104 protein-coding genes, 1 tRNA gene, 1 pseudogene, 1 riboswitch and 1 other annotated feature (2 of these 108 running past the window's edge) are annotated in these 115,343 nt (G+C 48.3%); of the genes and pseudogenes, 42 read left to right on the top strand and 64 right to left on the bottom strand.

The window, feature by feature from the left end:
* The 10 genes from GSO_RS07025 to yycF form a co-directional block, all read right to left on the bottom strand.
* A protein-coding gene (locus GSO_RS07025; RefSeq protein WP_010490532.1) for a glycosyl hydrolase 115 family protein crosses the window boundary here: on the bottom strand, positions 1–1,687 show its 5' portion. Its footprint begins 359 nt before the window's first position; 1,687 of the gene's 2,046 nt are visible here — the first part of the coding sequence; it begins with the start codon at positions 1,685–1,687; its stop codon lies beyond the left edge, outside the window.
* 531 nt (positions 1,688–2,218) lie between these two features.
* Complete coding sequence (locus GSO_RS07015) at positions 2,219–4,045, bottom strand: heavy metal translocating P-type ATPase (protein ID WP_010490529.1); 1,827 nt, start codon at positions 4,043–4,045, stop codon at positions 2,219–2,221.
* Positions 4,046–4,607: 562 nt separating this feature from the next.
* Positions 4,608–5,048, bottom strand: a complete 441-nt coding sequence (locus tag GSO_RS07010) for an Hsp20/alpha crystallin family protein (protein ID WP_010490528.1) — start codon at positions 5,046–5,048, stop codon at positions 4,608–4,610.
* A 292-nt stretch (positions 5,049–5,340) separates the two neighbouring features.
* Positions 5,341–5,745, bottom strand: a complete 405-nt coding sequence (locus GSO_RS07005; protein WP_010490526.1) for an iron-sulfur cluster biosynthesis family protein — start codon at positions 5,743–5,745, stop codon at positions 5,341–5,343.
* A gap of 593 nt (positions 5,746–6,338) precedes the next feature.
* The gene (locus GSO_RS07000) at positions 6,339–7,673 is read right to left on the bottom strand and encodes a S1C family serine protease (RefSeq protein ID WP_010490524.1); all 1,335 of its coding nucleotides are present in this window, start codon (positions 7,671–7,673) and stop codon (positions 6,339–6,341) included.
* 195 nt (positions 7,674–7,868) lie between these two features.
* Complete coding sequence (locus GSO_RS06995) at positions 7,869–8,687, bottom strand: MBL fold metallo-hydrolase (RefSeq protein ID WP_029345547.1); 819 nt, start codon at positions 8,685–8,687, stop codon at positions 7,869–7,871.
* 68 nt (positions 8,688–8,755) lie between these two features.
* Entirely contained in the window at positions 8,756–9,553 is a 798-nt protein-coding gene (locus tag GSO_RS06990; RefSeq protein WP_010490521.1) for a two-component system regulatory protein YycI, read from the bottom strand.
* A gap of 176 nt (positions 9,554–9,729) precedes the next feature.
* Positions 9,730–11,139, bottom strand: a complete 1,410-nt coding sequence (locus GSO_RS06985) for a YycH family regulatory protein (protein ID WP_010490518.1) — start codon at positions 11,137–11,139, stop codon at positions 9,730–9,732.
* The gene (walK, locus tag GSO_RS06980) at positions 11,129–13,039 is read right to left on the bottom strand and encodes a cell wall metabolism sensor histidine kinase WalK (RefSeq protein WP_010490516.1); all 1,911 of its coding nucleotides are present in this window, start codon (positions 13,037–13,039) and stop codon (positions 11,129–11,131) included. The genes GSO_RS06985 and walK overlap by 11 nt, the downstream gene beginning before the upstream one ends.
* A 15-nt stretch (positions 13,040–13,054) precedes the next feature.
* Positions 13,055–13,768 (bottom strand): response regulator YycF, encoded by a 714-nt coding sequence (yycF, locus tag GSO_RS06975; RefSeq protein ID WP_010490514.1) that lies wholly within the window; start codon positions 13,766–13,768, stop codon positions 13,055–13,057.
* 462 nt (positions 13,769–14,230) lie between these two features.
* Between yycF and GSO_RS06970 the strand changes: the two genes are divergently transcribed.
* The 4 genes from GSO_RS06970 (at position 14,231) to argH (ending at position 19,088) form a co-directional block, all read left to right on the top strand.
* Positions 14,231–14,905 (top strand): alpha/beta fold hydrolase, encoded by a 675-nt coding sequence (locus tag GSO_RS06970; protein WP_010490510.1) that lies wholly within the window; start codon positions 14,231–14,233, stop codon positions 14,903–14,905.
* A 94-nt stretch (positions 14,906–14,999) separates the two neighbouring features.
* Positions 15,000–16,448 carry an ABC transporter substrate-binding protein/permease gene (locus GSO_RS06965; protein ID WP_010490508.1) on the top strand — a complete coding sequence of 483 codons (1,449 nt, stop codon included), beginning with the start codon at positions 15,000–15,002 and terminating at the stop codon, positions 16,446–16,448.
* A gap of 23 nt (positions 16,449–16,471) precedes the next feature.
* Positions 16,472–17,692 (top strand): argininosuccinate synthase, encoded by a 1,221-nt coding sequence (locus tag GSO_RS06960; RefSeq protein ID WP_010490507.1) that lies wholly within the window; start codon positions 16,472–16,474, stop codon positions 17,690–17,692.
* A complete protein-coding gene (gene argH, locus GSO_RS06955; protein WP_010490505.1) occupies positions 17,685–19,088 on the top strand; it encodes an argininosuccinate lyase in 1,404 nt (467 codons plus the stop codon). Before GSO_RS06960 ends, argH begins: the two co-directional genes overlap by 8 nt.
* Positions 19,089–19,492: 404 nt before the next feature.
* Here the strand turns inward: argH and GSO_RS06950 are convergent, their stop codons facing one another.
* The 4 genes from GSO_RS06950 to GSO_RS06935 form a co-directional block, all read right to left on the bottom strand.
* Complete coding sequence (locus GSO_RS06950) at positions 19,493–20,599, bottom strand: DUF871 domain-containing protein (RefSeq protein ID WP_010490503.1); 1,107 nt, start codon at positions 20,597–20,599, stop codon at positions 19,493–19,495.
* Positions 20,600–20,616: 17 nt separating this feature from the next.
* Positions 20,617–21,036, bottom strand: a complete 420-nt coding sequence (locus GSO_RS06945; protein ID WP_029345546.1) for a DUF3284 domain-containing protein — start codon at positions 21,034–21,036, stop codon at positions 20,617–20,619.
* A 41-nt stretch (positions 21,037–21,077) separates the two neighbouring features.
* Entirely contained in the window at positions 21,078–22,439 is a 1,362-nt protein-coding gene (locus GSO_RS06940) for a PTS sugar transporter subunit IIC (protein WP_010490499.1), read from the bottom strand.
* Between the two features lie 166 nt (positions 22,440–22,605).
* Positions 22,606–23,316: a GntR family transcriptional regulator gene (locus GSO_RS06935; protein ID WP_010490498.1), complete on the bottom strand. Its 711-nt coding sequence runs from the start codon at positions 23,314–23,316 to the stop codon at positions 22,606–22,608.
* A 113-nt stretch (positions 23,317–23,429) separates the two neighbouring features.
* Between GSO_RS06935 and GSO_RS06930 the strand changes: the two genes are divergently transcribed.
* Positions 23,430–23,759 (top strand): PTS sugar transporter subunit IIB, encoded by a 330-nt coding sequence (locus tag GSO_RS06930; protein WP_010490496.1) that lies wholly within the window; start codon positions 23,430–23,432, stop codon positions 23,757–23,759.
* Positions 23,756–24,088, top strand: coding sequence for a PTS lactose/cellobiose transporter subunit IIA (locus GSO_RS06925; protein WP_010490494.1), 333 nt, complete (start codon positions 23,756–23,758; stop codon positions 24,086–24,088). The genes GSO_RS06930 and GSO_RS06925 overlap by 4 nt, the downstream gene beginning before the upstream one ends.
* Positions 24,089–24,265: 177 nt before the next feature.
* On the opposite strand, the gene GSO_RS06920 is transcribed toward GSO_RS06925, so the two are convergent.
* Positions 24,266–24,817 carry a GNAT family N-acetyltransferase gene (locus GSO_RS06920; protein ID WP_010490492.1) on the bottom strand — a complete coding sequence of 184 codons (552 nt, stop codon included), beginning with the start codon at positions 24,815–24,817 and terminating at the stop codon, positions 24,266–24,268.
* 262 nt (positions 24,818–25,079) lie between these two features.
* On the opposite strand from GSO_RS06920, the gene GSO_RS06915 reads away from it, so the two are divergent.
* The 6 genes from GSO_RS06915 to GSO_RS06890 all read left to right on the top strand — a co-directional run bounded on the left by GSO_RS06915 (position 25,080) and on the right by GSO_RS06890 (position 31,231).
* Complete coding sequence (locus GSO_RS06915; protein WP_010490490.1) at positions 25,080–25,544, top strand: NUDIX hydrolase; 465 nt, start codon at positions 25,080–25,082, stop codon at positions 25,542–25,544.
* On the top strand, positions 25,544–26,032 hold the full coding sequence (locus tag GSO_RS06910) for a kinase (protein WP_010490487.1): 489 nt from the start codon (positions 25,544–25,546) through the stop codon (positions 26,030–26,032). The genes GSO_RS06915 and GSO_RS06910 overlap by 1 nt, the downstream gene beginning before the upstream one ends.
* A 390-nt stretch (positions 26,033–26,422) precedes the next feature.
* Entirely contained in the window at positions 26,423–27,046 is a 624-nt protein-coding gene (locus tag GSO_RS06905) for a hydrolase (RefSeq protein WP_010490484.1), read from the top strand.
* Positions 27,047–27,377: 331 nt separating this feature from the next.
* Positions 27,378–28,799, top strand: a complete 1,422-nt coding sequence (locus GSO_RS06900; RefSeq protein ID WP_010490482.1) for an MFS transporter — start codon at positions 27,378–27,380, stop codon at positions 28,797–28,799.
* A 115-nt stretch (positions 28,800–28,914) separates the two neighbouring features.
* On the top strand, positions 28,915–30,105 hold the full coding sequence (locus GSO_RS06895) for an MFS transporter (RefSeq protein ID WP_010490480.1): 1,191 nt from the start codon (positions 28,915–28,917) through the stop codon (positions 30,103–30,105).
* Positions 30,106–30,301: 196 nt separating this feature from the next.
* Positions 30,302–31,231: an aldo/keto reductase gene (locus GSO_RS06890; RefSeq protein WP_010490478.1), complete on the top strand. Its 930-nt coding sequence runs from the start codon at positions 30,302–30,304 to the stop codon at positions 31,229–31,231.
* A 129-nt stretch (positions 31,232–31,360) separates the two neighbouring features.
* On the opposite strand, the gene GSO_RS06885 is transcribed toward GSO_RS06890, so the two are convergent.
* From GSO_RS06885 to GSO_RS06865, 5 genes are all read right to left on the bottom strand, one after another.
* On the bottom strand, positions 31,361–31,726 hold the full coding sequence (locus GSO_RS06885; RefSeq protein WP_010490477.1) for a DUF956 family protein: 366 nt from the start codon (positions 31,724–31,726) through the stop codon (positions 31,361–31,363).
* A gap of 421 nt (positions 31,727–32,147) precedes the next feature.
* Positions 32,148–33,059 (bottom strand): PTS system mannose/fructose/sorbose family transporter subunit IID, encoded by a 912-nt coding sequence (locus GSO_RS06880; RefSeq protein WP_010490474.1) that lies wholly within the window; start codon positions 33,057–33,059, stop codon positions 32,148–32,150.
* Positions 33,060–33,076: 17 nt separating this feature from the next.
* The gene (locus tag GSO_RS06875; protein WP_025013158.1) at positions 33,077–33,895 is read right to left on the bottom strand and encodes a PTS mannose/fructose/sorbose transporter subunit IIC; all 819 of its coding nucleotides are present in this window, start codon (positions 33,893–33,895) and stop codon (positions 33,077–33,079) included.
* Positions 33,896–33,920: 25 nt separating this feature from the next.
* Complete coding sequence (locus GSO_RS06870; RefSeq protein WP_010490470.1) at positions 33,921–34,898, bottom strand: mannose/fructose/sorbose PTS transporter subunit IIA; 978 nt, start codon at positions 34,896–34,898, stop codon at positions 33,921–33,923.
* Between the two features lie 234 nt (positions 34,899–35,132).
* On the bottom strand, positions 35,133–36,404 hold the full coding sequence (locus tag GSO_RS06865; RefSeq protein WP_010490468.1) for an MFS transporter: 1,272 nt from the start codon (positions 36,402–36,404) through the stop codon (positions 35,133–35,135).
* Positions 36,405–36,504: 100 nt separating this feature from the next.
* Here GSO_RS06865 and GSO_RS06860 point away from each other — a divergent pair, with 100 nt between their 5' ends.
* Positions 36,505–37,524 (top strand): helix-turn-helix domain-containing protein, encoded by a 1,020-nt coding sequence (locus GSO_RS06860; protein ID WP_010490465.1) that lies wholly within the window; start codon positions 36,505–36,507, stop codon positions 37,522–37,524.
* 157 nt (positions 37,525–37,681) lie between these two features.
* Here GSO_RS06860 and GSO_RS06855 read toward each other — a convergent pair whose 3' ends face one another.
* Together GSO_RS06855 and GSO_RS06850 are read right to left on the bottom strand one after the other, a co-directional pair.
* On the bottom strand, positions 37,682–38,530 hold the full coding sequence (locus tag GSO_RS06855; RefSeq protein WP_010490463.1) for a helix-turn-helix domain-containing protein: 849 nt from the start codon (positions 38,528–38,530) through the stop codon (positions 37,682–37,684).
* On the bottom strand, positions 38,527–39,402 hold the full coding sequence (locus GSO_RS06850; RefSeq protein WP_010490461.1) for a helix-turn-helix domain-containing protein: 876 nt from the start codon (positions 39,400–39,402) through the stop codon (positions 38,527–38,529). The genes GSO_RS06855 and GSO_RS06850 overlap by 4 nt, the downstream gene beginning before the upstream one ends.
* 232 nt (positions 39,403–39,634) lie before the next feature.
* On the opposite strand from GSO_RS06850, the gene GSO_RS16220 reads away from it, so the two are divergent.
* The 3 genes from GSO_RS16220 (at position 39,635) to GSO_RS06835 (ending at position 43,190) form a co-directional block, all read left to right on the top strand.
* Complete coding sequence (locus tag GSO_RS16220; RefSeq protein ID WP_010490460.1) at positions 39,635–40,315, top strand: CPBP family intramembrane glutamic endopeptidase; 681 nt, start codon at positions 39,635–39,637, stop codon at positions 40,313–40,315.
* Positions 40,316–40,559: 244 nt separating this feature from the next.
* Positions 40,560–40,733, top strand: a riboswitch (Lysine riboswitch).
* 96 nt (positions 40,734–40,829) lie between these two features.
* The gene (locus GSO_RS06840) at positions 40,830–42,440 is read left to right on the top strand and encodes an ABC transporter permease subunit (RefSeq protein ID WP_029345545.1); all 1,611 of its coding nucleotides are present in this window, start codon (positions 40,830–40,832) and stop codon (positions 42,438–42,440) included.
* A gap of 3 nt (positions 42,441–42,443) precedes the next feature.
* Entirely contained in the window at positions 42,444–43,190 is a 747-nt protein-coding gene (locus tag GSO_RS06835) for an amino acid ABC transporter ATP-binding protein (RefSeq protein ID WP_010490455.1), read from the top strand.
* A 116-nt stretch (positions 43,191–43,306) separates the two neighbouring features.
* On the opposite strand, the gene GSO_RS06830 is transcribed toward GSO_RS06835, so the two are convergent.
* From GSO_RS06830 to GSO_RS06815, 4 genes are all read right to left on the bottom strand, one after another.
* Positions 43,307–43,567 (bottom strand): hypothetical protein, encoded by a 261-nt coding sequence (locus GSO_RS06830; RefSeq protein WP_010490452.1) that lies wholly within the window; start codon positions 43,565–43,567, stop codon positions 43,307–43,309.
* 26 nt (positions 43,568–43,593) lie between these two features.
* Entirely contained in the window at positions 43,594–44,868 is a 1,275-nt protein-coding gene (locus GSO_RS06825; RefSeq protein ID WP_029345544.1) for an ABC transporter substrate-binding protein, read from the bottom strand.
* Positions 44,869–45,357: 489 nt separating this feature from the next.
* Complete coding sequence (locus tag GSO_RS06820; protein ID WP_010490448.1) at positions 45,358–46,071, bottom strand: DUF975 family protein; 714 nt, start codon at positions 46,069–46,071, stop codon at positions 45,358–45,360.
* 71 nt (positions 46,072–46,142) lie between these two features.
* A complete protein-coding gene (locus GSO_RS06815) occupies positions 46,143–46,481 on the bottom strand; it encodes an iron-sulfur cluster biosynthesis family protein (protein ID WP_010490446.1) in 339 nt (112 codons plus the stop codon).
* Positions 46,482–46,632: 151 nt separating this feature from the next.
* Between GSO_RS06815 and GSO_RS06810 the strand changes: the two genes are divergently transcribed.
* The 5 genes from GSO_RS06810 to GSO_RS06790 all read left to right on the top strand — a co-directional run bounded on the left by GSO_RS06810 (position 46,633) and on the right by GSO_RS06790 (position 51,256).
* Positions 46,633–46,956 (top strand): hypothetical protein, encoded by a 324-nt coding sequence (locus GSO_RS06810; RefSeq protein ID WP_010490443.1) that lies wholly within the window; start codon positions 46,633–46,635, stop codon positions 46,954–46,956.
* A 488-nt stretch (positions 46,957–47,444) separates the two neighbouring features.
* Complete coding sequence (locus GSO_RS06805; protein ID WP_010490441.1) at positions 47,445–47,915, top strand: PH domain-containing protein; 471 nt, start codon at positions 47,445–47,447, stop codon at positions 47,913–47,915.
* Positions 47,908–49,431 (top strand): PH domain-containing protein, encoded by a 1,524-nt coding sequence (locus tag GSO_RS06800; RefSeq protein WP_010490439.1) that lies wholly within the window; start codon positions 47,908–47,910, stop codon positions 49,429–49,431. Before GSO_RS06805 ends, GSO_RS06800 begins: the two co-directional genes overlap by 8 nt.
* A 28-nt stretch (positions 49,432–49,459) precedes the next feature.
* The gene (locus tag GSO_RS06795; protein WP_010490437.1) at positions 49,460–50,236 is read left to right on the top strand and encodes an AAA family ATPase; all 777 of its coding nucleotides are present in this window, start codon (positions 49,460–49,462) and stop codon (positions 50,234–50,236) included.
* 132 nt (positions 50,237–50,368) lie between these two features.
* Entirely contained in the window at positions 50,369–51,256 is an 888-nt protein-coding gene (locus GSO_RS06790) for a fructosamine kinase family protein (protein WP_010490435.1), read from the top strand.
* 159 nt (positions 51,257–51,415) lie between these two features.
* Here GSO_RS06790 and GSO_RS06785 read toward each other — a convergent pair whose 3' ends face one another.
* From GSO_RS06785 to GSO_RS06775, 3 genes are all read right to left on the bottom strand, one after another.
* Positions 51,416–52,156 carry an amino acid ABC transporter ATP-binding protein gene (locus GSO_RS06785; RefSeq protein ID WP_010490433.1) on the bottom strand — a complete coding sequence of 247 codons (741 nt, stop codon included), beginning with the start codon at positions 52,154–52,156 and terminating at the stop codon, positions 51,416–51,418.
* Positions 52,153–53,607 (bottom strand): amino acid ABC transporter substrate-binding protein/permease, encoded by a 1,455-nt coding sequence (locus GSO_RS06780; RefSeq protein ID WP_029345543.1) that lies wholly within the window; start codon positions 53,605–53,607, stop codon positions 52,153–52,155. Before GSO_RS06780 ends, GSO_RS06785 begins: the two co-directional genes overlap by 4 nt.
* Before the next feature lie 278 nt (positions 53,608–53,885).
* Positions 53,886–55,346 carry an amino acid ABC transporter substrate-binding protein/permease gene (locus tag GSO_RS06775; protein WP_029345542.1) on the bottom strand — a complete coding sequence of 487 codons (1,461 nt, stop codon included), beginning with the start codon at positions 55,344–55,346 and terminating at the stop codon, positions 53,886–53,888.
* Between the two features lie 205 nt (positions 55,347–55,551).
* On the opposite strand from GSO_RS06775, the gene GSO_RS06770 reads away from it, so the two are divergent.
* Complete coding sequence (locus GSO_RS06770) at positions 55,552–56,100, top strand: GNAT family N-acetyltransferase (protein ID WP_010490427.1); 549 nt, start codon at positions 55,552–55,554, stop codon at positions 56,098–56,100.
* A 105-nt stretch (positions 56,101–56,205) separates the two neighbouring features.
* Here the strand turns inward: GSO_RS06770 and GSO_RS06765 are convergent, their stop codons facing one another.
* A complete protein-coding gene (locus GSO_RS06765) occupies positions 56,206–56,829 on the bottom strand; it encodes a stage II sporulation protein M (protein ID WP_010490426.1) in 624 nt (207 codons plus the stop codon).
* 240 nt (positions 56,830–57,069) lie between these two features.
* Between GSO_RS06765 and GSO_RS06760 the strand changes: the two genes are divergently transcribed.
* From GSO_RS06760 to GSO_RS06745, 4 genes are all read left to right on the top strand, one after another.
* Positions 57,070–58,005 carry an AAA family ATPase gene (locus GSO_RS06760; protein WP_010490425.1) on the top strand — a complete coding sequence of 312 codons (936 nt, stop codon included), beginning with the start codon at positions 57,070–57,072 and terminating at the stop codon, positions 58,003–58,005.
* Between the two features lie 4 nt (positions 58,006–58,009).
* Positions 58,010–59,002, top strand: coding sequence for a DUF58 domain-containing protein (locus tag GSO_RS06755; protein ID WP_010490424.1), 993 nt, complete (start codon positions 58,010–58,012; stop codon positions 59,000–59,002).
* A complete protein-coding gene (locus GSO_RS06750) occupies positions 58,995–61,154 on the top strand; it encodes a transglutaminase TgpA family protein (protein ID WP_010490423.1) in 2,160 nt (719 codons plus the stop codon). The genes GSO_RS06755 and GSO_RS06750 overlap by 8 nt, the downstream gene beginning before the upstream one ends.
* 527 nt (positions 61,155–61,681) lie before the next feature.
* Positions 61,682–62,791: a glycosyltransferase family 4 protein gene (locus GSO_RS06745; RefSeq protein WP_010490422.1), complete on the top strand. Its 1,110-nt coding sequence runs from the start codon at positions 61,682–61,684 to the stop codon at positions 62,789–62,791.
* A 215-nt stretch (positions 62,792–63,006) separates the two neighbouring features.
* Here the strand turns inward: GSO_RS06745 and GSO_RS15700 are convergent, their stop codons facing one another.
* From GSO_RS15700 to GSO_RS06730, 3 genes are all read right to left on the bottom strand, one after another.
* Complete coding sequence (locus GSO_RS15700) at positions 63,007–64,401, bottom strand: aspartate ammonia-lyase (protein ID WP_010490421.1); 1,395 nt, start codon at positions 64,399–64,401, stop codon at positions 63,007–63,009.
* Between the two features lie 234 nt (positions 64,402–64,635).
* Positions 64,636–65,814: an NAD(P)-dependent malic enzyme gene (locus GSO_RS06735; protein ID WP_010490420.1), complete on the bottom strand. Its 1,179-nt coding sequence runs from the start codon at positions 65,812–65,814 to the stop codon at positions 64,636–64,638.
* 36 nt (positions 65,815–65,850) lie between these two features.
* Positions 65,851–67,122 (bottom strand): 2-hydroxycarboxylate transporter family protein, encoded by a 1,272-nt coding sequence (locus tag GSO_RS06730; protein WP_225358882.1) that lies wholly within the window; start codon positions 67,120–67,122, stop codon positions 65,851–65,853.
* Positions 67,123–67,330: 208 nt separating this feature from the next.
* Here GSO_RS06730 and GSO_RS06725 point away from each other — a divergent pair, with 208 nt between their 5' ends.
* Positions 67,331–68,881 (top strand): Spo0B domain-containing protein, encoded by a 1,551-nt coding sequence (locus GSO_RS06725; RefSeq protein WP_010490418.1) that lies wholly within the window; start codon positions 67,331–67,333, stop codon positions 68,879–68,881.
* Positions 68,878–69,561, top strand: a complete 684-nt coding sequence (locus GSO_RS06720) for a response regulator (RefSeq protein WP_010490416.1) — start codon at positions 68,878–68,880, stop codon at positions 69,559–69,561. The genes GSO_RS06725 and GSO_RS06720 overlap by 4 nt, the downstream gene beginning before the upstream one ends.
* Positions 69,562–69,691: 130 nt before the next feature.
* Here the strand turns inward: GSO_RS06720 and GSO_RS15695 are convergent, their stop codons facing one another.
* The gene (locus tag GSO_RS15695) at positions 69,692–70,063 is read right to left on the bottom strand and encodes a hypothetical protein (protein ID WP_235713476.1); all 372 of its coding nucleotides are present in this window, start codon (positions 70,061–70,063) and stop codon (positions 69,692–69,694) included.
* A gap of 596 nt (positions 70,064–70,659) precedes the next feature.
* Here GSO_RS15695 and GSO_RS06710 point away from each other — a divergent pair.
* From GSO_RS06710 to GSO_RS06695, 4 genes are read left to right on the top strand one after another with little or no spacing between them, the layout of a single operon-like run.
* Complete coding sequence (locus GSO_RS06710; protein ID WP_010490412.1) at positions 70,660–71,589, top strand: ABC transporter ATP-binding protein; 930 nt, start codon at positions 70,660–70,662, stop codon at positions 71,587–71,589.
* A complete protein-coding gene (locus GSO_RS06705; RefSeq protein ID WP_010490410.1) occupies positions 71,573–72,343 on the top strand; it encodes an ABC transporter permease in 771 nt (256 codons plus the stop codon). The genes GSO_RS06710 and GSO_RS06705 overlap by 17 nt, the downstream gene beginning before the upstream one ends.
* 7 nt (positions 72,344–72,350) lie before the next feature.
* Entirely contained in the window at positions 72,351–73,076 is a 726-nt protein-coding gene (locus tag GSO_RS06700) for an ABC transporter ATP-binding protein (protein WP_010490408.1), read from the top strand.
* Positions 73,077–73,086: 10 nt separating this feature from the next.
* Positions 73,087–73,785, top strand: a complete 699-nt coding sequence (locus GSO_RS06695) for a hypothetical protein (protein ID WP_010490405.1) — start codon at positions 73,087–73,089, stop codon at positions 73,783–73,785.
* A gap of 121 nt (positions 73,786–73,906) precedes the next feature.
* On the opposite strand, the gene GSO_RS06690 is transcribed toward GSO_RS06695, so the two are convergent.
* The 11 genes from GSO_RS06690 to GSO_RS06645 form a co-directional block, all read right to left on the bottom strand.
* Positions 73,907–75,211: a sensor histidine kinase gene (locus tag GSO_RS06690; protein WP_010490403.1), complete on the bottom strand. Its 1,305-nt coding sequence runs from the start codon at positions 75,209–75,211 to the stop codon at positions 73,907–73,909.
* On the bottom strand, positions 75,208–75,915 hold the full coding sequence (locus tag GSO_RS06685) for a LytR/AlgR family response regulator transcription factor (protein ID WP_010490400.1): 708 nt from the start codon (positions 75,913–75,915) through the stop codon (positions 75,208–75,210). Before GSO_RS06685 ends, GSO_RS06690 begins: the two co-directional genes overlap by 4 nt.
* Before the next feature lie 291 nt (positions 75,916–76,206).
* Positions 76,207–77,064 carry an NAD(P)-dependent oxidoreductase gene (locus tag GSO_RS06680; RefSeq protein WP_010490398.1) on the bottom strand — a complete coding sequence of 286 codons (858 nt, stop codon included), beginning with the start codon at positions 77,062–77,064 and terminating at the stop codon, positions 76,207–76,209.
* A 246-nt stretch (positions 77,065–77,310) separates the two neighbouring features.
* A complete protein-coding gene (locus tag GSO_RS06675) occupies positions 77,311–77,709 on the bottom strand; it encodes a hypothetical protein (protein WP_010490396.1) in 399 nt (132 codons plus the stop codon).
* 212 nt (positions 77,710–77,921) lie between these two features.
* Complete coding sequence (locus tag GSO_RS06670; protein WP_010490394.1) at positions 77,922–78,851, bottom strand: DUF7916 family protein; 930 nt, start codon at positions 78,849–78,851, stop codon at positions 77,922–77,924.
* A 59-nt stretch (positions 78,852–78,910) separates the two neighbouring features.
* Positions 78,911–80,347, bottom strand: coding sequence for a PTS transporter subunit EIIC (locus GSO_RS06665; RefSeq protein WP_010490392.1), 1,437 nt, complete (start codon positions 80,345–80,347; stop codon positions 78,911–78,913).
* 111 nt (positions 80,348–80,458) lie between these two features.
* On the bottom strand, positions 80,459–81,313 hold the full coding sequence (locus GSO_RS06660) for a PRD domain-containing protein (protein ID WP_010490389.1): 855 nt from the start codon (positions 81,311–81,313) through the stop codon (positions 80,459–80,461).
* 460 nt (positions 81,314–81,773) lie between these two features.
* Positions 81,774–82,028 (bottom strand): hypothetical protein, encoded by a 255-nt coding sequence (locus tag GSO_RS18355; protein WP_235500814.1) that lies wholly within the window; start codon positions 82,026–82,028, stop codon positions 81,774–81,776.
* The gene (locus GSO_RS15690; protein WP_225358876.1) at positions 82,025–82,624 is read right to left on the bottom strand and encodes a KilA-N domain-containing protein; all 600 of its coding nucleotides are present in this window, start codon (positions 82,622–82,624) and stop codon (positions 82,025–82,027) included. Before GSO_RS15690 ends, GSO_RS18355 begins: the two co-directional genes overlap by 4 nt.
* Before the next feature lie 291 nt (positions 82,625–82,915).
* Positions 82,916–82,988, bottom strand: a tRNA-Lys gene (locus GSO_RS06650).
* A gap of 263 nt (positions 82,989–83,251) precedes the next feature.
* Positions 83,252–84,172, bottom strand: a complete 921-nt coding sequence (locus GSO_RS06645; protein ID WP_010490387.1) for a ribose-phosphate diphosphokinase — start codon at positions 84,170–84,172, stop codon at positions 83,252–83,254.
* Positions 84,173–84,372: 200 nt separating this feature from the next.
* Here GSO_RS06645 and GSO_RS06640 point away from each other — a divergent pair, with 200 nt between their 5' ends.
* Entirely contained in the window at positions 84,373–85,302 is a 930-nt protein-coding gene (locus tag GSO_RS06640; protein WP_010490385.1) for an alpha/beta hydrolase, read from the top strand.
* 109 nt (positions 85,303–85,411) lie between these two features.
* Here the strand turns inward: GSO_RS06640 and GSO_RS06635 are convergent, their stop codons facing one another.
* The 7 genes and pseudogenes from GSO_RS06635 to GSO_RS18665 all read right to left on the bottom strand — a co-directional run bounded on the left by GSO_RS06635 (position 85,412) and on the right by GSO_RS18665 (position 94,954).
* Positions 85,412–86,365 (bottom strand): alpha/beta hydrolase, encoded by a 954-nt coding sequence (locus tag GSO_RS06635; protein ID WP_010490383.1) that lies wholly within the window; start codon positions 86,363–86,365, stop codon positions 85,412–85,414.
* Positions 86,366–86,485: 120 nt separating this feature from the next.
* On the bottom strand, positions 86,486–87,640 hold the full coding sequence (locus tag GSO_RS06630; protein WP_010490380.1) for a mannitol-1-phosphate 5-dehydrogenase: 1,155 nt from the start codon (positions 87,638–87,640) through the stop codon (positions 86,486–86,488).
* Between the two features lie 3 nt (positions 87,641–87,643).
* Positions 87,644–88,087 (bottom strand): PTS mannitol transporter subunit IIA, encoded by a 444-nt coding sequence (locus tag GSO_RS06625; RefSeq protein WP_010490378.1) that lies wholly within the window; start codon positions 88,085–88,087, stop codon positions 87,644–87,646.
* A 4-nt stretch (positions 88,088–88,091) separates the two neighbouring features.
* Positions 88,092–90,149 carry a BglG family transcription antiterminator gene (locus GSO_RS06620; protein WP_010490376.1) on the bottom strand — a complete coding sequence of 686 codons (2,058 nt, stop codon included), beginning with the start codon at positions 90,147–90,149 and terminating at the stop codon, positions 88,092–88,094.
* A gap of 35 nt (positions 90,150–90,184) precedes the next feature.
* Complete coding sequence (locus GSO_RS06615) at positions 90,185–92,005, bottom strand: PTS mannitol transporter subunit IIBC (RefSeq protein ID WP_010490374.1); 1,821 nt, start codon at positions 92,003–92,005, stop codon at positions 90,185–90,187.
* A 428-nt stretch (positions 92,006–92,433) separates the two neighbouring features.
* Positions 92,434–92,952: a hypothetical protein gene (locus GSO_RS06610; protein ID WP_010490372.1), complete on the bottom strand. Its 519-nt coding sequence runs from the start codon at positions 92,950–92,952 to the stop codon at positions 92,434–92,436.
* A gap of 544 nt (positions 92,953–93,496) precedes the next feature.
* A pseudogene (locus GSO_RS18665) lies at positions 93,497–94,954 on the bottom strand (ISNCY family transposase).
* 180 nt (positions 94,955–95,134) lie between these two features.
* Here GSO_RS18665 and nagB point away from each other — a divergent pair.
* The 8 genes from nagB to GSO_RS06565 all read left to right on the top strand — a co-directional run bounded on the left by nagB (position 95,135) and on the right by GSO_RS06565 (position 102,465).
* A complete protein-coding gene (gene nagB / locus GSO_RS06600) occupies positions 95,135–95,845 on the top strand; it encodes a glucosamine-6-phosphate deaminase (RefSeq protein WP_010490369.1) in 711 nt (236 codons plus the stop codon).
* Between the two features lie 265 nt (positions 95,846–96,110).
* Positions 96,111–96,896, top strand: coding sequence for a Cof-type HAD-IIB family hydrolase (locus tag GSO_RS06595; RefSeq protein WP_010490367.1), 786 nt, complete (start codon positions 96,111–96,113; stop codon positions 96,894–96,896).
* Positions 96,897–97,221: 325 nt separating this feature from the next.
* Complete coding sequence (locus GSO_RS06590; protein WP_010490365.1) at positions 97,222–97,482, top strand: hypothetical protein; 261 nt, start codon at positions 97,222–97,224, stop codon at positions 97,480–97,482.
* A 10-nt stretch (positions 97,483–97,492) separates the two neighbouring features.
* Positions 97,493–97,669: a hypothetical protein gene (locus GSO_RS18155; RefSeq protein WP_010490363.1), complete on the top strand. Its 177-nt coding sequence runs from the start codon at positions 97,493–97,495 to the stop codon at positions 97,667–97,669.
* Between the two features lie 322 nt (positions 97,670–97,991).
* Positions 97,992–99,173 (top strand): spr1629 family repressor/antitoxin, encoded by a 1,182-nt coding sequence (locus tag GSO_RS06580; protein ID WP_010490361.1) that lies wholly within the window; start codon positions 97,992–97,994, stop codon positions 99,171–99,173.
* A gap of 404 nt (positions 99,174–99,577) precedes the next feature.
* Positions 99,578–100,603 (top strand): efflux RND transporter periplasmic adaptor subunit, encoded by a 1,026-nt coding sequence (locus tag GSO_RS06575; protein ID WP_420896608.1) that lies wholly within the window; start codon positions 99,578–99,580, stop codon positions 100,601–100,603.
* Positions 100,596–101,285 (top strand): ABC transporter ATP-binding protein, encoded by a 690-nt coding sequence (locus tag GSO_RS06570; RefSeq protein WP_010490356.1) that lies wholly within the window; start codon positions 100,596–100,598, stop codon positions 101,283–101,285. Before GSO_RS06575 ends, GSO_RS06570 begins: the two co-directional genes overlap by 8 nt.
* Positions 101,272–102,465, top strand: a complete 1,194-nt coding sequence (locus tag GSO_RS06565; RefSeq protein WP_010490354.1) for an ABC transporter permease — start codon at positions 101,272–101,274, stop codon at positions 102,463–102,465. The genes GSO_RS06570 and GSO_RS06565 overlap by 14 nt, the downstream gene beginning before the upstream one ends.
* A 108-nt stretch (positions 102,466–102,573) precedes the next feature.
* On the opposite strand, the gene GSO_RS06560 is transcribed toward GSO_RS06565, so the two are convergent.
* From GSO_RS06560 to GSO_RS06550, 3 genes are read right to left on the bottom strand one after another with little or no spacing between them, the layout of a single operon-like run.
* Positions 102,574–103,743, bottom strand: a complete 1,170-nt coding sequence (locus GSO_RS06560; RefSeq protein WP_010490352.1) for a pyridoxal phosphate-dependent aminotransferase — start codon at positions 103,741–103,743, stop codon at positions 102,574–102,576.
* Between the two features lie 52 nt (positions 103,744–103,795).
* Positions 103,796–104,578, bottom strand: coding sequence for a carbon-nitrogen family hydrolase (locus GSO_RS06555; RefSeq protein WP_010490350.1), 783 nt, complete (start codon positions 104,576–104,578; stop codon positions 103,796–103,798).
* Between the two features lie 36 nt (positions 104,579–104,614).
* Complete coding sequence (locus GSO_RS06550; protein ID WP_010490347.1) at positions 104,615–105,454, bottom strand: MetQ/NlpA family ABC transporter substrate-binding protein; 840 nt, start codon at positions 105,452–105,454, stop codon at positions 104,615–104,617.
* 270 nt (positions 105,455–105,724) lie between these two features.
* Positions 105,725–105,943: a binding site (T-box leader), on the bottom strand.
* Positions 105,944–106,165: 222 nt separating this feature from the next.
* Between GSO_RS06550 and GSO_RS06545 the strand changes: the two genes are divergently transcribed.
* Positions 106,166–107,251 carry an iron-containing alcohol dehydrogenase family protein gene (locus tag GSO_RS06545; RefSeq protein ID WP_010490346.1) on the top strand — a complete coding sequence of 362 codons (1,086 nt, stop codon included), beginning with the start codon at positions 106,166–106,168 and terminating at the stop codon, positions 107,249–107,251.
* Between the two features lie 70 nt (positions 107,252–107,321).
* Here GSO_RS06545 and GSO_RS06540 read toward each other — a convergent pair whose 3' ends face one another.
* From GSO_RS06540 to rnpA, 9 genes are all read right to left on the bottom strand, one after another.
* Positions 107,322–107,810: a threonine/serine exporter family protein gene (locus GSO_RS06540; RefSeq protein ID WP_010490344.1), complete on the bottom strand. Its 489-nt coding sequence runs from the start codon at positions 107,808–107,810 to the stop codon at positions 107,322–107,324.
* A gap of 1 nt (position 107,811) precedes the next feature.
* On the bottom strand, positions 107,812–108,576 hold the full coding sequence (locus GSO_RS06535) for a threonine/serine exporter family protein (protein WP_010490342.1): 765 nt from the start codon (positions 108,574–108,576) through the stop codon (positions 107,812–107,814).
* A 211-nt stretch (positions 108,577–108,787) separates the two neighbouring features.
* A complete protein-coding gene (locus tag GSO_RS06530) occupies positions 108,788–108,994 on the bottom strand; it encodes a hypothetical protein (protein ID WP_010490340.1) in 207 nt (68 codons plus the stop codon).
* 126 nt (positions 108,995–109,120) lie between these two features.
* Positions 109,121–109,342 (bottom strand): hypothetical protein, encoded by a 222-nt coding sequence (locus tag GSO_RS06525; RefSeq protein ID WP_010490338.1) that lies wholly within the window; start codon positions 109,340–109,342, stop codon positions 109,121–109,123.
* A gap of 231 nt (positions 109,343–109,573) precedes the next feature.
* The gene (gene mnmG / locus GSO_RS06520) at positions 109,574–111,475 is read right to left on the bottom strand and encodes a tRNA uridine-5-carboxymethylaminomethyl(34) synthesis enzyme MnmG (RefSeq protein ID WP_010490336.1); all 1,902 of its coding nucleotides are present in this window, start codon (positions 111,473–111,475) and stop codon (positions 109,574–109,576) included.
* A gap of 40 nt (positions 111,476–111,515) precedes the next feature.
* Positions 111,516–112,904, bottom strand: coding sequence for a tRNA uridine-5-carboxymethylaminomethyl(34) synthesis GTPase MnmE (mnmE, locus tag GSO_RS06515; protein WP_010490333.1), 1,389 nt, complete (start codon positions 112,902–112,904; stop codon positions 111,516–111,518).
* 471 nt (positions 112,905–113,375) lie between these two features.
* Entirely contained in the window at positions 113,376–114,143 is a 768-nt protein-coding gene (gene jag / locus GSO_RS06510; protein WP_010490330.1) for an RNA-binding cell elongation regulator Jag/EloR, read from the bottom strand.
* A 17-nt stretch (positions 114,144–114,160) separates the two neighbouring features.
* Complete coding sequence (yidC, locus tag GSO_RS06505) at positions 114,161–114,997, bottom strand: membrane protein insertase YidC (protein ID WP_010490329.1); 837 nt, start codon at positions 114,995–114,997, stop codon at positions 114,161–114,163.
* A gap of 29 nt (positions 114,998–115,026) precedes the next feature.
* A protein-coding gene (gene rnpA / locus GSO_RS06500) for a ribonuclease P protein component (protein ID WP_010490327.1) crosses the window boundary here: on the bottom strand, positions 115,027–115,343 show its 3' portion. It continues 40 nt past the right edge of the window; 317 of the gene's 357 nt are visible here — the last part of the coding sequence; its start codon lies off the right edge, out of view; its stop codon occupies positions 115,027–115,029.

Raw genomic sequence — 115,343 nt, 5'->3', positions numbered from 1 at the left:
TGCTGGCACGCAAGGCATGCAGCGAGCAGGCGTGAACGGCGATTCCCATGAGCATGTCATTATAGAAAAGCCGCTGCGGCTGTTGACCCATGATGTCGGCGTAAACCTGAACCGCGCGACGATACAAACGATCCCATGCTGCATACTTAGTGTCGATTAATTGCGTGACTTTGGTCAGTTGATCATCTAATGAAACATCACCTGTCAACCAAACCATCTGTTCAAGTTGCGGGTAATGACCCATCCATGCTTTAACAACCTTTCGGATCAGATACGTTGCGAATTCGTCGCCAGCTTTTTGATCATCATGCGGACCATATTGAATAGGCGACTTGAAATAATCTTGATAAATGTCTGCAATCTCTTTTTGCGCCTCGGAATAATAATGGTTGACATAGTCTTTGATGATCCCATCTTCGCTGCGAACCTGAAAATCACGGCGCCAGGAGCGGGCAATTTCGCGGATGAATAGAATATGCGGTTTAACATTGCCGACATTGATCAATTCCAACGTGTCCATGTTCGCTTTTCTGACTTTGGCAATCTCTTCCGCGACAAAATGCGGACTGTTCGGCAATAATGTCAAAAGGCTGGATGCCTGCAAATCATGGAAGGTAACATGATAATAAATCCCGCGGGCACGATGCGCTTTGTTAGGAATCGTCAAAACCGGTGACCGTGGATCATCATCCCATTGCCGCCGCGACACCATTTTGCCATAGCCGTTGTCGGCCCAGATTTCAATGACATCTTGTGGCAACTTCAGCAAACCTTTATTGAACAATCCGGTTAACTCACCATAGATGCTGACAGAGCATTGAGCGCCTGGATCAAGTTCCTGCACCATATCATATTGAAGCTTGATGGTGTCATTGATGACTTTCGCCTTTTCTTCGTCTGTCCACTCGTGCGTTGTGTCGTCTGCCCAGAATGGCCGGTCGCCTTGACCACGGAACCCTAAACCGTAAACAACTTCATGGCCGCGTTGTTCTAAAATGCTGTCGCGCCAGAGCTTTTTGAAGAGATCGGGATACTTCAGATATGAAGCTTCCAAATTTGGATAAACCCGGGCAAACATCTCCGCGCCAAGTGGCTCAGCATGATGATGCGCAATAATTAAGCCCATATCCCGCGCACCGGCACGATGGAACTGACTCTCTTTGTCAGTACCGGGTACGATCAGGTTGCCGCCGACCCGCAGCAGCGTCTCGTAAATCCGATCCCACACATATGCCTTTGAATCATGATCCTGCCAATCAGCTATTAAAAGTTCGTCATTGACAAACCAACCACGATACTTGGTTTGAAAGTCCGGTAAATGTTGACTGAAGTCTGACCAGATGACAGTTGGCTGCTTTTGAATTGGTGTATCCATAAAATACCAAAAGTCATCAATGCCCAGAACCTCACGGGAAACAGCTAACGCACCATACATCAAGCCGCGGGTTGTTGCTGCGGTGATTTCAACTTTTCGCGGACTGACATCATGAATTGCAAACGCGTCAGGGACTTTTTGATCTGCATCAGGCTGCAAGACCAAATCAATCTGATTTGTATCAGCTTGATCAGTTGTGACCCGCTGAATATCACGCTGCAAAATATCGACGGCATTTTTCAAAACCGGATCCGCCATATTGTCCGTAATGACACTTGTGTTTCTGGAAATAACAAATGTTTGTTTTGCCATACACAACTCCTTCTCTCGGTAAAACCTGCTAAAGAAACTCAATACTGCAAGCACCCGTTGTCATAAGGCACTCGTCAACTTCTGCGATCTGATATATTAGAACCTTAATTACAAGATGATTGTAGCGCTTGCAGTAACCGCTTCCAATAAACTACTTTCTGCAACCATTGAACTGGTTACTGTTGTGTGAGCGTGAACAAGCGCTGAGCGTGAGCCGGCGCGCTTAGAAGTCGGAGTGTAAGTGGCCTAAGGCGTGATGGCCCGATCTTGGCCATTGCGCCTGAGGTCCTTACACGCAGACTTCTGCGCCGGAGAACGCGTTATAGAACACGACAGTCCAACAACACCTCAATTGCCGACAATAGAAAAAACTGCCTCCAGACTTCCCCCACCGCAAAACCTCTCGCCACCCAACGTAAAAACCAACCCCAAAACAAAAAAGGCCAACCGCCTCCGCGAATAATCGCGAAACCGATTGGCCTTCCAACGTATACATACTGCTAAAATTTATAACTTTCTACCAAACAGATCTCAAGCCCGAGCCTCTGCCCGAACCGGATCGACCAGCGCCTGACGATGCAAGCCATTCCGTGCCCGCAGCGCGTACAAAATGGTCACCGTATCAACGACTTCCTGTAGCATCGCGCCAATGATCGTCGGGATAACTCCGAAACTGGCGATGACCATCAAACCGGTACAAATCGCAATCCCGATGAGCACGGACTGCTTGGCAATGACCATCGTTTCTTTAGCGATCAAAGTGGCTGCAGCAACCTTAGCCAAATCGTCACGTAACACAACGGCATCAGCTGATTCACTGGCTGCCGTTGCGCCATGTGCGCCCATGGCAATCCCGACATCGGCAATCGCCAATGACGGTGCATCGTTAACCCCATCGCCAACCATGACAACCGGCCGGCCATTTTTTGGCAACTTGTCCAAAACTTCAATTTTTTGTTGTGGCAACTGTTCTGCATAAACCTGGTCAATGCCGACTTCTTCAGCGACTTTATCGGCAATCGACTGCTGGTCACCGGAAATCATGATCAAGTTAGCGTCATTCAATTCGTGCAGTTTGGACATTGTTTCCTTTGCTTCTGGCCGAATCTGGTCAGAGAAGGTAATGGCACCGGCGTATTTACCGTCAACGTTGACATAAACCGCCGTCGTATTGATAGTATCCGTTGTCCCGGCAAATTCTGCTTTACCGACCTTAACCTTGTGGCCATCAACCGTCGCATTCACCCCAAAACTGGTCGCTTCGGAAACATCGGTTGCTGGAAGACGATCAGCCACCGGCACAGCATCGGTCAGGGACCGTGCCAAAATGTGGGTTGACTGGCCTTCTGCACTCGCCGCCAAGTTCAACAATTCATCTTGCGAAAAACCTGCTTGTGGCAAAATAGCCGCCACTTTTAAAATACCGCGCGTCACCGTGCCAGTTTTATCGAACGCAAACGTCCGAGCATCGCTCAATTTTTCAAGCGTGGTACCTGACTTGACGATAATCCCGTTCCGACTATTGCGGCTCATGCCGGAGACCATCGCAATCGGTGCCGCCAGAATCAACGGACATGGCGACGCAACAACGAGCACTTGGGCAAACCGAACCGGATCGCCTGACAAGTACCAGCCCAGACCGGCAATCACATAAGCGATCAACGTAAACGGTACCGCATAGCGATCGGCCATCCGAACAAAATGCGCCGGCCGTGCTTCTGATTCCTTAACTAATTTGATAATTCCTTGATACTGACTATCTTCGGCACGTTGGGTAACTTTAACGGTTAACGCAGCATCACCGTTGATTGTCCCGGACATGATATCAGTACCTGCGTTTTTGGCAACTGGTTTAGACTCACCGGTTAAACTGGCTTCATCGACCAAACTCTCGCCTGCCAAAACCGTACCATCGACTGGAACAACCTCCCGCGGCTTAACCAAAATCGTTTCACCGACTTGGACCGCATCAACATCAACATCTTCAACGTGACCATCAACCATGCGATGAGCCGTTGTCGGCGCATTTTCCAACAACTGTTTCAATTCGCTGCTAGCTTTTGTCGCAGCAAAATCTTCCAAGGCATCGCCACCGGTTAACATAAGCAACACAATCATCGATGCCCAATATTGCCCGACTGCCAACGTTGCGACAACTGCCGTAATGGCTAATAAGTCCACCCCAAAGTTACCGGACCGAATTGTTTTCACCATGCCCCCGAACATAATCAAGGCGATAATCGACCCCATCACCGTGATTAGCCCCTGAGCAATCAATGGCTGTTTTAATACGAACGCAAAGACCAGCGCAACGGCACTTACAGCGAGCACCATCATTAACTGCCAGTTCTTCTTCATTGTTGCCACTCTCTTTTCCTAAGTACCTTAATTATAACCATTACAATCTGAAAAAGCAATCTTTTTTAGAACGAATATAATCTGGATTGGAAAATGTTTTTCATGCAACGCCCAATTCAGTTTGGACTAACTTACTGGAAAGATCCGCGTTAAAACCGCGTCCTATTGCTGTTTTAACGGCAATGATGAACATGGTTTATTTTTTGGCATCCCTAATATTTAACTTCCATTATACGCCTTTGCAGGTGAAAGATTCGCGGATTTAAGCTTATTTGTGCGTCAATTTCACATGGATTGGGAATGGTTTGAAAGAATCCGCTGCCAGGATGGTCGCTGAATCTTACGCCTGCCGCTTCTGTTTGCTATAACGCGCTCCCCGGCGCACGGGTCTGCGTGTAAGGACCTCAGTCGCAATGGCCTAAGTTCGGGCCATCACGCCTGAGGCCACTTACACTCCGCCCCCTAAGCGCGCCGGCTCGCGCTCACACCAAAAAAGGCTCCCACCGATTTTTTCGATGGGAACCTTTGGTGTGAATCGTGTTGCTAGGCAAACAGATCCGAATTAGTCAATCGTGATCTGATGGTTGCCTTCCTGATCACCTGTCAACTTAGGCAGATCAATCGTCAAGACACCATCAGTGACTTTAGCGCTGATCTTACCCTCATCAACATTTGGCAACCGATAGCTGCGGCTCATCCGACCATAGCTGCGTTCAGACATCAGCATGTTGCCTTCGTTGTCTGAATGATCGGCTTGCTCTTCATGCTTAACCGCAACACTCAGAACGCCATGATCGTAACTCAGATTAATGTTTGGCTTCTCGATACCGGGAACATCCACCTTCACAACATATGACTTGTCATTTTCCTGAATATCCGTTTTCAGCAGGCGACTGCTATCACCACCACGACTCGGCGTGAAGCTGTCAAAAATATGCCGACCTAAATCATTGAAGAATGGATCATCCAACCAATCATTGCGCCGCATAAGATCATTAGCCATCATCGAAAACTTCCTTTCAAAATAGTGAGCGTGAGCCAGCGCGGCTAGAAGCCGAAGTATAAGCGGCCTTGGGCGTGATGGCCCGGTCTTGGCCATTGCGACCAAGGTCCTTATACGCAGGCTTCTGCGCTGGCGAACGCGTTATGGACATTGACGTCACTACTGTTCCCTTAGAACACCTAAAGTATAACACAAAAATTAGCAATCGTCATGTCCGAGTGCTAATTTTGTTCTTCTAACCTTTGCTAACTCACCGTTTCTGCTCTTGGTACTCGCAACAACGATCCGCTATTTAGCAAATCTTGCCGCCCAAGGATTTCATTTCTTCACGCCGCTTGTCATCGGATTGCGGTTTTGCCGTCACGTGGTTCAGCGTTACCGCGCCGTCCAAAATGCCGCTATCATCGCGCAAGGCTAACGAAGCATTCTTGAAATCAAGTGTTAGCCCGCTACCGAAATAATCCGTCTCCGGATCACCGGTCGTCAAGTTAAAACCGGCGTCGTTTTCTAGCGGCAGTGCATAATCCTGATCGTCCGTATCCGTCACGACAATTTGGTACTTATTGCCAATGGCACAGGAACCGCCTAATTTGGAATACTTACTCGAACCATCATCCAATGCCAGGAACAAATGTTGATCCTTGGCAACATGGTTGTTCAAATAAGTCACAGCAGCTGGTTTGATCGTGATCTTCATGTTGGACCATCCTTTCAAATACATTGTGCACAACTTATTTACCATCTTTATGGTATCCAGTTTGTCACCCAAAGTCAAATTCGGAGTTTTTCGCAATCAACAACAGGTTATCCACACCGCTTATCCACATGTGCGCAACTTGACACCCAAAATATAGTATGAAGAACTGAAATTGACACCAAATAGACGATTCAAAAAATTCAAGTAAAAAATTTTTCGAACGCAGTCATCCACAGTTTTTAATCGTTCGATTTCACAAACTTCAGCGCTTCAATCCCGCTCCCACGGCTGGGAACAAACGTTTTGTCACAAGTCAAAAAAGTTTATCCACAAGTTATCCCCAGATCGGTGGACAACTTAATCACACCCGAAAATCTTAGTTATGAACAATATCCACAGAGTTATCCACAGGTTGACAGGCACTTTTACCAAAAAGTTACCCACTCTTGACAAAACTTTTTCTTGAACTTTTCCACAGGTTATTCGCTAAACTTTCGTTAAAATTTGGGGAAACCGCTTCCGACTAACTACGCGAATGGGTCGAAAAAATCCCCGATCAAGAACCGAACATTCTCAATCGGGGATTTTCTAATTTAATTCTTTAAGTCGCTGGTCGTCTGAGTCAACTTAAATGAAACGGTTTGTTGCTGACCTTCGCGATACACAGTGAGCTTAATCGTATCGCCAACCTTGTGTTTATACAGTTGCGTGTGTAACTCAGCTGTGTTGGTAACATTGACGCCATCCAGTGCGGTAATGACATCATACTTCTTCATCCCTGCCGTCTTGGCGCTGCTGCCACTGGTAAAGCCTGCAACCACGACGCCACCGGTGATGCTAGATGGCAGTTTCAAGACTGACTTTTGCTGCGTGGCTGAAACGGTGGATAAGTCGCGAACCTCGACGCCAAGCGCCGGCCGAACGACTTTGCCGTTTTGCACTAGCTGGTTGATGATCGAAACCACTTCGTCACTTGGAATCGCGAAGCCCATGCCTTCGATCGTGGCACTGTCGGAACTGCTGCTGGAACTGCCGGATAGCTTCATTGAGTTAATCCCGACGACCTGACCGGCTAAATTAATCAGCGGGCCACCGGAATTCCCTGAGTTAATCGCGGCATCGGTCTGAATAACCGTTGCCTGGCCGGTTGTGTTGCCGTTACTGTCCGTGACATCAATCGTTCGGCTCTTGGCACTGACAATTCCCTGGGTCACGCTGGTCGCGTATTGTGAACCCAGCGGCGAGCCAATTGCTAAGACAGTCTGCCCAGCTGCAATCTTACTTGAATCGCCAAAACTTGCGACGGTGGTAACCTTGCTGCCATCAATTGTCAGAACTGCTAAGTCAGACGTCGAATCGGTGCCGACTAAGCTAGCCGTCAACTTGGTGCCATCGCTTAAAATGACCTCAAGTTTATCCGAGCCGCTAACCACGTGATTATTCGTGACAATATAGGCTTTGCCGTCTTTCTTTTGGTAAATCACACCGGAACCTTCGCTGGCTTCTTCAAGACTTGAAGAACTGTTACTCGAACTGCTGCTCTGTTGGTTACCTTGACCAAAAATACCTTCAAGGCCGCCAAAAGTATCAAGGCCATCACTGTTACTTTCGGCTTTTTGCATATTCACAACGGAGACAACGGCACCTTTGACTTTAGCAAAAGCCTGCTCCGAGGCGCTGCTTTGGTTAACCGAGACATTAGAGATTTTTGTCGTCCCTGCCTTGCCGGAAGTATCGGTCACGCCAAGACTGGCATTGTGGTTCATCGCCCAGTAGGCGGTCCCGCCACCAACACCGCCACCGATCAAAGCAGCAACAACCGCCACAATCGCAATCAGTTTCCAGCCGCTATTCTTCGGCTTCTTCGACCCCCGTTGCGGTTGCTGATCTTGTGGTGTCTCTTGAAAGTTATGACTTCCATTATCCATAACTTGATCCTCCTTGTGGGCAATTCTTACTCACCCTGTTTACAATCATTATTGTAAGTGGCGATTTTGACGAAATTATGAACAACATAGGGCTTTTTTAAATCAACGCAGACCGGTAATAAAAAAGCGGCCAACCCTGCACAAGTCGTCTGCTTTTTCCTACCAACTGCTATCCGAAACACTGCACCAATGCTCTCACACAACGAACAACGGATCGGCAACAGCCGGATCGGTATCATAAAGATGAAAATCGTGATCGACCGCGAGCCCTTGTTGCGCCAATAACGAGGCAACGGTTAAATGAGCCAGCGGTTTATTATTATTATGTGGCGATAGATGTCCGAGATAAATTCGCTTGGTGCGCAAGCCAATCACATCCATCAACGCATCGGCACCGTCTTCATTAGACAAATGCCCTTGATCGCTCAGAATCCGTTGCTTCAACGGCCATGGATACGGACCGGTCCGCAACATTTCAAGGTCATGATTGCATTCCATCACATAAGCATCGGCATCACGAATCGTCCCGGCCACCCGATCCGACACATAACCGGTATCAGTCAGGATCGTGAAAGTCTTGCCATCATGGTGAAACTGATAAAACTGTGGCGCCGCAGCATCATGCGAAACACCAAAGCTTTCAACATCCAGATCGCCTAAAGTCAGCGTTGCGCCCATATCAAAAAGCCGCAACTGATCTTCTGGAATCTTACCGACACTTTTCGGTAGCGCTGCAAACGTCTTGGCATTGGCGTACACACTAATTTGCGGATAACGTCGCGCCAAAACGCCGACACCGCGCACATGATCGCTATGTTCATGCGTGATGAAAACACTGTCCACATCGGTCAGATCCCGCCCGATGCTTTGCATAAGCTTCTCAATTTTCTTACCAGACAAGCCGGCATCAACCAGCACCTTGTGACCAGGCGTTTCAATGTAGGTTGCGTTACCGGAACTGCTGCTGGCAAGGACACTGACACGCATCCCAAAATCTTCGCCCACGATCAACATCTCCCAACTTTACCATTCAGCTGACTACCTATTTGGGCAACCAGCCGTTATCGCTTTACATTCTAACACTAATTGTCACTGCGATTCTTCATAACCGTTCGCGTAATCGCGTTGACGCGTTTGACCGTCACATTTCCGGTCGCCCGATTTTTAACCCCGATATACCAGGCAGGCACATAAACCGTGCTGCCTTTTGCGTCGAGTAGGTAACTATAGGCTAACTTAGTCGAAACAATCGCCGAATTGTTTGGAATGTCGTTGTCCCGATATAGGGCGATTACGGCGTCCTGCTCACTCATTAAATTCAGGCGATCCCGCAACACACTCAATTTAGACAGGTACGTTTGGGTATAACTCACGAGGCGATTATCGTTAACATGCAAAATCACCGATGCACGCCGATCATAAATCAATCCGGCTTTTGGGTGCTGGGCAAAAACGACCCGTTCATCATTAGAAAGCGCCGGCGCATATTCGTACTCTTTGCCGTGATAGACGTTGTTTTTAACAAACGTGGCCAGTTGCTGTTGTTCCTGGTTTTTCTTCAGGGTAATCGGCTCATCCAAACTCGCCTGCAGCTCTTGATAATCGCCTTCGCTAATTGTCACCTGCTGCTTAACCAGCAGACTGCGCGCCGGCGACAGTGCTGTGTTGGCTTGACTGGCAAGATAATCGCCTTGAGGTGTCTTTTTGCTTAAATGCGGCAACTTAATCTGATCGCGGGTAATATCGGTAATCGTCGCCGCATCCCCGCTCTTAATCGTCGCCAAATCGACTTGCTGGGCCTGAAAATAGCTGATGCCCAAAAAAATATTCAAGCCAACGAAGACAACCAGAAAGATCCATTCAATTCGTCGAAAATCCACAAAATTTCGCCTCCTGCGCCGGTGAACGCGTTAATAAGCTGAGCGTGAGCCAGCCTGGTTAGAAACCGGAGTGTAAGTGGCCTCGGGCGTGATGGCCCGGGTTTAGGCCATTGCGACCGAGGTCCTTACACGCAGGTTTCTGGGCTGGTGAACGCGTTAATGCGGTCCATCCAAAGTCACTGCGACGCCCCCGAATCACTCGAACTGCCAGCTGTCGCATCATTACTTGGGGTTGCCGTTTGGCTGCTAGCAGCACTAGAAGAAGATGCGCTGCTATGATTCAACCAACTTTGATAGTCGCGATACTCGCCCTTCATCTCGACATAATACGTCGGCTGCAAATCAACCACCTGCTGATCATTACTGCTGCCAGCCCACTGATACCCAACCAGAATATCCGTGATCTGACTCGCGTGGTAACCTGCCGCCACCAACTGATTCACAACCGTAGCAGTTGCCGGCAAGGTTTGCGCAGGCTGGTTGGTCGGAATCGGCACCGTCAAATTGGTATTGGAAAAGTTAATCTCCTCAGACGTCTGCGTGTACCGGACCGTCACGTCACCTTTTTGATCGGCATTAAAAATCGGAAACCCTTGCGCATACGTTTTATAAATGACAGAGCCGCGACTCGCATCATACTGGAAATACCGCATGCTGGACAGATTCGTCATCTGCAAGGCACTAAGCCCTTTGAACGTCGCATGGAAGAAATTAGCCAAGCCATTATTGGGAAAAGCTGCCGCATAATTTTCAAACTCAATGGCACCGGTCGTCGAATCGGCGGTCATGCGGCGAGTCGATCCGGCCGTATACAGCGTACTATCACCGATTTCACGGGCATCCACATTGCTGGCAGTTTTAGACGGCATCAACAAGGAAACATAATAATTAGCACTTTGCTGATCCATCAGATACGCATACGGCTGCAATTTAATCGGCTGGGTGAAAAAGGCAACCTCATTACCACTCAGGCGTTTTTCTTCAATTGGAAAAGCCTTGGTACTCCGCCTTTTAACTAGATTTTCTAACTGCCCGGTCGTCACATTCGTCAGCTTTGCTTCATATACTGTACGCGTTGCATCATTAATGAACGTCAGGCGATTCGCGCCAGTCTCCAGATTCAGCAAGATGCGATTAAAATGAAAATCACTCGCCTTTAGCTTTGGCTGCTTGTTGAAATACCACTGTTCAAACTGTTTAAAACTCATCACGTCTTGGTAAATCAGCTGTAAACTGTCGTCCTGCTGCAAATAATTGTCATAATTAGTCGAAGAAACCTTGCCAATCGTTTTGATTTTCGTCATGTGCCAATCAGCCATGGTTTGGCGTACCTGGCGACTCATATTGGCATTGGCTTCCATCAGCAACTGTTTCTGCCCGCCATGCGTGTAGTAAACCTGATTCGGCAGATAAACAGTACCTTCCAGTTTTTTAACGTTCGGATCGTTCTCAGTCGTCACCTGCACATTCGATGTGTTCCGCCGTTCTTGTCGTGAAGGGTTTCGCCAAATCAGTGACGTGAAGACGAAGCTCAAAATGACCATGGCAATCAGGCTGACCCGCAAAATCCAATTACTAAGCTTCATCCCAGTCATCCCCTCCGTCTGTGATCGGTTCGTAAGGCAATGAAATATAGAAGGTACTGCCGCGACCCTCTTGGGAATCAACCCAGATGCGACCATGCAAGGCTTCGACAACTTCCTTGGAAATCGCCAAGCCTAAGCCGGTACCGCCTTGTTTGCGAGAACGCGCCTTGTCGACCCGATAGAAGCGATCGAAAATTTTGCCTAGGTCCTGACGCGGAATGCCCAGACCCTGGTCGCTGATGGACAAAATCACGTGGTCATGCGTCTGGAACAGCCGAGCCGTGATCACGCCGCCATCCGGACTGTATTTAATCGCGTTATTCATAATGTTATCGATCACTTGCATGAACTTATCGGTATCAATTTCAACCCAAAGATCTTCATTGGTAATTTCCCGTTTAATCGAATAACGTTTCTTATGGCCATCAGGTTGCGGCAACGGCTGGGCCGTTCGTGCCTCACCAGTGTGTTCGTTGTCGGTCTTAAGCATCATGTCAAAGCGATCCAGTACATAATTGAAGAATTCGTTGAGATTAACGGTTTCCAGATTAAACTTACTGGTGCCGGAATCCAGTCGAGACAGACTCAACAGGTCGTTGATCATCCGAATCATGCGATCCGTTTCCTCTTGGGTCACGTTCAGAAAACGCGGTGCCAACTTCGGATCTTTCCAGGCACCATCACTCAAAGCTTCAATATAACTGCGTACCGATGTCAGCGGTGTCCGTAATTCGTGCGAGACATTTGAGACAAATTCCTTCCGATCGCGATCAATCTTTTGCTGCTCGGTAACATCATGCAAAACCGCAACCAAGCCGGAAATAAAGCCGGTTTCGCGTTGAATCAAGCTAAAGTCGACCCGCAAAATCAGGTCATGGTCCATTTTTTCCGAAAAATCGAGTAACAACTCGGTTTGATGCTCCAGTAAATCACGTAAGGTGTAATCCTTGGCAATGTTGAGCAGTTTCAAAATCGAGACGCCAATGACATCCTCATTTTTGGTGTTGAGGAAGTTTAAGGCTGTCTGGTTGATGATAATGACGTTACCACGGCGATCAGTCGCAATCACGCCGTCGGTCATATGCGCCAGCACGCTGTCCAAGCGCCGGCGCTCCGCTTCGGACGCTTCCTGAGCTTCTTCAACCCGGACACTCAGATTATTGACCGCAACCGCCAATTGGCCGAGTTCGTCCTGACCATAAATGCGGACTTGCCCGGAATAGTCACCGCGTGCCATGCGAATCGCCTGCTTCTTCATTTCGTCGATCGGCCGGGTAATCGCCCGGCTAATGACAATCGAAAGCAACGTGCCCAGTAAGCCGGCCACCAAACTGGAAATCAGGAAAATGCCGACAATCTTGTTAATACTGTCATAGGCCTGCTCCATGGATGCCGAAATCGCAATCGCGCCAATGACCGAGTTGTTGTCGCCAGTGGCATTCGGATTCTTAATCGGAATCACCTTATAATAAGTCGAACCGGTTCGATCGCGGTACTCATAACCTTCATACTGCTGGCCAGAGTACAGCGTATTTTTAATGTTGGAATTAGCTGACTTCTGGCCCACATTGGTTTGGGCATTAATGTCACTGTCGCCGCGAATCGTCCCTTTTGAATCCACCACCTGTAAATCAGCTGAGTTGGCAATATCTGCTTGGCTCAGCGTGCTTTTGATATCATCATTGGCATTATCCGTATCAGTGCGCAACAAATCCGCGGCCAGCTTATCCTGAATATAGCTGTCCACGTTCACACTTGTTTTAAACTGCTCGATGTTTTGTTGCTCCAGGGTCTTCACAAAATAGGCCCCGATCATTTCCAGCGTCACGACCAGCAAAAGAATAAAGACGATCGCGATTTTAAAATGAATCGACTGAAAGAAGCGAATCTTTTTATTCAAGAGTGGTGCTCCTAATTATTCAGCATCAGGATTCCGCAAATAATAGCCAACGCCGCGCCGGGTCACCAGCCATTCCGGATGGGACGGATTATCCTCGATTTTTTCGCGCAACCGCCGAACGGTCACGTCAACTGTCCGGACATCACCAAAATAATCGTAACCCCAGACGGTTTGCAGTAAATGTTCCCGGGTCATGACCTGACCCAAATGGCGCGCTAAATAGTGCAGCAATTCAAACTCGCGGTGTGTCAGTTCGATATTTTCGCCACGTTTCGAAACCGTATAGGCGTCCGGATGAATCGTCAGATCGCCGACTTGCAGTTCGCGATTGGCCTCATCCTCTTCATTACTGGCGGCACTTGATGCTGAGGTTCGGCGTAAATTGGCTTTCACGCGCGCTACCAGCTCCCGATTGGAAAATGGCTTGGTGACATAATCATCCGCACCAAGCTCCAGTCCCAAGACCTTATCAATTTCGGAATCTTTTGCAGTCAGCATAATAATCGGTGTGTCATGTTCTTTTCGAATTTGTCGGGCGACTTCAAGCCCATCGATTTTCGGTAACATCAGGTCAAGCAAAATCAAATCGGGTGATTCTGATTCAACTTTCTTTAAGGCTTCTTCGCCATCATAAGCGGTTACGACATCGTAACCTTCTTTATCCAAATTAAACTTGACGATATCTGAGATCGGCTTCTCATCGTCAACGACCAAGATTTTTTTCGCCATCATCGGCCCTCCTTGGTTTAAGATACTCTTCTATAGTATAACGGTTTTGTAAGACGAGTGCGACCCGCCAGCTGTGAGGCGGCGGCAACCCACGTCAAAGCCGCTTCTGTCGCTTGTTTTGCCCTATTTTTAAATTTCGCAAAAGTTGACGTCTGCCCCTTGTTTTAGGAGGAATGCGCCGGCTCACGCTCACCATAACGCGTTCTCCAGCCTAGAAACCTGCGTGTAAGGACCTTGGTCGCAATGGCCCAAGCCCGAGCCATCACGCCCAAGGCCACTTACACTCCGGTTTCTGACCAGGCTGGCTCACGCTCACTTTCTTTAACGCGTTCCCCGGCGCAGAAGTCTGCGTGTAAGGACCTTGGTCGCAATGGCCTAAGCCCGGGCCATCACGCCCAAGGCCACTTACACTCCGACTTCTAACCGCGCCGGCTCACGCTCATTTTTTCTGGAGGTTATTATATGTTTTTCTATCACAACGATCTAAAACTCTACTATCAAAAAAGCGGGCACGGGCCGGCGATTGTTCTATTGCATGGCAATGGCGAGGATCATACGATTTTTAGCGATTTGATCACTTACCTGGCGCCGCATTATACCGTGATTGCACTTGATAGTCGTGACCACGGCCAGAGTGCCCGCACGGATCAGCTTAGTTATGATGCCATGACCGAAGATGTCGCCGCGTTGATCAGCGAATTGGCACTGCAGCGGCCGATCATTCTTGGGTTTTCGGATGGCGGCATTATCGCTTTGCTGTTGGCGATTCGGCATCCGGAATTGGCGGGCGCTTTGATTGTGGCCGGTGCCAACCTGACGCCTCAAGGGTTACGGTGGTATTCCCGGATTCTTTTTCGGATTGCTGCCGGACACCGACCTTCGCCTAAGCTTGCCATGATGCTCCATGAACCGCAAATCACGCCAGCCATGTTGCACACCATTACCATGCCGACGCTGGTGCTGGCCGGAAGCCGCGACCTGATTGCCCGCAAAGAAACCTTCACCATTGCCACACATATTCAAAATGCCGAATTGCATATCCTCCCCGGCGAAACTCACAACTCCTACATTCGCGATAATACCAAGCTTTGGCACCTCATCTCTCCGTTCCTGGCCGGACTTCGCGCAACTGACTAAAAATGAATTAATTTTGCATATTTAACATTTTCCTTGCATATTCATTGAAATGAGTATATATTCAGTCCATAATCATTAGCGAGGAGTGAGTCATATGCGGGGAATCAAACATTGGGCAGTTGCCATCATTGCACTTTTAGCCATGCTCATTGGCTTCACCGTTCAGCAACCGACACCAACTGCAGCTGCCAGCGATGATCTGGCAGCGATCCAAAAGCGCGGCTATCTGATCGTTGGCCTGTCTGCTGATTATGCGCCCTTGGAGTTCCATGCGACATTGAATGGAGCCGATACCATCGTCGGCGCGGATATTTCCATGTCCAAGCAGATCGCCAAGGATATGGGCGTGAAGCTGCAAATTAAAGAAATGAACTTCACTGCCCTAATCGGGGCACTGAAAACCGGCAAAATCGATTTGATTGTCTCCGGTATGTCCAAAACGCCAGAACGGGAAAAAGAAGTCAATTTCTCGCAGCCATACCTATACGAAACTCAGGTCATGGTGATTCGCAAAGCCGACAAAGCCAAGTACAAATCAATCGCCGACTTTTCCGGTAAGCGGGTTGGCGCGCAGAAACAAACCACCCAGGAGCAGTTAGCCAAAACCCAACTACCGGGTGCAAAAGTCACAAGTCTCGACAAGGCCAATGACGTCATCGCCCAGATTTCTTACAACAAACTGGACGCCGGCGTCATGGCGAGCACCATTGCCGATTCGTATGTGGCCCGCACGCCAAGCCTGATGGTGCTGGATCCGCATTTTGCCACCGACAAAGCACCGACTGCTATTGCGGTTAACAAGCAGTCGCCGGCACTCCTTGCGCAAGTCAACAAAACCATCAGCAAGGTCAAAGGCGCCAAGTATAAGCAGTATTTGCAAGCGGCGTACAAGCTGCAGGATCAGAATCAGGGTTTTTGGGCTAAATACGGGAACTATTTCATCCGCGGTGCGATTTATACCCTGATTTTCGCGGCGTTAACCGTCTTCTTCGGCACCATCATCGGCACCTTGCTGGCGTTGATGAAACTCAGCCGCAATTGGCTCGCCAAGGCCATCGCCAATGTCTACATCGAATTCATTCGGGGCACGCCATTACTGGTTCAGGCGTTCATCGTTTTCTTCGGTACCCAAATTCTCGGGTTAGACCTCAGCGCCTTTATTGCCGGTGCGATTGCGATGGCCATCAACTCTGGTGCCTATGTTGCCGAAATCATCCGGGGCGGGATCAACTCTGTCCCGGTTGGGCAAACCGAAGCGGCCCGTTCGCTGGGACTGCACCAACGTCAGGCGATGCGCTACGTGATTTTACCGCAAGCCATGAAGAACATCTGGCCAGCGCTCGGGAACGAATTCGTCACCGATATCAAGGAAAGTTCAGTGCTGTCCGTCATCGGCGCCACTGAATTAATGTTTGAAGGCACGGTCGTTCAAGGCGCTTCGTTCAAGCCATTCCTGCCGCTGGTTGTCGTCGCCATTTTCTACTTCATCATGACCTTCACCTTGTCGCGTTTGTTACGGTTAATCGAAAAACGGTTTAACTAGAATTAAAAAGGAGATAATCACACATGACAGAAAAAATTGTATTAGCTTACTCAGGCGGTCTTGACACATCTGTTGCGATTCCTTGGTTGATGGATAAAGGATACGAGGTCATCGCCGTGGTTTTAAACGTTGGCCAGCCCGATGCCGACTTTGATGCGATCCAACAAAAGGCGCTTAAAGTCGGGGCGATTGATTCAATCGTTGTCGATGCGCAAGACGAATTTGCTGATCACTATGTCGCACCGGTCATCAAGGCTAATGCATTATATGAAGGCGACTATCCCCTTGTCTCAGCGTTATCCCGTCCTTTGATCATCGAACATCTAGTCAAAATTGCCCACCAGCAAAACGCCACCGCGATTGCCCACGGTTCAACCGGCAAAGGCAATGATCAGGTTCGGTTTGAAGCGGCGATTCACGCCTTGGATCCCGACATGAAAATCGAAGCCCCGATTCGCGATTTTCACTGGTCACGTGAAGAGGAAATTGACTACGCCAAAGAGCACAACGTTCCGGTACCGATCGGCAAAGCATCCCCGTATTCCATTGATGCCAATCTCTGGGGTCGCGCCAATGAAGCCGGTATTCTCGAGAATCCCTGGAATCAGGCGCCTGACGATGCTTGGGGCATGACCGTCGCTCCAGAAGAAGCCCCTGACGAACCGACTTTTCTTGATCTGACCTTCGAACAAGGTGTGCCGGTTGCCTTAAATGACGAGCACATGCCGCTAGCCGCTATGATCAAAAAGCTCAATCAAATTGCCGGCGCAAACGGCATCGGACGGATTGACAAAATCGAAAACCGGCTTGTGGGCATCAAGTCCCGCGAAGTTTACGAAGCCCCGGCCGCTGCCGTCATCATGGCTGCCCACCACGACCTAGAAAATCTAACGCTCGAACGCGACGTGCAACACTTCAAGCCGACGATCGAAAACAAGCTCACGAACATGATTTACGAAGCCCAGTGGATTTCACCTTTGTTCGACGCCTTAATGGCCTTCATCGATCAGACGCAAGCGGTTGTCAACGGGACAGTTAAAATGAAACTGTACAAAGGCAATGCCGTCGCTGTCGCCCGCAAGTCCGCGCACAACTCACTCTACGACGAAGATCTGGCCACCTACACCAGCGCCGACTCCTTCGATCAGGAAGCAGCAGCCGGCTTCATAAAACTCTGGACCTTGCCGACCACCGTTTTCGAGCAGGTCAACCACGTTCACTCCGAGGAAAAGCAACATGACTGATAAGCTATGGGGCGGGCGTTTCACCGAAACAGCCGCGCACTGGGTCGATGCTTTCGGCGCCTCCATCGGTTTTGACCAACAAATGGCCAAAGAAGATCTGGAAGGTTCCTTGGCCCACGTCAAAATGTTAGGGAAAACCGGCATCATCCCACAAAGTGATGCTGACAAGATTACTGCCGGCCTGCACCATCTGCAAAAAGAACTGGCCGCCGGGAAGTTGCATTTTACCGTGGAAAATGAAGATATTCACCTCAACATGGAGGCGTTGCTCACTGCCGAAATTGGTCCGGTTGCCGGCAAGCTGCACACAGCCCGTTCACGCAATGACCAGGTTGCCACCGATTTGCACCTCTGGCTCAAGCATCGCCTGCCGGAAATCAAAGAAGCCTTGACCAATTTACAAACGGTTTTGGTCGGCCAAGCCAAAGTCCACGCCGCCACAATCATGCCCGGCTACACTCACATGCAGCACGCTCAGCCGATCACCTATGGCCATTATTTGTTGGCGTATTTCGAAATGTTCCAGCGTGACTGGGAACGTTTTGACTTTACCCAAAAGCACACCGACATCTTGCCATTAGGTGCGGCCGCACTGGCTGGCACCACCTTCCCGATTAATCGCACGTTGGTCGCCAAGGAACTTGGTTTTGATCAGCTGTACCACAACAGTCTGGATGCCGTATCCGACCGGGACTTCGCGCTTGAATTCCTCAGCAACAGTGCTATTTTGATGCAGCATTTAAGTCGGATGGCCGAAGAGCTGATCTTGTGGTCCACATTTGAGTTCAACTACATCGAACTCGGCGATGATTTTTCCACCGGCAGTTCGATTATGCCCCAAAAGAAAAACCCGGACTTCGCCGAACTCATTCGTGGCAAAACCGGGCGGGTGTACGGTGCTCTAATGGGACTGCTCACCACCATGAAGGCGATCCCGCTGGCCTATAACAAGGACATGCAGGAAGACAAGGAGCCGATTTTTGACACCTACAACACCATTCTCGGTTCGCTGCATATTTTCACCGGCATGCTCAGCGATCTCACCGTGCACGAAAAGCGCATGGCTCAAGCCACCACGCATGACTTCAGCAACGCAACCGAACTCGCCGACTATCTGGCCACAAAAGGCGTTCCTTTCCGCCAGGCACACGCCATCGTCGGTGAACTCGTGCTAAAAGGCATCAAATCCGGTACCGCCCTGCAGGAAATGCCACTAAGCGAACTCCAGCAGGCCGCGCCGCAAATCGAAAACGACGTCTACGCCGAACTCACCTCCAAAGCCGCCGTCAATCGCCGCACGTCACTAGGCGGCACTGCCGTCAGCAACGTCTTGAAAGAGGTGGCCCGGGATGAAAAAATCATTGCGGCACATGAGGAGGAGCAATCGGCGCAATGAGTTGTCACATGACTTTTATTTTTAAATAAGCACGATACAGCGGGCTCAGGCAATTAACTCTCTGCCGCGCCAAACTCCGCAATCTCCGGCGGGGACTGGGCTGGAACGTGGTGGGCACGACTTTGAGCCTCTGCAAAACCGGCAGAGTCTCAAAGCTCGGCCTTGTACTACGCCGGGAAGACCGCCCGGCTAGTACAATCTCACCACTGAGCCCGTCCCCGCCTACGATTGCTCCGCTTTGGCACTAAAATCTTAAGACTTCTGACGAATTGTCCATGACGAAACAAATGGCGAGCAAAAATCCCACTATTGGAATTGATGTTCGCCATTTTCTTATGGTTGTGGATTATGTCTCATCCTTATTTTTATAGTATTGCTGTAAGTTATAACTAAACGTTTTTACTTCAATCACTCAATTCACGTTTTTCCAACACAAAAGTCGACCAAGGTTTAACCAGATCCAAAAAGCCAAGGTCATCCGCACAGATGCGGCCGATCCGATTCCGCTGGCCGTCATCCTTGAATGGGGTCAAAACGATTTGCAACTCGCCTTTGTACCGGCCATAAGCCGAATTCACCACCAGGATATCCCCGCGGTCGAATGTTTGGCCGTTGTCATGAGCGGGGATATCTGCCGTACTGTACGTGATGCGCGGCTGGGTATCCCGCAGCAGATAGGCCGAAGCGTCCCCGCGATAAAGATGCGGCGCGGCAAAGGCAATTTTTTCCTCAGTCGGCGTCATGCTAGCCAGCATATCGGTATGCAGCACAGGATACGGCGCCAAAAAGGTTGCCGCAACTGCTTTGAGTTCCGCCTCACTGGCAAAGGCGTTGCCGATGATCACATCGTCAATTTGACCCGTCAGCACCAAATGGCTGGTTTGACTGGCAATATCCCGATGCCGATCACTTTCCATCGTCGGCAGCCCGTCATGAATCGGCCACGGCCCGATTTTTCCGTTAGCCGACGACACAAACGCCGCCGTATGCAGCCCGTAATGCCGATATTGCGCAGAGTATTCGGCGAAAATCGCCTCACTCAATCCCGTAAAGGCTTGCGGATAAAAGTTATGGCAGCCGATTAGGTTATCGCGATTGGGATCATAGGCCATGATGCTAGCAAGATAATTGGTCCCCCGGCTCATATTCAGTTCGATTTTTAAGCCATAGGGATTATGCGTCATCCGCGCCTCTTCTGCCCCGGTAAAACCTTCATCCAGTCGCAGTCCCCAAACATGGAGATCCTTGAAAAAGCTTAGATCATCATAACTGATCTTCAGTTCCTTGAACAACGCCGGATTGATATCCACAATCGTTTTAAACCCAAGCTGGTTAGCATAATCAATCGTTTGGCTAAACTTTACCAACAGATCCTCCCCGTCTTCGCCCAAAAGCTGCAAAAGCGAGGTGAATATACGGCTATAACCATAATGATGGGCCAGATCGAGATAGGCTTTGTTCGCCTCGAAACTGCTTTGATCCGGATAAAGCGAGATACCTAATCGTTTCATTTCACAAAAATCCCTTCTTAGCTAAAATATTGTGCAGCCATTTGGCGCGACATCTTTTTAAAGCGATGCTTACGTTGCCAATTCAATAAAAACCCGGCTGTGCGATTATTAGCTTTGCCTTTAGCGGTTTTACCTTCAATTGTTTCAGTATAATGCAGCATCGTCTTGTGATCACCGAGATCGCGTAATTGATAATCCACCTGATAATGATCGCGATTGGTGTCAAGCTCATACGCGTAACGCTCATTGGCGATGGCATGCGTGATCGTCAACTTCCCAGTCATGCCATTGGCCCATTTTTTCTGATACGTGAAGCCATCCAGACTGCCCGGCAACACTTCCCGGCCGGTATGCGTCTTGATGTCGGCCTGCACAGACCGAATCAGTTGGCCGTACATAAACGCTGTCGGCACTTTGAACATCATTTGAATCTCCAATTAGAAATCACCTCTCTGAGCACCATGACGTGTTTGTTAAATCAATCATCAATTTGCGCGGGTTTGATGCGGTTGGCGGCCTTGACAAATGGCACGTAGATTAAGAAGCCGACCACCATGTTAACCAGCTGCAAGACTACTGACCGCCAGTCCATGGTTGCCACTAAAGCATTTAGAAATGGCGGCAAGGACCAAACAATTTGCGCTTTAATTGGTGAGACGAGCCCATTGACAACAGCACCATAAGCGATTGAGACCATCACGACCGGCGCCAAAATGAACGGAATGAAGTAAATCGGATCAAGCACGATTGGCATCCCGAACATGACTGGCTCGTTAACGTTGAAGAAGCCCGGCGCAATGGACAACTTAGCCACTGCCCGCTGATCGTCACGTTTTGAGAACATCAGGATGGCGATTAACAGCAGCAATGTCGAACCAGCGCCACCAATCCAAGCATACAGATCAAAGGAGTTACGTGTCCATAAATACGGTAGATCTTGCCCTTTTGAGAATGCGTTGATGTTGGCAATTTGAGCCGTCAACCAGATACTATCAAGCACCGGCCCCAACACATTGGTCCCGTGAATCCCGAAGAACCAGAAAACCTGAACCAAAATCGTCATCAGTAACACGGCGCCATAGCCTTGGCTCAAGCCCAAAAGTGGTTCCTGCAAGACTTTGGCAATAAATTCGATCACCGTGGTCCCAAACTGGGTGAAAAGATAATTGATGATACCTACGCCGTAAAGCGCGACTGCGGCCGGTACAATACCGGTGAAAGCATTGGCAACAGCTGGTGGAACCGAATCCGGCATTTTAATCGTGATGTGCTTTTTCATCAACCAGATATAAATCGTCGCAGCAACGGCACCCATCAGCATGACGGTGAAGAACCCGTACGCACCAAAGAATTTACCAAAGTTAAAGAAGCCCCACATGCTGACGTCTTTACCGGAAACAACAGCGCCGGCATCGGTCAGCGTTTTGACAGCCCCTTTTGCCAGACCGGCTTTCAAGGTCAGGGTAAAGTTTTGCGGCAGGCTCATAATGAACGTACCCAGCGTTACGATCCCTGCCGTCACCGGCTCGACCTTATATTGAACCGCCAGTTGATAACCGAACGTAAACGAGAAAATCAATCCGAGAATGGCCAACGTTCCCGTCCAGACAACCGCGTTAATCCCGATCAGCCACTGCATCGAATTGACGAATCCGGTCCAGCCGAATTGCGTTGGAATATCCCGAATCAACGCATTCAACACAGTCGAAATCGCTCCGGCCATCATCGCCGGCATGATAGCAATAAACGCATCACGCAAGGCGACCAGCCAGCGAATCGACCCGATCCGCGCCGCGATTGGGACAACATGTTTATTGAGCCAATTGATAAGCTTATTCATTATTTACACCCCTCAAATTTTTTGAGCGTGAGCCAGCCCGGTTAGAAACCGGAGTGTAAGTGGCCTTGGGCGTGATGGCCCGGGCTTAGGCCATTGCGACCAAGGTCCTTACACGCAGGTTTCTGGGCTGGTGAACGCGTTATGGTGAGCGTGAGCCAGCCCGGCCCTATCGCTCCAAATCGATATTCGTCGTGTGGTAATACAGCGTCAGACCCTGATAAACAAAATAAGTTCGTGAAAAGTTGAAAACTTTACCGCTTGCCAAATAGTTAATCCCATCGAGACAAAGATGATTGGTTTCTACCGGCAACTCCATCAAGTCAGCATAGTCGGCTGGCAGTGGCAATGTTTGAATGTAGTTCTCAGTCGTACTGCCGACCATGTGATACGTGTTCCGCAAGTATGCGAAGATTGAGCCGCGTGCAATTTCGGCCGAAAGATGCGGCACAATTGCTTGCGGGAAGTACGATTCTTCCAAGTCATACAGCTGCTTCTTTAAGTACCGTAGTCGCACGACTTGGTAAACCGGATCGCCGCGGGTGACATTACCACGCTGAGCCAACGCAGCCGTTGCGGGGATCAACGCAAACTTGACGACTTTAGATGTCAGCGGGCCACCTTTTACCATGGCTGTCTGATCAAAACCGATTGACATATTAAGCACCGCGTCCGACTGCGCCGAATGATCAATGACGTAATAGCCGCTGCCCTGAACCCGGCGCACCAGTCCGTGGGCAAACACCACATCCAATGCTTTACGAATCGTGTTGCGGCTGGCTTGATAGCGATCCATCAACACCTGCTCGGTTGGCAGCTTGACCGGATACTGTCCTGCCAGAATATCTTGAATCAGTTGCTCTGCAATATCGTGATACATCGACAACCTCCCCAATTTCAAATCCTGAAAACGCTTGTAAAATTTGTACCTACGAATTATAATAGCACAAGAAACAGAAAACGGTTACACTTTTTAAAAAAGGAGTCAGAAAAATGACAGAGAAAAAAATTATGTTGGTCTGCGCTGCCGGTATGTCAACAAGTATGCTGGTTGCCCGCATGCAAAAAGCCGCCGAAAAAGACGGCATCACCGTTAACATTTTTGCCACTTCGGCTTCCGATGCCGACAACAAACTTGCGGCAGAAAAGCCAGATGTTTTAATGCTCGGCCCACAAGTTCGCTACCTTGAAGGTCAGTTCAAGAAAGATTTAGACATCCCCGTCAGCGTCATTAATATGCAGGACTATGGCTTAATGAACGGCGAAAAAGTATTGAAAGCCTCGTTAAAGGCGATTGATGACGGCAAAGGAGCAGCCTCATGAGCGAAGAAGACCAGAGCCTCGAAACCGTCATGGGTTTGATTATCAATGGCGGGAATGCAAAAAGTTCAGCTTTTGAAGCCATTCACGCAGCTAAGGATGGCGATTTCAAACTGGCTGATGAGAAACTTAAAGAAGCCGATCAGTTCTTAACCCAAGCCCACAATGTCCAAAGCGGCATGCTAACGGCAGAAGCACAAGGCGATCACGCCAAGGTCACGTTATTGATGGTGCATAGTCAGGATCATTTGATGAACGCCATCACCTTTCGCGACCTAGCTGGCGAAATGGTGGCACTTTATAAGCGATTAAGTGCCCAAGAAGCCAAATAAATAAACCCTTGCCAGTCACGTGAACCGGCAAAGGCTTATTTGTGGTAAAAATGCGGCTCCTTATGCTTCAGTGAAGCTTTCTTTGTTTCCCCCCACTGCTCTGCAGACGCATTCAAATCCTAAAAAGGCCAGCAAAAAAGCGACTTGACTAAGCCGCCTCTTTTGCTGGTCTTTAACTTATTGCTGTTGTCGCAGCGCTTGCCATTCCTCACGTAAGATGCCGTATTTAATGGAATCCCAGTAGCGATCCTGATAATATCGAACTTGGCGCACGCGGGCTTCTTGCTTCATCCCCACCGCTTTTGCCAGACCGATCATCCGCTCGTTCCCGGACCAAGTCGTGATGCCTAGATGCGGCAAGTCAATCAGGCCAAAAATCCGATCTATCCACTGATCCAGCGCCTGCTTACCAATGCCCTTACCCCAGTAGCTCTCATCGTAAATCACGATGCCCAAGTCCAGCCACCGTTGCAAATCCCCGTCTTCATAATGCGCGGAGACATCGCCGATTAAGATGCCATCCTCCCAAATGCCGTTAACAAAAGGATTGGCAACCCATTGATAGCCGGTCTGATTAGCTTGATCCTCCTGCATTTGTTTCAGCGTAGGAATGTCGTCATTAAAGTAAGGCCCATTCCACTTGTGCCATTCCGCATTAGGGTCGGAAAAGGCAACTTTCCACAATGTCTCGAGATCTTCAGTTTGAAAATGTTTTAACGTTACTGTCATGTTCGGGCACGCTCTCTTTCTTGATTTGGTTACGGGATTTGCGGAGCTTTAAGTAAAAGGCCGCATTATGTTTGCTAAACGCGGTTACTGGCCACTGATTCACCAATTTCTAAACGCTCCTGCTTGCATTTTATGTTTGTCTAAAACATACCACAATTATTACCCAGGAAATAATCTAAGTGACAACTATGTTACCCTAAATCATAGCATGCCTTTTGTCGTATCTAAAACGGTAGTACTCATTTTTCGGGGAGGAATTTTTTTGGCAGACTATATTAAGCAGGTTCGTGCAAAAGTCGGGCATATGCCGCTGATTATGGCTGGCACGATCGGCATTTTAACTGACGACGCTGGCCGCGTTTTGCTTCAGCAACGGAGTGATTTTACCGGTGAATGGGGGCTCATCAGCGGCACGATTGAATATGGGGAAACGCCAGCGCAGACAATGGTTCGCGAGTTCAAAGAAGAAACCAACTTAACGGTCGCGGTTGTCTCCTTGCTCGGCGTCAATGGCAATTTGACCCTCACCTATCCAAATGGCGATGTTGCGCAGTGGCTGTGCCCAGTGTTTCTCGTGAAACAATTAGGCGGCGAACTAAATGGCAATAACGATGAAACCGAGGCTCTGAAGTTCTTCGATCCTGCAGCTGCTCCGCGTTTGTTTAACCAGCAACATCGTGAGGCCCTCGCCCATTTCATCGCCGGAGAAAGCGGGTATTTTGACTGATGCATCAACTCATCATTCTTCGCGGCAATTCCGGTAGTGGCAAAACAACCACTGCTAAAGTCTTGCGTGAACACCTCACTGACACACTTTTGATCTCCCAAGATGTCACCCGCCGCGACATGTTAGCGGAAAAAGATAAGCCTAACAGCCCGAATATTGCCTTAATTGAACTCATCGCTCGCTTCGGCCTGCAGCATGAAAAAGTGGTCATCGTTGAAGGCATTCTGAATGCGACGCGTTACGGGCAGATGTTACAAGGATTAATTGCCGCAGCTGATCGTAGTTTCATCTACTATTATGATCTGTCATTTGAAGAAACCCTTCATCGTCATGCCGGTCGCGCTAAAGCTAACGAGTTTGGTGCCGCTAGCATGCGTCGCTGGTTCCAGCCCCATGACTTGTTGGGTGTTCCAGGTGAACAGACGATTCCTGCGAGTTGGTCACAGGATGATGTGGTTGGGCATATTTTGGCTGACATTAATAGTTGAAAGCGTTTCAAGCCACTTACACTCCTGTTTCTAACTGGCCACGCTGTTCCATAAACGCGTTCGCGTGGCCAGAAACCTGCACATAAGGACCTTGGTCGCAATGGCCAAAGACCGGCCATCACGCCCAAGGCCACTTATGCTCCGGTTTCTAACCGGCCACGCTCACGCTCTTCCAAAACGCGTTCACTGGCGCAGAAGTCTGCGTGTAAGGACCTCAGGCGCAATGGCCAAGCCCAGGCCATCACGCCTGAGGCCACTTACACTCCGACTTCTAACCGCGCCAGTTCACGCTCTGGGCAAAATATTACAGATTTCATCAAGATGGGACTAGAATGATCTGGTAGAGATACTTTCAGATTCGTCATTCACTAAGATTAGGAGTGATTTTAAATGACAAGTTATCCACGGCGTGATCCTGTCACAGATCAGCTACTGACACCAGAAAATTCAGCGTTGATTTTGATTGACTATCAACCAACGCAGGTCGAATCTATCGGCTCCATGAATCATCATGCGCTTATTCAGAACGTGGTGATGACCGCTAAATTGGCTAAAATTTATCAAGTCCCGATCGTGCTTTCAACGGTTAATGTCAAAAGTGGTCGGAATAAGGACACGATTCCTGATTTGAAAAAAGTTCTCGGCGACCAACCAAGCATTGACCGAACTTCGATTAATGCTTGGCAGGATCAGGATTTTGTTGAAGCAGTCAAAGCTACCGGACGGAAAAAGCTCGTTATGGCCGCATTATGGACTGAAGCCTGTCTCACCTTCCCGACGCTTGATGCGTTAGCGGAAGGCTTCCAGGTTTATCCGGTTGTCGATGCCGTTGGCGGCACTTCAAAGATTGCCCACGAAACAGCGCTGCGCCGGGTTGAGCAAGCTGGCGCGCAGTTGATTACCAATGCACAGTTAGCGTGCGAGTGGCAACGCGACTGGAACCGGACCGATACTGTGCCGGATTTCGTTAAAATTTTGCTCGAAAACGGCGATTTCATCAACTTAGGTGCTTAATCCTTTTTAAACGATGCGGTTAACGCCGACAGCAGTTGATACCTTTTAAAATCGAATATTAATGTCCTTAGGGGCAATGGCGTGCTTAGCCATTGCCCCTATGATTTTCAAGAGCGCGAACAGGAGCGCTTAGAAATCGGAGTGTAAGTGGCCTCACGCCTAAATGGCTGGTCTTTGGCCATTTAGGCGTGAGGTCCTTACACGTAGATTTCTGCGACTGTGAGCGCGTTTTAGCATCGGAGAACTTCGGCGCTTGGTCTTTTGGCCATTTAGGTCTGAGGTTCTTATGTGCAGACTTCTGCGCCAGAGAACGCGTTTTGGGGGAATTTATATGCAGCGTTTTGCAACTGGATCCAAGCGTTGGTGGTTACTGATAGCATTAGGCTTTTTCGCTTTTATGACAAATCTTGATGGCTCGATCGTCAATATTGCGATTCCGATTATGGCGAAGAACCTTGACGTTTCAGCGAGCCGCATGGAGTGGACGGTCTCACTGTATCTGATCGTATTAAGTGCCCTACTGCTGCCGTTTGGCAAACTTGGCGACCGGATTGGCAAACGCCGAATTTTCAAATGGGGCACCGGTACCTTCGTGGTCGGGTCATTGATGGCGGGTATTAATCTTGGTTTCAATTTTCTGATGGTGGGTCGCATGGTTCAGGCCATCGGTGGTGCGATGACCTTGGCAAACACTTACGGGATTGTGACATCGACGTTTGCACTAGCCGAACGCGGCCGTGCTATGGGCGTTGTCAGCACGTTTGTGGCGCTTGGCGGAGTGGCCGGTCCTAGTCTCGGCGGTCTCATTTTGGCGCATTTTAGTTGGCCGATGATTTTTCTGATCAATGTGCCGATCGGCGTTGTCGCACTGGGTATCTCGCTGTGGTCAATGGATAACGGGGAACCGCAACCCGGCACGTATGATAAGTGGGGAATGCTGCTGCAGGCCACGGCCATCGCCAGCGGTTTCTGGGGCCTGAATTTGGCTCAACAAAGCGGCTTCGGCGACCCAGTGGTGCTCGCTACCTTTGCTTTGGCCATCATCAGTCTGGCAGCATTCCTGATCTTTGAAAATCATCAGAAGACGCCGTTGTTGCCAATGAGTATTTTTCGAGTCCGCATTTTCACTTTAGGGGTCCTGACCGTCTTCTTCATTTTCATGGTTCAGTTTTTCAGCACCGTTTTAATGCCCTTCTACCTCGAAGATGCGCGCGGTTTAACGCCAGGCGCTGCTGGCACCTTGCTGTCACTCTATCCATTGATGATGGTCTTCTTTGCACCATTCGGCGGCTGGTTGGCTGACAAGTGGCAGGTGCCGGCCGTTGCGTTGCTGGGCAGCCTGCTTATTGCGGCCGGCAGCATTGTCGGCGCATTTTTAAAATTGGATGCACCGCTTATGGTTTATATTATCAGCACCCTTTTGATCGGTATCGGCAGTGGGCTGTTCCAGTCCCCCATCGGCGACGTGGTCATGTCAGTGGTGCCAAAAGATCAGCTGGGCATCGCCGGCAGTTTCAACGCACTGGCCCGTAACCTTGGCATGGTCAGCGGTACCGCGGTGGCGACAACGGTTTTGTTTGGAACGATGAGCCAGCTGGCCGGTAGTCGGGTCACCACTTATCCGACGAACCATCCGGAATACTTTATCACTGGCCTTCAGATCGCCATGTTGGTTGCTGCAGGACTGGCATTGTTAGGTGCCATTGCGATTGCGTTGACGATTAAGCCTTGGCAAGTACATGAGAAGAATTGATGGTTGAGGTTCTTACAATACTTTTCTCTTCGGTTTCTAACCGCGCCAGTTCACGCTCTTTCGGAAAAGTGCTAGCATTAGATTGCTAAGCACTTTTCGAGGAGGAACTTGACACATGGAGAAGCATCATTCGACCACCTTGCTTACATGGGGCATTCTTTTGGTGGGGGCTAATTTGCGCTTGCCGATTACCATGATTCCGCCGCTGCTGCCGACGATTGAGCATACGCTGGGGTTACCGGCTTCTATGGCCGGTTTATTAACGACGATTCCGCTGCTGATGTTTGCCTTGGCATCGCCTGTTATCGCCAAAATGGGGAATCGCCGCGGTAACGAGTGGAGTTTGCTTGTTGCGCTCGTGATCTTGTTACTCGGCAGTTTGTTACGGATTATTCCCAGTTTAATCGCTTTAATCGTTGGCACGTTGCTGATCGGCTTTGGGATCTCTGGTGGGAATGTCTTATTACCGGCAATTATCAAAGATCAGTTTCCGCAGTCAATCGGCGCTAAAACCAGCTTGTATACCGTGACCATGGGACTGGTCGCTTCGCTGGGGACCGGCTTGGCTGGCCTCTTAAACCAGCAATTTCATATGAAGCTGACCATGGCGGCTTTTTCACTCGTCGGCGTGGCCGGCCTCGTGATCTGGGCATTGGCGTTGCGCACCTTGCCACCGGTCAAAACCTGGCAAGGCAGTGCCCGCAAGAATGTGGCTGTCTCTCATTCACTGTTGGCTTGGTGGATTGCTTTATTTTTTGGCCTACAGAGTTTTCTCTATTACTCCCTCCTGACCTGGTTGCCGAGTCTATGGCAGGCTGCTGGCTTCTCACAACTAACCGCGGGCAACTTGGCTACGATTTTCCAGTTAAGCGGCATGCCGGCGACATTATCCATTCCGTTTATTGCTGAACGCCGCCATGGCCTTGCCTACAGCGTCTGGGGCATCATGCTGGGGTTTGCACTAGGCGCCTTAGGCATTCTTATTCCCGGTGCCAACTTCGGCTTAAACGTGGTTTTCTCCCTGCTGATGGGCGTTGCGTCCGGGGCAGCATTTGCCATCTGCATCGTCTTCTTCCAAAAGAAAACGGCCGATGCATACGAAACTGCCAGTCTATCCGGCTTCGCCCAAAGCTTGGGATACTTATTCGCGGCAGTGGGTCCAATGCTTTACGGCTTTATCCAGACGCTCACCGGATCGTGGAATCTGCTTTTGTGGGTCACCGTGATCTTAACCCTGATCATGTTTGCGGTTGGGCTGATTATCAACGCCACGCCCAGCATTTTCAGTGCATCAGATCGAAAATAGCGTTTGCACATTAAGCTTACTTTTTCTAAACTGGCATTATGTTAGGCTCACACCATAACGCGTTCACCACCGCAGAAGTCTACGTGTAAGGACCTTGGTCGCAATGGTCAAAGACCGACCATCACGCCCAAGGCCACTTACACTCCGACTTCTAACCGCGGTGGCTCACGCTCACTCAAGACAAGGAGATTGACAAATGGCACTTACAACAACGATCGGAAAAAGCAATGTCGTTACCGGCAAGCTCGGGTTGGGCACTAATAAGGTTGGCGGGCATAATCTTTTCCCCAACTTACATGACGAAGACGGACTGGCAGTTGTGAAAACAGCGTTGGATCACGGCATCGACATGCTTGATACTGCTTATATGTATGGCCTTGGCCAATCTGAAACCTTAATTGGTCAGGCGATTCACGGCTATGACCGCGCCAAAATCATCTTAGCAACCAAGGCAGCCCAAGACCCGCACCAGGATCTAAAGCCCAACAACGACCCCCAGTTTTTGACCCAAGCAATTGATGACGCCTTGTTGCGGCTCAAAACCGACTACCTCGATATTTTCTATATTCACTTCCCTGACGAAAAAACCGATAAGGCCGAAGCTGTCAATGCTGTCGCCAATGCCCGCAAAGCCGGAAAAGTTCGCGCTATTGGGGTGTCTAATTTCTCACTCGATCAAATCAAAGAAGCGAATCAAGACCAGCAGGTGGATGTTGTGGAAGATAATTATAGCCTCGTGCACCGTGACGCTGAAACGAAGCTCTTCCCTTACCTCCGGGAACAACACATCAGTTTCGTTCCGTACTTCCCGCTTGCCTCTGGCTTATTAACTGGCAAGTATGGTCCGGATGACGCCGAAAAGTTCAGCGGCCGCTTTTCCGCTTCCCAGTTCAAGACGATTCTGGCCGCCTTACGCGAGGTTGACGGCATCGCGGACGCACATCAGGCAACCATTGCTCAGATCATGCTTGCCTGGTATATGAAGAATCCGGATATTGCCGTGGTCATCCCTGGCGCGCGCCTGCCGGAACAGGCTGCCAGCAACGCCGACGCTTTGAAAGTTCAACTGCGCGATCCGGAATATGGTTCTATCAATGAACTGTTTAAAGAATTTCGCCCTAAGTAACGTTAGCGGTCAAGACTGATGTCGATGTCGCGCTACAAATATTAAGCATGCAAAAAGGCAGCTTACCATTTCCGTTGCTCCGGAATGGCAGGCTGCCTTTTCTTTATGTCTTCTGATAGAAAACGCAATTTATTTTTTGCGGGTAAACGCCCGTTTCACGACTTGCCAGAAAGTCAGTGACTTGACAATCCGATCGGCAGGAATGTGCTCACGAATGGCGCGCAAGACTTTCTTGGCATCTTTTGCCGCAAACGTATACGTCCCGTTCTTCTTGGTTTTAATGGCAAAACGCGGAATCCATTTGCCCCTGAAGATGACAGACGCAATGACCCAGTTAACTTCATCCCACGGAATTTGATAAAAGTCATGCACATTTTTTTCGTTGAAAAATTCGAAGCCTTTATCGCCGATCATGATCTTGCCGTAGACCGGCATCCCCATAAAGGCAGTGCCTTCCATCACTAATTCTGATTTGGTGTTGATTGATTGAACCATTTTTTGCCATCCTTTTAGACTGATCTTGTGTGCTGTGGGAGTGTGGTTAAGCGCTCTGTATAAGAGGCTGAAGCCTAAATCTTACGCGGGTTGCCCGAAACGCCGCAAACGCGTTCGCTGGCGCAGAAGTCTGCGTGTAAGGACCTCTGGCGCAATGGCCAAGTTCGGGCCATCACGCCTAAGGCCACTTACACTCCGACTTCTAACCGCGCCAGCTCACGCTCTTCCATAAACGCGTTCGCGTGGCCAGAAACCTGCACATAAGGACCTTGGTCGTAATGACCAAAGACCGACCATCACGACCAAGGCCACTTATGCTCCGGTTTCTAACCGGCCACGCTCACGCTCTTCCATTATAAATCAAAAGCCCAGACTTTGTGTCTGAGCTTTTGGGCGTTTTGTTCGATTTTGGTAATTTGTCTTACATCAAACCGATGACGTGGAAGACAACCCCGACGACGAACAGGCCAAGGATAATGACGATTGGAGAAACCTTCTTCTTCAGTAACCACATGCAGAACAAGGTGAGCAGTAAGCCCATTAAGCCTGGAATCAACTGATCCAAGTTATCTTGTAACGTTGTCACTTTATTCTTTGTTAGTGACAGTCCTTGAGATTGCAATTCCAAAGCCTTTTGGATGCCAGCTTTACCACTTGGCAATGAACTCCAGTCAATGTAGGCACCCTTCTGGTTCGGAACATCCGAAACAACTGGCGTGAACTTGACGGAAACCCATCGATTGACCAGTGATCCCAGAATGAACATACCTAGGATTGTGGCACCCTTTGTAACTTCCTGTAGCAAGCCACCGGAAAGGTCTTCGGTAATCTTGCTCCCGGCTTTGTAACCAAATTCCTGAGTGTACCATAGGAACGCCATACGGATCGCATTCCAAAGTACGAAGTAAAGGATTGGCCCCATTAAGTTGCCGGCCATCGCCAGCGATGCGGCTAACGCACCGATAATTGGCTTAACCGTGAACCAGAACACTGGATCGCCGACACCAGCCAGCGGACCCATCATCCCGACTTTGACACCCTGAATGGCTTTGTCATCAATCGGGGCGCCATTGGCACGTTCTTCTTCCAGTGCCATCGTAACACCCAGAATCGGTGATGCCAGATATGGGTGAGTGTTAAAGAATTCCAGATGCCGTTTTAAAGCAGCTGCGCGGTCTTCTTTGGTGTGATACAAACGTTTCAGCGCAGGAATTAAGGTGTAAGCCCAGCCACCGTTCTGCATACGTTCGTAGTTCCAAGAACCTTGAAGGAAGGTTGACCGCCACCAAACCTTAATTCGGTCGCTTTTTGTGATATGAACTTCTTCAGCCATGTTTGTCAACCTCCTTCTCAATAATTGTCAATAATGTCGCCGACAGGATCACCGGCACCACTATTATTTGAGCTGCCGCCATTACCTGAACCGCCGCCTTGCTTGGACAGTGCCAAGTAAATCAGTGCTAAGGAAATACCAATAGCACCAAGGCCGATTAAGGTAATTTCTTTGACAGTCGCCAGAACAAAACCAATAGCAAAGAATGGCCATACTTCGCGGGTCGCCATCATGTTAATAACCATGGCATACCCAACGGCAACAACCATGCCCCCGCCAATGCCAAGACCTTTGGTGAGCCAATCAGGCATTTGTTCAAGCAATGCCCGCACTGGGCCGGCACCAACGGCAAGGATCAAGCCGGCTGGGATGGCAATCCGCAAGCCCTGCATGCAGATCGCAACCCATTGCCAGAAATCAATTTTACGGAAACTACCTTCTTCAGCAGCGCGGTCCATGATATGAACAATCGCGGTTGCCAAGGTACGAACCAAAGTGGTCAGCAACAAACCGGCAACGGCCAGTGGAACCGCAATCGCGATCGCTGAGCTAATGCCTTTAGTGCCCTGACCGCCAAGAACAAGAATAATAGCTGATGCAACTGATGCCAATGCAGCATCGGGTGCGACGGCCGCGCCAATGTTGGCCCAGCCTAAGGCGATCATCTGCAACTGCCCGCCAAGCATCAAGCAAGGGGTCAAGTCGCCGGTCACAAGTCCGATCAACGTGCACGCAATAACTGGCTGATGGAAGTGGAATTCATCCAAAATACCTTCCATACCAGCAAGGAATGACACGATGAGGACCAGAATGATTTGAATAAAATTCAAAGTCATAAGTCTTCTTCCTCCATTTCAAAAATTACTTCTGCGCATTCAGTTCGTCTTGAGCTTTCTTCAAAATCGCGTTCATATCATCCGGATGATCGGATGGCACTTTACGAACGTCGAATTTGACGCCATCTTTGGCCAGTTCGTGGAAGGTGTCGATATCCTTCTGATCAAAGGCCAGCACTTTATTAGGCTGAACCTTACCGACTGAATGTGACATTGACCCGATATTAAGCTCCTTAATCGGAACACCGCCCTGAATGGCACGTAATGCGTCTTCAGGGGTTTCAAATAATAGCAATGCGCGTTGACCGCCAAAATGCTTATCATCTTTGGCCAACTTAATCATCTGATCAATCGGAACAACATGTGCCTTGACGCCAGATGGTGCCGCTTCCTTAATTAGGTTCTTCCGCAGCTCGTCTTTTGCCACTGTGTCAGAGACAACAATAATCCGCGTCGGGTTCGTGGTCTTAGTCCAAGTGGTTGCAACCTGACCATGTAACAAACGTGAATCAACCCGGGCCAGAACATACTGGAATGATCCCGGTTGGCCAGCATTGGCTGTACTTGGTGCGGCAGCTTGAGCAGCTGGCTTCTTCACCTTATCCAGTGATTCTGGCTTAATCTTGATACCGTCACGTCCGGCTTCAAGTAAATGTGCGGCAATGTCTTGTGCAGAATCCATTGACAGCCGCGAGCCATAAGCCTCAATCAGCATCGGCAAATTCAGTCCGGTCACGATCGCCCATTTATCCTTGTGTTCCTCATAAATCGTGTTCGCTTGGTTAAATGGTGATCCGCCCCACAAATCGATCAAAAACAAAACTTCATCGTCTGGGTCGAACTTAGCGATCGCATCTTCGAGGTGCTTGTGCAAGTCATCCGGGCCTTCATCGGGCATGAAGGTCACAGCTTCGACTTTTTCTTGCTCACCGAAGATCATTTGACCGGATTGCTTGATGCCAGCAGCGAATTGGCCATGACTAGCAAGAATGATTCCGACCATTATTACGCCTCCTAAAAATTTGTGGTTGCCTCGAAAATAATATCTGCAAAAAACAAAAATAATCAAAAATACAAGGCTTCCCAATAAGTTAGTATGACTTCCTCCGCGCCGCTATGCAAGCATTTTCACTTAAAATGAAATTTAAAAAAAGAAGCGCATACATTCAGTACGCACTTCTAATTGGTATCTATCAAAATTGGTATATTGGTCGATACCAATTAATTCAAAGCCTGACTAGGCCTTTTCTGACTGGCCTTCGGAATCGGTAAAGACTGGATCGGCAATGCGCGTTCCTACCAATAAGAGCACTAATAATAACACGGCTGACAGCGCCGCCATGAGCATCCAGCTTGCCGCAGCGCTCACGACATTTGCCAATGTGAAGAAAACCACTTGACCGACCGGCATACCTAAAAGTGCCACTAGGTTAACGACTCCTGCCGTTGTCCCCATCTGCTGTTCAGGAACGAGCCGCATCATCACCGTCGACACCCGCGGGTTGATTTTTCCCATGAGATAGGATGTCACAAAGCTGAATCCCATGACGGCAGCAAGCGAACGGAAAAGAAAGAAACTAAAACTAAGCCCAATCATCGCCGCTGTCAAAAGACTCAGCAGTTTGAACGTACTGAGCCGCTGCAGGCCATCCTGCGCAAACAGTGCGCCTAAAATCAGCCCTACCGAGAAGACGATGTTCAACAACGCAACTGTCGTACCAAAATCACGCAGCCACATGCCAGGTTGCTGGACCAGGGATACCGACATTAAGCCATCCACCGATGAGCCCAGTGTATTGACAAACATTGCGAAAATGATGACTGCTAAAAGAAAACGGTTGGTTGCAAGAAATTTGAGCACATTGCCAATATTTTTGAGAATCGGCTGATGCGTATGCGCAACAACTGGTGGCTCGGCCTGTTTTAAGCGACTCTTTTCCCGGGTTATAACCCAAGCTGCGAGTAAAAACGTAACAGCATTAATCCCGCCAAACAGCGCATAATTGTGGTTAAGTAACACAATCAGGCTTGCACCGACCGCCTGAAAAACCATTTGAACCGTCGTCCCGGTCGCGCTTTGAAAACCGATCGCCGTGTTCAGTTCTCTAGCGGGAATCAGCCGATGCAACAGTGGCAGCACCAGACCATTCCCATATTGTCCCAGGGTGTCAGAAAGTATATTGATGCCAAGCAACAGCAAAAATAATGGCAAGCTGGCAGGCAGCAAAATCATCCCTGCCAACCCTAGGAAAAGCAACGTTTGACCGACGCGCGTGGCCACCATATGGCTGGTTTTGGCCTGGGTTCGATCGGCCAGATTGCCAGTCACCAGTGACAGCATTGTTGGCAAGCTGGTGGCCATCGCTGCCAATGTGACGGCCAGACTTTTAAACGGCATCGTGGCCGCGTAAATGATAAAAACGATGTTATACAGACTGTCGCCAATACCGCTTAACAAACTTGCATTTAAAATGGCGCGATAACCCCGATTATTGAAATATTCATGCATGTTGCTACCTCCCTGCAGCCAAGCATGTCATTTTCGATTCGTACTTGGTTTGTACTTTGAGTGTAAGCAGGATACACTCAAGGCGAGGTGAAATTCCACTATGGTAGAAAAAATCAATCCCACTGACGGCGCCGTCTTCCGCCAACTCCGGCGCAACCATCATCTGACCTTGGCACAGGTAGCCGATGCGCATAATTCCATTGCTTTCATTAGTAAGTTCGAACAAGGCCGCTCCAATATCAGCTTTGCCCGCCTAAGTCATCTGCTCTTCCGCATCAATATTTCGGTGGAAGAATTCATCTTCATTCGCGATCTTCAGGCAGGCGCCGTACCGCCAACGACTCACACACGGTTTGTTTACAACACTTTAGTTCACCGCGACTTTGAAGAGGTTATCGCCTATCAGGATCGCTTTAACGTTGAAAATCCCACGCTAGCAGACTATCAATATTTATTGAAGCAAGAAAAGGTTTGGCAGAAACGATACGAGCACGACCACAACCGCCAAACCCAATTTGAACTCATTAGCATCCAGATTTTCCGCCTCACCATGATCGATCGCGTCAAGCCGCCTGACCAGCCATCACCATTCAAAAATGTGAGCGACGCCATGGCCCAATTGCAGGAACGCGCCAAGCCGCTGGTCAGCTATCTCTACTTAGTTGAAACTTGGAATTACTTTGAACTTTATTGGTTCCGTCATCTCATGGTCGCCTTACCTGCTGAAACCATTCAAAACTTGTTGCCAATAGCGATGAAGCGCTCGGAAAAATATCGCGCCTTCAATCAAATCGGCAATCTGCGGATTCAGACGCTCTTCTCCGCCTTCACCGTGTTCATCAACACACGCCACCTAACCGATGCCAAGAAAGTCCTCACCACTGCGGAAAAAATTTTGCATGACACAAACGACCTCTCAAACTCCGCCCTCCTCTTATTTCTCCGCGGCTGGTACCAAGCCGTCATCGGCCAAACCAGGGCCGGCTATGAGTTATGCCAACAAGCCATCAGTTTGGAGCATATTTTGGACCAACCGACGCAAGAACGGTGGCTGCGGTACTTATTAAAAGTCGTCCGCATCAATATCAAAGATCCGCAGGGTGGCGCATATTTTCTCTGACTAAGAGCCCTTTATCGCGTCAGAAAAGGTGCCCCCGCTTTCTTGGCTCAGGACGTTTCACGTGGAACATAACAAAAACGGACCCACAATCAACTTATTTTCGCTGATCACGAGTCCGTTACAAACTGCTACTATCCTAAATTTCCAAAAACCGAACTCAGGCTTCCTTCCCACACCGCTTTGCCTCAGCCAAGGCCTCCAAAGCCGGCAGCCAACTTGCTGTCCAGTCCGGTGCCGCAACCTCATTCAACAACGCCTTCAGTTGGGCAAGCTCTTGCCAACCGCGCACTGCCATGCTTTTATCCGGTGAATAAATCATCACTAAACGCTTGGTGCAGGCAATCTGAAACTCAACCCCCATGTCACCAACCGTGGCCTGCCGAATTAACCCAAGCGTTTCCTGCGCATTGTCCAACTGTCCCGCAGCAATATACCGCAGCGAAGCGGTTAAAAACGCGCGATTAGCCAGATTCAAATGATCCTGTGGCGTGTTGGGGGTTTTCACTTGGCTTGCAATGGCCTTGATCAGTCCTTCCAAATCCTTCATCGCGATGATGCCGGTTAGCTGAAGCGCGATCAGCCGCAACAACAGTGACCATTCCGTTGTATGCGTCAACAACGACCACGCTTGTTTACGTTCACGGGCCAACACTGAAAAGCGTTCCGGCGCATGGTTATGCAGCGTCAAATGCAACAGCAACCGTTGATTAGTATTCGCCAGCGGCAACTGGCGTAAGATACCTGCCAACGCCTGAACATCTGCCTGCTGTGCCGCCACCAGATAACGGTGCAAAAATGGTAATGGTGCATCCGAGCGTGAAGGCGTGAACGCATCCCAGTCCAGATTCAATCGATCCAGCAATAGGAAAAAGCGATCGGCGGCCAACTGTGAGGTACCATTTTCAAATTTTGAAAGGCTTGATACCGAAACAATGTCGCCAGCAGCTTCTTTTAACGTCAGCCGCCGTTCTTTACGCAATCGTTTGAATTGTTCACCGATCGTCATTTTGCCTGCGCCTCCTCCTTCAGGAATCGTCGCCAACTTTTCGTCAATAACTGGGCAAAAAACGGTGAGTCCAATAACGCTAGCGTTGCCAGTAAGTTTTTAACCGCAGTTTTGGCCGCCCGATGCTGGCCGCGATGATAAGTCAGCAGCTGCTCTTGATAGCGCAACATGATCCGCGCATAGAGATCATCGGCCGGAATGGGTAAGTTCTTGGCGACGTTGAGCAGCCGCACAGCATCCACAAACTCCCGACGATGAATCAGCAAGGCGATGCTATTCGTCAAAATCGCCCACAGATACTGGTTCCGGGTTGGATGGCCCTTCACATCCGGCCAGTCCAAAACCAGCTCCATGACCAAACTCATCAATTGCTCATGGTCGTATATCACCAAGGTGGCGGCAAAGAGATCAAGCTCGTACAATCCCCAGTACCGAATCCGTTTTAAGTACTTGATGACATCGGCTTTCATCTGCGACGTTGTCTGAAAACTCGGGTCCGTAAACCCATTGTGGGCCAGAATATTAATCTGATTCAGTCGGTAAAAAATCAGGCCGGTTTGCCGCCACAAGCGATACTGCTTTTGTGCTAACGCCTGTAACGCTGACTTACCGGCAACCGTGGCCCGATTAACCTGTTGGAAAAAATTCTCCGGATTCAATGCCCGATAGCCTTGTTGCATCAACTCAACATCTTGGTCAAAGCGCGTTAACAGTTTTAAAACAACGGCTGCACTGAGCTGGGTCTCCCCCCGTTCAAAGCGTGACAAAGTAGCGGCCGTCGTAATCCCGGCCGCAATTTCTTCCAATGAGTCATTTTCCTCAAGACGCAACGCCCGTAAATAGGCCCCGACTTTGACAGGCTCCTCCGCCATCAGCACCCGCCCCTTTTTATGAGAAGTTTATTAGACAAATTTAACACGTTTTGCCATTTTTTCAAAATCGAAATATTTTTCTGTGCGTTGCATTTGTTAATCTGTATGTTTTTATTTTTAGTCTGTGCCTATTTTTAAACTTGTTAACCATTAACGCTAATTGTTACAATGGGCGCGTATTTATGTAGCCCAGTTTTTTAGAGCATTCAAAAGTCTAAAGAAGGACAGATAATTGGGGAAAATAATATCCATTGGCGGTTCACTGCTAAAGCACTCTCTTCTCCTCACAGGCATCTTACTGCTTGATATCTTAACCGAATTCCATGATTTTTTTACAATCAGCAAATTGCAGCAAGACCAATATGAAGTTCTAGTGATTGAACTAATATTAAAAGGGGCATTCATTTGGTTTCTTCATTGGCTGTATTTCCGGCAATTAAAACGTTTTAATCCAAATGGTTATGGCCTAAAGCCACTTTCGAGAAAGAACACGCTTATATTTCTCATTGGGGTTGCGTCTCTCTTCGCGTTGCTGTGTGTTGAATCTCTCACGCCTTTCAACGCGGACAATGCCACGAATCAGGTGCTTGTTAACAAATTCATTCGAACTGCGCCACTATTAGCTAGTGTTGACGCTGTATTAGCGGCCCCAATTATTGAGGAATTTATATTACGCGGCATTTTCTTTAACTATTTTGTCAACAAGAACACTATTATGAGCAAAATTTTCGTTGTCTTAGTCTCTGGCTTTGTGTTTGGGTTGCTTCATGAACCTCATTTCACCGTCAATCTTTTAGTTTACTGCACCATGGGATGGCTATTTGGTTCCGTTTACGCGCTTACTGGGGATTTACGCTATAGCATCGCACTGCACATCCTTAATAACGTCTTAGCTTTTGTCTCTATGTTTTGACAGAGGTTCAAAAATGCTTCTCGTAAGTATGCCTGCAAATATAATCTTCTCCCACCATAACGCGTTCACTGCCGCAGAAGTCTGCGTGTAAGAACCTCAGGCGCAATGTTCAAAAACCGGCCATCACATCTGAGGCCACTTACACACTTACACACCGACTTCTAACCGCGCCAATTCACGCTCACATCCAATTGACATCCACCTCCCATTCCGCTACACTCGATCTTGACATTTAAATACACCACCAAGAAATAGAGGTTGCGGTGGGCAACGAAAACTGGGGAGTGCCGGATCATGTTGAACCAGTCGTAAGTGCCGCCGCCGAAATGTCGGGCCGTGTTCGGACGATCCGCATTGGGCCATGAGCGCATAACTCATGGACTGTCGAAGCAGGTTGCTTCGGGGCGCTATGATTCTGGTTTATGACTAAAATCGATAGAATCGACCTTTATTGCTTGTCCAATAAAGGCCGATTTTTTGGTTCCAGCTCTATTTCCCACTACAAGAAGGGAGAATGTCACACATGAAAAAACACTGGGTTGCACGTTTGGGTGTGCTGGGGCTCGTATTGAGCCTATTGCTTGGCGGTTTTGCCGCTAAACCGGTCAATGCTGCGAGCGACGACAACACATTCAAAGTCGGTATGGAAGCCGGCTATGCACCGTTCAATTGGACACAGAACACAGATGCCAATAACGCGGTCAAGATTCAAGGCAGTCATGAATACGCTAATGGTTACGATGTTCAGATTGCGCGGAAAGTCGCTAAGGCACTGCACAAGAAAGTCGTCGTGGTCAAAACCTCTTGGGATGGCCTGCCGCCTGCTTTAACTTCCGGCAAAATCGATGCCATTATCGCCGGGATGTCACCAACACCGGATCGGCGCAAAACGATTGATTTTACCAATCCGTACTATATTTCCAATCTGACCATGGTCGTCCGCAAAGATAGCAAATATGCAAAAGCCAAGAGCATTGCTGATTTTAAAGGCGCCAAAGTGACAGCTCAACTCAGTACTTATCACTATCAGGCGATCAACCAAATCAAGGGGGTCGTCAAGGAACCGGCCATGAATGATTTTCCGGCGATGCGGGTGGCCTTGGAGTCCGGCACCATTGACGGCTACGTTTCCGAAGTTCCTGAAGGGATCACGGCAGAACGCGCCAATCCGAACCTGATGTATATCCATTTTGCGAAGGGTCAGGGGTTTAAAACCGATGCCAGTGACACCAACCTGGCAATCGGGTTGCGGAAAAATGATCCCAATAAAGCGAAAATCAATGAATTGCTCGCTACGATTTCCCAAAAAGAGCGGGCTCGTCTGATGAACGAAGCGGTCGATAATCAGCCTTCGACCGAAAAAAGTGGCAACTGGTTCATGGCCATTATGAAGCAGTACGGACCGATGCTCTTGCGTGGTACCGGTATGACGCTGCTGCTGGCATTGGTCGGCACGCTTGTCGGCTTCATCATCGGCTTGTTAGTCGGCATTATTCGCACCACGCCCAAACCCAAAAAGCTGGGACAACGCGGTTTGCGGGCGGTTATCAATTGGCTGCTTTCCTTGTATATCGAAGTCTTCCGTGGCACGCCAATGATTGTTCAGGCAGCGGTCTTGTATTATGGCGCCGCCCAAGCCTGGCATCTGAACATGGATCGCACCACCGCAGCGCTTTTGATTGTTTCGATTAACACTGGCGCCTACATTTCCGAAATTATCCGTGGCGGAATTATTTCCGTTGATGAAGGACAGTTCGAAGCGGCCAGTGCGCTGGGCATGACGCATCTGCAAACCATGATGAAAGTCATCCTGCCGCAAGCGGTTCGTAACTCCCTGCCAGCGGTCACGAATGAGTTCATTGTGAACATTAAGGATACGTCCGTGCTGTCGGTTATCTCGGTTTCCGAACTATTCTTCAGCGGCGAAACCATTGCCGGACAAAGCTTCCAGTTCTTCCACACTTATCTGATCGTCAGCGGCATCTACCTCATCATGACCTTCACCATCAGCCGCCTCTTCCGGCTCATCGAAAAACATCTCGACGGACCCAAAGACTACAACGTGATGAACAATCAAATGCAGGTTGAAACGCCAAAAATCGGCACCGCAAAAGAGGGGGACTAGCTCATGGCAAGCGAACCATTAATCCAAGTTAAGAATCTCAAAAAGAGTTTTGGGAACCACGAAGTCCTGACCGACATTAATTTCAACGTCCAAGCCGGCGAAGTTGTTTCAATCATCGGTCGCAGCGGCTCCGGCAAGTCGACCCTGTTGCGCAACATCAACCTGTTGGAAACCCCAACTGGCGGCGATATTCTTTTTCACGGCAAAAGTATTCTAGGCGAAGACGTGAAGTTAAGCACCTACCGCGCCAAAGTCGGCATGGTGTTTCAGAGCTTCAACTTGTTCAACAACATGACCGTCTTGCAAAACGTAATGGTTCCGCAGCAAACCGTCTTAAAACGCGACGCTGCTGCCGCCAAAACTCACGCGTTGGAACTGTTGAAACAAGTCGGCATGGATCCTTTCATTGCCGCTAAACCGGATCAGCTCTCCGGCGGGCAGGAACAGCGGGTCGCCATTGCCCGCGCCGAAGCAATGGATCCGGAAGTGCTCCTGTTTGATGAGCCAACCAGTGCGCTGGATCCGGAAATGGTCGATGATGTCCTGAACACGATGACAGCCCTGGCACACACTGGCCTGACCATGATCATCGTCACTCACGAAATGGCCTTCGCCCGCGATGTTTCCGATCGCGTTGTCTTCATGAACAACGGCATCATTGCCGAGTCCGGCACGCCGGATCAAATCTTCGGCAATCCGCAACAAACAGCGACCAAGGAATTCCTGAAGCGTTACTTGAACCGGGTTTAAGCAGAAAAAATACGGACCAAAAGAGAGCATTCATCCCCTCTGGTCCGTATTTTTGTGCAATTGGCCGACCTCCAATACCCGTCAGCCACCGTCTAACGCATTTGTTGTGGCTTAGTTTATTTCTTCGAGTCCGGCTTCTGTTCCCGCTTCTTTTCCCGATGCTCACGCCATGTGTCTAAGCTCACCACGATGAAGAACAGGAAAAAGCCGCCGACCACGGACTCTGCCGTTAGCAAAAGGTAGCGCAACGCGAGGTAGCCTTTTCCGGCGGTGACGTCTTGATAGCCGACATAGCCAAACGTCATTAACACCGCTAAGCCCAGTACCAGCACGGTGTAAATAAGGGTTCGTTTTAAAATCCGTTTGAATGTCGTCATGGACGCGCCTGCTTTCTTTTGGTTAATTAACGATTATCTTTCAAAATGGTTTCGGCCTGCTTTTGCAGCTTGGTTAACACGGTTTTAGGCTCGGCCTTTTTGGAAACGGTCTGGTCAACGGCATCCAGCAGGTTGTTGCGGTAAGTGTTATAGCCAATGAATGGTGTCGACGAGAACGCATCATCATAAGCATCGACCGCGGCCTGGTAGTTCGGGTTGGCTTTTAGATAGGCTTGATAGTCACTTGACTTCGTGGCGGTTGACACAACCGGCACGTACCCGCTGGCTTTGGCCCACTGCGTCTGAATCTTGGTGCTCATCAGAAACTTCATGAACTTAACCGCACCCTTGATTTGATCCGCGGAAGCTCCTTTGAAAACTGAAATCCCGTTGTTGCCCAGAACCGAACTGGATTTGCCGTCAAAACTCGGCATTACCGCGGTTCCCCAGTGCATGCTCTTAGGTGCCGTTGATGCAATCTGCTGAATCGTGGCGCTAGAGCCGAAGCCGGCAAAAATTTTACCTTGAACAAATGGCACATTAAAGTAATTATCCAGTCCTGCTGTGACAGCTGTCTTATCCTGCAGCATGCTGGTGATCGCCGTCATGGCGTTGATGCTAGACGGCGTGTCAATCTTAGCCTTGTACTGCGGGGTAATCAGCCGATTGCCGGCATCATACGCTAATGTTTCGAATTCAAAATCATAACTCTTATTAAACGCAACACCTGTGATGCCATCACCTTTAAGCTGTTGCCCGATTTTGGTCAGCTCTTCCCACGTTTTCGGCGCAGTGAGGTGATATTTTTCCAGGATGTCCTTGTTATAAAACATCAACCGCGTCCCGGTGGCAAACGGAATCTGATAATAATTCCCCTGATACTTCAGGTTCGTGGCAATGCCGGGATAAATCGACTTCAGCTCAGCGGCGGAAAACTGAGATTTTACCTGCTTATCAATGTTGACCAGCATCCCGTCATGAACGTATTCCGGAATGATCGTATCCGTCACCTGCCCGATCGTCGGTAAAGTTTTGGACTTCGCCGATGCTAAGTACTTCTTCTGCAAATTGTCATACGAACCCTGCGATGTTGCGACAACTTTGTATTGCTTTTGACTACTGTTAAATGTCTTGATATACCCTTCCAACGCCTTGTTGTAATTACCGGTCATTCGGTGCCAAAAGGTAATCGTCACCGGTCCTTTGGAAGTCTTCTGCGCCGAACTACCACTGCTGCAAGCGGTCAGCAACAAGACCATCAATGCAGTCGCAACGCCAAGCAACCAACGTCTCTTCATCATATGTACCCCCATTATTGTCGTGAACGCATCGTGTCGTTGTGGACAAGACCCGCAAACCGCCGATCCCATCCGGCTGTCAGTACATCTTTTTAAAACTATATACAGTATACCAATACTTACCGCAAGCGGTATCTTTTGCGCAAAAAAAAGAAAGCTGCTCTGCTTTCTTTTTGCATTTATGTGAAGGATGGGACATGATTTTCGGTAGCAACGTAAAAACGAACCAAGTTCCAAAAAAATGGAAGTCAGTTCGTTGAAAATACTCAAATATTAGTGCCAAAGCGGAGCAATCGTAGGCCAGATGGGGCTCAGTGGTGAAATCATTGTTGGCGGTTTACCGCCTACAATGAGGCCGATCTTTGAGACTCAGCCGGTTTTGCTGAGGCTCAAAGTCGTGCCCACCACGTTCCAGCACCATCTGGCCGGAGATTGCGGAGTTTGGCACGGCATAGAACACAATGCTTAACCCTTCTTTTTGCACATGCGGTATTATGCTTGTTCTTCCGTTAATTTAAGATAGAAATTCGCCAATGTCATACTGCGGTACGGGATGACCCAGATGGAAGCCAGCCCCATGGTAATCAACTCTAACAGCCACCAGCCCAGAAAACTCAGCAATAACACAAAGTAATCCCACTTATGGCCAGACATCAACTCCCGGCTGCGGGTCACAGCTTCGGTATAGCCAATCGGTTGGCCGCTGTCAATCGCATCCCGATAAATCCATTGCGCCTGTGAATACGCCATCGCCTTAACAATCCCCGGGACAATCAGCAAGAACATCCACAGAAAAATCCAGACCCATTGCAACAGCCCGATCAACAAGCTCCCAAGAAAATATTCGCCGCGTTCAAAAATCTTGAACATCTGCAACCAACTAAACTGATGATCCGACCGACCGCGAAGACCATCGATCATCGCAAACATGACGCCAATCATCAGCAACACACCCAACAGGCTCAAAAAGATAACAATTGACTGCCACATCTGCCAATATTCATTCACGCGGCCGCCTGTGACCGTGAATATATCTCCCCGCAACAGGGTATGCCATTCCCCGCGATGTACTTCATGTACGGAAGGAAACGGCACAAGCGTCGCGAATGCCATCAAAAGTAATGCCGGTAAACTAATGCGCAGATAATAGCTAAAGTTGGGATTCAATTCCGCCTTGGCTTGATTCTTTAACGATGTCCGGTCCACAGACAACTCCCCCTTAACTGTGATTGCCTCATACAGTTGCTGGGAATATCATAACAGAAAAGCGTATTTTGTTATACAAACTTGAATGGGACCTTCGGATTAAGGTGCGGCTTCGCTTGCAAAAGCGTAAACTCATCACCGCTTATGGTTAACTCGGTTTTCGAATCGAAGAATCCGGCCGCATAGCTTTTGATTAAAACCGGTCCTACTGGGGAGTCAAGGTGCGCATCAAATACATCCGGCACATTACGGCGTGGCAATATCAGGAGACTGAATTTAGCTTGCGATGTATCATGATACTGCCGCGAGTAAGGCCCGATGCCATCATTCAAATCCAAAACCAACACCCGATCTGCGTGTAAAAGCGGCGCTAGTCGGGCTGCTGCCTGTGCAGATATATTAAGCTCCATATTTCACCCCCACAAGTACAATAATCCTTGTCGCCCACATTATGGAACGGATTGCCCTAGGATACAACCAGCTTGTAAAAGTTTAACGAAATGCCTAAAATTGGTGTAATGAACCACGATGCTATTCTGTCAGTTAAGACGAGGTGTGCCAATGAATATCTATTCGGCTTTAAAGTTTATCCAGATCGATCATGCGCAAGTCAATCACTTGCAGGTTGTCGTCACCGACCAAAGCGGCAAGCCTGATGCCGGCATGACCGATTTATTAATCGACTGCCTCAACAAGATCGATATTTTCGTTGATCTCAGCACCACCGACCGCGTCAGTGACGTCATCGACGATCTCAACCTGCTCACGCCGCTGCCATACGATGTTCTCGAAGAATACCAAAAAATTCTCGAGCAGCCCATCAACGGCATCAACGTTGCGATGAAAAAGCAGTTGATCGAATTCATTTATGCGCCGACCGTTTGAATCAGCGGCGCCAACTGCTTCTGCTGTTTCATTTTAACAAGCTCGCCTCTCTGCCAGCAATCAATGCTGTTTCAGATAGGTGGGCTTTTTTAGTGTGAGCGTGAGCCAGCCCGGTTAGAAATCGGAGTGTAAGTGGCCTCAGGTGTGATGGCCCGACCTTGGCCATTGCGCCTGAGGTCCTTACACGCAGGTTTCTAACCGGGCTGGCGAACGCGTTATGGTGAGCGTGAGCCAGCGCGCTTAGAAGTCGGAGTGTAAGCGGCCTTGGGCGTGATGGCCCAGGCTTAGGCCATTGCGAACAAGGTCCTTACACGCAGACTTCTGCGCTGGCGAACGCGTTATGGTTAAGCGACAGCCATTTCAAAACGCACGCACTCGCTTCAATCGAATCCGTGTGGCAAAAGCATCGTGATAAGTTCATTTTTATGACAACAACAGTTTCGTTTGTCGCCATTTTCTGCTATCCTGACGAAAACGGAGGCGAAAAAATGAACGAAACGGGACATGCTTTGCCAGCCAACATCAAATTTGTCTGGCGCGCCGATATATTCATCTGGTCTTTCAATTTTTTTGTTGTCGGCTTACTTTTGCTCATCGCCAGCCATTTTTGGCATTGGCCTTCATGGCTAGGTCTTGGCGTCATTGGGTTAACGGTGCTGCAATATATTATCCGGCGGGCCCTCGTGCCTTATCGCTATCGATTTTTGCGCTACAACATCACCCCGACCGCAGTTTTCCTTCAAAAAGGGTTCTTCTTCCGTAAAAATGAAGCGATCCCGATTGCTCGCATTCAAAATGTGACGTTGGAACAGGGACCGCTTCTCCGCTGGCAGCAACTGCAACAGGTCAACATCGAAACTGCCAGCACGGCCCATGTCATTGACGGCGTAACGGCATCCGTTGCCGATCAGTTACGGACCCGGATTTTGACACTGGCACAGGAGGCGCGCGATGAATGAACAACCGCACCGCCTTGCCCCTGTCGCATTACTGATACTATGGGTCAAAAATGTCATCGCTTTATGGCCAATATTTGTCGGCGGCTTATTTTCGATGTTCGGTTCCAAAATGAGTTTTAAAGAACTGCTGTTTTGGCTAGCCTTGATTCTTGGGAGCGTCATCTTAATGCTCGCGTGGTCAATCCTGCGTTATTTGCGTTTCACCTATTTAGTGGCGCCAGATGGCTTAACCATTCGCAGTGGCGTCTTCATCCGTAAGACCAACCATATTCCGTACGACCGTATTCAAACCGTCCAGCGCCAGCAGTGGTTCTTCTTGAAGCCACTTGGGCTGGAACAGGTCTCCATCGAAACAGCCGGAAAAGAAACCAGAAAAGCGGAAGGCCAACTGGCAGCTGTGCCGACAGCGGTTGCCGACACCATCAATCGTTATCGCCAAGGAATTGAGCCGGAATCGGCAATATCCACTACTACAGAGACGACTGATGCCGATGCCGCCACTCGGACCCGCGTCGTCAACGCGGACCCGGTCCCGGACGCTGCCTACAAAATCAACTCCCACGACCTTAATCAATATGCGCTCACATCGCTTGGTTTCATCCCCATCATTACCGGGATCCTTTGGGTGTTGGACAAGGCTCAGGAATACCTGCCGGACAGCTGGTACCAGCAAGCTGAACACGCCATCACAGGTTTAGCCATTTACCTTTTGATCGGCTTAAGCATCATCGTTTTAGTGTTGGGATTTGCTGTTTCTTATTTGAACATCCTGCAAAAATATTATCGCTTCACGCTCGATCGCACGGGTAACGAACTGCGCACCAGTCGCGGCTTTTTCCAAACCAACACGGTCAGCGCCCGTCTATCCCGCGTGCAAGCGGTTCGGTTTAAACAAAGCATTCTCCGCCAATGGTTTCATCTCACCACCGTTCAGGCGTTGCTGGCTTCCGGCGCAGCTGATGATGAGCAAAATAACGATCTGGTCCTGATGCCGGTGATCCGGCAGCGCTCAGCCATGACCGACATGCGTAAGTTCATCAGCTGGTTGCCGACAACAATACCGGAACTGCAACCGATTCCGGTACGAAATCGCTGGTACTATGTGCGTAACATGGTACTAGGGAATCTCGCTTTTATTGTCGCACCGATTATTTTGGCGAGTGTTTTGTGGCTGCACGTCAGCTGGTGGGTCTGGTTGCTGCCGGTTGGCGGACTGTGGCTACTCATCATGGCACTCCAAGGCCAATACGCCGCAACAAACGCTGCTATCGCCATTGCGCCGCCAGATCAACTCGTCATCCAAGTCGGCGAAGTCTGGACCCGCCAGCGCTACTATGTCCGGAAAAAAGACATCCAGGCGATGAGCTTAGCGCAATCCATCTGGATGAAACCGCGCGGCGTTGCGCACTTAAACATTCATGTGCGAAAAGGCAATAGCGATCAAACGATTACGTCTCGCTACATGAAAGCTGACTTAGCCAAGGAAATTTTAAGTTGGTATCAGCCACTGCCTTAGTCTAGGTACATGAAGTTAGGAGCTTGCCATGCTACTGAATAAAATTCAATATACGCCGCCACTTCAGGCAACATCCTACCCATTCAACCTCCCTTGGCAAGCGCATTTCCGTGAACTAAAGCTAACGCAGCCGGTGACCATTTTGACCGGCGATAATGGCAGCGGCAAGTCAACATTGCTAAACGCGATCGCCGCCAACTACAACGCCATCTTGATGAGCGGCGCGTCCCTCGAAGATGATCCTGAATACGACACTAGCCGGGCATTGGCGCACCAGCTCAAGTTAACGTGGACTTATCGCACCAAGTCCGGCTTTTTATTCCGCGCTGACGATTTCATTTCATTCATTCGCGCCACCCGCGGCCGCATTAAATATGCCCAGGCTCAGCTTGAACACTTGGCGCCCAAAAGTCTGGAACGTCTGCCGTATCTGAATACACTGGCAGAAGTCCACCACCTTTATAAAGTCGACTTAGACACCCTATCACACGGCCAAGCCTTTCTCGCCTTATTTCGCGCCCGCTTACACGCAAACGCCCTATATTTGCTAGACGAACCCGAATCGCCATTGACCCCGGAAAATCAATTGAGTTTGCTAGCTTTGATTCATGAAGCGGTCACGAGTGGCGCACAATTCATCATCAGCACCCACTCGCCTATTCTAATGGCCTACCCTGATGCGCAGCTATTGGCCTTGGGTGACATGCTTGCACCCATTCAATACGACCAGATCGAGCACATCACTGTCCTCCGCAGCTTTTTGAATGACCCGCAGCGATTCGTTTATCATCTGTTACATGATTAAATCATTGTCATTAGCGGCAAAAATGTTTTAAGGTGGCACTAGGGCATTGTCTGGTATTGGAAAAATCCGGAGTTTATCGCCCCTTTTGCACCGATGACTGCCGGAGATGCCTGTGAGAGGAGAGACATTTGCATGCTTACATCAGCTTGGACCAAGCAATTACCGTTAGATCATATCACCTCGATCACCCCAGTTGGCGGAGGTGATGTCAATAAAGCTTATCGGGTCGACACCTCTGAAAAACCATATTTTCTGCTCGTTCAGCCCGGCTATCCCGCCAGCTTCTATGCTGGAGAAATTGCCGGTTTAAAAGCCTTTGAAGCCGCGCAAGTGTTAGCACCGCGCGTCATCGCTAACGGTAGCATTAAAGGCGACGGTTATCTGTTGTTAAGCTTCCTGACCAGTGGCCACGGCTCCCAACGTGAACTCGGGCAACTTGTCGCCCACCTGCATCAGCATCACGAACCCGCCGGCCGCTTCGGCTTCGACTACCCTTATGCCGGCACGAGCGTATCCTTTTCTAATGATTGGACTGATTCGTGGGCGGACTTGTTCATTCACCAACGGCTCGATAAACTGGCCGCTCACATACTGAAAAAAGGCCTGTGGCAGGTAGACGATCAGGCAACGTTTGACCAGGTTCGAACCATTATCAGCAAGACCCTCAGCCAGCATCACAGCGAAGCATCCTTACTCCACGGTGACTTATGGGGTGGCAACTACATGTTCACGGCAGATGGTCAGCCGGCGCTCATTGACCCCGCGGCTGTCTATGGCGACCGTGAACTGGATATCGGCGTGACCACTGTCTTTGGCGGGTTCAACCAAGAGTTCTACGCCGGCTACCAAGAAACCTACCCACTCGATCCTGGTTACTCTTTCCGACTCGACTTCTACCGGTTGTATTACTTAATGGTGCATCTCGACAAGTTCGGCATGGCCTACGCCGGCAGCGTGGCAGCAGTCATGGACCGCATTCTCGACCATGGCGTGCCGGAGAATCAAGAACGAAACAAGTAGCATGCCAACATGAATGGGAAAACATTTTGACTAAGCACCCACTATTTCCCGGGAAATCCTCAAAAATTGCCAATCAAAAAACGGTTCAGAAGAGACAAGCTTGTCTCACTGAACCGTTTTTGTCGTGTCACTGGCAAATCCTTACCCTAACACTAAATTCTAAGCATTCAAGACCTTATTCAAGAAGTTCTTGGTTCGCTCTTCTTTTGGATGCTCAAAGATATCTTCAGGCTTGCCTTGTTCAAGGATGGTGCCGTTATCAAAGAAGACCACCCGATCGGCAACTTCTTTGGCGAAGCCCATTTCGTGGGTCACAATCACCATGGTCATCCCTTGCTTTGCCAGCCGCCGCATAACGCCCAGTACGTCACCGACCATTTCCGGATCCAACGCACTGGTCGGTTCGTCAAACAACATGATATCCGGATGCATAGCCAACGCCCGCGCAATCGCGACACGTTGCTGCTGCCCGCCGGAAAGCTGCGCCGGCATCGCATCGGCCTTGTCTGTCAGGCCAACCACTTCAAGCATTTCTTTGGCCTGCTTGACGGCTTCGTCTTTGCTGGCAATGCCCAGTTCGGTCGGTGCCAAGGTAATATTCCCCATCACGGACATATTCGGGAAAAGATTAAAATGCTGGAACACCATACCGATCTTTTCACGTACCTTGTTGATATCAGTGCCTTTATGGGCAATATCTTCGCCGTCGACAAGAATCTCGCCGCTTGTGACGGTTTCCAAACCATTAATCATGCGCAGGACGGTACTTTTCCCGGCACCGGAAGCGCCGATCATGACGACGACTTCATTGTTGGCGACATTCAGGTTGACGCCTTTGACCACATCGTTGTCACCAAAACTCTTGTGGACATTTTTCATTTCTACTCGATACTGACTCATGCTTTCACCTTCTTCTGAACCCAGTTACTTAGCCAGGTTAATAGCGTAATAATAATTAAGTAAATCAATGCCACCATCGTCCAGATCTTAAAACCTTCCATGTTACGGGCAATAATGATCTTCCCGGTTTGGGTCAGCTCTAACAGACCGATAATCGACAGGATGGAGGTATCCTTCAAAGTAATAATAAACTGGTTGATGAAACTTGGAATCATGATCTTAATGCCCTGTGGCAAGATAACCTTGCGCATGGCTTTCCCGAATGGCAGCCCTAAGCTGCGCGCGGCTTCCATTTGCCCGGGATCAACCGCCTGGATGCCACCTTTAACGAAGGCCGCTGTATAGGCCCCTTCATTAAGCGTCAACGTCACGATGCCGGCGATGAATGCCGGGACTTTTGACCCGATCAGACTCGGTACCCCGGTATAGATGAACAAAGCCAGGACCATCAGCGGTAAGCCACGGAAAATGTAAATAAACGTTGTTGCTGTGCCTTGGCATAACTTATTCGGGATAACCCCTAGAAGTCCGACCAGAATCCCGACCAATGTTGCAAAGAAGATCGCGACAATTGTCAACACCATGGTCTCACGCAAGCCGCCCATCAAGGTTGACCAGTTGGCCTTCAACAACCCGATGAACGAGCGGTCTGTCGTTTGACTGTTACCGGCAGCGCTCTTTTGTGATTTTGCACTGCCGTTGCCCAGGTACCGTTCGATAATCTTATCGTACTGACCATTGGCCCGTAGTTTCTTAAGGCCGGCGTTGAATTTGGTCATCAACGCCTGATTGTTCTTAGAAACCGCAAACCCATACGCACCTTCACGCGCCGGCTTCCCGACAATCTTTAATGCCATGCCATTATTAATACCATATTGCATCACCGGCTGATCTTCAAAACAAGCTGCCGAGTTACCGGTAATCACATCTTGATACATGTTATTGGAGTCATCAAAAGTAACCGTTGAAAAGCCGTACTTTTGCTTGACGCTGTTGGCATAATCCGCTGAGTCCGTGCCGGTCTTGATGGCAACCCGCTTGCCGCGTAAATCTTTCAATGATTTGATCGTGCTTTTCTTCGCCACGGCCATGACAACGCCGGACTTATAATACGGATCGCTCATCAGAAATTTCTGTTTTCGCTCTGGGGTGATTGACATACCGGCAATCACGCCATCAATTTGCTTGGCTTCAAGTGCCTGAACCGCTGCGTTGAATCCCAACGGCTTGACCTCGACCTTGAAACCTTCTTCCTTGGCAATTGCCTTGATGAGATCAAGGTCAATCCCCACATACTTATTATCCTGGTTCGCAAACTCAAACGGTGCAAAGGTCACATCCGTCCCTATCGTATACGTCTTCTGTGCTGCCGCCACCGTCTTGCCGGGGAGTAATGCCCCAAGCATTAAAGGCAAGGCGATCAGCAAACTTAGCAGCCACTTTCGCTTCAACCTAAACACCACGCTTTCTAATGATTACAAGCCCATTAGGCCGTTATTGCATACGCCAGTTGATGATCAACTGGTTGTGCGCTAAGCCCGCGTCTTGTCTGATCGACACGGGTATGATTCAACCACGTCTTCGTTCAAGTACGCGGCTAAGCGCAGCTCATCTCCTCGCATTTTGGTCGATTTTAAATCTACTGTTTATGCTAGCGGAATGGAATAGCGACTGTCCAGCGTTGATGTTAGCTTTTCTGACATTTGTCACATTATTTTACGCAAGCGGACTAGACCTTCATGCGCCGTTGTACCCAGTTACTGAGCCAGGTCAGCAGTGTGATAATAATCAAGTAAATGAGCGCGACCATGGTCCAGATTTTGAAGCCTTCCATGTTACGCGCAATGATGATTTTCCCGGTTTGAGTTAGCTCCAGGATACCGATAATCGACAGAATTGAGGTGTCTTTTAACGTGATAATGAACTGATTAATGAAACTCGGTACCATAATTCTAATTCCTTGCGGCAGAATCACTTTCCGCATGGCTTTGCCAAACGGAAGTCCCAAACTACGCGCTGCTTCCATTTGACCAGCATCGACTGCCTGGATTCCGCCCTTCACGAAGGCCGCCGTGTACGCACCTTCATTCAGCGTCAGCGTGATAATCCCAGCGACGAATGCCGGAATCTTAGATCCAATCAGACTTGGTATGCCTGTGTAGATGAACAATGCCAATACAAGTAGCGGCAAGCCGCGGAAAATGTAAATAAACGTCGTGGCAACTCCCCGGGCGAAGCGATTCGGTAAAACGCCCAGCAGTCCGACCAAAATCCCGACAATCGTTGCAAAAATGATGGCCACCAAAGTCACGACCATCGTTTCCCGCAGCCCATTCATTAAGGTCCCCCAGTTTTCCCGTAACAGGCCAAGAAAACTGCGATCCGTATCTTGGGTTTTGGCGCTGGTTTTCTTCTGGGCCGCTTGTGTTCCGTTGCCTAAGTATTTCGCGACAATTTTGGCATAGGTGCCGTCAGCCTTCACTTTTTTCAGTCCGGCATTGAACCGCTGATCCAATTGGTCGCTGCGCCCTTTTTGCGTGGCAAAGCCGTAATAGCTCGCCTTGCTTTCGGGACCGGCAAGCTTCAGCTTCAGACCGGTCGCAATGGCATATTGCAGCACCGGCTTGTCATCAAAACAAGCTACCGAGTTCCCCGTAATCACGTCCTGGTACATATTATTGGAATCATCGAACGTCACGGTATGAAAACCATACTTGTCTTTTAGACTCATCGCAAAATCTGCCGCGGCTGTCCCGGTCTTTAAAGCCACCCGCTTGCCCCGCAGATCCTTAAGGCTTTTGACGCCGCTATTTTTGGCAACAGCCATTGCCACCGCGGTTTTGTAATAAGGATCACTCATGGCAAACTTCTGCTTGCGCTCCGGCGTAATCTGCATGCCGGCGATGACCCCGTCAATCTGGTGAGCTTCAAGCGCCTGCACCGCGGCATTAAATCCCAGCGGCTTAATGTCCACTTTGAAACCTTCCGCCTTGGCCACTGCTTGCATGAGATCAATATCGATCCCGACGTAGCGGTTGTTCTTGTCTGCAAACTCAAACGGTGCATAAGTGACATCCGTGCCGATCACATATGTTTTTTTCGCCGCCTGCGTTGATACCGGCATGGTCAAGCCAATCGCCAATATCAACGCTGCTACCCCGGCGACGCACCACTTCCAAACCCGTCTCATAAAAACACCATCTTTCTCATTCGAATCTTAATGCAACGCTAAACCATTCAATGTGAAGCAGCCATCACAAGCTGTGGGCAAACCAGTTCGCATCGGCAACATTCACAGGTAACAAGTCTACCGATTTTATGAGAGCTTGTCTACGAGCGCCGGATGCAAGATTGTTTTATACTTAGAGAAACTAAAAAGAAAATGGGATGAAATGATGTTTAGCTACTTAATTGACTATGATCTTAAACTCGCACTGCCCCGCCCGGAAATTGACGGCCCACTTTTATTTGAACAGATCGAAACCAGCCGTGAGACCTTATCAGCCTATCTGACTTGGGTGGACGCGACGCTCACCGCTGACGATGAGATTAACTTTTTAACAACCGAGCTGAAGTCCTTCGGCGAGCAAAAGTCATTAACCTTGGTCATTCATCAAGCCGACGCTCCCGTTGGTCTGATCACCCTAAACACCATTGACCAACTCGTCCACCATAAAGCCGATATCGGTTACTGGTTAACCACGCCGGCACGCGGTAAAGGCGTCATGCACAAATCCGTCAAGGCCATTGCAGACATCGCCTTCCACGACTATCACCTGAACAAACTGATTATCAACGCCGCCGTCACCAATGACGCCAGCAACCACGTCGCCGAAAAAGCCGGCTTCCATCTGGACGGCATCCTGCGCCAAGAGGATCCGAATCCACGTGGTGGGTTTTTCGATGTGAATACATACTCGTTGTTACGCTCAGAATGGTCATAATGTTTCACGAGAAACATTTTTGTGGTCAGACTGGTGCCCGCAAAAATAAAACCCCGCTCGCATTGGCGGGGTTTCTTGCTTTAAGACGTGTCAACCGCAAGCAGGTCAATGTACGATCAACCGTAAAAGTACCGGCGTAATGAAGCCTTCGATAATTGCCGCAAAAGCAATCACTGGCACCACGATGGCGACATACTGTACCGCAATGGACTTGGCATCCAGCGGCGACTTTTCATAGTGGGGATTGGCAAAAAATCGTTTGATCGATTGGCGTAACGCCTTGTTGACTTGCGCCGCCAGCGCCACGGCGACGATCATCGCGCTCATCTCAAAGATCCCATGTGGCAAAATGCCCAGCACAAACGCACCGAAAGCACCGCTGATGCCAAGTTTGGCCGCATAGATACCAAGAACCAGACCGACCGAAGCACACGTAACCACATACGAAATCCAGTATAAGAATGGAATTGGGATCATGCCCACTAGCATCATGGTGAACGTGACCCGCTCGTTGTTCAGCAGAATCGCCCAGAAAGCGTGCCAATTATCAGTCGCTCCAGGGAACTTAGCGGACAACCCGCTCATGAGGCCGCGGACAAAATGCGGATTCGATTTCATGACGATATAGCTTAACAGGCCAACCAGGATCGTCATCACGATGAAAATCAGCCAGCCAATCAATAGATAATGCCCAATCACATTCAGGTGATACTTCAGTCTTTTCTTCATTTGCTTGCCCCCACTCATTGGATGGTTACCGGCTATGGTCACAGTATACCGCAAGCAAAAATGTGTCGCTATTGAGAAGATTCCGGTGCCAAAATGAAGCCCGCAGTATATCTGCTTGTCAACTGCGTACCAATCGTCGTCCGGTCTGCAACCAATATATTCATATTTTTTTTACGACACGGCAGGAAACTTGCTGTTTGGTGCTTTTTCCTGAATAATGGCGGCATGGAGGGGATCACGATGGAAATCAATGAAGCGCAATCAATCTTTTCGGCAGCGCAGCAGCAAGTCGCGACCATTGTGGTTGGCAAGCCGATGCCGATCAAACTGGCCTTTACGGCTTTATTAGCCAACGGTCACGTCTTATTTGAGGATATTCCCGGCGTCGGCAAGACCACCTTAGTGCAAGCCATCGCCAAAACGCTGGCAATGCCGTTTTCCCGGATTCAATTCACGCCGGATATGTTGCCTAGCGACGTTCTCGGGACGTCCATTTTCAACCGCGCTACGAATGCATTTGAATTTCAACGCGGTCCGATTTTTACTAGCATCTTACTGGCCGACGAAATCAATCGCGCCACTCCGCGTACTCAGGCGGCTTTATTGGAAGCAATGGGCGAACGTCGCGTCACCACCGACGGACACACCTACCCTTTATCGCCCGACTTCTTTGTCATGGCCACGGAAAACCCGACTGACTATGCAGGAACCTACCCCTTGCCTGAGGCCCAGCTGGATCGGTTTATGTTGCGCCTATCGCTTGGCTATCCCGACGCTGATGCTGAAAAAAGTCTGCTTCTGAGCCCGGATCGCCAAACCATGATTGCCGCCTTGAAACCATTACTCGATCCCGCGACTTTAGCAGAGAGCAAAAAACTTGTCACAACCATCACCGTGACGGATGCGATCGCCAATTATGTCCTTGCGCTTGTCGAAGCGACGCGGACAGACCAACGCATTCGTTTAGGCATCAGTCCCCGTGGCGGCATTGCCTTGGTAAGCGCCGCAAAAGCCTTCGCTATGCTCAATGGCCGCAGTTACGTTACCCCTGAAGATATTCAAGCCCTAACGATTCCTGTATTTGGCCATCGCTTGATCATGAAGGATCCGACCGTCTCACCAACCGACATTTTAACCGACATTCTGCAAAACACCGCTACACCAGTACGGGGGTGACACCATGCATTGGCGCAATTTCTTTATCAATAGTGCACTTGTCGTCACACTCGGCCTACTCGTCGGCTTCGGAATGACGTTTAACTCACCGACCAGCTGGTTTGTGAGTGAATTTGCCTTGATGCTTCTCCTGCTGCTCGCACTACCTCTGCTTTGGCCGATGCGCGGGCATTTGCGCTTCACACCTAATCACTCAACGATGATCGCAGAACGTCCCACGACCCGCCATTTGACGTTAACGCAAGGCAAATGGCTGCCAAACCTGTTTTTACTAGATGCCGCCAAAACCAGCACCTGGCATCTGCCGGTTGGTCAACGCACCGCCAAAGTTACCTTGCAGTTGCCGCGGGGCGTTTATGATCAGCTGCCATTCACTGTGACTGTCACCGATTTTTTCGGCTGGTTCCGCAAAACCCTCCCCATGCAACTCACAACACCGATAACGGTCGGTCCGGTCCGCCAGCCCGAGACTGCTGCCAAAATTGCCACGGATTTTTCGCAAAAAATGGCGGCGGCCGACGCCGGTTTGCCCAGCGACCGGATTAAAAATTTCCGCGAATATTTCCCGGGTGATAATATCCAACAAATCGCGTGGAAAATTAGTGCCCATGCAGATTCATTGATTGTTCATGATGATGAGTATGAAGGCCAAACTGCTTGGACGCTGTTACTTGTTGTGACGCCTTCGCTGCCACTTGAATCAGCCTTGAGTCTTTTTGCGAGTTTGCTGGATACCGGCATTTTCAGTGGTGACGGCTTTTTGTTGGATCAGCGGCTAACCCGGATCAATCGTGGTCAGCAAGATGCGCTACTAGCAGGCTTTCATCCTGAAGGTGTCCCTGATCCCGCGGCTTTACCCGACTTGGCATCGCCACAACATCATCGGGCTTATCTCGTGATGGCGGCGGACTCAGCTACAGCCAAACCGTTTTTGCAGGCACTCTCGCCTGCTGCTGCCACTTTGATTTCTTTGTCAGGAGGTGGCGATCATGCCTAAGTGGTTGCAACGACTCATCATGGTTTTATTGACATGGTGGCTCTTATTTCTTTTTTTGCAGCCATTTGCCGATATCAATCCGATCGGCCACCCGCGCGCACTGGTGGTTTATGTCATCGGCATTAGCCTCATTCTTTATGCCGCCACGTTCTGGCCGCGATGGTGGCCTTTGTCGGGTGTCATGACAGTCGCTGCCATGATCGGTGGGCTTTGGGCCATTGTGCCGCTAAAACAACCATTTGGCCTCTCTTGGTTCACCGCCTATCTACAGACTTTTTCCGCAGCGACCTCAAAGTTTTTACGTGTCGGTGGTGTCGACGTCCCGACCGTGCTTAGCATGACGCTAATTATTACTTTAGTAGCGTTTCTCCTGCTTTTGACGGTTGTCGTCCGCTTTTATCCCGGCGCCATTGCAATTGTGCTCAGCTATTTACTGGCCGTTCATATTTTTAACGGCAATGATCTCACGGCGCAATTCATTCAACTTGCAGTACTTACCGGCTTGATGGCAATGCTGCATCTGTATGGCAATCATTGGTGGCCGCTTTTAATTGGGTGCACACTTATCAGCGGGGTCACGCTCGGCTTGGCGTGGCTGTCTTCATCAACGTCCCTGAATGAACAATTAGCCGATATGTCCGTTCCATTTCGCGATCGTTTAAATCAACGGGGATTTTATGCCGGTATTCAAACTTACGTCAACGGTCCCGGCCGAACCGGCTATACGGAAAACAGCCGCGTGTTAGGCGGACCGGTTTATGACGATCCGACGCCTGTTTTTACGGCTACCAGCGCCGAAGCCAGTTACTATCGCGTGGCGGTTGATGCAGCATACACCGGCACCGGTTGGCAACCTGGCGTCGATCAAAGTCAGACCGTGCCGCTGGATGGCGCCATCATGCGCGATCCAAACGCCTCGGTTGACTATGGTCCTGCTCAAAGCACAACCTTGACCTTCAACGGCAGCAAATCATTTTTGCCGCTTCCTTATGGGCAGCTGACTTTTACAGGCGGTCAACCCGATCCCACGACTGACTTCCTGCTCAATGCTGCCACCCGCCGCGTCAGCACGACAGATCAATCCCGATTTCAACGCATAGACATCCAGGTGCAGGCAAAACAAATCACGGCTGCACAATTAACCGCCGCAACCAGCAGTCGCCAGCAAGTTGCCAGCCGCTACTTACAATTACCATCGACCTTGCCACGACGCGTTAAGCAGTTGGCGGAAAAAATCACGGCCAAAGCACCGACACCTTATGAAAAAGTGCTCGCGATTCAAAACTATCTCAAGTCCGACCCCCGATTCACGTACTCCAAAACCGATGCGCAGCGGACACCGCCTGGACATGATTATGTCGATTACTTTCTTTTCGATTCCCCAATCGGTTATTGTGATAACTTCTCCTCGGCAATGGTCGTGCTATGTCGCAGCATCGGCTTACCTGCTCGATGGGCCAAAGGATTTAATACCGGGACTTTTATTGGCGGATCAGGTCAACACAAACAATATGTGATCCGCAACAGCAACGCTCACTCATGGCCCGAGGTTTACTTCACCAATTTAGGTTGGCTGCCATTTGAACCGACCCCCGGCTTTAATGATCCCGCAACGCCAGAAGAAAATATACCCTCTTCATCCGCTAATAACAGCGTCTCTAATAGCATGCCGTCATCATCAAGTGTGGCATCGTCCGCCTCTATATCGCGTACACCATCAACTGGTTCGCCATCCGCAACGAAAACGCATTCTCGATCGTCTCTCAGCAACGTCACCTGGCTCGGCATTTTGCTCCTTATCGTCACTTTGTTGCTGACTGCACTTGCATTCTGGCAACTCCCGGCGCTTGTCGCCTGGCTCATTGGCATTGGACTTACGGCAACCAACTTCCCGCGCCGCTATCGGCTATTACTTTGGAGCTTGCGGCGAATTCAGCATCGTCCTGTCAGCCAAGCCTTAAGTGCGTATGCCAAAATAATTGATAGACGTTTGGGCGAACAAACTAATATGTCCACACTAACCGACGCATACGAACAAATAATCTTCGGCAAAATGTCAGTCAATGTACAACCTTTAATCTTGCCTCTGCAGAAGCTTCGCAGCCAACTTATCGCTTACACGTCTCGAAGGTTTCACGTGAAACGTCATTGACCTCATAAATTATTTCGCTTGTTTCACGTGAAACTAGCTGAAATATGCCAAGTCTCAAAAATTTGGTCGAAACAATCCCGTCAGCTGTTTCGACATTTGCAGCTGCATCATTGTGATTGTTTACAACACGCTCCAGACAGCTTATTTTACATGTTTCTACCCGAATTTTAGCACCAACGCCTCCCGATTTGTGAAATAAGTTATGCATTGCTTAAGCGCTTTCTTAACGTTACGCCGATTTTCACGTGAAACAAAACACGAACGATTAATGCAACTCTCATGGTCCCCCTTTTTCGACGAACACACCTTGCGCTAACCCCTGATGTATCAACCTTGCAGCGAAAAAACTTGCGCTTACTAATAAAAAGCGCGTATGATAATATAAACAGTTTTGAATATCCTTTAAAAAGCTGTTCTGACCCCGCTACTATTTTTAGTAGTCGTGCCACTTCGACTGGACGCTGCAGTCAGTTCGTAACGTACTCAGAAGAAAGGGGGGAGCCGCTGATCGTTAGCGGCGAACACTTATGAAAGTTATGATCGTTCTTGAAAACATCGTGATGGATGGCGTTAAACGCGCTTCAACGGTTTTAGGTAATGATCTCGTTAAACAGTACGACGTCAGTTTCTACACCTTGGCGGATGCACCTGCCTACTTTGACTTGGATGCGCCTTTGATTATTGCCCGGCGCCCAACTGATCCTAAGTTGCTGAACTTTTTCGGTAGTGATCCCTATACCCATTATCAGGAGCAAATCGAGGATCTCATCGCGACTATTCGCGACCAGCATTTCCAAACCGTCATCTTGCCTGCAGGTTTGACTACCAGTTTTGCACCGTTAATTAAACGGGCATTGCCGGATGTGAATCTGATCGGCTGGATGCACAACAACTATGCTACTTACATGGAAGATTACTACGTCCAGATGCAAGCCGAGTTTGAAGGTGGTCTTCAAGCTGTCGACACACTGGTAACCTTGACCGAAAGCGATTTGAACTCATACAAACGCTTCAATCCGCGCACCGTTAAAATCTACAATCCCCTCACCTTAGTGCCAACTGGTGAGGCGAACCTCGATGCCCACCGGATCGCGTTCACCGGCCGCATCGCCATCGCCCACAAAGGTATCGACTTCCTATTAGAGGCCGCTGCATCCTTACCCGACGACTGGAAAATCGCCATTGCCGGTGGCGGAACCGATGAAGACATGAAAAACTTTTACGATCTGATTGATTACTTCCACGTGAGCGATAAACTCATTTATCAGGGACCGTTAAAGGACCAAGCGCTTCGAGATCACTATCGCGCCGCCTCCATTTTTGTCTCAACCTCACGTTGGGAAGGCATGCCACTTGTCATCGGTGAAGCCATGGCCTCTGGACTTCCGGTCGTTGCCATGGAAAACACCGGCTCACGTGAATACCTTGGCAACAACCAATATGGTCTATTAACCAAAGCCCAGGATGTCCCTGACTTTGTATCCAATCTCAAAAAAATGATGGCACAACCCGAATTACGGAAACACTACGCGCATCAAAGCCTAGAACGTGCCAGTCACTTTAGTCCGGAAAACATTGTGTCGCAATGGATGCCAATTATTGAACACCAGCCAACCAGAACCAAGGTTGCCGGCTAATATTTGCCAGAAATTGTCGATGACGACACGAAAAAGACGCTTGCGGTAAAAATGCCGTAAGCGTCTTTTTGATTTGTCCGGTAACTAACCGGAATCATTTGCGGACCATGTTCCACGTGAAACGCCAATTCTCACACATAAAGTTCCACATGAAACACAGGATAATGATTCAACTGTTTCATGTGGAACAACCAGCTCCCCCAGAACCGTCCACCTTAGCGCTTTTCCCCAGCTGCCTCCTTCTGAACCGGTTCTTCATTGGTCATCACAGCCGTTGAAAAGAGATGGGCAATCAACGTATCGGGTAACTGATGGTGGCGCCTAAGCAGTTCCGGAATCGCCACATGCTTTTCAAGACTGGTTTTGACGAGTTTCATCGTTGCTTCATAGCCTATATATGGACTTAAAATCGTGGCACTAATCGCGGAATGCTCAACATTGTCGGCACACTGCCGTTGATTGACCGTTAAGCCAGTCACACAGTTGGTGGTCAGCGTATCGATACCGCGGGCCAAGTACCGCTCTCCCTGCAACAAATCACGGAAAATAATCGGTTCAAAGGCATTCAATTCCAGTTGCCCAGCCTCGGCAGCCATGCTGATCGTTACATCCTGTCCGATGATCTGAAAAGCGATTTGATTGACCACTTCAGGAATCACCGGATTAACCTTCCCTGGCATAATCGAGGACCCCGCCTGCTTGGCTGGCAGATGGAGCTCGTTCAACCCAGCCTGGGGACCACTGCTCAATAAGCGCAAGTCGTTGGCAAACTTCGATAAATCAGTCGCTAACCCTTTCATCGCACCGGAAAAAGCGACCAAAACATCACAATTCTGCGTTGCATCAACCAAGTCATCCGCTTGCTCAAGGTTTAAATCAATCAAGCGATTGACTTGCCGAACAATGTGTTCCCGGTAATACGGCGAAGCATTTAAGCCGGTACCAATCGCAGTTCCGCCTAAGTTGACAACCCGCAAATCTTCAGCCGCTCGCGTTAGTCGCACCTGATCACGCTGAAACAAATGTGCATATGCTTGGAAGGTATGGCCAAATGTTGTCGGAACCGCATCTTGCAACTGGGTACGCCCGACTTTGACAACATCAGCAAATTCATCAGCTTTAGCCAACAGTGATTTCACTAAAAATGTCAAAGCCTGCTGCAACGGCGGCAATGCTTGCAAAGCCGCCATTTTCCCGGCTGTCGGATAAGTGTCATTCGTCGACTGGCACTGATTGACGTCATCATTAGGATGCACCCGTTCGATCGTGTGACGGCTCGCCAGATTGGCAATGACCTCGTTCACATTCATATTCACCGATGTCCCTGCACTCCCCTGAATAGCCGGGGCAACCAACGCGTCGTTGTGTTCACCCATCAGCAAACTATTGCACGCCGCAGCAATCGCCTTGGCTTTCGATGCCGTCAGCGTCCCAGCTGCCGCATTGACTTGAGCCGCGGCCTTTTTAATGATAATCAAGCTCTTGAAAAGTAACGAATCGGTCCGTTCATGACTAATCGGAAAATTCGCCAGTGCGCGGGTGGTGTGGATCCCGTACAAGACATCCTCGTCTACTGCCAACTTGCCAATACAATCTTCCTCGATACGCATTGTGAACTCCCTTTCATATACCAATATTTACGTTATCAGTATATGCGTGTCACAACGCGCGTCAACGTTTAGTGTCAGGTAGTCTTACAATAGGGCTAAAAAGTATACCAATAATTTAGAGGCTAGCAAAAACATTATGCGAAAATATTAGACAATGATTATCAGTCTCCATTTTAAAAACCCCCTGACAAAGTTTACAACATCAACCCTGTCAGAAGGTTCGCAACAAAACTTCTACCCCTCAACCGTTGCCTTAGCCGCATGCCGCACACTTTCAGCCACGACTTCGGCAACATTCCCGTCAAACGCATTTGGGATAATATTCGTTGTCGACAGTTCAGCGTCCGGAATTAGACTCGCAATCCCTTTAGCTGCCGCAATCTGCATCTCAATCGTAATTTTGCGCGCCCTAGCATCCAAGGCGCCGCGGAAAATGCCCGGAAATGCCAGAACGTTGTTGATTTGATTCGCAAAATCACTACGCCCTGTCCCTACAATATAAGCCCCACCGGCCAAGGCCTGATCTGGGAAAATTTCCGGCTCTGGATTAGCCATTGCAAAGATAATCGGTTTATCAGCCATTGTTTTGATCCATTCTGGTTTCAAAACATGCGGTGCCGATACACCAACGAAAACGTCAGCACCTTTCAAAGCATCTTCCAAGGTACCGGTACGATTTTCCCGGTTCGTGATTTTAGCAATAGCAGCATGATGTGGTGGCAATTGATCGGCATTCTTTCCCGCCAAAATACCGACCTTATCAACAACCATAATGTGCTTAACGCCAGCGGCCAGGAAGCGACGCGCAACGGATAATCCGGCAGAGCCGCCACCGTTGACAACGACTCTGATATCGCCAATGCCTTTACCAGCAACTTTCAGCGCATTGTATAGCGCGGCAAGCACCACAATGGCGGTTCCGTGCTGATCATCGTGAAAAACCGGAATATTCAGTTCATCAATCAAGCGTGCTTCAATTTCAAAACACCTCGGCGCACTGATATCCTCCAGATTAATCCCGCCAAAAGTCGGCGCAATGGCTTTGACGGCCGCAATAATTTTTTCAGTATCCTGCGTATCCAACACAATCGGCACCGCATCCACTTTAGCAAAACGCTTAAATAACGCCGCCTTACCTTCCATCACCGGCATCGCTGCCTCAGCCCCGATATTGCCTAATCCTAAAACCGCTGAGCCATCACTGACAACTGCAACGGTGTTCTTCTTGGTCGTCAAATCATAGACCAGCGACGAATCCTTGGCAATAGCAGAAGATACCGCGCCGACACCAGGGGTATAGGCAATGCTCAAGTCATCCCGCGTCTCAATCGGCACCTTGGGCGTTACACTCAGTTTGCCACCATATTGTTTGGCCTGAGCCAGTGCTAGTTGATTGAAATCCTTCTTAGCCATGTTCGTTCTCCTCCTCAATTCTGAAAAAACGTCTGTCTAAAACACCATCCGCAAAATAGCGGTCATCGTAATCACCGTGATCGCACCGCCTAATCGCGTCGCAACCTGCGCAAACGGCATCAAATTCATGCGATTCGCCGTACTCAGAATCGCCACGTCGCCAGTGCCGCCCATCCCGCTTTGGCACGCCGTTACAATGGCCGTTTCAACCGGATTCATATTCAAAAACCGCGCCACGAAAAATCCGGTCGCAACAACCGTAAACACAACACTGATTACCACAATAAAATATTGCCAGCTCAACATGCCCACGACGTCTTTTAGCGGAATGTATAAGAGTCCAAGTCCGGCCATCAACGGGAAAGTAAAATTACTGGAAATAAACTTGTAGAGTTGCTTGGCGCCACGCTGCGTCTCTCCGGGAATCACATTGACATACTTCAGAATAGCCGCGGCCACAATCATCAAAACCGGGCCGGGAAAGCCTGTAACTGACTGCAGCAGCATCCCTAAAATGAATAACGTACAAGCCGTGAGTACGCCAGCGCCCATCATTTTGAGATCAAGTGGGCCGGTATCATCTTTTAAGGCATCGGCGAGATCGTCTTCTGCGCCATTGAGTCGCACCAATTGCCCTTGTCCAGACAACTCTGGCCGCTTCTCTCCTAGCCGATTCAACAAACCTGAACACATGATCGCAAAAAAGTTACCGATAATCGTAGCCGGGATCAGCTGAGCCACAAGCGCGCCGCTGGTCGTCCCGGTGATCGTACTGTATCCTAAAGACAGTGGTAGAATTCCTTCACCAATGCCACCGGCCAAAACCGGCGTCACGATGAAGAAAAGGGTATGCTTCCACTCCAACCCCAACAACACGCCGACCAAAGTGCCGACACCCATCGCAAGGATCATACCCAACATCATTGGCACGATCATCCGCATTAAGCCTTGGATCAGGATCTTTCGATTCATCCCCAAGATGCTACCGCAGACCAGACACGCGATATAGAAATAAAGAAAATTCGCTTGTTTCATCAGCATGTCGGTCGCTTTTAGCACATTGTGATTCATCGCGTTATAAAAGACTAAAATCGATGGCACAAGTAATGATAAAATCGCTGGCCCGCCAAAATTTTTGACAACCGGGATATTAGCGCCAATCGTTCCTAGTAACCACCCCAACGTTAAAATGACTGCAAAACCGCCGAGCATGTTCACCGGCAACTGCTGCATCACTCCCGCAAGGACAATAACAGCTGCCATCACAAGATAAACCGGCAGCGGCACCGAACCGACTTTAAAACCCATCCACTTTCCTTGTGTCCCTGAACCCGTCGTAGCTGGCGCGGATTTGTTTGCCATTGTTTTCTCCCCCTTCAACTGCTTATTTATTGACAGCTTAATGTAAGCACTTCATTTAGGGAAGATTATTTAACTTTTTAAAGCATAAAATCATTTGTTTAAGCCTTCAGTAACTCGTTCACAAACTATTTCACCACTTAGGAGTATGAAAAACGTGACGATAAAAGGATGGCGCCTGTGGGGCTGGCTTTCGCTCATTTTTACCTCAACCCTGTTAGTGACGGTTTTCACGGTTTATGGCTTAACCATGCTGGAAAACCGGCAGCAGTTTGAAACCCGCGAAGGCCAGCTGTTACTTGCGATTGGCCGCCAATTGGCCCGGGAACCACGGGTCATAGCGGCACTTGAAGCCAATCATGCGGATCAGGCAACCCGCTCCTACACTAATACGCTGGCGAAAAACTTCAATCTGGACTTCGTGGTCGTGATGAATATGCAAGGCATCCGCCTCACCCATCCTGATCCCAGCCAGATCGATCGTCATTTTCAAGGCGGCGACGAAGTAACGGCTTTACGTGGGCATGAACATGTTTCGGTACGCCGGGGAACGTTAGGCCGTTCACTCCGCGGCTTCGTTCCGGTTTATCGAGAAGGTAAAGAGATCGGAGTTGTCGCGTTAGGCATCAAAGTGACCGCGCTGCAAACGCTTATCCACCACTCCCAGGTCGGCTTTCGTTTGGCATTGCTTGTCGGCCTGGTGATGGGCATCCTGATTGCTTTCTTGGTTGCCTATTATATTAAGAGGCAACTTCACGACTTAGAGCCGCGGGAAATAGCTCGTTTGCTTGAGGAACGAAATGCCATGCTCGAAGAAACAAAAGATCCGGTCATCGTGATTGATCTCAACCAAAAGATCATGTTGGTCAACAAAGCTGCCAGCAAGCTGCAAAACCATCTTATCCCGCAAAACGCATTTATCGGTCAACCAATAACCGCACTGATTACACATCCCGAACACGTTAAGCTGACGGTCAAAACCGAACAGTTCTACCAACAAGACGGTCAGGACTACCTTTTCTCAGCCGCCCCGATTATGGTTAAAAAGCAAAAAATTGGTTACGTGATCTTTTTACGAAATGCGACTGAAGCGATTTTCGTTGCCGACCAACTAGCCAACACCACGACTTACGCCAACGCCTTACAAAGTCAGTCCCATGAATTCATGAACAAGCTGCATGTGATTTACGGCTTGGTCGCTATCGAACAATACGACGAACTGGCGATCTATCTGCAAGATCTGCTGAAACCGGAACAGGAATTTGCCAACCGCCTCGCCTTACTCGTGAAAAATCCACTTATCGCCGGCTTTATGATCGGTGAACGGGAAAAATTCTCGGAGCGAAAGACCACTCTGGACTACGAAATTTTCCTGGAACTACCGGCTAATCACAATGTAGCAGAAACGAAAACGCTGCTAACGCTCAGCCGCTACTTGCACTTTGGCCTTCTTCAGCACGATCTGCCTGACAGCATGCTCATTCAACTGGACTATGCAGACAATCGACTAACCATCACCTATCATCTAGGTACCATAACAAATCGTGATGCACTTTTATCATTCGTTCACCAAGCTTACTTCCAGCAATTGCTTTCTGATTTACACGGCACCATCACATTCAACCAAGATGGCCCGCTAGTATTGAAGTTAGTTGTGGACTATCACGGCGGCAACCCTATTCTCAACGAAAAGAGGGAAAACACATGACAAACATTCTGATTGTTGAAGACGATCCGATGGTGCAATTCATTCACCGTAACTATTTGGAAAAGATCGGTACATTTACCAATATTTATTCCTCAGAAACCATTTCTGAAGCCCGGAATTTATTAGCAACTCGATCCATCCAACTCATTCTTTTAGATATTCGGCTCAAGGATGGTAACGGCATTGACCTTCTAACCGAACTGCGACGTACCAAGCAAACCGTTGACGTCATTTTAATCACCGCAGCCAATGAAGTTGAAATCATCAACGATGCACTACACTTAGGCGTCATCGACTACCTCATCAAACCATTCACACTGCAACGCTTCGAAAAGAGCATTCACCGTTTTTACGCCAAGAACCGCATGTTTGACAGCGATCAACTCAATCAAAACCAGCTCGACGCCTACCTCGAACCACAACCGCACGCATCGGCCCCGCTCGAACTAGATAAAGGACTAAGCATGGCTACCCTAAAAATCATCCAAGAGGCTATCGCCCAACTCTCCCAACCATTCACCGTGCCTCAATTAACCGCCAAAACCGGGCTCTCCCACGTTTCCGTCCGTAAATATTTAAACTTTTTGGAAGCCCATCATTTTCTAAAAAGCGACACCATCTATCGCAAAACCGGGCGGCCGTTTAAAACTTACCAGTTACTAACGACTTTACCAATTTAAAGATCGAGACCAAAGAATCCGTTAGCACCAGCCTAATTCGCCGATGCTAACGGATTTTCTTTGTTTGATTAGCGATTGCAACGCCAAAAGACAAGCACAACGTTACATTTAGGCACAAACTTTCCCGAACTTAATGACCAGTCACCATATCAGTAAAAACTCGTGACGTAATCACCCGATTATCCTCGCTTTTAGGAAGCTGCTTGGAAGGGTCCCGCCAGTGGTAGTGATCCAACGACTTCACCCGAATTCGGCGGGCCTCCGGGTGTCGACGTTGCAACGATCCCAACTTATGCGCCCACACTCGCTTTCCTGTATGTAGGTTAATCAACGTCAACGCATAGCCTTCACCGCTTACACCAGACTTCAGGAAGTCGTAGTTGTCATCTTCCTTCGCCTTCACAACCATCGTCTGACCATGGCACCCAGCAGCTTGAACATGGTAAAGCAGCGTGTTGGCATCAGTCGTTGTCTGTAACTTTTTAGGAATTCGCTCAATCAAAAAAAGGGCCAACACCCAACTTAACAATATCCATGTTACCAGGCAACTTAATCAAAAAGCTCTCGGCATCAGCGCCGGGATCGCGTCTGTTTTTAGGACCTTGGTGACGAAGACTAACAAAAGTTACAAGCACAAGCGCCAATACACTGACGATCAGGATAAGTGATACTAAGTGTTTCCTTTTCAAAATGACCACCCAACTTTTCTATGAACTACATCGGTTGCTAAAAATTCCAACTATTTTCAGCGTAATTCTTGCATGCACATTCAGGCAGTCTGGGCCAAAAAGTTAAGGTAATTTCATGTTTTTAGTGGAATATCCAAAGGTCATTAAACATCAGCACTTGTTTCACGTGAAACACATTGTCCAATAGAGACTATCTTGATAGACACTCTGCTAAAACTTTTTTGGCCTATAGATTTTTATTTGCGCATTCAAAACCAGGTTATTTGTTACATCAAACTGGTTGATCATGACGAACTCCTCCGATTTAGTCATCAAACGAATAAACTATAAATGCTTTAACGTCTTCGCACAGGTCCCCATCTACATTGACCAATGGGTTCTTCAATTCGGCAGCAAAGAAGGTGAATCATTGAACGCAACATTAAATATTTATTCAGTCACAAAAACATTTAATCATCATAAAGTGATTGCCAACGACAATATTTCAACCCAGTTTCTTCCAGGTGAAGTTACCGCTTTAACTGGACATAACGGCGCTGGGAAAAGCACTTTATTAAATCAAATCATGGGCACTGTGAAGCCGAATAGAGGTTCAATAACATTTTCAGGCCATTCTTTGGCGCAAGAGCCTGCGTTCGCCCGAAACGTCATTTCGATGATGCCACAATTACATGCACCCATTGCAGGCGTCACGTTACGTCAAGCAATTTCAGCCATTGCGCGAATACGTGGAGCTCATGGTCGAGCACTAAGAACGGAAGTGGACAAGATCCTTGACACTTTACACATGAACGAGTGGGCGGATATGCCAGGAGAAAAGCTCTCCGGGGGGCTCCGCCGCTTAACGTCATTTGCCATGACAGTTGTACGACCTTCGCCTATTCTTTTATTTGATGAACCAACAAATGATGTTGATCCGGTCAGGCGAAAACTACTCTGGCAATGCCTTAGAAAATTAGCGCTGCAAGGCCACATTGTTATTGTGGTTACCCATAATTTACTTGAAGTAGAACAGTATGCAGATCGCTATTTATTCATGCATCATGGTCGCCTAATCAAGGACGAACAAGTCAATATACTGTCTCATGATCGACTAAGTTCTGCGGTTTTGACGATTAACGCCAAACATGCATTTAAAAACAATGAACTGCCACAAGCTGATCGTATCGTCACAAGTGACGAATTCCAATATGATCTCTTTTTAAAAGCCGATGACATGACAGATGCCGTCTCTTGGCTGTCTGCAAAAGTAGCTACAGAAGAAATCCGGAACTATCGCTTATCGCCAGCATCGTTGAATGATGTGTATGGAGGACTAACCGATGGAAATAAAAGATAACTATTTTGTAGATAAGATTCCAAAGCAACAAGTACGCCAATTTTGGGGACTCATCCGGTGGAGTTTAATCAGACATAAAGTTTTACTCCCTGCTTTTAGCATGACCCAAGTTGTTTTAGCACTAGCTATCGTCTATGGTTTAGCTTTATTAATGCCAAATATGAGCCATACCGATATCCTATACCTTTCCTCAGGCGCTATTACCATCGGCATCATTGCGGTGGGTTGCGTACTGGCTGCCCAAATTGTTAGCACGGCGAAACAAGATGGCGTCGTGGCTTATCAAAAGACACTTCCGGTCGCCAGAACAAAGATTATATTAGCTGACGTCATTATTTGGAGCCTTGCTTCAATTCCAGGTGTGATCATGTCTTGTATCGCCGCTACCAGTCGCTTTCATGTTGATCTCTACGTATCCCCAATCAGTATAACTGTAATCGTTTTGGCGCAAATAACGATGGTTTTAATTGGCTTTTCCTTAGCGTACTGGCTTTCTGCTAACGCGATGGCATTGACAACACAGGTCATTATGATTGGCGGTTTATTGTTTTCACCAATTACCTATCCGGCTGATCGAATTCCTTTTTGGCTGACCTCCGTCTACGAGTTACTCCCTTTCGTTCCAGCCAGCAATTTAATTAGGGCTACTCTGTTTCACGCTGCCCCCTTTTCTTACTTAAACCTACTCGTACTGTTGATGTGGCTGACGACAGCCTTCGCATTGTCTCTGTTGGCGCTATCGAAAAGGAGTTGACCATCATTTGACACGAATCACGATTGAGCATCTTACTAAATCACTTTCCGGTCGAAACATCTTGCAAGTTAAAAATCTGAGTTGTGAAAGCGGCGAAGTTTATGGATTGGTGGGGCCAAATGGTGCCGGGAAAACAACCTTACTGAAATGCATCTGTGGGCTCATCATTCCCGATGGCGGTGAGATCCAACTGAACGAATTAGTATTGGATCGACGTACTAGGTCAACTTTCCTAAAACACATCGGTTCGGTTTTTGCACAATCTGACAGCATCTTTGATTTAACCATTGATACCTTGCTGACAGAACACTATCACTATTTTTGTCTTAAAAGACCTAAAGATTGGCATGAACTTCTTCAAAACGTTGCATTAGAGATCACACCTAAGCAAAAAATCGGCAGTCTATCACTAGGCATGCGCCAACGATTACTACTTGCTCTTGCTATTTCGCACGATCCCAGCATTTTAATCTTAGATGAGCCTTTCAATGGTCTAGATCCAGATGGGGTTAACTTGACGAAAAAGTTAATCAACAACCTTGCAAAAGACAAGGTCGTCATCATCACAAGCCATTCGTTCGCGGATTTGAACGACATCATTACACAATCAGTTGTGATCGCTCATGGACAAACGAGTGGCGTAAAGAAGCTTGCGGCAATCAAATCGGACTTCACTGACGGACTGGCAGACTTTTATCGCGAGTTTGTCCGTCATACCAATTCACTTAATTGAGAGGCGAATGATGCGAAATTTACACTTTGAAATCTCACGTTTGAGTAAATTCTTTGGCTCTTTGAACTTAACGACAATGGTGCTTCAACTATTGTTCTTATATTTCTTTGCTTTAGTTGGCCGCTTTGATCGCAGCGATGACAGCAATATACTGACCCATTCCAATGTCATCCTTGCTTTGGCAACAACCGGAACCATGTGTGCATTGGCAATTTATGGTACGGTGGTCGCCTGCCAAATCCTCGTTGGCAATTATGTTGGGACAAACAAAAGTCAAACATACTTATTGCCTGTTGGTCGAAAGTCACTATTTTATACAAAACTCGCCGCTTTTTCGCTTGTTGTCGCTTCAGCAATGATCGTTGGTCTATTTATTGCGGATTTAGTCTTCAACATTTTAGAATTCCTCTTCCAATTGATGACTGAACAGCCGACAGGAATTCTAGACTTACTAACTTCAGTATTCGCTGGAACCTTTTTAACGATCGCGATTATTTTGTTGTCCAGCTTTATTGGTATCAAACTGAACGGAAAAGTAAAATCAATGATTGCTAGCATCGTTTTAGTTATCCTCTTTTCTAACCTTGCAGCGATAACGATGATGGCGTCCAAGTTTATAACGCTAATCGTCGCTGTTGTGTCAATGGTGATTGTTATTCTGGTTGGCCTGACCATGGGAAATGGTATTGAAAACGATGAAGTTCTTTAATATGGTTGTCGCCAAACGTTTTGATTATTTGACCTCGGTCGTTTTGGATACAATGCCCACACGCATCATCTATTGTGTCACACAGGTAATTCAAGTAGAGAAAATAGAATAAAACTGTCGGTCAAATCTCTCCGACAGTTTTTTTAACGATATCAAGTAAAATGACGCTAACAAAGAACTTATTTTCTTCCGTCCATTGCCGATAAAGGCCGTTATGACGGGCAATAAGTCTCTTAACATTACTTGTTCCAAGCCCTTCTATTTTTCGCCGTTGTCGCGTCATTGCTTCGGCAGGGTCGAAAATGTTCTCAATATCGATTAGCAATTTATTGTCAAACTGCTTAATAACCAGTGTGATTTTTGCAGAACGGCTGTCTCCTAATCTCCTAGACGCCTCAAGAGCATTATCAAGCAGATTGCCAATCAAAATAGCCAAAACATCGTTATCGACATTTATTTGTTCGGCAAGCAACACCTTGATGTCAAACCTAATCCCCGCCTTGTCAGCCAGGTCTCGCTTGTCATTTAATAAATAATTTAAAACCACATCGCGTGTATAAAACTTTTGTTGCATATTCAGCCTATCTGTAGACTTTGAAAGATATCTTTTTGCGTCTCCAACACGCTTCTTCTCCAATAGTCCAAGCAATACGATATATTGATTTTTCAAATCATGACGCATTGCCGCAAGCTGATTTTGTGACTTTTTCAATTCAGTGAGATATTTTCTTTCAAAAGAAAGCGACTTGTTTTGTAATGTAATCTGATTGATTTTTCGTAAGTGTTTCGTCAAACTTCCGTATAAATATAGACCACAAAGGTTCATGTACAAAACGCCTACTGTAATCATTAATACAAAATAAGGTGAATGGACGGAAGTATTGATGTTCGCCATTAAAAAGCTGAATAGAACGCCTATCGAGACAAGTGGAATTGACGTTAAAGCCAGCAGTACCGGAAGTTTTAACGATTCCAGATACATTTGGTTCCGGAAAACCACCAACTTAAGTCCGAAAATCATTAAAACTTCCAGCATCATCGAAATGCTCGTCGTTGCAATCGCAAAAATGAAGCTCTGAGGACCATAAGATGCCGCTGTGATTGATCTGAAAACAGCTAAAGACAAAGCTTCGCTGATGAAATTAATGGCCAGCAAAATAATAAACCAAAAGAGCATATCCTTGATCGCTACTTCATGGTGTAATGCAATGGTGGTCATTGCAATTAGCGTGACAACGAGATTGATGAAGGGTTCGACACTAGACGGAACAGCATACGAGCTTACTGCAACAATCCCTGCCAAACCTGCCAATGTCATCATCCAGATAAGTGATCGTCTTTCGGAAACCGACCAACTTGCAAAAAAGAAGCTCAAAAGAAACACGTAGACTAGAAAACTGCACATCCTAATAACAGCATCAATCATAACTTGCTCCTCATTTGCATGATGATTTGTTCCCTTGCGATGTTGCGAAATTTCCTACTGACAGGGACTTCCATGGATGTTGAAGCTTCAGCCAAAATGATATAGCCAGCGCCAATTTCTTTAATAAACTTAGTGTTGATAACATAGGATGTATGCACCTGAACAAAGTTATCATTTAACTTTCCCAGCAGCTCCGACGTCGACATAATCACCTGATATTGCTGTTTCTTGTCATGAATGATAACATTACGTCTCTGCTTTTCAAAACAGATAATATCAGAAAGCTTTAAATGATATGTCTTCTTCCTGTGTGAAAACGAGAAATATTCATCATCCAATTCCAAATATTTAACTACTTTTCTAAGGACGGGAAAGATTTTCTCTTTAGTTATAGGCTTGAGAATATAGTCAAAGGTTTGCACTTGGAAAACATCTTCCATATATTCCACATAATTGGTAAGAAAGACAATTGGGACGTTTAAGTCTTGTTCTCTGATAGCCTTAGCAATATCGATGCCTGAAGACGTCGGCAATTCAATATCTAAAACAAAAAAGTCATAACGCTGTTTTTGTAGTGATGAAATTAACGCGTCAGCACGAAAGAATACCGCAACATCAAACAACGCTGAATCGAATGCTTTCAGCGTTTCTTCGATATTCCCCGTTATTTCAGGCGCGTCGTCACAAACTGCCACCTTAATCATTTTCCCACCGCCAAGTATATGTCTATGCAAAACCTTTACTGAACCCGACTTATTTTGCTCGTATCATCCCGTACCGGATTTTTTCAGTATAGCAAGCCAAGATTTCAACCGCAATCTTTCCGATTTTATATATTGCTCGCGAGAAAATAAACAATCCGTTCAAAAACGCTAACCACTTTGTTTATTCAGAGAAACCACACTGGTTCCACGTGAAACACCTTTTGACCATAAAAATAGATCGATCACAGCCTTCATCGCCGTGAATCGATCCATTTTTGTATCGTAGTGTTTTTATTTCTTCGACGCGTCAGGCAACGCCGTCTTCTTGTTCGTGATATCAATAAACTGCGCTTCGCCGACAACAGAATCAACGGCTTTTTGTAGCCGCCGCATTGCTGCACTGGCGATTGGTAAGTCGACAAAGTCCTTGGTCGCATTGTCCAGCTCGACTTCATCAGCTACGGAGTCTTTAAGCGGCCGCGGGTTGCTTTCGTCTAAAGCGCGAATGACGACTGGCTTAAGTGGGCCCATTTGTAATAAGTCCAAGGTCGTGGCGTAGTCAATGCCATACGCATCGGCAAGATCCAGCGTTTCGCGAATCCCTGCTTCTGCCGCCATAATCGCGACATTCGTAATCAGTTTAAGCTTGGCGCCATTACCTTGCTCACCAACATATTTAACGGTGCCGAACGTTTTCAGGACTGGAAGTACCGCGTCAACCGCTTGCTTGTCTCCAGCCGCGATCAGTACCAAGCCAGCTTCACGGGCATATTTCACGCCGCCAATCATTGGCACGTCAAGGAGTTTGGTGTTTGCCGGCATGACCGCCTGAATGGCCGTAATCTTACGCGGATCCAGCGTGGACGTCACGATAAGCGTGCTGCCGGGCTGCAGATAGTGAACAATTCCGGGCTGCTCAGGGGTGCCGATATGCAACGCTGGCACATCGTCGGACATGACCGACGTGATCACGAATTTCGATGCGGTTACCGCGTCTTCCAACGATTTTGCCGCCGTCACGTGCTCTCCCGTCAAAGCTGCCATCTTAGCCGGCACTTTATCCCAGATCACCACGTCATAACCGGCTTTTGCCAGATGCGGTACCATGTGACTCCCCATATCACCAACACCAATAAATGTTATTTTCATGTTTTTTCTTCCTTCCCGTTACAAAAGCATGCCGCACTGAAAACGGCATATAAAAAACACGGTCGTTTCTGACTAACTCAGACACCAAAAAAGCTTTTATCAACTGCTTGCGATTAAAATCAGTATTAATCCGCTCGCACGCCTTAACCTAGCATGATCACAAAATGATTTCAATAACAAAGCTCGCGGCTTCATGACGCTTAGTTGCCTTTTTCCAAACGCGCCTGTTATCGACGCATCCAAAAGTCATTCCGGCGCCGTGCCTGCAACACGCGTCAAGCTGACCGTCAAGACGTTATCGGCCGTCGTGTTGTAAGAGGCTAGAATACCCTTCACAATTCCTTTAGAAGGGCCATGAGTTCGCGTGGTCTCCTCGTAATTTTGGATCCACGTGCTGACAGCATCAAAGCCAAACTCGAAGCCTTCAAAAACCTGCATGTACGCCGAGGAACGCGGATTGGTGGTCACAATCATAATCTTGGTCACGCGTCCATTGGCGATCTGCATCGTCAGCTTAATCAAGCCGTCATCAAAAAAATTTACGGTGCCATCTTTAGCCGTTGCCGTCAACCGATAATCAGCCAGACGCATATTGGCATTGTAAACACGCTGAACATATGCATAACTACCCAGATCTTCGTGCATTTTCTCACGGCCCTTCTGTCATCGCGTCACCCTAGCCTTCACATTAGAGTGGCTGTCTTGCGTTACCTATAGTGTACAATTTAATGACAAAAAGAAGAATCAAACAGCTCGGTCAGCCTTATACTGTCGAAAATGTTGCCTCAATTCGCTTCGAACTTCCGGGCACAAAAGGCAGATGTTGCGTTTTTTCACGATAAAAAAGTTCGTCAATCCTAGCGATTAATCGACCTTGCCATGCGCTGAATCGTGTGCCGTTCCCCACGAATGGCCTTGCTGACGGCGTACAGGTTGTCAACTGGCGACTCAAACCCCCACGCGGAATCACCAACATGTTGCATGTCCACGCCGCAGATTTTATTGCGAATAGCCATCTCCTGAAGCACACGGCTACCGCTGCCTTCCTGACTCGTCCCGATCGCACTCATGACCAAACCGCCAGCGCGATGAACCACCTGCACCACCGCCTTCAAAGCAGCCTCATCAAATCCCGGAATCGATCCAACGGCCGGCGCCAAAATAACATCAGCACCTGCATCGATAAATCTTTTCGCGGTTTCCTCGCTCATCAGCGGTTCATCGACGCCCGAGGCATGCATTTTCCCGGCAATAATTAAGCCGCTGAAATATGTTTTGGCTAGGGCAATGCTGTGGGCGATTTCCGCATTCGTGACGCCGGTGCCCGGGTTACCGGTCAAAACCATAAACTGGAAGCCCATCTCCTCGGCCTTCTTGATAACCGCCTCGCTGGCTGTACACCCTGGCAAAATAGAAATTTGATTCTCCATCATCTTCGGATGGTCGCCAATCGGCTCAATGTTGATGCCAATAGGCCGACCAACCAACTTCTGCAGCCGCGCAATGCTCGCCTTACCATCGTGCTTAGGTGCGCTATATAAATCGCGTTCACCGGGATAAAGTCCGAAGATTTTCGGATTATACACATCGAGCCGATTGCAAAGAATCATATCCGCCCCAAACGCCGCAGCAATTTCGGCAGTGGTAATACTATCCAGATTCTCCTGCGTCACAATATTTTCGCTAACAATAATGCGCCCTTCACTCGCTTTAATACTTTCCTTAAGCTCCTGACCGTTAAATTGCATCACTTCACTGGTACTGGCACTCAAAAGTCGTTTAACCATTTTTCGATGACCTCCTATTAATGATTCCAGATTGACGTGCATGTTCTTCTTACTAAGCATTATACTTCGGAGGCAGCTTCGATTTCGTCTTCATCAAACATCGATTCGTCAATCCCCCAGAACCAATTCAGGACAAACGAAACAACCGTTGTCAGTAACAACCCCACAACAGCAAGCACAAAGTTATTGCCGCCTGCAGGATTAATGAATTGCGGCAGACTGAGAATTGAGACTGTCACGAGTGAGAAGACTTTAACTTGGCACAGTCCGAAGAATAACCCGCCTACACCTGAAGCAATGATGGAAGGAATAATGGGTTTTTTCATTTTCAGCATCAACCCATATACCGCGGGTTCCGTGATACCCGACGCGGCGATTGAAAATGCTGCCGTTGCGGAGAAAGTTTTAACGCTACGCTTCTTGCCTTTTACCAAAATCGCCAACGCCATTCCGAGTTCAGCAAAATTCCAAACCGCAAAGGCTACCCAAAGAAACGGATCGTAGCCCAGTTGCTTGAGGTTAGCAATGGCAACCGGGAAAAACACCCAATGACTTCCCGTAATAATGAAAAAGCCAATTAACAGACTCAACAAGGTAATGCCGACAACCGGCGCCTGATCATAAATCCAAAGTGAGCCATTGGCGATGACACTGGCAACACCTTGTCCAATTGGCCCGGTCACCAACAACGTCAACGGTGCCATGACCAAAAATACCGGAAACATCTTCAACAATCCGAGTTTGTTCATCCAAGGACGATCAACCACTTTTTCCAATAATGATTGAACCCACACCGTGACTAGTATCGGAATTAAACTGGTTGAATAATCTACCGCCGCTACCGGAATACCAAACAAATGAATGGCATTTCCCGCGCTGACCATCTTTACAAAATCAGGCTGCATCATGATGCCAGCCAGCATGAGGCTTAGAATCGTATTTGTTTTAAAGTAGCGGGAAGCACCGTAAGCAACTAGGAAAGGCAGGAAGTAAAACAGCGAATTCCCCATCAAATAGAGAAGCCGATACGTCTGGCTACCTTGAGCCACGATATGACTGACCGTTAGCAAATTAAGCAGTGCCAAAAATAACCCTGCCATGGCGAGCCCGCCAATCACGGGAGTTAGTGAATTCGAAATGGCATCAAGAACGCCATTCAATAAGCGCTTGAGTGTGAAAGGCTTTCCGTTCTTCTCGGCCACTTCGTCTGAATGAACAGCCGCTCCAGATTCAGATGCATGACTTCCACCCGTGAACTCAGCATTAATATACTCAAACACTTTATCTAAGTATCCCGGCATGACAATCTGCACTTTGCCCTCAGAGGCGAACGCTTTCACCACCCCCTCGATTTCATTGAGCTTATCTAACTCGACTTTGGCATCATCTTTGATCCTGATTCGCAGCCGGGTGTAACAGCGCGCAACACTCCCAACATTGGTGAGTTTGCCAATATTTGCAATAATTTCATTGCCAATCCGCTCATGTTTTTCCATTTTTGTCCTCCTAAAGACTGGTATAAAAAAACACCCAGGAAAGGTAAAGGAATCGGGTAAAACCAATTCCGATACATCTTCAGGGTGTTGCCAACTTAATGTCACAAGCCGCTATTCGATGATATGAATAATGTGAATTAAAAGAAATAGCTGGTTCGAATCATTAAACCGATAACCAACTTTGTCCGCAATAAATGCAATAATTTTTCCCAAACTTTTACCGGCATGAGGGTACTGCTTTTTCAATTGACGCAAAAGTGTCCTGACAGAACTCTCACTAGAGTCGTTATACTTACCTTCCTGGGTTCGCAATAAGAGATAGTAAAGATGCGTCGCCATTCGTGATACCGCTAGACTGCTCTCGGAAAATTTTGCTCCATAGTCTTCTCCAAGAATTTCGTTGACACCGGAAAGAATCGCCATCGCGTCCGCGACCGTCTGGACCGGACCATTCGTTTCTACCAACTCATGCTCAATCAGATGCATCGCAATAAAACCTGCTTCGTCATCTGAAAAAGTAACCTGACTATGCGACTGGATCATAGCCACAGCTTCCTGCCCGACCTGAAACTCCTTTTGAAAAAGGCGTTGTACATCAAATAGCATTGGATTACTCACCACCATGCCACTTTTGGCCCGCTGAACTGCAAAATAGATGTGGTCTGTTAATGGAACCAGCAAATGACCGTCAAACGCAACATTCAGTCGACTCTGTGCAAGTGCGATAATGCTATCCGTTAGTTCAAAATACGACTGCGGTATCTCGTTGGCCAACTCTTTAAACGTATCTATCCATTGGCCGTCTTGGTGCGCGACAGGACGAAAAATATGATCGTCTTCAGTCGGAAAATATGACTCGCCTCGCTTAAGCCGAAACCCTATTCCTTTCCCCCAAACAATCTGCTGCTTGTCATGACCATCCTCTACAAGCAACACGTTATTGTTTAAAACCTGCAAAATTTTCAAATTAAACACCTAACAACAGAAACGGGACAACTGACATGGCTATAAGTAAGCGCTTACTTATTTTTCAACTTTAAACGAGCAATTCTTATTTGTCAATATATTGATAGTAAGATAACAGGTAGCGATGAGCTTAAACTAGCGTTAATAATGGGTTACACTTTAACGATAGAGGCAATCATGTGCGATTTATATTCTTTGTTAGAACAATTACCATCATCCGAAAAATATTAATTTTAAACTTATCGCTACAATTTATAAAAATAAGCGCTAGTTCAGTACAGTGTGCATTTAATCCTCGCAAGCCTTTTTGAAACTTATGCTAAAATTTTCACCATAAGTGGCGTGTCCTTCTTTTAGAATTTTATTGACCTAATAAGTCCAACACTACCGATGGATCAGGTTTTTTGCGGGCCAATCAAGCTTTCGATAACCACTTATATATAACGCGTCGTCAGCGTAACTATTCCAGTCCCTTGCGACCTTTTCCCTTTTCAATATCCTTTTGTTTCTCACGATTTGTGAGCAACACCTTCATTTGTTCCCGCGCCATTTTGTTAAGTTTTTGAGTGCGTTCTTCTTCGCCCACGCCAGCCTTCAGAAGTTCGGCATTCATACTCTCCAGATTAGTCAATACAGTAAGTTGTATAACCGTTGCATTATCACGAATATTCCCAGTGGCTTGAGGATTTGACAGCTTCCATTGACGTGCTGTCATTCCAAACAAAGCCATGTCTCTGTAGCATATTTAAATGCCACTTGTGACTTTGTAAGCTGTTCTGGGATAAAATTCTCCTTAACAGCATCTGTGTGAATCTTATAGTTTACCTTTGCTAATTCACGGCGAACATCCCATTCTAATTTCTGAGCGTCGCTTTCTTTTTCTTTAGGTTGCTGATAGTCCTTAATCAGATACAACCGGAATTCAGCAGATACCCACATTGCAAACTCAAATGCAATATCCGTTCTAGCATATGTTCCACCGTACCGTCCAGCCTTCGACACTATCCCAATAGCATTAGTTTCTTCAATCCACTTCTTAGGGGAAAGAACGAACGAATTAGAACCAGAAACGGTTAATAGTTCTGTACAAGCCGAATTATTAAACTTAGTGTTGTACATCTGTTCCCATAGTCCCAGATATTCAATGGTACTTCTGCTTCTCATCCAATTTTTAATTATATCAGCTGGTGCTTCGGGATTTTTGTACTTAGCAATATCTGCCAAGCTAATAAGCGCGTCATTTTCATTGCCAGCATTAAACAAACTAACTTCAACACCTTTAGGCTGAATCACAGCTCTCTTTCGTGGCATCTATTCACTCCTCCATTTTTAAACTGGTCGAAATCGACCAGTTTAGAACCCGAACATTGATTTTTGATCAGCTTGAGACTCATGCAAATCTTCTTACTTTATAAAATTCTTTTTTCCCCCCAAAAAATTGGGCTTGCTTGAATATTCGTACTGATAAATGATTTAACATTTGGCAAGTATCCAAGCATTTGTTCAAGGCTTACGAAAGCCCTTCCAGCCTCGAATGTAAAGAAAAAACCGCGACCCACAAGCGTTTATCTATGCTTGTGAATCGCGGTTAAAATCCTAAAATGGGTGGTCAGGGGATCGAACCCTGGACCCACGGATTAAGAGTCCGTTGCTCTGCCAGCTGAGCTAACCACCCATTGACTTATGTCTGTCGCGCTTCACGACTTAAATATAATATCATGTACCCCTTACTGGCGCAAGTGTTTTACAAACTTTTTTGAAGGAAAATTGCTTTGGGGTCTGTTTCTCTGGCCGCAATAGTCTCCATTCTGTGGCTGTAGCACCTTTTTGCGCTTCCTAGTTGTCGATTAACTCTAAATCTTCAAAAACTAACGCTTGCACAAAAAATCGGTCTCAGCAAGACAAGACGCATCTCCTGAAACCGATAGCTTTGCCTTTTTAAAACAAAACATGAATCGACTGATTACTATTAATCAACTTAATCGCCTTACCCAGCATTGGCCCGACGGAAACTTGGGCGAGTCCTTCGAATCGGTGCTTGGGGTCAAGTTGGATCGTGTCGGTGATGACGACCTTTTTCAAGCCGAGGTGTTTGATTCGGTCGACCGCGCCGCGTGAGAAGACACCGTGGGTTGCGGCGGCGTAGATGTCGAGGGCGCCGGCTTCGCTTAAAGCCTTGTAGGAGTCAACGATCCGGTCACCGGTGTCGATCAGGTCATCAATGATGATGGCGTGCATGCCTTCAACGTTACCGATGACGCCGATGTGATCCTGATCCCGCTTGTCCACGATGGCGATGGGCGTATGTAACTCTTCTGCTAACGCCCGGGCCTGTTTGGTGCCGCTGTGATCTGGAGCAATGACCACGACATTGTCGCCGAGATTCAACTTTTTGAAGTAGTCCCCGATCAACCGGTGGGCCTTGAGATGGTCGACCGGAATATCAAAGAACCCTTGAATCTGGTCAGCATGCAATTCAACTGCCACAATGCGATCGACGCCATCCATTTCCAGCATGTTAGCGACTAATTTGGCAGTGATCGGTTCCCGTGATCGCGCTTTACGATCAGCACGCGCGTATCCATAATATGAAATGACCACGTTAATATGGTGTGCACTGGCGCGGCGCAAAGCGTCAACCATGATCATGAGTTCCATAAAGTTCTCATTAACCGGATCAGAGACTGACTGGATCACATAAACATCAGCACCACGAACACTTTCCGGCAATTCGATCTGAATCTCACCATCGGCAAAGTGATTAACGCTCGCGGGCGACAGCGGTAATCCAACTTCTTCCGCAATCTTTTCAGCTAATGGACGATTACCATTGAGACTGAACAACTTTAATTCGTGCATCGATTTCTCCCTTGTTCATATTTAACGGTCTGCACCGTCATTATACGAGAAAAAACAAGAAATTGCGACTGGTTATCTAATGAGTTAAAGTGATAGCAGAACATTTGCAGATTCATAAGCAAGGCTTCAGCCAACGTTAGCTTTAGCATTTGCCATGCTTTGATCCAACTGCAAGACTTGGAAATGGAGGCCTCTTTATCATGAAACAAAGCCATTTGATCGGCCTTGCAACCCCGTTGTTATTGTCAGCGGGCACCTTAGCAACTGCTGAGCGTTTTTATCAATATGCATTTCGCCGAATTAATTATATTCCGGACGCACGCAGCTCCATGCAAAAATATGCCCCGTTATATTACAGTCACGTCCATTGGGTTGAAAGTCAGCGCCATATCGAAGCCTGGCACATGACCGCCCCAGACAACCAGCGTCTCGAAGCACTCTGGTTACCACATCCCGGCAGTAAAAAGGCTGTCATTATCGGTCACGGATACAAGGGCACCGGCATCACCATGAGCAACTTTGCCCACATGTTTTATGATTTAGGCTTCAACGTCTTGTTGCCGGATGATCGCGGCCATGGCGAGTCAGATGGCGAATACATCAGTTTTGGCTGGTTGGATCGCCTTGACTACCTCGGCTGGCTGCAACGCATTCTCGACCGCTTGGGCAATGACGCGAAGTTACTGCTGTTTGGCACCAGCATGGGCGGCGCAACCGTTTCGTTAGTCGCCAGCGAGCCCAGCCTGCCTAAGCAAGTCAAGGCCGTGATTGAAGATTGCGGCTACACGGATGTCGAAACCGAGTTAGCGTATTTGCTCAAAAAGCAGTTCCACTTACCACCGATGCCGTTGGTTCCGTTGGCAAGCTTTATCAATTACCGGCGGCTGGGCTATCCCCTGCGCGTTGTGAATGTTCGCCAGGCGTTGACGCACAATCATCTGCCGCTTTTCGTCATTCATGGTGCTAATGATGTTTACGTGCCAACCGAAATGGGCCGTCAGAATTATGCTGCCTCAGCTGGCCCCAAGGCGTTGTGGATCGTTCCCGGCGCTGCCCATGCGGAAAGCTACTGGGTCAATCCGGCGGCGTATCAGGCGCACGTCAAGCGGTTCTTGGATATTTTCTTTTAGAGCCCATTCAATCAATCTGCACAGCAAAAAACGCTTGGATGCTGCAATCTCATCCAAGCGTTTTTTTGTAGCTATCGGTCAGTGATTCACCGATCCCGCTGACCGTTACCTAATCAAATTCGTCTTCCTCGGCTTCATCATGTTGCTTGCTCAGGTCGTCAAATGTCCGCAACATTGCCAGATTTGTTTCAATGCTTTCCGGCCATTCCCAATGCTGGACATTGAAGACGTGCTTGAGGTGCGGTCCGGCACTGGCAGGCCATAGCTTGGTCGTGTAGGTGACTTTATTGGCATCAAAGACTTGCAGCAAGGCCTGACTTTGTAAGTAAAAACTATCATTTTGGCCGCCGATGAGCATGAATGGCGGCAAGTCCAAGCCCTTAACTACTTGCGAGAAATTCAAATGTGCCGCTAATGCCTGATCACCGCCGCTAAGCTTGTCCAGATAAAACGACGCCATCTCACTCATATCACCGGCCGCTTCTGGCAGCTTGCTTGGTTCAGCTACGGGGCAGACCAAAGCCACCATGGTGAAGTTAAAATTAACCCGGCTAACCCCGAAGAGTTCTTGCAGTTCCTCACTTTGCTGAATGCAGGCAACTAAGGACGCTAGATGGCCGCCTGCCGAGTCGCCGGTCAAGAGGACATGGTCAAGGTCAAACCCGCGCTGAGGGCCATAATGTGACAACCAGCGCAGACTTGAAAAGATGTCTTGAATCTGACCGCGAACATCAACATCCGGCAATAGCCGATAACCCATTCCCATCACGGCGTAACCCTGACTCGCCAAGTAACGACAATAGTTTTGGTTGAGGTTCCGATCGCCATAAAACCAGCCGCCGCCATGCACATCAATCACAGTTGGCAATGTCGCATTCCGCCGTTTCGCCGGATAATACAGATTCAGTGTCTGCTGGGGATCAGCCGAATTCTCATACCGATATTCCGTCTCCCAGTGAACATTTTCGGGCACCCGCTCTTCGGCATACCGCGCCTTGTCCCGCGCACCGGTTTGTGCCCAGACTGCTTGAATCTTCGCCAACATTGCATCTTCATCAGCCATACAAGATTGCCTCCTATTTCTTTTCGTCACCATCGCATTAAAAAGGTTATTCCCATATTAACGCAAAAAGGCTGTCAGTGACGCATCTGACAACCTAATCGTTTATTTTCATTGTAATTTTTAACGATCCTTCGACTTAACGCTGGCTTCGACTTCATCAATCAAAGCCGCATCTTTCAAGCCGGTGACCGCTTTAATCACGTCAACCAGCGGCTGATCTTTTAGCATTGCCTGAAGTTTAACCGCTTCAGCATCGTTTGGTTCAACATAATGGAACATCATGCCAACAGTGTCCATCAAAACGCTGTAGTCCAAGCCGCGTTCTTTTAATTCACGAATCGGCCGGATGAAACGTTCGTTGTAACCCAACTTGCGAATCGGCGTGCGGGCAACCCGGGAAATATCATCGGAAATGTAGGGATTCTGGAACCGTTGCAGCACCCGATTTTGATAAGTCTCGAGGTCTTTTTCGTTAAAATTCTTGAACTCGGCGAGCAACAATGACCGGGTTTCGGCCAGTGCGCCTTTTGCCTGATTGAAGACTTTTGGATCCTTAATCGCTTCGCCAATGGTGGTGTAACCCAGATACTTGCCGGTGTAAGCCGTCGTAGCATGACCGGTGTTGACTGAGAAAAGCTTCCGTTCGATATAAGGTTCAAGATCCGGAACATAATCAACGGTCTTTAGCTTCAGATCCTTGTTCTTCATTTGGCTTTCGTCAACAACCCATTCTTTGAAGTCTTCAACACTGACCGCCAGCGGATCATCATGCTTTTGTTGCGGCACAATGCGATCAACTGCCGCATTTGGGAAGCCAATATACTTATCGGTAAAGGTTTTGCCGGCGTCATCGAGATGTTCATACACACTCTTTTTAAGGGCCTGTGAACCGCCAATCATGTTTTCACAGGCAATCACATCTAACGGTTGGTGGTTGTTGGCCGCGGCACGCGCCTGCAGCCCTTGCGCAATGAGCGGCGCAATGATTGGCAGAATCTTCGGGCCAATGGCAGTGGTCACCAAATCTGCCTGAGCGATTGCCTTCACAACTGCCTCAGGATCCTTGGCATTGTTCAAGCCATCAACATTGTCCACGTGAATCTTTTTCTCGCCTGGGGCGGCCAGCGTGATCGTATATTCACCACGCTGATTCAACGCATTGATAATCGTCTCGTTAACATCGACAAAATTGATCTTGAAGCCATTAGCGGCAAGTGTTTCCCCGATGAACCCGCGACCAATATTACCTGCACCAAAATGTACTGCTTCCATCATAATTTATTCAACTTCCTTCAGTAAATTGACGATTTCTTCCGGCGTTTGTGCGTCGGCTAATTTCTGGACATTCTCCACATCACTGCAATACAGCGCAATCTGCGACAAGAGCTTGAGATGTTCACCGTTCAATCCGGCAATGCCGAATACCACCGTGACCAAGTTCTCATCAGCCGGATCTTCTGACCAATCAACACCCCACGGATATTGAATCACCGAGATCCCGGTTTTTTTAATATATTTCATGCCTGCTTCCGTACCATGAGGAATCGCAATAAAATTACCCATGTATACCGAAACGTCACGATTACGATCAATCATTGAATCAATATAAGCCGGTTCAACATTGCCATTGTCGACCAGGAGTTGGCCGGCCTGACGAATGGCTTCGTCCCTGGTCTTTGCTTCCTGACCAAGCTTGATCGTGTTTACGTCGAGTCCTTTCATCATGTCACCTTCGATCAATTTTTTGGATTTCGTGCATAAAGACTTCTGTCATTACTTGATATAACTGGCTATAGTTGCCTTTTTCAAAAAGTCGTAAGTCAGCTGGCGAGGCGACTAGCTTGGCGCTAACCGCACTCAAAAGCGTTAATGTTTCCTGTGAAACAGGATTCGGGGTCAGCAGTAACAGGATTCGCTGTAACTGGATCGTCCCCATGTCCATCGCCGGTAATGGTAACGGACTAGTGAGATCAAAGACACCGATGTACGGGGTGGTGACCCCGTGGCTGCTGGTGTGAATCATTGCCAGCCCAGTGTCCGGAATACCGACAGGGGCCAACTCCAGCCGCTTTAACAAAGCTTCTTTAACCACCGGTGCTTCGGCAACAACGGTCGGTAACCGGCTGAGTATCGCGTCAATCGCAGCCGCAATCGTTGTGACTGGCGCCGTCATGTCAGTTACGGCAAAGTGTTGCAATAAACCATCTGCCGCCATCACCATTGTTTTCAGACTTTCAAACGCCGTGACCGTCTGATCCAGCGACGGTTGGTTCGCCGGTCGCACCTGTTTAGGCGTGGCCTTTTGAACTAACCGACGAATTTCGGCCATTTCTTCGCGGCCCAGGATCGGCGTGATCACCAGATATTGGTGTTTGAAGCCCGGTAACGGCATGGTTGCCAAAACCAAATCATAATGTTCAAGTTGCTGCTTGGGTAAATCGCTGACCTGAATGATTTTGATCTTGCGAATCTCGGGCACCTGAACACGTAATTTTCCGGCGATCAAACTGCCGGTTCCGGGACCATCACTTGTGATCAGCAACACCGCAACTGGTGCATCGGTTCGCGTATGGTCCAAAACCGAGGCGAAATACAAAACCAGATAACCTAATGCATTACCGGTAAAGGCGCCGCGTCCGAAAACGTCATCGGCCGCTTGTTGGACGGCCTGGTAAAGTTCCGGATAGTCATCACGCAAATGGACAAGCACCGGATTCGTCATCGTGACTCCTGGCAGCCAATCGCCGCCGGTTGTCCGCTGAACATGGGCAAGTAGCGAGGAATAAAGTTGCGTATTTCCGGAAAATTTCCCGGGAAATTTCCGCGCCACTTCGCGTATTAATTCTTGAACTTCCAGGTTGATGGTTAAATCGAATGGATCAACCTGTTCGCCAGCCAAGCCGCCGCGAATGTTACTGAGTTCAACCGCCAGAAATTGATAGTCGCCGACGCGAACTTTTTCCCGGATGGTGGGATCCATTTCGGCTAGAAACTGGAGTGCCAGTTGTTGATCCTGAAACAGCCGTTCCTGGTCAAAATGGGGTTGGGCCTTCACATGATGATCTTCGCGCAACCGATGCGTGTTAACGGCAACGGTGAGTAACACTGCTTTGCGTTGATTGTCACTCAGGTCGGCTAGTGCTTTGATGCGCGATAGTGCCGTATTGGCAGCTAGTAGTTCTTCTTGCGGTAACCGTTTGATGAAGTAATCCGTCACCGGATCAAAGGTTTGCCGCGGATCATTTAGGAAACGAAAGAACACATACGGATTAATTTCGGCATTCAAGACACCGACAAGCACCCGCCGAATATCGCCTTCCTGGCCTTCAATCCAGATACCGGCAGCTTTTTGGCGATTCAACTTGAGATGATATTCATTGAGTGCCGGTTCCAGAATATCAAGGTCTTGTTTAATGGTGGTCACGCTGACATCCACATCGGTTGCTAAGGCCGTCATGGTTTTGGGTGCGCCCGCATTCAGCATCATTAGGATCAAGGCACTCTGCCGCTGACTGGGATCGAACGTCAGGTTTTGTTGTTGCTGGGCCAACGTCTCCGACAATTTTGCCAGATCCGTTGTCGCGCCTTTTAACCGGTAGGAACTGCCATCACCTTTGTCGAGCTGTAAGTTCAAGGCAGTAATATCATGTTCCAGTTGCGAAAGTTCACGGTAAATGGTCCGGCGGCTGACACCCAGCTGTCGTTGCAGCTCGTCCCGGCTCACACCGGCGGGCTGACTCATCATCAGTTTGATCATTTCCTGTTCACGATTCGTTAGTAACATGTTTTTCGCCCCAGACGGCCGCAACTCGACCTCGCCTATTTCATTTTATCAATAAGTTTATCATAGTTCGTTGCGTTCAAAAGACCGTCAACGGTGTAGACTTGGACATTGGCAAATTGCAATTTAACGCGGCGTGCTGTTTCCTTTGAAGCGATAATCAACACGTTGTCTTTATCCTCAATCTCGCCGATCGCGACATTGCGTACCCTGACATCCTTGTTGAGTTTCCGCAATTCGGAACGGAAAGTTGCCTGTGCCATCGTCGCAGAGCCGATGTTTTGATCATGATGCAGGAAGTCAACTTCCGTAATCTTATCAAAATCAATCTCGTTCAATTCGTCTTCCGGTGTATCCTGTTGCGCTTTCGGCGCTTCCGCAGTGGCTGTTTCGTCCGTACCGCCAACTGCTTCTGCTTTCAGACTGGCAATGATTTCATCGTACTTCGGACTATTCAGGAAGTTTTCAACCGCAACGTGAGCAGCACCCGGCGTCTGTTTCTTGGCGCGATCCGCTAGTTCGTCTTGGGTCACAACCAACAGTCCCGGCTTGTCTTGCAAATTACTGATTGCCGTGTTGGTAACTGAAAGATCCAACCCAGCCTTCTTGACTTTATCACGCAGAATCGAAGCACCCATTGCGCTTGAACCCATACCGGCATCACAAGCAAAGATGATTTGTTTGATGCCCTTAGCCTGATTCATCACATCTTTGGCAGCCTCGACATTTTGTCCCTTGGCCTCAGCCTTCATAGATTTCATCTTGGCTTCGCTCTCAGCCAGTTCATCGCCGCTCGTGCTCTTGTCCCGCCGTAAGATAACTGCTGAAATAAGGAAGGAAACAGTCGTGGCTCCGATAACGCCGATGAGCAAACCGAGGTAGTTCCAAATGTCAACTGGCGCCATAGCGAATAACGTCAAGATCGAACCCGGCGAAGGTGAACTTTTCAAACCAACATTAAAGATGGAGAACAGCGTGGTTCCGGTAACACCACCGGCGATGACGGATAGGAACAACGCTGGCTTCATCAAAACGTACGGGAAGTAAATTTCGTGAATTCCGCCAAAGAAGTGGATAATGATAGCAGAAGGCGCAGAACCTTTTGCGGCACCCTTACCGAATAAAGCAAAGGCTAATAAAACGCCAAGTCCCGGTCCTGGATCTGGTTCCAGCAAGAACAGAATTGATTTTCCTTGATCAGCTGCAGCCTGAATGCCCAGCGGTGTTAAAATCCCTTGGTTAATCGCATTGTTTAAAAATAGGATCTTCGCTGGCTCAATGAAGATGTTTGCCAACCAAATCAAACCGTGGCTAATGATCCAATCAACACCAGTCGCCATAACATTAGTCAGACCAGAAATAATTGGACCCATCAGGAAAAAGCCAATAATAGCTAGCAACATGCCAATAATGCCGGCACTGAAATTGTTAACCAGCATTTCAAAGCCTTGCTTAATTTTGTCTTGAACCTTATCGTCCCATTTTTTAATGCACCAGCCCGCAAGTGGACCCATCACCATCGCTCCGATGAACATTGGCACACTAGTCCCGACAATAACCCCCATCGCTGCAATCGTTCCAACAACACCACCACGATGTCCATGAACCATGGAACCACCAGAATAAGCAATTAACAATGGCAATAAATAGGTAACCATTGGCGTAATCATCTTGGCTAGATTAGCGTTTGGATACCAACCACCTTTAACAAAGATGGTCGTAATGAGGCCCCAAGCGATAAAGGCACCGATGTTTGGCAACACCATGCCGGAGAGCTTGGTCCCGAATGATTGCATACCGGCCTTCAGATTGAATTTCTTCTTCTCCGTTACCGGCGTGTTTGCTGATTTAGCTTCCAAAGCAAACACACTCCTTTCCCTTGTTTACGGGGATTATTGTAACCGCTTCATGTAACCGCTGACAAAAGCTACTTTGGCACAGTTGGCTGTGCCAAACATTCAATACAATTACCAGATTGATATCGTCACCCACAATCATCAAGAAAAATAAGTTTCTTGATGTCTTTATTTATATCCACAAAAATAGCCACTTCTATTTAAGAAGTGGCTGCAAATTAGTCTCCCACCGATTGTGCGATTCATTTTAGGCACCCAGGCACATCTTAGGGAGACTTCTTTGCCTTCTTGCAAATGAATAACCTATACCAAAAGCAAAACAGAAGTTACTGTGCCCTTATATAGCCAGTAGTGTCCTAAGACCTAGGCATCCAACTTGCGTTTAGCATAGTATCAAAGCAATTTATAAATTAACTTGTCTCACTGGCTTTTCAAAGAGTTATAGTATATGAAAGTTCCGTTGAGTACGATGTGTGTGCTTCGTATAAGTCAGTAACAGTTATCGTAACAGACTTATCTTCAGCAGCAGCCTGCTGAAGCGTTTCACTAAACTGCGCATCCATAGACAGTTGCTCCGCATAGGCTCCAGCGGCACCCATAGCAAGATCAGACGCCATCTGAAGCAGTGTCCCTCCTCTTCCATCTTTCCAATAAACTTGATTTGCTGCAAGATCTTTAGTCTCTGCAGGAGATAGGACGCTATATCCGACAACATAACGCTCGCCTGGAGCAGGAGTGCCCCCGGTATCGGGCCCAAGTCGAGATGCCTGGGTACTCATCAAATTAGATTTTAAATTAGTTGTTTCTTGTTGACTCGTTGTACTGCTTGCACTTGTTTCCTTAACTGCAGCATGAACGGTCTGAGTTGATCCCGTAACAAAAGAAATAGGGAAAGCTAGTGATAGTGCGGCAATCGAAAGAATTGCAGAAACAGTTGCGACCTTTTTCATAGTAGAACACTCACCTTTGCTTGAATTCCAATCCACGTGTTTTGGTGTTTTAAACCTAACATCAGTTATTTATACTTGTCAAACAAGTTTTAGAGAAAAAGAGGGTATTGCGGTTAAATATTGTTATTTTTCCGAAAAGATATATACCGATTTTTTCTAAAACTCTCTGTTTAATTTCAGTCCATTTTGTCGTGAATGTAAATTTCTATGCAATCTACAACCACTCTCTTCAAAAAAAATAAAAACTCCACTCGAATACCGGAATAGCAGTCACGAAAAAGGTCTAATCACGTAAATAAATCCAGCCGTGCCTCGATGATTTATGCAAAATGCGTAAATTGCTTAGTTTCATTACAATTTACACGCGCAATAATTAAGTGCAGGTTAAATTCATCTCCGTGTTTTTTAACTTTTCCTTGACTTTCGCTCAATCAAAGAAATAAATTTCAAAATTAGGTATAGACCATTGTGTCAAGCGATTTTCGACTTTGACAGTAAATTCCATAAAACATGCGTCCGAAAACTGGACGCGAGATGATCCTAATTAGACTTGAATCGCTTGTGAATTCTTGTATGGATATCGTTCGGCGACCAACTGTTTAACCCTTGTCCTGTTAATGCCAAGAGAATCAAGGTAATCGCGATAGTTGGCGCGGCGCCACGGATGCGTAATTGCCGGGACTTTCTTGGTTCGTTTAGGAGTTGGTGCCGCAGCTAGCGTAAGATCGAATTTGGCTGACATGAACTGTTCTTTTGGCACACAGAAAAGATCGTACACCTGGTCATCATCAGTGGTCATATAAAGTCTGCCCGTGAAGCTTTTGATGACTAAGACCTTTGTATGCGGTGGTAAGTAAACCAATTCGCCATTCCGGTGTGGCAGATAGCGTTTGTTGTCAAAGCGAACACAGTGTCCGTGGCCGATGCTGCGTTCATTGGCAATGATCAAAATATTGTCAATTTCCTTGGGTGTTAGTTGCTTATCAAACACCGACATGCTACTTTTGATGGTAGATGCGAAGCGGTCATTGTAACGCTTGATAAAGCCGACCAAAAACCGATTGGCATCTGCGATTGTGGTGATGTTATGCAACCGCAGTTCACTTGTGAGCCGATCTTGAAAAGTCTCCAGAAGACGTTCTATACGGCCTTTGGCTTGCGGAATACTGGTGACCGAAAGTTCTGTTCCAAGTGTCTGGCAGGCATAGCCGAAACGTGTAAGAGGGTTCTCGGTCGAAGGTGAGCCCTCTTTTTTGTTGCTGTTAAACACGGTGCGCCGATCCGTTAGGAATTCTGCTGGAGCGCCATAATCGCGAAGGACTTGGGCAAACACATGATAATAGCCGCTGAGTGTTTCTTGTTTGGCAAAGTAGCCGCCGACAACGTTCCCGGACTGATCATCAATGGCTGCGTGTAAGGTGGTTTTTTGAGTACCAAACCAATACTCTCAGGAAGCATCCATTTGTACCTGTTCACCAGAATAATGTTTCCGAGGACGTTCTGGATGGGCTTTGATGTTTTCGACAACCTCGATGGCTGACAAGGTGGCTTCATCACGTTTGGATAGGAGCTTGGACTTCTTTTCTTTTTCTTTTAATTCACGCTTGATCCGACGTTTTGTGGCCTTGTGAGCTTTGGGTGAGAGAATGTGGTGGTGTCTGAATAAGAGCCGGAGTGAGGATTCGGAGATGGCGATTTGTTCGGCAGTGGTTAAGAACTCGTGAAAATGGGCGATGTTGAATCCGGCATACTTGTTGGTGTACAGACGAATGATCTGGCGTTCGAGTTGCGCGTTGCGTTTGTTGGCGGGCTCACGACCGGCATTGCCATGGATAAAGCCGTCTTTGCCTTGTTGCTTGTAAAGCTTGATCAATCGGTAGATGGTTCGTTCGGAGCGCTTGAGCTTAACGGCTGCGCGTTGCACGGAGGTCTTACCATTGACCACTGCTTTGATGACTCGGTAACGTTCTTCTTCTTTCATTGTTAAGACAACCTTCTTCATGTGATTCCTCCTAGATGTATCTTCTAAGAGGTTACAGTTTTTGTGACACTTTGGCTAACTGCTTACTTAAGACAATATCGCTTGCGGTCGACAAAATTTCAAAATTAGGTATAGACCATTGTTGACACGGTTACTTTTTGATGCTATATTGGACTAGACCAGATAAGGGGGATATCAATTATGGATGTTAAAGTTTTTGATAACGACACAGAAGCAGGTAAATACGCATTTGAACTGATTAAGCAAGGGATGGACAACGGTGCCAAGGTGCTCGGCCTGGCTACCGGCAGCACGCCTGTCACCATGTATCAGGCAATGGTGAACAGTGATGTTGATTTCAGCAACATGACATCGATCAACCTGGATGAATATGTTGGCATGTCACCGGATAACGATCAGAGTTATCGCTATTTCATGCAGAGTCACCTTTTTGACAAGAAACCGTTTAAGGAAACCTTCGTGCCAAACGGCCTTGCCAAGGATCCTGAAGAAGAAACCAAGCGTTATAACAAAGTCATTGCCGATCACCCAATCGACATTCAGGTTCTGGGAATTGGCCGCAACGGTCACATTGGCTTCAACGAACCGGGTTCACCGTTTGACGCAGAAACACGGAAGGTTCCGTTAACCCAAAACACCATTGACGCCAACGCTCGCTTCTTTGAAAATAAGGACGATGTACCGCGTTACGCTTATTCCATGGGTATCGGTTCCATCATGAAGAGCAAGAAGATCTTGCTTCTGGCCTTTGGTGAAAACAAAGCCGACGCCGTTCAAAAGATGATCGAAGGCCCGGTTACCAACGACGTGCCTGCATCTATTTTGCAGAAGCATCCGGATGTTGTTGTCATCTTGGACAAGGCAGCTGCAAGTAAGTTGAGCAAGAAATAACCCGTTGCTAAAACGTCATCACTGAAAGCAGGCTAAGTGGCCTGCTTTTTTAATGCGAACGTGAGTAGGAGCGTTTAGTGAGTGTAAGCGTCCTTAGGCGTGATGGCCCAAGCGCATATTGTGCGTCCAAGTTCCTTATACGCAGGCTTCAGTGCCAACGAACGCGTTATAGCGTGGGCACCTTCACACTCTGCAAGCGCTTCTATTTTTAATCCCGATTCATGGTAAAATGAAGCCATCACAAACTCGGATATCGGAGGAAATTATGTATAAAGCCGTTGTATTTTTCGATTTAGATCAAACCTTGCTCAACGATGAAAAGCAAGTGCCGCCGGAAAACGTAAAGGCCCTTAAAGCGTTAGAAGCCAATGACGTGTTGCCGGTCATTGCTACTGGCCGCAGCTATTACGAATTAGCCGATATTATGGCAGCTACCGGCATTCGGAGTGCGATTACGGCTAATGGCGGGGATGTTTTCCTTAATGGCGAGCATATTTTTCAAAGCGTCATCGGCGAACCTCAGCTGGTGCGGTTTCTTAATGCAACCGCAGCTCAGGATATTCAGGTAGCCATGTACTCCAGCGAGGCCTCTGCTTTAACCGGCTATGATCAACTCACCACCGACAATTACGCGCAAGTGCACCAGACCCCGCCGCCGATCAATCCTAAGTATTATCAGGAAGCAGCCTTGTCGCTGTTGCTCATCTTTTTACCTTGGAATCAGACCGGCGATCAGTTAGGTAAGCAGTTCATTCAAGACTTTCCTGAATTGACCTTCTATCGCAATTCCCACTTTTCCTTTGATGTCGTCAATCATGGCATTTCAAAAGGCAGTGGCATGTCGATTCTGTTGAATCAACCTGCCTTGCGCGGTGTGCCTACCTATGCATTTGGCGACGGTTACAACGACATTCCGCTCCTCCAAGCCGCCGATACCGGCATCGCCATGGGAAACGCCTATTCCAAGGTCGCCGCAATTGCCGATTACCAAACCGACGACTACCGCAAAAATGGCATTCCCAACGCACTTGCCCACTTCAACCTGATTTAATTGATTCGCATACCAAACTCGGGACTCAAAAAGCATTGCGATTATTAAAAATTTGATAGCGACATTGTTACCCCTTTACAAACACGCGTTCTCATCATTTTCTCCAAAATTCATGGCCGAAAATTATTTAATTTTTGCGGCCAAAACGTTGTCACATCAACGTTTTCAGCGACCCCCTATAACGTGTTCGCCACGCAAAGTCAAGACCGCAGTAGCGCAAATTTTCTGCTATACTCAAGGCATGTTGCACGTTATTTGGGCGTGATCGTGTCACTGATCAGTAACGTTGCGGCATCGCAAAATCTGCTGATGGAGGGGTCTCGTTATGTTAGAACAATCGACAATGCATCCTGTAGTTTGGATCAACAAACATACTTATATCAGTATCGTTAAAAATGCGGACTATAATTTAGAAGTCTGGGAGATTACCGCCGAAAATCGGCAGCATCGGATGGCGCGGATGAACTACAAATATCATCGTGATAATTTCGCCGGGTTCATCTATCGACTCTTTCCGCAGATTGATCTCATCCAAATTCACAATATTCAAAAGAAGATCAATCCGTATTTCGATTTAGAAGTTTAGAGGTGTTCACATGGATAGTCTGGTCGTTCAATTACTAATCATGGTCGTTGTCGCCTTCATCATCACGTTGGCGGTGATCGTGGCAGAATGGCGCACCAAAACATTCAAGACATGGCAAATCAGTGTCCAATCCGTTGTCGCCATCCTGCTATTAGCCACTGGCATTAGCTTGTTGACGGTTCGCTAGTCCTCCATTGATGTGGGTGCCATCTGAAAGAAGCTTTGACGTCTTGCTAACCTTTTGCACCCTTCACAACGCCCAGTGATCGTCAAATGCTTCGTCTCCAGATAGCGAACCGCAATATGATCAAAAAGGTCGGTAGCCCCAAGTTGGCTTAGCCGGTGAACATTCAAAAATCAGTCCCAACGAATTCTTGTTGGGGCTGATTTTTTTATGGCGGGCAAGTATACTTTAAAAAACAAGCGATATTTGCGGTAAAGTTTAAATTTATATGCTAGAATTAAGCAGAATTTTCAGCGAGGCCGGCGCAGAATAAGCGCCCTTCGTCATGTTTATTGGCTCAAAACTAAAAGCACTGCGGGAATTAAACGGCTATACCCGCAAAGATCTTAGCGTACAAATCGGGGTAACCGAACAAGCCGTCTGGCAATACGAAACGGAAAATGTTATGCCCAAAATCGAGATCCTTAATGTCCTTCAACAGATTTTCAACGTTGACATGGCCTTTTTAGTGAGCGGTAATGCACCGAAACATGTTGTGCATGAAGCAAAGATCGCGTTCCGAACGACAGATCGTTCGAGTCGGAAAAAAACAAAGCTAGAAGCCCGCTATTTAGATTTTGCAGACGGCTTAACTAGCTACTTTGAAAAGTTCGTCAGCGTCAAGCCCGCCGGATTCGATAAACTTCAACAAATGGTACAAACAAAGCTGTCTGGAACGAACAATCTGACAAAAATTCGTGAAGTCGCAAAAATAGCACGGCAGTTCCTAAGTCTTCAAGATAATCACGACTTAATGGCAAAACTTGAACAAGCCGGTATCTATATAGTTGAGAAAGATCTCGGTGTCCATATCGACGCCTATTCAACCATAGCCGATAACGGACATGCATGGATTGTACTAGGCTCCATTAAGAAGTCAGCCGTTCGCCGCAATTTTGATCTCGCCCACGAATTAGGTCATTTGCTTCTTCATGGTGCCATTGACTTTGATGAACTAACAGCGGCTGAATATAAGCAAATCGAACATGAAGCTCACACTTTTGCAGCAGAATTCCTTTTACCCATTGAGGATTTCACTGCGGACTTCAAAAAACTATATCGCCGTTCAAATCCTGATTATTATCTTGATTTAAAACGTAAATATCAGGTCTCGATTGTCGCCATGGCGATGCACGCATACGCACTAGGGCTTATGAGTTATCAAGAACAACGCTATTTCTTTGGTCAACGTACAAAAAAGAGTTACAAAATCATGGAACCATTGGATGATCAACTGGTGCCAGTCCGTCCGGGGAAAATTCGTGCTCTTATAACGCTCCTATTTAATCAGCAAGTGCTGACGCTTCGAGATCTTTCGCGTCATCTTCATGTCAGACCGACGTTCATTGCCCAGCTCTTCGCATTGGAACCCAACTTCTTCACAAAGTATCAGCCGCAGCACAGCTACGTTAATATGCAGAACGTCATTCCATTTCCTCGTCGTTTTACGAAAAATCCTACAACTTAATTTCAATTTTAAAAATAAGCGATCGCAATCATCTGACGATCGCTTATTTATTCGTTTCAGTTTCAACTAGCCCAGCTGTTTCACGTGAAACTTTTTCACAAAATTCAAAGATCCGAAAAATAAGCCACTTGTTATCTCAAGTTAACAATTCACCTAATCCCCCAGTCTGCTTCGTCTGACGCATGTCAATATCTGCACCGAATCACCCTTCCAACCTTAAACTGTCATTTATTTTACAAAGTTCGTTTCTTAATCGGAAAACCAACAAAATTCAGCGAAATCTATGATTGGACGTTAACCCAATCAATCCGTATACTTGCACCAACGGCACGGTAAAAATACGTTTACATGGAGGCGGAAGTTTGAAAAAGCGACAGGCGAAGCACAAAGGTATTTCCCAACGAATGGTGATCATTGGCATCGGAATTTTAGCCATCATTGTTGTAACCATTATTTTCTTTATGACCCAACATAAGCAGCCCCAGCAGTCAACGGCTTCGGACACGGTGGCGACTTTTCAGGTTAAGCGCCACGAATTGCGGTTGTCCGGCCAAGCCCAGGCAACCCGCACGCAAAAAATCGAGGTTCCTGAAGGCACGGTGCAGAATCAATCGGTCAAAAACGGCGATACCGTGGCGGCCGGCCAACAACTGCTAACGGTCTACCACCCTGACGTTCAGGAAAAAATCACCACGGCCAACCAGTCACTCCAAAAACAACAACGCAGTCTTAAACAATTGGATGACAAAATCAACCAACTCAAGTCGTCACTCAATCAGTTGGCAGCTGACGATCCGCAAAAGTCTGACCTGCAGTCGCAATTGGATGAAGCACAAAGCAATCGTCAGGATTCGGCCGCGGCTGTTGACCAAGCCAACCAAGATGTGGCTAAACTGCAACAAAACCTCAACACCATTGTTAAGGCGCCGTTTGCCGGTCGCCTGTATATTGACTATCAAGCAAACGGCCAGCAATCGATCACCGAAACCTCCTCGGACATGGAAGCAGTCGGTCAGGTTTCCGAATTTGATTATGCCGATGTTAAAGTTGATCAGTCGGTAACGGTGCAGGCACTGTCGACCAAAACGAAACAGACAACTTCCATTAACTTCATCAGCAGCGATCCGGCGAAATCCAGCAAGCCGAATCTGGCGAAGTACGATGTCACCGCTAAGTTAGATCACGGCTTTTTGAACGGCCAGTCGGTCAGCATGATCATCCCTCTGAGCGGCCTGCAGATTCCTAAAACCGCAGTACGTCAAGGCGCCGTTTACAAAGTTGTCAATGGCCGCGCAGTGCGAACCAAGATCACTTACACCAAAAAAGACGACATGTATGAAGTCACGAAAGGCCTCAGCAGCGGCGACCGTATTTTGGAAAACCCCACTAAATCAACCAAAGACGGAGCGAAGGTGACCGTTGATGATTGATCTTCAGCATGTTAACAAAAGTTACGGTCAAGGTGCGACCGCTTTTCACGTCCTCAAAGACATTAATCTGCACATTGACGAAGGTGAATTCGTTGCGATCATGGGGCCTTCGGGTTCTGGCAAGTCGACCTTGATCAATATTATCGGTTTTCTCGACACGGCATTTGAAGGCAAATATTTTTTCCAAGACGAAAATGTCGCCGACTTCAATGCGACTAAAGCTTCACGTATGCGGAATCGTCACGTTGGGTTCGTCTTTCAAAACTTCAGTCTCATTCACAACCTGAATATTTTTGAAAATGTCCTGATTCCGTTAAGTTATGGCGGACACCGGCGATCGGAGGTGCGTGGCAAAATCTCCGAGTTACTTGAGTCAGTCGGCCTCACGGGTATGGAAAATAAATTGCCGCGTAACTTATCCGGTGGTCAGCAACAGCGGGTAGCGATTGCCCGCGCCTTGGCGAATTCGCCGCAGTTTCTGATTGCTGACGAACCCACTGGCGCTTTGGACAGTCATACCTCAGCAGACATTATGCAACTTTTCAAAGAATTACACCGAAAAGGCGGCACGATTATCATGGTCACGCATGATGAGCACGTTGCCGAGCAAAGCGATCGGATGATTAAAATCCTCGACGGCCAGATCATCAGTGATACGGAGGTGGCCCATGCGACTAAGTGAACTCATCAGAATCTCCTTCCGCGCACTGGCGGCTAATAAACGCCGCAGTTTCTTGACGATGATCGGGATTGTCATTGGGATTGCGTCTGTCGTCACGATTCTTTCGTTAGGCAATGGGATCAAGGCCGAGACCGTGAAGAACCTGCAAGCCGACACCCAGGGCCAGCAAACTGCCGAAATCACCTTCAACCCCACCAGCAGCAGTGAAACCGATGCTGGCTTTAAAGAGAGCGACATCACGCTGGCAAAGCAAACGGCGCCGGATAAAATCAAAAAAGTCGTCATTAAACACGACAAAGAACGGCTGCAAGTCAACGGTCAGCTGGCAAATGCCGATACGATGATGTCCGTCACCTTAGTTAATAAGGCGAAACCTAACATTCAGCTAAACGCCGGCCATGGGTTTAGCCAAGAATCGCTACAGACAGATGGCGAGGATGCATTAATTTCCAAAAAGCTCGCCAAAAAGGTTTTCCACGGCAATACCGCAGCATTAAATTCTTCCCTTGAACTCGGAACCAAAAACTACAACATTATCGGCGTTTTCAACCCACCCAAAACCGCGTATTCCGCGCTGGACGTTGATGTCTTAGTGCCGGAAAAAGCCTATCGTGCGGGCCAACTTTCTCAGGAAGGCCGAAAATTGGCGATCACGTATAAAACCGGCAGCGACGTTAGCAAGTTAACCAACAATGTTGTTCGCCAGCTAAAAAAATCCGGCAGCGAACGGCGCAGCGGCCAGTATGAATATTTTGATTACGGCGAATTACTGAAAGGCATTGGTAATGTCATCAGTGCTTTAACGCTGTTTGTGAGTGCCATTGCCGGCATCTCCCTTCTGATTGCAGGTGTTGGTGTCATGAACATGATGTACATTTCTGCTTCGGAACGGTCGCAGGAAATCGGCATCCGAATGGCAGTCGGCGCTACTCCCGCGGAAATCATGAAACAGTTTCTTTTAGAATCGGTCATGCTGACACTGACTGGCGGCGTGGTCGGATTGATTGTGGGTGCGTTAACCGCTTGGATCATCGCGATGTTCCTACCATTCAAACCCGTCGTCACATTAGGCTCCGTCATCGGCACCTTTGCCATTTCAAGCATTGTCGGCATTGCGTTTGGCTTATTGCCGGCGAAGAGTGCGGCTAATAAGAATTTGATTGATATTTTGAAGTCATAATGTTTAGTTCAACCTACAAGCGCTAGCAATTAAATGACTAGCGCTTTTTTGCTGCTTCAAAAAAGCCACAGTATCCAGTCATTTTGACCAAATACTGCAGCTTCGTTTCTAAAACAACCCCAGCTTCCCGATGCGCTGGGCTGCTTCTTCTAAACGTTGCGGACTGGTGAGTAAGCCGATTCGCACATAGCCTTCTCCATGGTCGCCAAAGCCGTTACCGGCAGCCACGGCCACGTCTGCCCGCTCCAAAAGTAGTTCGGTGAAGGACTCGCTGGTGTACCCAGCAGGCACGGGCATCCAGGCGTAAAACGTGCCGGGAGATTTTTTCCCATGCCACCCAATGGCCTCTGTCGCCGAGAACCACGCATCGCGACGTTGTTGGTATAAGTCAATCAGTTGGGGCACCGATGTCTGATCACCAAGCAATGCTTCGATGCCTGCTTCCTGAATCGCAGGGAAAACCGAGACAAACAGATGATCCTGAATCAGATTAATAGCCTCGATCATATCGGCATTGCCCGCTGCAAAAGCCAAGCGCCAGCCGGCCATGTTATAAGTCTTCGAGAGCGTGTAAAGCTCAATGCCCACCTCTTTCGCACCGGGACTTTGCAAGAAACTTACCGGCCGCTGACCATCAAAGCCGAGCGCACCATAAGCAAAATCACTAACTATGCCAATGTGATGCGCCTTGGCAAAAGCGACGGTTTGATCATAAAACGCCGGAGTTGCCACCGCGGTTGTGGGATTATTCGGGTAGTTCAGATAAAGCAGTTTGGCAGCATCGGCCACCGCTGGATCGATAGCTGCATAATCAGGAAGCCAGTCATGGTCCGCGGTCAGCGTCATCAAAGCCAGTTTCACACGAGCCAACGTGACGCCTGACAGATAGTCGGGATATCCCGGATCCGGCAGCAAAATTGTCTCACCGGGGTTCATCAAGGCAAGCGGCAGTTCCACCAAGCCGATTTTTGAGCCACCTAAAACCGCAATTTCCGTTTCCGGATCCAGTTGAACGCCATATTCGCGCTCGTAAAACTCGGCCGCAGCCTGCTTAAACGTTGGTAAGCCGCGGAAAAGTGAATATTTATGATTTCCTGGCTTGGCCACCGCCTGTTGGGCTGCCTGCACGATGTTGGCCGGTGTCGGCTGATCCGGATTTCCCTGGCCTAAATTGATCACGTCATGGCCCGCCGCAATCCGTGCATTGACATGTTTGACGAGGCTGGCAAAAAACTGCTTAGGCAGCGCTTGAAGCACCGCTGATTCTGAAAATGTCACTGGTCTGATTCCCCTTTTTAATGAGTTTGCATGGTGAATGTGCCTAGCTGGCTTAATACAGTTCCGGCCGCCGATCCGTAAAGACCGGGATTTGTTGACGCGCGGCCGCAATCTGATCCAAGTCGATGGTGACGATGCCGACTTGCGGCTGATCGTCCAGTTGCAACAGACGCGTGCCGAACGGATCAATCACCTGGCTTTGCCCGCCAAAATCGTTATCGGGATCTTGCCCAACCCGATTCACCGCCACCACAAAAGCCTGATTTTCGATAGCGCGAGCAGTCAATAACGCCCCAAATTGCAGCAATCGCGGCGTCGGCCATTCAGCCGGTAGGAAAAACAGCTGCGTGCCATCACTGGCCATGCGCCGGAACCACTCCGGAAACCGCAAGTCATAGCAAATCGCCACACTGGCAGGCACTGTCAGCGTAAAGTGGTCGGCTTCGGATCCGGCGGTAATGAACTTTTCTTCATTCATCAGGCGAAAAAGATGCGCCTTCGCATACGCTGCCAGCAAGTGACCCTGGGCATCCAGCGTCAAACTGCGATTGAAAAAGTGATCATTTTCTGCTGTGGCGACTGATCCACCCACGATCGTCAGGTGATAGTGGCGCGCAAGATCGCTTAAGAAAGTCTGCGTCCGCAAGCCATCCGGATCGGCAAGCGTCTCCAGATGCTCAAGGTCATAGCCGGTATTCCACATTTCCGGTAACATGACGACATCCGACTTTTTTTGGGCTGCTTCGGCCACCGCATCGGCCACCGTTTGATAATTTCGCTCTGGTTGCCCAAAAGCAATGTCGATTTGCGCTAAAGCAAGTGTTAACTGAGTCATCTCAATCCCTCTTTTTTAATCACGTCCACCTTTGACTTAGAAGGCGGGCACGATGGATCCTTTGAATTCCTTGGCAATATAATCCTTAATGGTTTTGCTCTGATAGTATTTCTTAATTTGCTTGATGACCTTATCATTTTGATGCTTGGTCTGTACCACAAAGTAGTTTGGATAAGGATTGTTCTTGGTTTTCTCATGATAAATCGCATCTTGGTTAATCGTGAGGCCGGAATCAAACGCAAAATTCGTGTTGATGGCGGCGGCCGTCACATCTTGCAAGTGCGTCGGCAATTGCGAAGCTTCCAACTCTTCAATCTTCAGTCCCAGCGGATTCTCGACAACATCTGCTTTCGTGGCCTTTTGGCTGATGCCGGCTTTAAGCTTAATCACGCCCGCGGCTTCGAAAAGCTGCAGCGCCCGCAACTCGTTTGACGGATCGTTCGGCACCGCGATCGAATCGCCTTTCTTGAGTGCCTTCAAGTCCTTAATCTTTTTGGAATAAACGCCCATTGGAAACGCCACGGTTTTGAAAACCTGGGTAATCTTGAAATTCTTGGATTTAATCTGTTCTTTCAAAAATGGCAGTGTCTGGTAACTATTCGCGCCCAAATCGCCATCGTTTAAAGCCACATTGGGACTGTTATAGTCGGTGAACTGCTTTAATTTGATCGTTAAGCCATCTTTTTTAGCCAGTTTTGCGACCTGCTTCATGATTAATTCGTGCGGTCCGGCGGTAACACCGACCGTAATCGTTTTGTCTGACAACTGATTCGCCGAGGCCTTGCTGCTGGCGCTACTGCTGCCACAGGCGGTTAGAACGACCAAAAGGCTTAACGCGAGAACTGCTGCCCAGCTTAACTTCAACCATTTTTTCATGTAAAAAATCCTCCTATTGTGGGTTGTTTGGCTGATAAAATGATGAGCTGCATGAAGGGAGCTGACTGTCGTAAGGTGCTCCTGGCGTAGGAGCCAAGACTGACGCTTTCTCCATAACGCGTTCGCAGTCGCAGAAATCTGCGTGTAAGGACCTCAAGCCTAAATGGCCAAAGCCCAGCCATTTAGGCTTGAGGCCACTTACACTCCGATTTCTAAGCGCTCCTGCTCACGCTCAAAAAAAATAGCCCTGCCGAATCAATTTAATGATTCAGCAGGGCCGACAATGTCGGGGTACCACCCTGGTTCGTTACTGTGTAACCTTAACGATGCCTGTTGACATCGAGACCGTCTAACGCAGGCCTAGTGCGTACCCGACTTATCGCCGGATCCATTCCGCGGTCATTTTCACCAGACGCCTGCATCGATTTCCACCACCCATCGACTCGCTTAAGCTGCGTTTCTGACTACTCTCCGCTTCATGACGTTTCATCATTTTATCAGTTATTTTTAAAGTTGAAAGCAGTTTATCTGCATCTGGGTTAAATGTCAACTGTTTTGTTTCGCCAGTTGTCCACGGGAACATGCCGCCGTTTATGCCAGCTTTTTTCTGAAAACCGGATATTTTTTATTTTTTGGTTGACTTCGCTTATCACTGCGCGTATGTTAACAATTATCACATAAGATGAGATTTACATGAGAGGAGTTTTGTCGATGGAGCTGGAATTTGATTTACGCCCTGGAGCCAATCGGTTTGTCAGTGAGGCCGGCGCGCTTGCTTATTTGGATACCATTTTGAAGGATTTCACCCAACCGGTCGTCATTACCGGCGAAAAGAGTTTTGCAGCATTTGAAAAAGCCTATCCGGGCACATTGGACTTACCGGTTTATCACTATGACGGATCAGCCAGTGATGAGAACGGTCATGCTTTGGCCGAAGCTATCGGTCAGGCTGATGCTGTCTTGGGAATCGGGGCTGGCCGCTTGATCGACACGGCTAAGGTCGCCGCCGAAACGTTGGGTGCCGAACTGATTAGCATTCCGACGCTGGCTTCCAACTGTGCGCCATTCACCCCATTAGCGGCGATTTACCACGCACAGGGACATACGTTTAGTTACGTTGAATATTTTAAAAAGTCGGCTTATATCACCTTGGTCGACTATAACTTACTGCTCAGCACGCCGCATGATTTCTTTGTTGCCGGGATTGGTGATACGCTGGCGAAGTGGTACGAAATGGACGGCATCACCCGCAATAAGGTTGACCAGCTCAATGCCTATGGTCAACTAAGTCGTGCATCTGCCAAAACGATTCAGGCAATTCTCTTCAAAAATGCCGAGCAAGCCTTGGCTGATCTGGATGCCGGTCGGGACACGCCTGCCTTTGAAGCCGTTGCCGACACGATCATTGGCTTAGCCGGAGAAGTTGGCGGCTTCGGCGGCGTTGATGGCCGAGCTGCGGGTGCCCACGCCGTTCATAACGGACTGTCCTACCTGCCGGAAACCCACGCGATTCTCCACGGCTCAAAAGTGGCTTACGGCATTTTGGTGCAACTCGCCACAACTGGGGATGACGATGAAATTCGCAGCCTGATGCCTTTTTATGAAAAAATCGGCCTGCCATTAAACCTCGAGGATCTGCACGTCACCGAAAATATTGGTCCGAAGATGCAGCAAGTGGCTGAATTTGCTGCCAAACCCGAGGAAACCTTTATTTTAATCGACAAGAATCTAACACCGCAGCAAATTGTATCCGCTATGAAAAAAGTAGAACAAGTTACTAGCGAAGCTGCTGCTTAAGAACTAGTTAGGAAAAATACGCCGCTACCCAACTTTATCGCGTTGAGTAACGGCGTATTTTAATGTGACCTCATGCCGATTTTCCGCCGCGTGATTTTGTCTGTGCTTCAGGCAGTTTGGCGATCAAGCGAATCAAAAATGGACGGATGGCTTTGAAAATAACCTCTGCCACCACAAACCCTACCGCCAGTGCCATCGCGATCAAAATAACATTATAGATCTGCTGCGCGGCACTGGCTGCTTTTCCCATAGTAAAACTGCGAGCACCCAGATAGGCGATCCCACCTGGCACCAGCGACACAAGGCTAGGTATGTAAATCGTATTCACCGGCACCCGATGGCGAATGGCAAAATAATTCCCTAATAACCCGATGATCACCGTTGCGGTAAAGTTCGGCAGCACCAGACTGTGATCCTGCAAACTGATCAGCCAGTAGGCACACCATGAAACGCCGCCGGTAATCCCCGCCGGCAGCAACGCGCGTTTGGGAATATTGGTGATGACGCCAAAGCCGATGCTCGATAAGATGCTGATAATAAATTCAACGAGTAACCGCACGTTAACGCCCTCCTAGCACTTGCGTCAAGACAATCGCAATCACAACGCCGGAACCGATTGCCCCAGCGACAAAAATGGCATCCACGGTTCGGACGATGCCGCTGATAATCTGCCGCGACAGAATTTCACGAATCGCGTTCGTTATCGCAACCCCCGGCACCAACGGCATAAGCGCACTGATAATAATATTGCCGGCATTATCGCCCCAGCCAATATTCATGAGCAACTCTGCCAAAATCGCCACCACAAACGCCCCGGTCGCCTCTTTGAAATAAGGCGTTGTGGTGCGCCGACCGACAAATTCCGCTCCGAGATACCCAAAGATCCCGACAAAAAATGCCCAGGCCAGATCGCCGTTCGTTGCTTTAAACAATAGCATCGGCGCCACCGAAACCCAACCGGCACCAAGAATGCGCGCCCACCAGGGGAAATTGATGACCTGCCGATCAATCCGGGCCACCTCGCGTTTCAAAGCGTCAAACGTAATTTTGTGCGCAACGAACTCCCGCGAAAGCTGATTCAGCTCATCGACCTTTTGCAAGTTGAACCCACCTAACGATGACTTAATCAACCGCGTCCGGCTCTCATTTTCCAGACTGACAAACACCGCGGTGATCGTAGCATAACAGGCAACCCGCGCCCCAGCAGCATGTCCGATATATTCAACCGTCGTCTCGATGCGCGAAGTCTCCGCACCGGCATTAAGCAAAATCTCACCGACCTTGCCGCAAACTTCTAAAATTTCTTCTGTATCCGGTTGGCTCATGCATCCTGCTCCTTATCGCGTTGCGTTTTACTAATTGTCGGCTTTTTTAGCGCCAGTGGCAAGCAACCCGCCATAAAATAGTCATTTAAAAACAGCATATCGTGTCTAAAACAAATTTTCATCAGTTGCCCAGCTTAACCAATGAAAAAAGCGCCCGCTGCAGCAGACACTTTTTTCAGCCGTGCACTTATTACACGCATTAAACTTCACATTAAGGTGTATTAACCCCAAAGAAAATAATAAATAACGATCCATAAACCAATAAAATCAAGGCACCGCCAATCAGTGTTGCCAGCAAACTTTTGAGCAATCTGGAAAACCTGCTTTTCCATAAAATCGCAATCAGGGACAGTACCAACATGACACAGATCAGTAATAGCAAAAAGATTAGTAGCAGCCGCGGCAAAAGAATATCCATCTGGTATACCTCACGCTAATGTATCAGCCATTGATCGCGGTTGATCATCGCTGACCGCTTTTAGAATATCAATGTTTTTGCCTCAACACAAAGTCTATGCTTCAATCGCATGTTGGCGGGTACCACTTATGCCGGGACAAAAAACAGAAAAATCAAGACCAATGCGAGCACGTAGCAACCCTGCACCACAAGCGCCCCCATTGTCCATCCCCGCATGGCTGCCAAGTCAGGTACTTTTTTCATTGTTGTCCATAAATAAATAGCCGGCAGAAGACCGAACACCGGTACCACAAATGCCAAAAACAACAGAAAAATAAACCACAACGACTGGATCAGGTTTTGCTTCATAAGTTAAAACTCCTTTATTAAGGGGGGAGAGTTTCATCCAAGGTCAGTTTCAAAGCATCTACAGGTTAATGGTTCTTATCATAATATAAATTTATTTATTTGAACAGTTTCAATCCATCAATTTCTTTACTCAATACCATCATGCGCGTTCCTTGATTTCTGGTTGCCTCGGTTCTCGCTCGCATCAAAAAAGCCAGGGAACCTTTAACTTCAGGTTTCCTGGCCACGCTTCTATTGCGCCACCTTACTAATACGTCCCTGTTCGATATAAACCGACAAAATTGCGACATCAGCCGGATTAACCCCGCTGATTCGGCTGGCCTGAGCGATGGTTGCCGGTTGGATTTTAACCAGCTTCTGCCGGGCCTCTGTCGCCAAACCGTTGATGGCATTGTAATCGATGCGTGTCGGAATCTTTTTGCCTTCAAGTCGCTTCAACTTGGCAACGCTGGCTTCTTCCTTGGCAATGTAACCGGCGTATTTAATTTGAATTTCGACTTGTTCGATGACCCGATGATCCAGTTCCGGATTGTCAGGTAAAAATTGTGCCATGGTTTGGTAATCAATTTCCGGCCGCTTCAGGAAATCGCTGGCGAGAACACCATCTTTCAATGGCGCAAAGTGATGGGCTTCAAGCCACGGGTTAACATCCTTGGGTTTCAACCGCGTTGTCTCCAGTCGCTTCAATTCCGTCGTGATAGCCTGGCGTTTTGCCAAAAAGTCAGCGTACCGCTGATCACTAATTAAGCCCAGCTCGTGACCCATTGGCGTGAGTCGTAAGTCAGCATTGTCGTGGCGCAACAACAACCGATACTCTGCGCGGCTAGTCAGCAATCGATAAGGTTCGTTCGTGCCTTTGGTGACCAGATCGTCAATCATGACGCCAATATAAGCATCGGACCGCTTCAAGGTGAACGGTCCTTTACCTTGAGCACGGCGGGCCGCATTGATCCCGGCCACGATTCCCTGGCCAGCCGCTTCTTCATAACCGCTGGTACCATTCATTTGACCGGCAGTGTAGAGGTTCTCAACGATTTTAGTCTCCAACGTCGCTTTCAATTGCCACGGCTCAATCACATCATACTCAATCGCATACCCCGGACGCATAAGCTCGGCCTTTTCCAAACCCGCCACACTATGCAGCATTTTCAACTGAATCTCTTCAGGCATGGACGTGGAAAAGTCACCGACATAATACTCGGAAGTGTCGCGGCCTTCAGGTTCCAGAAACAGCTGGTGGCGTGGCTTATCCGCAAAGCGCACGATTTTATCTTCAATGGATGGGCAATAACGCGGACCGACACCTTTAATGACGCCGGAAAACATCGGTGCGCGATCCAGATTTTCGCGGATGATTTGGTGGGTCGTTGCGTTGGTATACGTCATCCAGCAGCTTAACTGGTCTTTGAGGTAGACCGAGTCAGGAGTCGTAAAACTAAAATGATTCGGCGTCGTGTCACCCGGCTGTTCTTCGGTTTTGCTGAAGTCAATCGTGTTGCCATTAACCCGTGGCGGTGTTCCGGTTTTAAAGCGGCGTAATTTAAAACCAAGGTGCTCCAGATTCTCCGACAACTTGATGCTTGGCAAACTGTTGTTAGGGCCGGAACTGTACATCAGCTCGCCGATGATAATCTTGCCGCGGGAGCTAGTGCCAGCCGTGAGCACAACGCTTTTGGCTCGATAAGTCGCGCCGGTTGCGGCCACGATGCCAACTGCCTTGCCGTCTTCGACCAGCACTTCGGTTGCCAACCCTTGGCGTAAATCCAGGTTAGGTGTGTCTTCGATGACATGCTTCATGCTGCGATGATAGGCAGCTTTATCCGCCTGCGCCCGCAACGCCCGCACAGCCGGACCCTTACCGGTGTTGAGCATCCGCATTTGAATATAGGTGCGGTCGATATTCTTGCCCATTTCACCGCCAAGTGCATCGATTTCGCGGACCACGATTCCCTTGGCCGGACCGCCGAGACTGGGATTACATGGCATAAATGCCAACATTTCCAGGCTAATCGTTAGCAACAATGTTTTTTCACCCATGCGCGCCGCAGCTAAGGCAGCTTCACAACCGGCATGGCCGGCGCCGACAATCACCACATCATACTTGCCGGCTTCAAACTTCTTTACTTCTGGCATCTGTTTTCCTCCACGAATCTGTTTCTCATCACATTAAAGGTTACTTACCTAAGCAAAATTGACTGAATAACTGGGTGATCAATTCATCCGGGGCACTTTCACCAGTAATTTCACCGAGTTTGTCCCAAGCTGCGGTCATGTCAATTTGCACCAAATCGATCGGCATCCCGGCATCGATACCGGCAATGACCGCGTCCAGACTTTTGCTAGCCTGCCGCAACAAGCCGATTTGCCGCGCATTCGAAACCATAACGGTACCCTGACTGTTTTCAATGCCGCCAAAGAAGAGTTTAGCGATGCGCTCATCAAGTTCGTCCATGCCATCACTGGTAGGAATGGCCGTTTTGATGACTTCATTCGGTTTTACTAACTTGTACAGAGCATCTGTATCGAGCTGTTTTGGTAGGTCTTGTTTATTCAGGACAATAATACGTTTTTTGTCTGCGGTGGCCGCGACCAATTCGCGATCTTCGGCCGTCAGCGGTTGACTTTGGTCTAATACCAGTAAAATCAGATCCGCCTGCGTGATGGCTTGCCGCGAACGTTCGACGCCGATTTTTTCGACTTTATCAGTGGTGTCATGAATGCCGGCCGTGTCGACCAACTTCAACGGAACGCCGCGCACATTAACGTATTCCTCCAGCACATCCCGCGTGGTGCCGGCAACATCAGTCACAATGGCCTTGTCTTCGTGCAACATATGGTTCAGCAACGAACTTTTACCCACATTCGGGCGCCCGACAATCGCTGTCGCCAAGCCTTCGCGTAGCACTTTTCCTTGGCTGGCTGTGGTCAGCAGCTGTTCGATGGCTTTTTTGACGGTTTGCGCTTTTTCAAGCAGCATTTTGGTCGTCATTTCGTCCGTATCGTATTCGGGATAGTCGATATTGACCTCGACTTGAGCTAACACTTCGAGAATCTCCTGCCGCAGCCGTTTAATTAACGTGTGCAGATTCCCATCCAGCTGATTAACGGCGACCTGCATGGCGCGATCTGTTTTTGCCCGGATCAGATCCATGACCGACTCGGCTTCAGTGAGATCAATCCGCCCATTTAAAAAGGCCCGTTTGGTAAATTCGCCTGGCTCGGCCATGCGGGCACCTTCGCCAAGTAGTAATTGCAAAATGCGATTAGTCGCAACAATGCCGCCGTGACAGTTGATTTCAACCACATCTTCGCGGGTGAACGTCTTTGGCGCCAACATCACACTCACCATCACTTCATCAATCAAGTCGCCGCTTTCCGGATCGACAATGTGGCCGTAATGAATCGTATGACTTTTGACTTTTGTGAGGTCTTTGCCTTTGAAGACTTTGTTGGCGGTTGTGACGGCGGTTTCGCCGCTGAGCCGGACAATGCTGATCGCACCTTCGCCAGGCGGTGTCGAAATCGCTGCGATGGTGTCGTAAGCAGTGATAGATGTAGACATAACGGACGACTCCTTTTTTGATAGTTTGTGTGTTGAGAAGGTTTTGGATAGTGGCGGTGGTTAAGCTGCGGAGGGGCTTTTTACTGTGGCATTCCATAACGCGCTCCCCGGCGCAGAAGCCTGCGTGTAAGGACCTCAAGCCTAAATGGCCAAGGCCCAGCCCGCCTGACGCTCTCCATAACGCGCTCCCCAGCCCAGAAGCCTGCGTGTAAGGACCTCGGTCGCAATGGCAAAGACCGCCATCACGCCCGAGGACACTTACACTCCGGCTTCTAACCGGGCTGGCTCACGCTCACTTCATAACGCGCTCGCCGGCTTCTGAACGCGCCGGCTCGCGCTCACTTCACAAAAAAAGTGCCGAATCCAGTCTCTGCCCTTGTTTGGGAGAGACTGGATAAAGCACTTTGACTACTTCATCGTTATTAAACTGTGACCATCATACTTAAATGAAGGCTACTTGTCAAAAGTTAGTTACGGTCGTTTTGGGGTGACCACGACGTAGCGGCGGGGGTCGACGCCTTCGGAATGGGTGTCGACGTATTGATTGTCGGCTAGGGTCGTGTGGATAGCCTTGCGTTCGAATGATGGCATTGGATCTAAGTAGATCGCTTTGCCGGTTGCCAAAACCTCACGCGCGGTGCGTTCGGCTAAGCGCGTAACGGTGGCTTGGCGGCGTTCGCGATAATCGCCAACATCCAACATAATCGTCCATTTGCTTTTGGCATAATGGTTGAATTCGGTCTGGGCTAAGTATTGAATGGCATTGATAATCTTGCCGTGTTTGCCGATTAACAGCCCTTCCTCATCGGTTTTGAGTTGGAAGGTAACTGTATTGCCCTGACGTTCGCTGCTGACTTGCGTTTTGATCCCCATGCCGGTGGTGATGTCTTCCAAATAGCTTTGCACCATCGCCAGCGCGGTTTGATTGTCGCGCTTTTTAGTGGTGATATCGTTAAACGCACTGGCAATTTTCTTACCGGCAGTGTCGGTTAATGCCACTGCAAGTTTACCCGGACTTGATTTACCTGCAGGATCATGGTCGGTTTTTGGATCAGGAGCTGGATCTGCAGGTGGCTCCAGTGGTTTTAGATTGACAATGGCCGGTTTACGCATGAAGCCCAAGAAGCCGTTCTTGTTTTCCTGAACAACTTGAACGCTAACCGCATCACGTGGTAGGCCAAGTTGCTTCAGCCCGGTTTCGATGGCTTTTTGAATCGTACTGCCTTGAAAGGTTGGCATCTTGCTTCCTCCCGTTGTTATTTACGCCGTTTGGTCGCTTTCTTATACGCCTTTTTGAGTGCCCGTTCTTTTTCCTTTTCCGCCCGCGCTTTTTCTTCACGCTCGCGCCGAATCTTGAATGGGTTTTGAATCAGTAACTGCTGAACCATTGAAAAGGCGTTGGTAACAACCCAGTAAATGGCCAGCGCACTTGGTAAGGTTACTGAGAAAACAAAAATCATCAGCGGCGAAATGATCATCATAATCCAACTGCTTGAATTACGAGTTGGCTGAGCCATCATGGATAAAATGCTGGTGCCTAACGTAAATAAGGTCGCCAGAATCTGCATCACCCACCATGGATCGGGTTTGGACAGGTTCATCCATAGGAACGTTCCGGATTGCAGCGATGTTGTTCGCAAAATCGCTTGATACAGCGCAATCAGAAATGGCATCTGAATCACGATTGGCAAACAGCCCATCACTGGGTTAACGCCCGCAGAAGCATAAAGTTTCTGGGTTTCATCACGCAGCTTGGTCTGGGTTTCCGTGTCCTTAGAACTGTATTTTTGTTGCAGCTCTTTCATCTGCGGAGCGAGTTCCTGTTGCTTGGCCATACTCTTGATGGACAGGTAGCTCAACGGGAAAATCAAAATCCGGATGATCAGGGTGAAGGCAATAATCCCGACACCGGGGTTGCCGCCAAACAGATTTGCCAGCCAGATAACAAATTGGCCGGCCGTGTAAACCACATAACGATCCCAGAATCCGGTACTATGTTCTGACACTGGCGCCGTGCCACAGGCGGTCAGAATGAAAACCAGACTCAGCATGCTCACAATGACAAGCAGGCGTTTGATTTGACGATTTTTCACAAATAATCCCTCTCTTAACCTAAGCATGGTCAGATGACCTCGATATCTTCGTTCAGGATGCCCGCCAAGCGCATGACATGAATCAGGTTCTTCTTGGTTTCAGCCATATCAAGCTGGTTAGCGGACTTACGCGCAATGACCAGAAAATCGGTCTGCGGATCAATGTCGGGTTTTAACTCGAGCAGGCTTTGGCGAATATAGCGTTTAATCTGATTTCGCATCACGGCGGTGTGGCCGACTTTTTTGCCTACAGAGATCCCCACCCGAAAATGGGGTTGATCCCTTTTCATGTGATAGATCACAAAATTGCGGTTGGCAACCGAATCGCCGTGGTCAAACACATTTT

The sequence above is a fragment of the Lacticaseibacillus zeae DSM 20178 = KCTC 3804 genome (genome assembly GCF_000260435.1).
GTDB lineage: Bacteria > Bacillota > Bacilli > Lactobacillales > Lactobacillaceae > Lacticaseibacillus > Lacticaseibacillus zeae.
Note: the sequence above shows the minus strand (reverse complement) of the source record. Positions and strands in the feature narration are given on the sequence as shown.

Excerpts from the sequence above, each read along its gene's own strand:
- GSO_RS07015 (WP_010490529.1), bottom strand. The coding sequence starts at position 4,045 with ATGAAGAAGAACTGGCAGTTAATGATGGTGCTCGCTGTAAGTGCCGTT.
- GSO_RS07010 (WP_010490528.1), bottom strand. The coding sequence starts at position 5,048 with ATGGCTAATGATCTTATGCGGCGCAATGATTGGTTGGATGATCCATTC.
- GSO_RS07005 (WP_010490526.1), bottom strand. The coding sequence starts at position 5,745 with ATGAAGATCACGATCAAACCAGCTGCTGTGACTTATTTGAACAACCAT.
- GSO_RS07000 (WP_010490524.1), bottom strand. The coding sequence starts at position 7,673 with ATGGATAATGGAAGTCATAACTTTCAAGAGACACCACAAGATCAGCAA.
- GSO_RS06995 (WP_029345547.1), bottom strand. The coding sequence starts at position 8,687 with ATGTTGATCGTGGGCGAAGATTTTGGGATGCGTGTCAGTGTCCTTGCC.
- GSO_RS06985 (WP_010490518.1), bottom strand. The coding sequence starts at position 11,139 with ATGAAGCTTAGTAATTGGATTTTGCGGGTCAGCCTGATTGCCATGGTC.
- yycF (WP_010490514.1), bottom strand. The coding sequence starts at position 13,768 with ATGGCGAAAAAAATCTTGGTCGTTGACGATGAGAAGCCGATCTCAGAT.
- GSO_RS06970 (WP_010490510.1), top strand. The coding sequence starts at position 14,231 with ATGTTTTTCTATCACAACGATCTAAAACTCTACTATCAAAAAAGCGGG.
- GSO_RS06965 (WP_010490508.1), top strand. The coding sequence starts at position 15,000 with ATGCGGGGAATCAAACATTGGGCAGTTGCCATCATTGCACTTTTAGCC.
- GSO_RS06960 (WP_010490507.1), top strand. The coding sequence starts at position 16,472 with ATGACAGAAAAAATTGTATTAGCTTACTCAGGCGGTCTTGACACATCT.
- argH (WP_010490505.1), top strand. The coding sequence starts at position 17,685 with ATGACTGATAAGCTATGGGGCGGGCGTTTCACCGAAACAGCCGCGCAC.
- GSO_RS06950 (WP_010490503.1), bottom strand. The coding sequence starts at position 20,599 with ATGAAACGATTAGGTATCTCGCTTTATCCGGATCAAAGCAGTTTCGAG.
- GSO_RS06940 (WP_010490499.1), bottom strand. The coding sequence starts at position 22,439 with ATGAATAAGCTTATCAATTGGCTCAATAAACATGTTGTCCCAATCGCG.
- GSO_RS06935 (WP_010490498.1), bottom strand. The coding sequence starts at position 23,316 with ATGTATCACGATATTGCAGAGCAACTGATTCAAGATATTCTGGCAGGA.
- GSO_RS06930 (WP_010490496.1), top strand. The coding sequence starts at position 23,430 with ATGACAGAGAAAAAAATTATGTTGGTCTGCGCTGCCGGTATGTCAACA.
- GSO_RS06925 (WP_010490494.1), top strand. The coding sequence starts at position 23,756 with ATGAGCGAAGAAGACCAGAGCCTCGAAACCGTCATGGGTTTGATTATC.
- GSO_RS06920 (WP_010490492.1), bottom strand. The coding sequence starts at position 24,817 with ATGACAGTAACGTTAAAACATTTTCAAACTGAAGATCTCGAGACATTG.
- GSO_RS06910 (WP_010490487.1), top strand. The coding sequence starts at position 25,544 with ATGCATCAACTCATCATTCTTCGCGGCAATTCCGGTAGTGGCAAAACA.
- GSO_RS06905 (WP_010490484.1), top strand. The coding sequence starts at position 26,423 with ATGACAAGTTATCCACGGCGTGATCCTGTCACAGATCAGCTACTGACA.
- GSO_RS06900 (WP_010490482.1), top strand. The coding sequence starts at position 27,378 with ATGCAGCGTTTTGCAACTGGATCCAAGCGTTGGTGGTTACTGATAGCA.
- GSO_RS06895 (WP_010490480.1), top strand. The coding sequence starts at position 28,915 with ATGGAGAAGCATCATTCGACCACCTTGCTTACATGGGGCATTCTTTTG.
- GSO_RS06890 (WP_010490478.1), top strand. The coding sequence starts at position 30,302 with ATGGCACTTACAACAACGATCGGAAAAAGCAATGTCGTTACCGGCAAG.
- GSO_RS06885 (WP_010490477.1), bottom strand. The coding sequence starts at position 31,726 with ATGGTTCAATCAATCAACACCAAATCAGAATTAGTGATGGAAGGCACT.
- GSO_RS06880 (WP_010490474.1), bottom strand. The coding sequence starts at position 33,059 with ATGGCTGAAGAAGTTCATATCACAAAAAGCGACCGAATTAAGGTTTGG.
- GSO_RS06875 (WP_025013158.1), bottom strand. The coding sequence starts at position 33,895 with ATGACTTTGAATTTTATTCAAATCATTCTGGTCCTCATCGTGTCATTC.
- GSO_RS06870 (WP_010490470.1), bottom strand. The coding sequence starts at position 34,898 with ATGGTCGGAATCATTCTTGCTAGTCATGGCCAATTCGCTGCTGGCATC.
- GSO_RS06865 (WP_010490468.1), bottom strand. The coding sequence starts at position 36,404 with ATGCATGAATATTTCAATAATCGGGGTTATCGCGCCATTTTAAATGCA.
- GSO_RS06860 (WP_010490465.1), top strand. The coding sequence starts at position 36,505 with ATGGTAGAAAAAATCAATCCCACTGACGGCGCCGTCTTCCGCCAACTC.
- GSO_RS06855 (WP_010490463.1), bottom strand. The coding sequence starts at position 38,530 with ATGACGATCGGTGAACAATTCAAACGATTGCGTAAAGAACGGCGGCTG.
- GSO_RS06850 (WP_010490461.1), bottom strand. The coding sequence starts at position 39,402 with ATGGCGGAGGAGCCTGTCAAAGTCGGGGCCTATTTACGGGCGTTGCGT.
- GSO_RS06840 (WP_029345545.1), top strand. The coding sequence starts at position 40,830 with ATGTCACACATGAAAAAACACTGGGTTGCACGTTTGGGTGTGCTGGGG.
- GSO_RS06835 (WP_010490455.1), top strand. The coding sequence starts at position 42,444 with ATGGCAAGCGAACCATTAATCCAAGTTAAGAATCTCAAAAAGAGTTTT.
- GSO_RS06830 (WP_010490452.1), bottom strand. The coding sequence starts at position 43,567 with ATGACGACATTCAAACGGATTTTAAAACGAACCCTTATTTACACCGTG.
- GSO_RS06825 (WP_029345544.1), bottom strand. The coding sequence starts at position 44,868 with ATGATGAAGAGACGTTGGTTGCTTGGCGTTGCGACTGCATTGATGGTC.
- GSO_RS06815 (WP_010490446.1), bottom strand. The coding sequence starts at position 46,481 with ATGGAGCTTAATATATCTGCACAGGCAGCAGCCCGACTAGCGCCGCTT.
- GSO_RS06810 (WP_010490443.1), top strand. The coding sequence starts at position 46,633 with ATGAATATCTATTCGGCTTTAAAGTTTATCCAGATCGATCATGCGCAA.
- GSO_RS06805 (WP_010490441.1), top strand. The coding sequence starts at position 47,445 with ATGAACGAAACGGGACATGCTTTGCCAGCCAACATCAAATTTGTCTGG.
- GSO_RS06800 (WP_010490439.1), top strand. The coding sequence starts at position 47,908 with ATGAATGAACAACCGCACCGCCTTGCCCCTGTCGCATTACTGATACTA.
- GSO_RS06795 (WP_010490437.1), top strand. The coding sequence starts at position 49,460 with ATGCTACTGAATAAAATTCAATATACGCCGCCACTTCAGGCAACATCC.
- GSO_RS06790 (WP_010490435.1), top strand. The coding sequence starts at position 50,369 with ATGCTTACATCAGCTTGGACCAAGCAATTACCGTTAGATCATATCACC.
- GSO_RS06785 (WP_010490433.1), bottom strand. The coding sequence starts at position 52,156 with ATGAGTCAGTATCGAGTAGAAATGAAAAATGTCCACAAGAGTTTTGGT.
- GSO_RS06775 (WP_029345542.1), bottom strand. The coding sequence starts at position 55,346 with ATGAGACGGGTTTGGAAGTGGTGCGTCGCCGGGGTAGCAGCGTTGATA.
- GSO_RS06770 (WP_010490427.1), top strand. The coding sequence starts at position 55,552 with ATGTTTAGCTACTTAATTGACTATGATCTTAAACTCGCACTGCCCCGC.
- GSO_RS06765 (WP_010490426.1), bottom strand. The coding sequence starts at position 56,829 with ATGAAGAAAAGACTGAAGTATCACCTGAATGTGATTGGGCATTATCTA.
- GSO_RS06760 (WP_010490425.1), top strand. The coding sequence starts at position 57,070 with ATGGAAATCAATGAAGCGCAATCAATCTTTTCGGCAGCGCAGCAGCAA.
- GSO_RS06755 (WP_010490424.1), top strand. The coding sequence starts at position 58,010 with ATGCATTGGCGCAATTTCTTTATCAATAGTGCACTTGTCGTCACACTC.
- GSO_RS06750 (WP_010490423.1), top strand. The coding sequence starts at position 58,995 with ATGCCTAAGTGGTTGCAACGACTCATCATGGTTTTATTGACATGGTGG.
- GSO_RS06745 (WP_010490422.1), top strand. The coding sequence starts at position 61,682 with ATGAAAGTTATGATCGTTCTTGAAAACATCGTGATGGATGGCGTTAAA.
- GSO_RS15700 (WP_010490421.1), bottom strand. The coding sequence starts at position 64,401 with ATGCGTATCGAGGAAGATTGTATTGGCAAGTTGGCAGTAGACGAGGAT.
- GSO_RS06735 (WP_010490420.1), bottom strand. The coding sequence starts at position 65,814 with ATGGCTAAGAAGGATTTCAATCAACTAGCACTGGCTCAGGCCAAACAA.
- GSO_RS06730 (WP_225358882.1), bottom strand. The coding sequence starts at position 67,122 with ATGGGTTTTAAAGTCGGTTCGGTGCCGCTGCCGGTTTATCTTGTGATG.
- GSO_RS06720 (WP_010490416.1), top strand. The coding sequence starts at position 68,878 with ATGACAAACATTCTGATTGTTGAAGACGATCCGATGGTGCAATTCATT.
- GSO_RS06705 (WP_010490410.1), top strand. The coding sequence starts at position 71,573 with ATGGAAATAAAAGATAACTATTTTGTAGATAAGATTCCAAAGCAACAA.
- GSO_RS06695 (WP_010490405.1), top strand. The coding sequence starts at position 73,087 with ATGCGAAATTTACACTTTGAAATCTCACGTTTGAGTAAATTCTTTGGC.
- GSO_RS06690 (WP_010490403.1), bottom strand. The coding sequence starts at position 75,211 with ATGATTGATGCTGTTATTAGGATGTGCAGTTTTCTAGTCTACGTGTTT.
- GSO_RS06685 (WP_010490400.1), bottom strand. The coding sequence starts at position 75,915 with ATGATTAAGGTGGCAGTTTGTGACGACGCGCCTGAAATAACGGGGAAT.
- GSO_RS06680 (WP_010490398.1), bottom strand. The coding sequence starts at position 77,064 with ATGAAAATAACATTTATTGGTGTTGGTGATATGGGGAGTCACATGGTA.
- GSO_RS06675 (WP_010490396.1), bottom strand. The coding sequence starts at position 77,709 with ATGCACGAAGATCTGGGTAGTTATGCATATGTTCAGCGTGTTTACAAT.
- GSO_RS06670 (WP_010490394.1), bottom strand. The coding sequence starts at position 78,851 with ATGGTTAAACGACTTTTGAGTGCCAGTACCAGTGAAGTGATGCAATTT.
- GSO_RS06665 (WP_010490392.1), bottom strand. The coding sequence starts at position 80,347 with ATGGAAAAACATGAGCGGATTGGCAATGAAATTATTGCAAATATTGGC.
- GSO_RS18355 (WP_235500814.1), bottom strand. The coding sequence starts at position 82,028 with ATGACAGCACGTCAATGGAAGCTGTCAAATCCTCAAGCCACTGGGAAT.
- GSO_RS15690 (WP_225358876.1), bottom strand. The coding sequence starts at position 82,624 with ATGCCACGAAAGAGAGCTGTGATTCAGCCTAAAGGTGTTGAAGTTAGT.
- GSO_RS06645 (WP_010490387.1), bottom strand. The coding sequence starts at position 84,172 with ATGCACGAATTAAAGTTGTTCAGTCTCAATGGTAATCGTCCATTAGCT.
- GSO_RS06640 (WP_010490385.1), top strand. The coding sequence starts at position 84,373 with ATGAAACAAAGCCATTTGATCGGCCTTGCAACCCCGTTGTTATTGTCA.
- GSO_RS06635 (WP_010490383.1), bottom strand. The coding sequence starts at position 86,365 with ATGGCTGATGAAGATGCAATGTTGGCGAAGATTCAAGCAGTCTGGGCA.
- GSO_RS06630 (WP_010490380.1), bottom strand. The coding sequence starts at position 87,640 with ATGATGGAAGCAGTACATTTTGGTGCAGGTAATATTGGTCGCGGGTTC.
- GSO_RS06625 (WP_010490378.1), bottom strand. The coding sequence starts at position 88,087 with ATGAAAGGACTCGACGTAAACACGATCAAGCTTGGTCAGGAAGCAAAG.
- GSO_RS06620 (WP_010490376.1), bottom strand. The coding sequence starts at position 90,149 with ATGTTACTAACGAATCGTGAACAGGAAATGATCAAACTGATGATGAGT.
- GSO_RS06610 (WP_010490372.1), bottom strand. The coding sequence starts at position 92,952 with ATGAAAAAGGTCGCAACTGTTTCTGCAATTCTTTCGATTGCCGCACTA.
- nagB (WP_010490369.1), top strand. The coding sequence starts at position 95,135 with ATGGATGTTAAAGTTTTTGATAACGACACAGAAGCAGGTAAATACGCA.
- GSO_RS06595 (WP_010490367.1), top strand. The coding sequence starts at position 96,111 with ATGTATAAAGCCGTTGTATTTTTCGATTTAGATCAAACCTTGCTCAAC.
- GSO_RS06590 (WP_010490365.1), top strand. The coding sequence starts at position 97,222 with ATGTTAGAACAATCGACAATGCATCCTGTAGTTTGGATCAACAAACAT.
- GSO_RS18155 (WP_010490363.1), top strand. The coding sequence starts at position 97,493 with ATGGATAGTCTGGTCGTTCAATTACTAATCATGGTCGTTGTCGCCTTC.
- GSO_RS06580 (WP_010490361.1), top strand. The coding sequence starts at position 97,992 with ATGTTTATTGGCTCAAAACTAAAAGCACTGCGGGAATTAAACGGCTAT.
- GSO_RS06575 (WP_420896608.1), top strand. The coding sequence starts at position 99,578 with ATGGTGATCATTGGCATCGGAATTTTAGCCATCATTGTTGTAACCATT.
- GSO_RS06570 (WP_010490356.1), top strand. The coding sequence starts at position 100,596 with ATGATTGATCTTCAGCATGTTAACAAAAGTTACGGTCAAGGTGCGACC.
- GSO_RS06565 (WP_010490354.1), top strand. The coding sequence starts at position 101,272 with ATGCGACTAAGTGAACTCATCAGAATCTCCTTCCGCGCACTGGCGGCT.
- GSO_RS06555 (WP_010490350.1), bottom strand. The coding sequence starts at position 104,578 with ATGACTCAGTTAACACTTGCTTTAGCGCAAATCGACATTGCTTTTGGG.
- GSO_RS06550 (WP_010490347.1), bottom strand. The coding sequence starts at position 105,454 with ATGAAAAAATGGTTGAAGTTAAGCTGGGCAGCAGTTCTCGCGTTAAGC.
- GSO_RS06545 (WP_010490346.1), top strand. The coding sequence starts at position 106,166 with ATGGAGCTGGAATTTGATTTACGCCCTGGAGCCAATCGGTTTGTCAGT.
- GSO_RS06535 (WP_010490342.1), bottom strand. The coding sequence starts at position 108,576 with ATGAGCCAACCGGATACAGAAGAAATTTTAGAAGTTTGCGGCAAGGTC.
- GSO_RS06530 (WP_010490340.1), bottom strand. The coding sequence starts at position 108,994 with ATGGATATTCTTTTGCCGCGGCTGCTACTAATCTTTTTGCTATTACTG.
- GSO_RS06525 (WP_010490338.1), bottom strand. The coding sequence starts at position 109,342 with ATGAAGCAAAACCTGATCCAGTCGTTGTGGTTTATTTTTCTGTTGTTT.
- mnmG (WP_010490336.1), bottom strand. The coding sequence starts at position 111,475 with ATGCCAGAAGTAAAGAAGTTTGAAGCCGGCAAGTATGATGTGGTGATT.
- mnmE (WP_010490333.1), bottom strand. The coding sequence starts at position 112,904 with ATGTCTACATCTATCACTGCTTACGACACCATCGCAGCGATTTCGACA.
- jag (WP_010490330.1), bottom strand. The coding sequence starts at position 114,143 with ATGCCAACCTTTCAAGGCAGTACGATTCAAAAAGCCATCGAAACCGGG.